Here is a 115,343-nt window from a genome sequence, read left to right as displayed (position 1 = left end):
TATTTCTTTAATAGTGACAGGAAGATGCGATGTGTCAATAATATTCCCATGTTTTAAATACGGAGGCAAGATTATCTCATTTTCATAGTATTCGTAGTCATCCTCTTTGGTTTGTCTCATCATAAAATTATCACCATAAGCTTTCAGAAAAGAGATATGATCGCACCCTAGACACTGGATTACACAATATCTTTCGACCCATTGAAAATTATAATCATCTTCTCCTCCACTTTTCTTTGTCTCAAATAAAGTGTGATGATTCCGCACTCCTTGACAATTAGAACAAAAGTATTTCTGACCCATATATTTTTTAATTTACAAAGATTATTTTATGTAAAAAACTCTTCAAAACGATTCTACATTTGAATCTGTTGTAAGACAACGTGTATTACAATACTAAACAATATTTTACAGAATTTTATGCTTTTTAAAAAACAGCTTTCTAGTTATTAAAGATTTAAATTCCGTTTACAAAGCTGTCAATAAAGAAATGGGAAAAGTTATCTTATAACAGCTAAATTAGTGTAACTATTCACTAGGAAGTGGATTTAATGTACTGGTCAAAATCATTGCGTAATAGTCAGGTGAATACCACGATACCGCATATTCGGTTTAACAAAGTATTATCTATATTAGGGAAGTGCAATATACAAAATATTTATGGACACGATCTTGTATAACATAGGTTTCATCAGACTGTACGTTATCTGTTATCGTCCAGCTTACAAAGCACAGGACTAGCTGAGGAAAAGTCACAGTACAAACTGAATTTTAGTGTATTATGAATCTTATCATGTACTAAACATTTTTCTTTAAGAAGTCCGCTGGTCCACCAGCGTGGTAATTTGTTTTGCCTAGATTATCTTCGTAAAACATTATTTTTTGTTCGTAACTATTCCCTAAAATATCGTCATAAACTAATGTGAACTCAAAACGAAATATGAAATCAGCGCCATCCTTTTGTTGAGAAAGTTTTTTTTGAGTGTATGTAGTCTCAAACATTGCTATATAGTCCCCTTGATGTTTTTGATAAGTAAGTCATTCACCGAAATTATTCTCACTGTTAAATAAACTAGTCGTAATTTGAATGTTGTTTGCAGAACTATTCTCCAAAAGGAATATAAATGAATAGGTGTAAAAAGCTATGTCGTTATTTATAGTTTGATTTTTGGGAACCACGTTTAATGAGAAGTAAGGCTTTACTTTCTCTTTAAACATCATCTGCTCGATTTTTGTAATTTTCTGTTGTTCCAGAAGTGCTTGATGTTGTAGATCAATAGCTTTGTTTTGACTTTTAAACGTCTTAATAAGATAAATAGCTGTAATCAAAGTAATAGTAACCATAGCCCAATCTGCAATATTACCCCATGCCTCTGGTTTAAAGGGAACTTTTAGATACTCAGATTCAGGATATTCTCTGTTCAGTACTAGCCAATTATTTACAAGAGCTATACCTCCAAAGAATCCTATAATCCCTGTTATAATTGGGATGATTTTATTGTCAGACTTATTACTCATCTTCTTCCTCCTTCTTGGTTCCTCTTTTCAGCTTAATTATTGACAGTTTGTTATCTTTCCTATATTTCCGGTCTTCTTTGCTTTCTATGAATGAACAGTTTTCAAGAAAGTCGACGTGGGGAGATTTGATATCGACTTCTATTGTCAATGGCGACTTTTTATTGAGAGCCATGACGTAATCGAGCAATCTCGCTGCCATACGCATTTCTCTAAAGTCAGGATGCACTGCTATGTTCACCAGCTCTCGGTCGTTCAGCTCGATAAAGCCTAGTAAACCGCGTACTGCATGTGTAATTTTGTGTCGGACAGTAACAGTGGATCTACTAGCCATTTCAAGGAGTGCTTCCGGAAGTTCTGATACTTCATCTAATGGCGAGATATGAAATAACTCGGAGTAGGAGTATCTTGAGTCATCTATATTCCGTTGGAGTAATGTCTCGATTCCCGACTGTCGTCTACACAGTTTTTTAATAGAGACACCTAGATCTTCAGCTGTGAATGGTTTATCAAAGTACTCACGGAGATGGATAAGAATGAATAGGGAAGTCTTGGGTGTAAAAAAGAATCCCTCGCTGATCAAAAACTTTAAGTAATGAGTCAGCGGTTTGTTTTCAATTTTCCGTTCACCCGTAACCACCTTCTTTTTCCATTCCAGATATTCAGGCTCTACGGCTATCTTATGTTCAACACCATTTTTATCTTCTGTACGATCTTCATAGTTTACCGTAAAACGGTATATAGTCGTTTTTTTATTATGGTTGGCAGCACTATTAAGCTTTACTTTTTCATAGGAACCTACATGTGAAGGAGGCATAACCTCTGTAAAAGAAGATTGGAATATCGGGACAAAAAGCGTCCACAGGTCTTGTTTAAATTTCTTCTTGTTCGTTGGATCTAATATTTCAAAAAGATAACCATCATATTTACCCATTAGAAATGAGACGTCCTCATCTGACAGAATTGAATCTTGTAAAAGATGGTACACGTTGCGAAGTACCTCGAAATCACTTCTAAGCATGATAACAAGCGGGCTTCTTACTCTGGTATTTTTCTTAACGTTCCCCAATTTAGATTAATAAAACTCTAAAATAAGGTTTTATATGATTGGAGACAACAATGCTTGTGATTAGGAAAAGTATTTGCCGTCGCGAAGGCTTAATTTATTAGCTTTTTCTGCTATTTTTAAGGCCTGTTCGATGATCAAAGCATTAGGTTTCCCTTGTTCAAACAGATATATCGCAGTGTCATCCTTACTCTTTCCATCGATAAAACAACCCGCATCTATCATTCCATTTATCACTAACGTGCAATCATCTATATTAGATAGACTGATAATCTCTTTGACAAATCTACTGCCGTCATCTTCCAGCAAGTCTTCATCAGGAGGATAATATAGTCGTATATCATCATTTAATTCATTTGCGATAGATGATAGAACATGATGCGGATATTGTGATTTTATCACCATACTTTCAAATCCTGAAATTAAATTTGGATCACTACTGACAGACGCTGATAGGTCTCTTGCTGAGCGACCTTTAACCAGTCTACGTAGCTTAACCATGTTGATTGTGAATATTGCTGAAGTTGTTAATTTAACCATAATCGCAATAAAGAATATTCGATGCAAATTATGATGATTAGAAAAAGTTGGAATTTTGTATTTTTTGTTTTAAGTTTGTCTTGTAATTAGCTGATTAACTATTTGTATTTCTGCTAATAAATTGGCGAATGACGCTGCATCTTGTTTAGAAAACGTAGGAAATTTTCAGGAGAAACAAGGTTCAGGAGTCTAAGCCCCATTCTCTTATCTTTGTGAGGAGAGATGGGCGCTTGCTCTTGTTCTTTTCTCCGGGCTTCCTACGGCCTTCTGAAGGAATGAGGTAAGTCCCATCTCTTTTCAGATAGCACCTCTTCTTATATAGATACTGTTGTTCATTGATGCCTTAACCAAGATGAACAATGAGAAAAAAACAAATTAGAACGAAGCTTAAGAGGCCTCCTTAATACCCAAGGAATAGAAGTCATTATTGATGACTTAGATCATTGTATTTGCCAGTTATTAAACCGACAAAACCCAATTGTAAAACGCAAAGGTATTTACTCGATTTTATTCAGTTAATTTTTTATTTAAACAGTGTGGCCTGATCGAGGATTAGGTACGGTTGGTTATTGATAGAAGTAACGCTCTGACCCGCCTTCATTAGGTCACACCTAATGAACTTAAAAATGAGAGATTTTTTAGGGGTGGGAGAGAACTGCCCAAAGTGGCAGGACTATGCCTGCTCGAAAATGAAAAATAATAGTTATAGACTGCTTCTCCCGCTTGGGCGGTATCGCAGTGACGTGGTGTTTATGATATTCTGTGTGTTGTTTAGTTGGTCTTTGGTTACTCCTGCCTTCGGGCAGGAGGCCAAAGGCCTAACTCAGACTGTAGTCAGAGGTGTAGTTTCATCTTATGAAGATGGAAAGCCTATCGAAGGAGCTTCCGTTGCAATAGAGAAGAAGCATGCGCGCACGGATAAGGAGGGGAGGTTTACGATCAGCGTGGATAAGCCTACAGGGATATTAACTATAAAACATATCGGATACAAGGAGCAACGGGTTGCCTATGAGAATACAGCTACAATATTGAATATCGCCCTACAGGCCAATGAAAAACAGATCGAAGAAGTAGAAGTCGTATCTACCGGGTACCAGAAGCTACCCAAAGAACGAGCTACGGGGAGCTTTGAGTTTATCGACTCGGCATTATTCAACAGGAAGGTGTCGACGGACTTTGTAAGCCGGCTAGAGGACGTGGTACCGGGCATATCATCCTCCAAATATAATCCGAATACAAAAGGCTATACGCTAGGTATAAATATAAGAGGCGAAAGTACATTGAGGTCGAAACAATCTCCTTTGATCGTGATTGATGGAGTAGTTTACGATGATAGAGGAGGAGAGTACGGTCAGGGAATGCACTATAACATTAATCCTAATGATATTGAAAATGTGACGGTGCTTAAAGATGCAGCCGCGGCCTCCATATGGGGAGCACAATCCGGTAATGGGGTGATTGTAATTACGACCAAGCGGGCAAAATTTAATAGAGGGACGCAGTTATCATTTAATTCCAATATATCCATTAAAGATCGCCCTGATCTTTTCTATTACCCGCAGATGAGCTCTCCGGATTACATAGAGTTGCAACGGTACCTATTTGACCAGGATGCCTATGACGGATGGTTTGAGGACAAGTACTATAATCCACAACCTATACTGTGGTTAATGCATCAGGAGAAGACTGGCAAGATAACCCCCATGGAATATGCAGAGAAAATAACCGATCTCAAGAAGCATGATGTACGAACCGATTACCAGAAGTACATCTATCGAAAGGCAGTCAATCAACAGTACAATTTGCAACTGTCGGCTGGAGGAGAGCGGGCTAATACAATGCTTTCAGTGGGTTATGATAAGAACTTGAATGATGTAGTGACTTCTATTTATGATCGCTACACGCTTAGATCCAATACGCAGGTCAAGCCTCTAAAAAATCTTTTGCTCGATATAGGCTTAACCTATACCGAATCAAAGAACGTTAATAGTGCAATCCCGGTTCGTTACAATAGCTTGCAGATATCGGATAATAATTATCCCTATCTAAGGCTCGCTGATTATGCCGGAAATCCCCTTGCGTATGATGTAAGCGGATATAATCCTGCTTTTAGAGATACACTGGCCAATGGCCGTCTACTGGACTGGTCATACGCTCCGCTGAAGGAGATGCCCTATAATAGGGTTACAGAGAATGTACGCGAGTTCTTTTCAAATGCACAAGCGTCTTATTCCTTTGATTTTGGACTGAAACTGAATATGATGTATGCTTATAAGCGGTCTAACAATCCGTTGGAGACATGGATCGGGATAGAAAACTATCAGCAACGTGATGAGATCAATATGTATGCCAGCTGGAATGACAACTCGATAACCTGGAATCTTCCGGTAGGCGATTTTAAACAGTTGCTCAATTGGGATATCGTATCACATCAGAGCCGGGCCAGTTTGGATTTCGATCGCCAATGGAATGAAAGACATAGGATATCCCTATTGGGAGGATTCGAATTCTCCAAGAATAAAAAAATGCTGAACTCAGCGCAGTATCACGGATACAATAGGGAAACTGGCGCTTTTAAGCCTGTGGCATATGGAGTTGAGCTACCTTTGCTCAACGGAATGGAGGGGACCAGTGCAGTGATAGATCGTAACCGATATGAATACCTACGAAATAACTTTGTGTCTTATTTTGCTAATGGGGCTTATACATACAACGATCGATATTCTTTGAGTGCCAGTTTTCGCAAAGATGCCTCCAATCTATTTGGTGTAAAAAGCAACGATCGCGGACAGCCTTTCTGGTCTGTAGGTGGGGCTTGGATATTGTCCAATGAAGATTTACTGTCACACAGCACTTTTTTTGATTGGCTGAAAATACGCTCTACATACGGTTATAACGGTAATGCCAATAACAGTGTGTCGGCTCTACCAATACTGACTATAGAAAGCATGGTTCATTATATCACGAATCAGAACTACGGATCGATCAATACGCCTCCTAATCCTAGCCTGCGATGGGAGCGGGTAGGAATTCTTAATCTGGGATTGGATTTTGCGATTGCCAAGAATAGGTTCTCTGGATCTATCGAATACTATATAAAGAACGCAAAAGACTTGATTGCTCCCGATCGTGTAGATCCGACTACAGGTTTTAATAATCTGATGGTAAATAGTGCCAATATACGTACCAAAGGTTGGGATGTCTCCCTGAATGTGATCCCATTGCGTTACCAAGACTGGGTTTGGACATCTAATGTTGTCTTTTCGTACGCTCGGACCAAGGTCTTGAAATCTTATATAGCCAATGAAACAGGAAAGGACTATATCGGTACAGCCCAGACAATGGTGTCTACACCTATTGAAGGCCTGGATCTAAGGTCTGTATTATCTTATCGGTGGGCTGGATTGGATCCTGAAAATGGAGACGCACAAGCCTATTTAAATGGTGAAGTGTCTAAGGATTATTTTGCCATACTGGCAATGGATGTCAATGATCTCGAAAATCACGGGGCGGCTGTACCGTTGTATTTTGGAAGTTGGCGTAATAGTGTGAAATACAAAAGTATCGAACTCTCTTGGAATATTGCTTACCATTTGGGACATCGCTTTTTAAGAAATTCCTTCGATAACCTACTTTTTATAAACAATGATCTGGGACACAAAGATTATGCGCTACGCTGGCAAAAAGAAGGTGATGAACTGCGTACGGATGTTCCAGCCTTTAGTTATCCCGCAAATCTCGGGAGTCAGGTGTACATGCGATCTTCCGCATTGGTCGAAAAAGCTGGTCAGATCAAATTAAGGGATATACAAGTATCGGTCGGATTGCCGTTTGCCCATCGCTATAGACTTAACAATTGCCGGGTGTACGGCTATTTACAGAACGTCGGTACGATATGGAGAGCGAATAAAAAGGGGATCGATCCGGAATATGGATTTGGGTTGCCCGAGCCATTGATGGCTTCATTTGGGCTTAGTTTTAACTTTTAGTCAGAATATTATGAATGTAAATGTACTTATCAGTTTTTTACTGGTCGGATTGACCAGTGTAGGCTGTACAGGTTTTCTGGAAGAAAAGCCGGATATCAAAATGGTGATTCCACATACACTAGAGGATGCCGAACTGTTGTTAAATAACTATAGCACGATGAATATGGGATACCCTACTTGGGGAGAGTGGGGCATAGATGATTATTATGTAACCGACCAGACATTTAATGGAGCGCTGACTATCGATCAAAGGAATGCCTACACATGGGCCGATGCTCCTTATGAGGCGTTTACGCAGTGGCAGTTGCCCTATAAAGCAGTTTTTAACGCCAATCAGGCGCTAGAAATCATCCAATCCGTTGATGCTGCAGCTGTTTCTCAGAGAAGGGACAATCTAAGAGGTATTGCTCTTTTCTTCCGTGCTTTTGCTTTTCAGCAGTTGTTGGAGCTTCACGCTATGGCTTACCAAAAGGAAACAGCAGACAAAGAGTTGGGGATACCGTTACGACTGGGACCAGAAATCGATAAGTCGTCGGTACGGGCATCTCTACAACAGTCTTATGACCAGATTATCAGTGACTATCGAGCAGCAGTGCCGATGCTTCCACTGCACGAGAGTATAAAAGGTCGCCCCTTTAGAGCCAGCGCGTACGCTGGGCTTGCACGGGCTAGTTTGAACACTGCGGATTATCATCTCGCATATGCTTATGCGGACTCGAGCATACGTATACACGGTGATTTGATGGATTTTAATCTACTGGATGCGAGCAGGGATTTTCCGATACCACAATTCAATACGGAGGTGCTATTCTCGGCTGTTACGGGGGTGGCAGGCCCGATGAGCCGTACCAATGGAAGAATTGCTCCTGAGCTATACGAAAGCTATGAAGATACGGATCTGAGAAAAAGTATTTTCTTTTTAAAAGCAAATATCCCTACAGGAAGCTATAGTTTCAAAGGAGCATATAATCAATCTATTTCCTCCCTGTTTGTAGGTTTGACTACGAGCGAGATGTATTTGGTAAAGGCCGAATCCGCGACGCGTCTCGGGCTGATTGATGAAGCTCTAGATGCTATCAACACCCTTTTGGAGAACCGTATTGATCAAACTTCTTTCGCTCCTGTATCGGAGAGATCCCCAGAATCATTACTAAGGATTATTCTGTCGGAGCGTCGTAAAGAACTCGTATTCCGTGGACGTCGATGGGCTGATCTCAAGCGACTGAATCTCGACACACGCTTTCAGAAGGTTATAGAGAGAACGGTAGACGGCAAAGTGGATGTACTGGAACCAGATAGCCGTAAATACGCGTTCCGACTTCCAGAGCCTGTCGTCACTATTGGTAAGATACCTCAAAATATTCGATAACATTATAAAAGATATATATATGATCCCGATGAATCGGGACAAGATAATGGCAGCTGAAAATCAAACCGAGTTTGCGAGCTCATGAAATAATTATATACATATGAAATATCCATGTAGCACAGACTGCACAAACACGAATGACCGCGAAGCAGCATGCACACTATTTTACAATACTCCTGTGCATAATATACTTTGGATATTCTATATCGCAACTGAAAATCAAATTATATACATATGAAAAAGTTTCAATTCTTAATAGTAGCCTTTTTACTAATCAGTCTGTTTCAAACAGGTTATGGACAGAAAGGGGTTAGATTAGATTTAAATAAAGCACTGAAGGTAGGAGACAATTTTTTACCTCCTGATGAGGTAGAGCTTATGCGGAGTCCTGATAAAACAATAAACTGGAATAAGCTAGATGATAAAGTGATTGTATTGGATTTTTTTGAAACCAGTTGCGGATCTTGTATTCAGAGTATGCCTAGACTGCAGGCGCTACAGAACAAACTGAGGGACAAAATGCAAATCTTCACGGTAGGATGGCAGGGTAAGGAAACCTTTGAGAAGTTCTTTAAAGGCAATGCGTTTCTGAAAGAAAATAAGGTCAATTTACCTGTTATCTATAACGACATTTATCTGAAGGAAAAGTTTCCGCATATGGGCGTTCCGCATGTTGCTTTCATTTTTAGAGGCAAAGTCAAAGCAATTACATTCTCCGAATTGATCACAGAGGAAAATATCTTACAGCTATTTAATACAGGAGAAATAGCACTCGCTTTAAAGGACGATTTCGGCAAGGGGAGCCTGACGGGGATGGGAATCGACAATGCTGATAAATTAGGGATACGTCTCGATGGATATCAGGATGGAGCAGCATATCAATCATTGGAGATCAAGACGGATAGTATAACAGGAATGATCAACACCTCTTTTTATAATGTTTCGATTTACAGCGCCATACTCTTTAATTGGGCGCGGGTTCGAAAGGCTGATTACATACCTAGGTATGAGCGGCTCATACTGAATGTTGAGAATCGCAACATGTATGAGGACTTTGAGAATATAGGCAATGATTGGTATACAAAAAATGCAATATCGTATGAACGTATCGATAGGGTAAGACGTGCTGATTCCGTACAGGCTAGGATTGTCTTGGATGACTTACATAGCTTTTTAGGGATACAGTCTTATCGGGAAATACGTAAAATAGATTGTCTTATCCTGAGACCATGTCCTATTAAACCATATAAAGGTATACAGCCGATTACAGGCGGCTATAGTTGTGAGAGTACGGCAAGTTTAGCTGTTGTCATAGACCTAGGGTATAAATTACCCCCTGTGTTGGATAGAGTTAAGAAAGAAATGAAGATTAGACTAGGTGCCTTTGAAGATTTAAAAGAGTTGAATGCTCAGCTAAATGCGTATGGCATCGAAGCTGTATTAGGTGAGGGAGAGATGGAAGTTTTAGTAATAGAAGAGAAGTAGACTAGAAAAGCAGATAGGGTATGTGCTGTGCATACCCTATTCTAATTTTAGCTAACGCTTGTTCTAATAATACTGCCTAGGGTACTATCTTTTTTTCAACTTCACATTTGGTCCGTCTACCTGATTTTGTAAAGAATTAATCAACTCATTCTTTAATGCATCAGTGATATCTGGACTTCCTCCGTTGTCATTTGCCTGTAGCGAGCACATGGCCTGCTTAGGTGTCGAACACGAAGGGGGAGAAGTCGCAAAAGTATAGTGTGCCGGATTTGATGGATCCGTCCCTGTAAATGAAAACCATGCCATAAGCTTATGATTTAAATTACCTACCTATCATAATTTGTTTTAACTGATCACAATATGCTGCAGTCACATTGGCCCCTTGGTTTAGTCTGTTCGTAGCAGACATGTGGTACCTGGCGTCGGGACTCCTTGTTCGGCCGTACCACTTTTGATTTCCCCGTATACCGCCTTGCGGGAAATACCGCAAATCTACGCCGTATCCGTTTGAATAGCGGCCGGTGGCAATAGCTTCGCATCATACCAACTAAATACAGCATAGGGTAGGTATGCCCCCATGAGGGATGGCCTGTACCTGCGGAGTCTATCCGCAAGGCTCGGTGTCTACCTGCTTGTGCGATACCGGATGGATGATATGGGACTATTGCTGTCATTTTGTTTTATGTAGTTATTCCCGACTATGTCGGGACTTCGTTGCACTACGCAAGTGAACGTGTTATCGTGTTATCGTATTATCGTGTTATCAAGTGATGCTGTTATATATGTTGTTGTCTAATGTTTTGTTATAGAGTCATATAGTCACAAGGTTATATCGTTACTTATCTCCTTATTGTTGATACTAAGTTCGGGGAGATCGGACGGTTTGGAATTGTGATTTTCCTATTTAAAAGTTGTAAAATCTATAGTTTGCTGAAGTAACTGGGGTCCATATGAAGGTAGGAAGCGATACTTTTGCTCTGTAGGCGTAGTGCAATGTGCTTGTACCGTTTGTAGAACATTTCTTTTGCTTCCCTGGCGGGCAATAATAAGAGTTCGGTGCGGGCCAGACGCTGGTAGGCCCAGTAAAGCAACATCTTGTGATAAGCTCGGATAAGATTGAGATTATTGCTCTTATTGAGGACATGGACGACGTCGTCATGCTTTATATAGTAAATGGAGCTGTCTTCCAGTGCTTGCAGGGCGTAAGGGCTATGGCGTGCCGGATAGATGGCAATGTCATGCTCGGCTATGAAATGCTCGATAGCATCACTGTCATTGTTTATTATGACCAACAGTCCTTCGTGTATATAGATCAGATCGTCCTGATCGAGCATAAGCGTATGACCTTTGCGCACATGACGCTGCTTCAGTACAGCGCATATCTGCTGTCGCTGTTCGGGCGAGGTGCTGATGTACAGGTCTAAATGCCTGAAGTCAAAATCTATCATAATCACAACGAGTAGGAATAAAAGGATATAGATCAGTCGGATAGCCGTACTGGTTTTCGGCTCAGCACAGCTATCGTTCTGATCGGAGCTATGTCTATCCGTACTGTATACGGATGGCAACCTGCTGGGTATCGGCCATATCCTGCGACCGTACGCTTTGAGAAGTAGCGCTCATTTTTTCGAGTACGACTTCTTTGACCGTTTTTTGTTTACGCTCATTGTTGCCTAAAGGCTCTGCCTGCTTGTCGAAGAGGATGAGCTGTCCGGCATCCCAGCTGTCTGCAACAGCATCGGCAATCTGCTGCTTGAAGTCCGGCGAGAGATCCTTGAGCTGTGCCTGTTGATCGGTGCTGAGTTCAAAGGTGTCCAGCATCCAGCCGTCTATGTCGGTGCGGATTCGATCGGTCTCTACGTGCCTCACGGCAGATGGCAGGTTCAGTACGGAGGCTTGCGTATTGGCAAAGCCTGCGTTGTTAAAATTCTGTTTCATATACATTAAGTTTAAATTATTACCTCAAAATTAAGGGCAGATTTTCCTCTAAGCAATATGGCCGATACGGCAAAAACGTCGAGGTACAGAAAAATGTACCTCAGTTCAGGCGTTGGAAAGCGGAGTTCCCGATATCCTTGCACCATATACTGTTGAACAGCAGTGCGCAATCGAGGCATTTGTTTGCACGGATGGGATGTGTATTCTATATTTTTTGTATATTCATGGTTCTGATTCATTAACCGATACAGATTTTTATAGCATATTATGAACTTATTTAAGCCTGATCAATGGACTTGTTTTAAGGTCCGTTGGAATCGTATTATTACCTCTGTGTTGCGTGTATTCCTTGTCTTGACCATTACGGCTATTACTGCCCTGGTGACCAATCTGGGCTACAAGGCTGTCGAAGGGGAGCTACAGGTGGGGGCCGGATTATGGATCCTCTTGCTGGGCACTATGATGCTGCATATTATTTATGCGGTGTGGGTATCGATAGTGTACAGACTGCTATTCGGTAGGCTGTCCGATATTCCGAAATGGCTTAAAACTGCGCTGTATCTTTTTGCAGCTGTAATCCCTCCGGTCTTGATGCATGTGGTGCTGCTACAAATACTTGTATTTTCCCAAATGGGCATGCTCTACAATACATCGTACTGGATCACCGATTTTCCGTTTTTCGCTGTCCCGCTGCTGCTCTACATACTGGTCGTATGCTATTGGCCGAAAGCAAGCCTCCTGCCACAGGGGCGTATGACGGATCGGGACAGCAGGGCCAAGAATTTTATGAATTCATGGATCGGCAGCCGCAAGATGTTTTTTCTGATGAGCTACCTGGATCTGATCTATGGATCGTCTGTCGTCTATCAGGACCATAAGGTGCGGATAAAGGATATCTTGGTGATCACCTTTGAGGAGGGGGTGTATTTCTTCATCCTGCGCGACGGTACCAAAATAGCGACTTCGCTCAACTCGGTGGATATCGACAAATGGTTACTCGCCAATTGGTTCCTGACAACTAGCCGATGGACGTATGTCAATATGCTGTATGTCCAGGAGCCTGAAGTGGGTGACAAATATCTGAAACTGACCTATTCGGTGAATGAGCAAATCAAAGAAACACCGAACTATGCAAAGATCAAGGCGGCATTGCCTATAAACCGCAAGCAGCAACCTAAGCTGGATGAATTTGTACTCCACAAGGAATCGCTGTCGCACGAAGGCTGGGATGAGATGATCGAGCTATAGAGATAATGTATGTTTATTAATTATTGTTAACCGGCTGTATAGGAGGGGAGTTTAAAAGGGACTTCTTTCGGGTTTTTCGGTTTATGGCCTCAATTTCACGGATTGACCATGGAAAATCTTCCTAATGACACGCTTGTGTATCTATCGGAGATACAGGGCTATGTACGCGAAATGCGTGACTATGTGCTGGAAATAAGGGATTGTGTATTGCGGATGAACAATGCACAGCAACAGGCCAGGCCGCCAGGCCTAACTGAGCGAAAGCTATTGGACATCGAGGAGGTACTCGATATCCTGCACATCGGCCGCTCGACCTACTACCGCTTTGTGAATACCGGCAAGCTGGTGCCCCGCAAGATCGGAGAACGGCACTGCTACTACCTCGAGGACCTGGAGGATATGATCCAGGAAAGTAAACGACGGGGCCGAATCTGATTCAAATTTGTCATTTTTTGTTCGACAGCTCTTCGACACGTGTTCGAGAGCTGTTCGACTGTTGTTCGGGACTGCTTCGAGACATGTTCGAGACATGTTCGAGAGCGCTTCGGGTGGTGTTCGACTGCTGTTCGACTCGCACTCGAAGGGCACTCGAAGGATAGTCGAAGCGGTGTCGAAGCCCAGTCGAACAAAGGCATACGCAGAGTCGGACAAGTCCCGAACAGATCTGCATAGGTACCGCATCCCCAGTCGAAGCCCGTTGGATAAATCTACTTGCTGAGCCACTTTTTATCTTGTTTTTGGGACAGTCTGTCTCATATCGTCCCATATCCTCCCATGTTGTCCCATTACTTTATATTTTAGGTGATAAGCTCCTAGTTTCGCTGTTGATATCACAAAATAGTTTACATGTAGACGATGGTTTAACAGTTTAAATGAATCTAAAAAAATGGCAAGATTTTTAAAAGGAATTACAGGCGCTTACTCCGGGAAAGTGGGAAGCGTAATCGGCTCGAGCTGGCGTAATGTGGATTATGTACGCTCGCTCCCCAAACGTAGCAATAAGCCGGCTACCGAAGATCAATTGGCCCAACGGGCTCGTTTCTCACTGGCGGTGAGTTTTCTCTCGCCGATCAAGGATCTCCTCAAGCTGGGCTACTCGGATGCGATGCAGCCTCGAGCGACGGGCTACAACAAGGCCTTACAGCATCTCTTGGCTTATGGCATCACAGGGGCTTACCCGAGTTTTGAGTTGGATTACGCTTCTGTAGTGATCGCCAAAGGCGGACTGGCCAACCTGATGGGGGTATTCTGGACGGAGTCTGCTCCGCAGGAGATCAGTGTGACCTGGACTACGGAGGTGAATAGTTTCAACGCTTTTGCGGATGACTCGGTGATCCTGCTGATGTACAACAAGGAGAAGCAGTTCTTTAGCATCCTGGAGTCGGCAACACGCAATGATGGTACACTGAGCTTTACCTTTCCTGCTGTCTATGCCGGAGACCATGTGGTCGGCTGGATATTCACGGGGCACCGGGATGGGGTGAAAACTTCGAACAGTTATTATCTGGGAGAGATTGAAGTAAGTTCATAGCCACATGGCCTAGTCGTTTCCTGCGGAGATTGCGTTGCAATTTTCTCTTGACAGAAAAGAACCAAAAGGTCAAGGCTTGGACGATTACGCTGAAAACACTTCTTAAGTCCTAAACAGCCCGGAGCCGTTTCACTTCTTCGGGTTGTTTTTTACGGACTTCTCAAACTGTTTTCTTAACGCGTAAAAGTCCTAGGCCAATGGAGCTATCAAGTTTGATTCTTGGGTGGGTCGGAAGGGAGTTATGAGGTTAGAGGGTTAGGAGGAGTGAAATCGTAAAACGGTTAAAAAGTAAAGGCTTCACGATTTAGCTTATTTACGGTTTAACGCCAGCCCCTCTAACTCTCTTCTAACTTAATTATTAAAAAACATGAAAAATATTCTAAAGAAAATAAGCCAGGCGGTGCAGATGTTGCTGCTGGCTCCGGTGAAGTTGCCTGGAAAGGCGTTGAATGTCATCCGATATGTCGCCCTGGGACTGGGGATATTGGAGGCTGTGGTAAGTGATAGTAGTGACACAGTAAAGAGTGACGAAGTAAAGAGTGACGAAGTGATCAGTGACTAGAGCTTAGGCATTAAATTAATGAAACTAACGGTGAAACGTATCAGGCAGGGGAAGAACAGTACCCTGTCTGAGGTTTACCTGGACGGTAAGTTTCTCTGCTATGGTCTGGAGGATCTGGTACGGGAGGTGAAGATCAAAGGGGCTACGGCGATTCCGGCTGGCGTCTATCCGCTACGGCTGAATACCTATGGCGCTATGAATGCACGGTACAAACGGCGGTTCCCGGAGATGCACCGGGGTATGATCGAGATCTGCGATATTCCAAACTTCACGTATGTGTACATCCATATCGGCAACAACTTTGGGGATACCGCAGGTTGTCTCTTGGTAGGTGACAGTTATGCAAAGGACGATGACGGTGATTATATCCTACTGAAATCCGCTAAGGCTTACAAGCGATTGTATGCATTGCTGGTGGATGTTGTAGGGGAGGGAGAAGTCGCTATCCATTGACATCGTCAGCTGGAAACTTTTCAGGCGAAAATTTCCTAGGCTTCCTTTGGTCAATTGATAGCTTGTAGTGGGGAGTGAGTGAGGTTAAGGGTTAGGGAGTTAAAAAGTTATGGAGTGATCAAGTTATCGAGTTAACTAGTGAAGGGGTTAAAGAGTTAAATCGTAAAACTGTTAAGGGTTAGGGAGTGATCAGTGATAAAACTCGATAACAAGCGTAGTGAAACGAAGTCCCGACATCGTCGGGAATAACAGGATAACAGGTTAACATAAAAATATATGAAAACAAATGATATACGTGCAGGTACATTAGGTGGTACTTTATGTAGTCTCTGGGCGTCGGTTACGCTGGGAGACCTATTACAGACGGTGGTGATGGCGGCACTGGGTACGCTGGTGAGTTATCTGATGTCGCGATGGCTGGAGCGGAGGAGAAAGTAGTAATTGGTAGTGAGTAGTGAGTAATGGATATGAGGATACCTGGCTTTTGGAACAGCCCCCGAGATGATCGGGGGCTGTTTATTTTGTTGCTAAAATTATTAGCATATATTGTTTTTTATTGTTATATTAGCTTTTGATTTTTAACTATTTATAAACAATGAGCTATGATAGAATACTATGATTATGATGAAATTTTATTGGCTTTAGAGGAGCCAATGGAAGAGGATCGGTATGAGGGTAATTCCAAATACATTAATCTAACTTTACGATGAGTATGGCTTTATTTATATTTCTTTGGTTAACTTTGTTAAGCAAGAGGTTGAACTTGAGACTGATTTCGATTGTTGGCTTTACGTTTTGAAGAATATGTCCAAGATGGACAAATTACCGCTGTATATGCGTAAGCCAATTTTTGAGAAGCTGTTTGATATCGCAGAATATAGTAATATGAACAAGGAGGACAGACAAATGTATGATGTTAGTTTAAAAAGAAAATGGGACGCGTATTCCATTGAGCAAACAAGGATTATCTTAGAGGAGCGTGCCGTGGAAAGGGGACTTCAACAAGGAATGCAACAAGGGCTAGAAAAGGGCCGTGAAGAGATGAAACTGGAGACCGCGAAAACAATGTTGGACAAAGGCTTTGATCCAAAGATGATAGCGGAGTTGCTCCACCTGTCCGAATCGGAAATCGAGAAACTTAGATAATCGGATTTTTTTGATATGTCTCATTTATGGCATGTCGTTCTACTGCACATCAGAAGCTCATTGCACCTCGTAATATAACCTGTAAATAACCGAATCAGGGCTTCTGAAAAATCATTTTTTATTTCATACGTTTCCCTCCTTCTAATGATCTGTCCTTGGCAGCTATCGATTGCCAAAGAGCTGGCCTGCGGCCTATGAGAACCCACAGAGTGACGGTGTATTTCGACAGAAGGTGAGCGGTCATGTATCCCAACACACGATTTTTATCTATAATAGTGGTTATTTGAGCTTCTGTAAGTGTAATTCCTTCAATATTTAGCGAAGAAATGAGTCTAGTTAAAGTGATGATAAATGCTGCTTTCGAACGATTTCGATGTCTCCATCATGTGGCAATGTGGTGGTTCACGCAGTCTGATACATGCGTTTAAATACCTCTTAATGGCCACTTTCGCATTTGTCCCCCAATTGTCCACCCCTCAGATAGTATATTGTTTTGCTGTATTAATTAGTTTTACTTTTTAATACAAATCATTTAACTCTTGTAAAAGGGATGGGTACGCTAATGGATCGGATCTCTTTTGCAATCTGTGAAAATAGTAGCTAAATAATACAAAATATTAACTTGAATATGAACAGACCATCATCACAGCCAACACCGACAGTGAATGCTTTATTTAAAAGGTATAGGCGAAGAGTAACGGATTCCATTTGTTATTCCATTTCGCTGTTTTTAATAATGTTCTATATGGGCAGCCTCAAAGCGCTACCGATGGTAGAAGATGTCGCGTCAATAAGCTATGTCTCTGTTCCTCTGGCTTTACCTGTCATTACAGGAAATCCACCGAACAGAACCATCTGTGTAGATGGCAATACCACCTTTTCTGTTGCCGCAACGGATGCGACCGGTTATCAATGGCAGGTGGATGAAGGTCGTGGTTTTACGGATATAACAAATGGTGCGCCTTACTCCGGTGCTACAACTACTACTTTAACGATCACTGGAGCAACGGCCTCGATGAATGGATTTACCTATCGCTGTGTGGTATCTGGCGATGGTTCTGCAATATCAAATGCGGGGACTTTAAATGTTCCGAATATATCCTCTACAATATCACAAACCAATGTAAGCTGTTTTGGAGGAAATACAGGAAGTGCAACTGCATCCGCTACGGGTGGTATAGCACCATATACCTATTTATGGGCACCATCGGGCGGCACTGCAGCTACAGCGACTGGATTGTCCGCTGGTACCTATACGGTGACCGTGACTGATGCGAATGGCTGTACAGCGAAACAAAGTTTTACAATAATGCAACCGATCTGTATTGCCCCCGACGTTAACAAGATACTTTATGTCAACAAGCATGTCAATGGAGGAAACGGCTCTGGCGATAGTTGGGCAAATGCCATCCCCGAGTTAGCGGATGCACTGAAATGGGCGCATTCGAATAAAGAAAATGGACTTTGGTCAGAAACGGATCCTCTAAAGATCTACGTCGCCAAAGGCACGTACAAGCCCATGTATACGCCCGAAGATGGAAAGGATTTCAGTGCTGATGCACAATATGCGCGTGACCGTACTTTCCTGATGGTGAAAGATGTGGAGCTGTACGGTGGTTTCATCGGAAATGAGGCACTGCCCGAACAACGTGTAATCCCTACTGGTGGCTTGACAAGTACCATTCTGACCGGTGATTTTAATGATGATGATGCAATAACCGGAAGCGGAAAAACATTGGATATCCGTAATAACAGCGAGAATGCCCATCACGTAGTCACAGTGGTAAACGCCGAAGAGGATATCAATGTAATAATAGATGGATTTGAGGTAAAAGGGGGGAATGCCGACCAATCTTCGGAGATGTTTGTGAAGACAGATGCCTTCGCGAGTGTATGGCGAGGTAATGGAGGAGGGATCTATCTAGCAACCTATGGCAAGATTACACTACACTTAAAGAATTCCCGCATTAGCAGAAATGCATCTGCCGAATTTGGCGGAGGTATCTATTCTGCTTCTAATGCGCCTTTCTTTAGTTCTCCGGCACCGAGCTCTAGCATTCTGTTGGACAATACACATGTGCACGACAATTATTCAGGGGATAACGGTGGTGGAGTTTATTCCTATTCATATTCCAATACCATGAATACTAATTCTTCATCGTCGATAGTGAAATTGGAGAATTCCAGTATCAAAGGAAACTACTCGAGTCGATTTGGAGGAGGTGTTTTTTCTTATGCTAATACCGCTTCTGCTTCTGGAGAGTCGTCGTCCAAGTTGATTTTAAATAATTCACAGATTCTTGAAAATGCCGCTACGAATAATGGTGGTGGAATGATGTCAAATGCTGCTGGCAAGACGACAGTAACTGATCTTGTTATGAATTCCAGTCGAATACATAGAAATAGTTCGGATGCCGATGGTGGCGGTATATACATGAAGTCTGATAAAGGGGGATCCACCACAAGCATTCATAATTCGGCACTCACGGAGAATACCGCAAAAAATACCGGAGCCGCGATTTATTCGGGTTCAGTGCCGTTTTCTTCTTATGATAATACAATAGCGCTAAATAACAGTACGCTGGCGGGTAATATCGGAACTTCTTTTATAAGTTTTTCACAGGGTAAGCGAACATTGGTAACCAACAACAGCTTGGTGCTGGGCAATACAAAAGCGGACAATAGCAGCAGCTCCCTTGCAGGCTCGCCTACTAAGATTCTGAAATATAGCTTGGTGCAGGGTGAAAGCAGCACTGCAGATGGTAATATCAATGCTGCCGGTATCACGGCGCAACAGATTTTTGCCGATGTCACAAACCACGATTATAGCCTCAAACTGGGCGCAGTAGCCATCGGTACAGGGGACAATGACCTGTACAACGGGGCTGATATAACGAGGGATAAAGACTTGGCAGGAAATCCTCGATTGGTCGGTTCTAAAATCGATATGGGCGCTTACGAATTTCAGCAGGAAGTCACGCAGCTGATTACGGCATCTGCACTGACCAAAACCTATGGAGATGCTGTATTTGAGCCTGGGGCTACGGTGGATTCGGGACGGCCATTGACCTATAGCTCGGCAGACGACAATATTGCCGCAGTCTATCAGGATGCTGCTGATGGGAACAAATGGAAGATAACGATTAAAAAAGTAGGCACCGTCACCCTGACTGCGCGTCAGGAAGGAGGTCATGGTTACCTTCCGGCTACGAAAGACTTTACAATGGTAATAAGTCCTAAAGCAGTAACGGTAAGTATCGTTCCCACTGCCGTAATCAATAAAGACTACGATGGTAATACACAGGGCAGTATACTGCCTGCTCAATTGGCTTTTGCCGTTGGTGATATTATCGGGAGCGATGATGTGCAGATTGGATTGATCAGTTCAGTGGTGAGCTACGGCACGAAAGACGCAGGCACAGGCAAGACCGTTGCGTTGGCGGCGGGCAATCTGACCTTAAACGGAAACAATGCGGAGAACTATCAGATCAGTAATACAGTGGAGCTAACCGCCAATGTAGGTGTCATAGAACGTGTCGCGTTAAGCATCACGGCTAAGGATGAAAACAAGAACTATGATGCTATGGCTTATACAGGGGGGAATGGTGTCGTCTATGCAGGATTTGTAAATAACGAGGATGAATCTATCCTTAGCGGTACGTTGGGCTATGAAGGTAGTAGTCAGGGGGCAATAGATGTTGGTGTTTACGCTATCGAACCACAAGGACTTACTTCCGGTAATTATGGTATCAGTTACAAACCAGGAAAGCTGACGATAGAGAAGGCGGTATTACCTGCTTTTACCTTTGCTGATGCGACGTATACTTACGATGGCACGTCTAAAGCTTTGGTGGCTACTGGCCTGCCTACAGAGGCTAAGGTTACTTATGTAGGTAACAACCAGACAAATGCAGGTGAATATTCGGTGACAGCTATGATCGATGGGGGCAACAACTACATGGATGGTTTGCAGACGGCTAGGCTTATTATCAAAAAGGCTAAACAAACGATCAGTTTTACGGCTCCTGAGACCTTGGGAAGGGATGCAGGTACAGTAGCTTTGGATGTACGTACGGATGCCGGCCTGCTGGTCAGTCTCTCTGTTGATGATCCTTCGGTCGCTACGGTATCCGATATGGAACTGCATGTTCATCGTCTTGGAACGGTCAAGATTACAGCAACACAGGCAGGCGACGCTAATCACGAGGCGGCCAAAGCAGTCACCGTTACGGTACGTGTGGTAGCGGACGCTGGAGCGAAACTGCCGATCGTCGTGCATCAAGCGCTATCGCCAAACGGTGACGGTATCAACGAGTTCCTGATGATCGAAGGAATACAGGACTTTCCGGAAAATAAGGTCACCATCTTTGATAAGAACGGTTCGGTACAGGCTGAAATCATCGGTTATAATAATAGAGACAGAGTATTCACCGGCAAGGAAAGCCGCGAGGGTACCTATTACTATTATCTGGATTTGAAAGACAATGGCGTATGGAAACGGGAGAAAGGATATTTTGTGATTAGGCGGTGATGATGTTATTCCCGATGAATCGGGACTTCGTTTTATTACGCGAGTTAGAGGGTGATAGAGTAAGGGAGTGATCCCGATGAAAAATCGGGACTTCGTTTCACTACGCAGTTAACGAGTGAGGGAAGTGATGTTGGAACGTCACTTCGAGGCTTGTCGAAGCAGTCTGTTTTAATGAAGGTGAGGAATGCTATCGAGTTAACGAGTAAAGGAAATGATCAACTGATTAAGTTAACGAGTGACCGTGCTATCATGATCACTTGTTAACTACATAACAACATAACATGATAACAAAAAAAATAATTATAAGTCTACTATCGCTGCTGCCATTGTGCAGTATGGCACAGCATGGAGTGAGCTACAATCAATTTGGGCAGTTGCGCAACAGTTTCAACTCTTCGTTGAGTACGATGGACGAACGTGGCAGCTTAGCTTCTTTGGGCCGTAGCCAATGGACGGGTGTCGACGGAGCACCGAAATCGGTGTGGGTATCGGGGCATGGTATGGTCAGGAACCTGGGACTGGCCATAGGTGGGGATTTTAAACACGCTTCGCTGGGCGTGGTTCGTGAAAATGAAATTACGGCCTATGCGGCCAAGGCGGTACAACTTGGAGAGAATGAATACCTGAGTCTATCCATGGGTGGTGGTTTGCTTTTTTATGAGGGTAACTACAGGCAGCTGGACGATCAGGATCCGGCCTTCTGGGAAGATGTGCGCGGTACGGCAGGTGTGCTGAGTGTGAGTACATCCTATTATCAAAAAGATAGGTTTTACGTTGGCGTAGCAATGCCTCGATTCTCCCTGAAACGTAATGTAGAGCGCGAGTATGAGTTTCGGGATGTCATCTACGTGACGGGAGGTATGCTGATCCGCCTGGACGATACCTTCAAACTGCGCCCTTCATTCCTGGTGAGCCACATGCAGGAGATGTCGCCGCGTTATGATATCAATGCCATAGTCTTTGTGGGACCAAAGATCGGCTTAGGTATGGGCGTACAGAACCAAGGCGATCTATCGGGGCTGATGCAGCTCAATTTTGGCAACTTCGGAATAGGTTACAGTTATCAGTTTAGTGTCAACGGACATACGCTGAATCAGAAAATATCGACCAATACGCATGAGGTGGGCTTTCGCTATCGTATAGGTGGAATAGGGTTGTTGTAGACTAGCTCACACACGTCACTGCGAGCCTGAGAAGCAGTCTGTTTTAAGGACAGGCTGAAGTCAGTTCTATTATCCTAAAGGTAGACGGTGCTGTTCTAAAAATCCCTCTTCATGAAATAATCCATATTCAGAGTTGGGGTAATTATGTGAAGGTTTTTATCCATGAAGCTCATTATCTTAGTGCGATTACGACCTCAGAGATCGAGCAAAAATTGGATAAAAAACTTTTTATACGCATACACAAATCTCATATTGTAGCCTTAGATCGAATAGTAAAAGTCTCTGGCGGGCAGATTGAATTGGATACAGGTGTTATTCTCCCTATTGGAAATACCTATAAACGGGAACTGCTCGAAGCCTTTCAATGAAAATAGGCCAGTGAATGGAGTTGGCTGAGAAGAAGTAAAACTTTAAAAAACACGAGACCAACCGATATACATACAGGTACAAGTAATATTGCCTTCAGTTTGAAATATCTGTTTAATTGGCTTTAAATGCATATTCTTGAATTTGTCCCCCAATTGTCCCCCCTTGGACAATATTTTTTTGTAGGTTTTTAACTACATTTACTCCGCAATTATTAATATACACGATAAAGACGGATAATAAACAGTGACGAACCCTTTCACAAGCTAAGCTTAGGTGTTAAGTAAAACGTCATAAAAATAGAACCTCACTATGAATAACAACAATAGACGCGGCTTTCTAAAGCAATCGGTGGTGCTGCTGGGTGGCATATTGCTGGGGTCTAACAAGATCTATGCCCGAGAGGTGCAAGCATTCAATGCTACAGAACCTTTTTTGGGCCAAGTAAGTATTTTTTCATTCCCTTTTGCTCCTAAAGGATGGGCATTATGCAATGGACAGTTGCTCCCCATCAATCAAAATCAAGCATTATTCAGCTTATTGGGTACTACCTATGGGGGAGATGGTAGAGTAAATTTTGCCTTGCCCGATTTACGTGGTCGCGTGCCTATACACGAGGGAAACAATCATACCCTGGGAGAGCGGGGAGGCGAGCAAGCGCACACTCTTAACATAAGTGAATTGCCTGCCCATAGCCATGCTGGAGAAATCACCGCCAAAGCGCGCTATGGCGTGGCAGCCAACCAGGAAAGCCCTATTGGCGCATTGCCTGGCTTAAACCCCGCATATTCCAATCGCTTTGCCAATAGCTCGGATGAAATGATGGCATTGTCGAGCACTGGTGAACAGCCTCTTGCTGCTGTGGGCGGAAATCAAGCGCATCTGAATATGCAGCCTTTTTTGGTGTTAAATTTTTGTATCTCTTTACAAGGGATTTTCCCTTCTCCAAATTAATAAATTATGGCAGGATCAGATCCATTTGTAGCAGAAATAGCTATATTTCCTTTTAATTTCCCGCCGAAAGGCTGGGCTTCGTGTGATGGACAATTATTACCCATATCACAGAATACGGCTCTATTTTCCCTCCTGGGTACAACTTATGGGGGAGATGGAAAATCCAATTTTGCGCTGCCTAATATGGAGGGACAGGCGCCGATGCATCCGGGGCAGGGGCCGGGTCTGTCGTTGCATGATCTGGGAGAGACCGGAGGGACAGAAACAGTGACCCTCTTACTATCTGAGATACCATTGCATAGCCATACGGTTAACAACTTAAGCTACGCTACCGCTACGGACGCCAATACCGCCAGACCTGCGAAAAGCTATTGGGCTGCAGTGCCTCAAAAGAATCTGTACAGCACTGAATCGTTCGTAGGACAGGACGTCAAATTTCAGGTGGTAGATGATGTAAGTGGTCATGACATGCCCCATAATAATATGCAGCCTTATCTAACCCTTTCTTTTTGTATTGCCTTGCAGGGAGTGTTTCCTCCAAGACCTTAATTTTTTGCTATGTCACAACCCTACGTCGGAGAAATAAGAATATTTGCAGGCAATTTTGCTCCTGTTGGATGGATGTTCTGCGAGGGCCAGCTACTCTCTATATCCGAAAATGAAACGCTATTTCAATTAATAGGCACAACCTATGGGGGCGATGGAGAATCTACTTTTGCCTTGCCCGACCTTCGTGGCCGGATACCTATACATATGGGTAACGGATTCACGCTGGCTGAAACTGGTGGTGCTGAAGAAGTCTGGCTGACCACAGCGCAAATCCCCAGCCATGACCATGGCTTAGGTGATCCATCGGGAGATCCCAAATTATTTGGCAGAGCCTTGGGGGCGGGGACCGGAGGGTCTCCAGATCCGAAAAACAGCTACGCGACGATGGTACTGGGCCTGCAACAATATGGGACGGTAAAATCCACCGCTGTAAACAGTAATTCGGCCGATTTGATAGATAAGATCACTACAAAACAAACAGGTGGTAGTCAGCCGCATACCAATTTTCAGCCTTACCTCTGTGTGAATTTTATAATATCGCTATCTGGTGTGTTTCCAAGCTCAACCTAATCGTAGTATCCATGTTAGACAAGATGTATATGAAACCGACCAAAATAGCCGTCCTGCTCCCCAGTTCGACCACCCATAAACAGCTGGGCTATGATTTCTACCTGGCTATGCAATATGCTATGGAGCAGAAACAAATAGCTGTCGAATGGATGAGCGCTTCCATAGGCTTTGGAGTGGACGAAGTGGATATGCTGACCAAGGCAGAAGACCTCCTGCTGAACCGTGGCGCGGATATGCTCGTCGCCTTTGCAGAGTATCCCAAAATAAGCCACTTGTTTCCCCTGTTGGAAGCCCTGAATAAAGAACTGCTCATGGTCAATATGGGGGCGAAGTTGCCGCCGGATTGGAATGTCCATCCGTTGGTTTTTCATTTCAACCTGCAAGAGAGCCTTTTGGCTTTTCGCTCTGGCAAGGAGCTGATCGCTCGAGGAGTGCAAAAAGCAGCCTTGGCGGCCAATTATTATGAAGGTGGGTATTCGCCCTGCCAACAGATCATAGATTCCTTCGTAGAATCGGGAGGCGATATTACCTACAATTTTATACCGCAGAGCAAAGGGCAGTTCTTTTCGATCGCACCTTTGGAAGCGTATCTCGAACAGGAGGAGTCGGATGTTACGGTGTTGGCCAATTATTCAAATCCGTTGGCGCGGGTATTTCTGGACCAATGGGCAAGTAAGCCCGTAGGTAAAAAACATAGCTTATGGGCCAGTTCTGCCTGTTTGATGGACGCACTGGACGTTTGTCCGGAGCACTTGTCATCCTCTGCTGATGTGACAGGCTTACTGGCCTGGTACAAGGAGTTGGATACGGAAGAAAACAGAACTTTCGTCACGGTGTATGAAGGAAAACTAAAACGGGCAGCATCGTATGTAGCTGCGCTGGGATGGGACACAGGGCTGTTATTAGCCGCAGCAATGACCAACAGCACATCAGATCGAAATGCCGCCCTGAGTGGATTGTTGGAAGATGGCCTGTCTGATATACTTTGTACAAGAGGTAAAGTGCTGACCGATATCGCATACCACAGCTTTATCGCGCCAGCGTTTAGATTTTCCAGTACAGGCGGACAATTTCATTTTGAGATGATACCTGCCGAATCTTTGCGCTCGGAATGGCAGGATTTGAAAGATAAAACCCCACACCCCAATCAAAACGGTTGGTTTAACACCTATTTATGTTCTTAACGAACGCTTCGGTCATGAAAAAAACAGCTAATACCCTGAAATATCTGATGGCATTATTTCTCTTCTTGGGAATGGGCCATCACACCTTTGCACAATGTACAGACGACCATGGACTGGTCGCCTTTACGGGGTATCAAATCGGTGATACTGATTTTACAACGGTGAAGAAAGATGCTTTTTCATTTGTTGTACTGGATTATCTCCCAGCGAAAACAGCTATCCACTTTACGGATCGAGGCTGGCTGGGTAATGCTTTCCAGACGTATGGACAGGCCACTACAGACGGTCAGTTGACCTGGAGCAGCGACGAAGCGATCCCGGGCGGTCAGCATATTGTGATCACACTGGACGGCATCAACAGCAAGGCTTCTAAAGGGAATATCACAAAATACGAAGGGAATTTTGAACTGGGAATATCAGGCGATCAGCTATTTGCTTATACAGAGACGTTGAAAATCCACGCTGCGATGCTGATCAACCGGACAGCCTGGGATACAGATCCGTCTATACAAAACCTAGGATACCTGTCTTCGTCCGTATCACTGGATCCTAATAATGCGCCGAGGCAGTCTGTTATCGTAGCAAATCTACAGGGAAGCCCTGCAGTTGATCAGGAGAATGCCTTTCAGGCTAAACTATCCCCTATAACGATAGCAGGAAGTAGAGCGGCATTGCGTACGCAGCTTTTTGCAGCGCCATTCACTATACTTGCTGGGGGACAGGCCAATGATATACAACTGGCCAACTCGCCGATTACCTGGAATGCCGCTCTGCCCAGTTACTCCAGTATGACGCTGGGCAACAAAAGCATCAATATCAACGGGGTTATCAATGCTTGTTATTACCAATGGCAATCAAGTACGGACAATGTGACCTTTACGGATATCAGCGAAAGTCAAGCATTTGAAGATACCCAAAAACCAAATCTTTCTGTTAAGGATCCACTGAGTGAAGACACGTGGTTTCGTGTGATACTGCGCGGAGCACAGCAGGCGCCAAGTGAGGCCAAACTGGTGAAAGCTCTGAAAATAACTACGCAACCGGTAGATGTACTTGCCTGCGCAAATACGAATGTGTCTTTGAAGGTGGAAGCTGTAGGAGAAGGTAATCTGAAGTACCAATGGAAAATACGTAACAGGACAACGGGCAAATCTGATTTTATCTCAGATGATGTTGTGTATTCGGGTACGAATACCAATACACTGATCCTAAAAGCTCCTCCCTATAGTATGAACAATTACGCATATATCTGTGTGATAACAGATGAGCTAGGATTCTCCAATGAAAGCAGCGAAGGCGTATTAACGGTTTCTAATCTGCATGCTACTGCAACGGTCGCTGATGTGAGCTGTCATGGTACTGCTACAGGGGCAATTGATGTAACACCGGCTGGTGGAACGGCTCCTTATACGTATGATTGGGGAAATGGAACAACAACACAGGATAGAGTAAACTTGGTTGCGGGCAGCTATACGGTCACGATTACGGACAGTAAAGGCTGTCAATACTCCCTCAGTGCGACGGTGACAGAACCCGTGGCCGCCTTGAAGGTGGACGAGCCCACACTTACCGCTCCAACGGTCTACGGTGCGACAGATGGCCGTATTCAGATCACCGTATCGGGAGGAACAGCTGCGTATTCGTATCAGTGGTTTAAGAATGGAGAAAGTACAATCATAGCGATCACAAAAGATCTAGTCAATATTGGTGCTGGTCTGTATAGCGTAGTGGTCACCGATGCAAAAGGCTGTCAGCAGAAGATAGATAATGTTATCTTGACGAATCCAAACGCTAAACCTGTGGTGATCAGCAGTGGGGGCAGCACAGCCTTTACTGAGGGGCAATTAGCGGTTGTAGTAGATGCTGGTCTTACCGTTACGGATCCGGACAATACGACTTTGGCTACCGCAACAGTCGCGATTACGGGCAATTTCCAATCTGGTGAGGATATATTGAGTTTTACCAGTGATGGGACTACAATGGGTAATATAACGACAGCGCTGTACAATAAGGCGACGGGTGTATTGACACTTAGCTCCGCTGGTGCAACCGCTACAGTAGCACAATGGCAAGCGGCTTTACGTGCTGTTAAATACGATAACCTGTCACAAAATCCGTCAACAGCAAACCGTACGATAAGCTTCAAAGTACACGATAGTGATCAGGAATCTGTGGCCGCTACGAAAACTGTCTCCGTGATCGCAGTCAACGATGCACCGGTTGCAGTAGATGACTATGTTACGTTGACAGAAGATATACCAGCAACGGGCAATGTGTTAACGAACGATTCGGATCCTGAAGGTAATGCCTTAACGGTATCCTTAGTCATAGCGCCTGTTAACGGCATGATAGTCCTGAATGCGGACGGTAGTTTTACGTATACACCTAAAGCGAATTACGCGGGTAGAGATAGTTTACAATACCAAGTGTGCGATAATGGAGTTCCTTCTAAGTGTGGGACAGCATGGTTGTATTTAACCGTTAATCCGGTAAATGATGCCCCTGTAGTTAGCGTACCTACGAGTATCGCTGTAACAGAAGATGTTGCTTCTGCACTCACAGGTATAAGTTTTAGTGACGTAGATGCGGGTGCGAATCCTGTGACAGTTACTTTGTCTGTGCCGACTGGTACGCTCCGTGCGACATCAGGAATGGGTATCACAGTAGGCGGAACGGCAGCAATCTTGACACTTAGTGGAAGCGTTTCTACTATCAATGCCTTTGTCGCAGCTGGTGCTGTAACATTTACCACGGCGAGTAACGCAACTTCTAATGTGACATTGACGGTATCTATTAACGATAACGGACACACTGGTGGGACAGCATTATCAGATACTAAAACGATTGCACTAGTGGTTACAGCTGTCAACGATGCACCGGTCAATTCCGTGCCCGGCACACAATCTGTTGATCAGGATGCTATATTAGTATTTAGCGCTGCAAATAACAACCAGATTTCTGTTTCGGATGTGGATGCTGGCGCTAATGCTGTCCAAGTTGCTTTAACAGCTACGAATGGCCTAATTACGCTATCTGGTACTTCAGGGCTTAGTGTGTCAATAGGGAGCGGTACGAATGATGTGATAATGATCTTCAACGGAACCCTTGCCGATATTAATAATGCTTTAAATGGTTTGATATTTGAGCCGACGCCAGGTTATAATGGGCCTGCTTCGCTGCAAATAACTACAGATGACTTGGGCAATACGGGGTCGGGTGGGCGACAGACAGCTACAAATACCATAGCTATTACGGTTAAACCGATCAACCCAAAAATAGTGTCCGTAGGTGCTTCAACGGCTGATGGAACTTATAAAATAGGCGATGATATCAAACTGGTCGTGACTTTCGATCAGACGGTGATGGTCAATACAGAGGGAGGTATACCTACCCTTTTATTGGAGACAGGAGCAATCGATCGGATGTCAACCTATGTGAGTGGTAACGGAAGTAATACATTGACATTCATCTATACGGTACAGGCTGGTGATCGAGCACCTGATCTAGATTATCAATCGACTTCAGCACTTTCTTTGAATGGTGCGAGTATTAAAAATAGCGGTGGAAATGATGCGGTATTGACCTTGCCTGCTGTTGGCGGTCCGAAGTCCATTGCTGGGCAACATGCTATTGTGATAGATGGGGTGCGACCTACAGTAGCATCGGTAGCTCTGCCTGCCAATGGCTATTATGTACTTAATCAAAATCTTGACTTTACGGTTAACTTTTCGGAGGCTGTGGTAGTAAATACGATAGGAGGAACGCCTGGACTATCGCTTACGATTGGGGGACAGACGGCATATGCGAATTACCTATCTGGCTCCGGAAGCACTGCTCTTGAGTTCCGCTATGTAGTGATTAACGACCTGGAAGACCATGATGGAATTACCGTAAGTGCTTTATCGTTGAATGGGAGTACAATCAGTGATGCCGCAGGCAATGATGCAAACCTGACCTTGAATTCGGTAGGAAGTACCACTGGTGTAAAAGTGGATGCTAAACCTCCAGCGGTTCCGGCTGGTTTCAAAGCTATAGGGCAACATGCACAGATATCACTGACTTGGGAATCCAATACAGAAGCGGATCTGACGAAATATATGCTTTATGTGAAGCCTGAAGATGAGGCAAGATTGTTTTTGACAGATATTGCAAAGGGTACGGAATACTATACGCATGCAGGACTGGTTGATGGAAAAACATATGAATTCTTCCTGGTCGCAGTGGACCAGGTCGGCAATCGGAGTCTGGAAGCACAAGCTTCAGCGAAGACCATGGCAGAGCAGTCTATCAATTTCGCCGCCTTGCCTGACCTTACTTATGGTCAACAGGCTGTGGTATTGACGGCTGCAGCGACATCGAATCTGCCGGTATCGTTTGTGTCATCGGACGTGGATATCGCAGAAGTCTATCAGGACAACAATGATGGAGGCAAATGGAAAATAAATGTCAAAAAAACGGGTAAGGTGCAGATAACGGCGATTCAGGGCGGTGATCAGGCATACCTACCTGCAGCACCTGTCGTACGCGACCTGACCATCATGAAAGCCGAGCAAACCATCCGCTTTATAGGACCTGATATGCTGGCACGCGATGCGGGCCAGGTGTCGCTAGATGTCAGTGCCAGTTCGGGCCTCCCAGTAGTATTGTCCGTGGATGACCCATCAGTAGCCACGGTATCGGGCACCCAAGTGAAGGTGCTACGACTGGGTACAGTGCGTATCACGGCGACGCAACCGGGCAATGAAAACTACGCTGCAGCAGCTCCCGTAACTGTAACGGTACGGATTGCCAATGATGCGGCAGCACCTCTGCCGATCCGTGTACATCAGGCGCTATCGCCAAATGGAGACGGTGTCAACGACTTCTTGACCATCGAGGGAATACAGGATTATCCGGAAAATAAAGTGACGATTTTCGACAAGAGCGGTTCTGTACTGGCGGAGATAGCAAGCTACAATAATAGGGATCGGGTATTCTCGGGAAATGACCATCGCGATGGTACGTATTTCTATTATATAGATGTAAAAGATAACAGCGTATGGAAACGGGAGAAAGGGTATTTTGTGATTAGGCGGTGATGATGTTATTCCCGATGAATCGGGATTCCGATAAACTGGAAGAAGCTAGGCTCGATAACACGATAACTAGATAACAACGTAACAGGCGCAGTGAAACGAAGTCCCGACATGGTCGGGAATAACAATACAACATGATAACAAAAAAAATAATTATAAGTCTACTATCGCTGCTGCCGTTGTGCGGTATGGCTCAGCATGGAGTGAGCTACAATCAATTTGGGCAGTTGCGCAACAGTTTCAACTCTTCGTTGAGTACGATGGACGAACGTGGCAGCTTAGCTTCTTTGGGCCGTAGCCAATGGACGGGTGTTGACGGAGCACCCAAATCGGTATGGGTGACCGGCCATGGTATGGTCAAGAATCTGGGGCTTGCGATCGGTGGGGATTTTAAACATGCCTCGCTGGGCGTGGTGCGTGAGAATGAAATTACGGCTTATGCGGCAAAAGCAGTTCAACTTGGGGAGAATGAATACCTGAGCCTGTCCATGGGTGGCGGGCTCTTATTCTATGAAGGCAACTACCGAAAGTTGGACGATCAGGATCCTGCTTTCTGGGAGGATGTGCGTGGCACGGCAGGCGTACTGAGTGTAAGTACCTCCTACTACCAGAAGGATAAGTTCTATGTGGGGGTGTCTATGCCGCGCTTCTCGCTGAAGCGGAATACAGACCGCGAGTATGAATTTCGCGATGTCATCTATGTGACTGGTGGTATGTTGATACGTTTGGACGACACCTTCAAGTTGCGTCCATCATTCCTGGTGAGCCATATGCAGGAGATGTCGCCCCGCTATGATATCAATGCGATGGTCTTTGTGGGACCAAAGATAGGCCTGGGTATGGGGGTGCAGAATCAGGGAGACCTATCCGCACTGATGCAGCTCAATTTTGGCAACTTCGGTATAGGCTACAGTTATCAGTTCAGCGTGAATGGACATACGCTCAATCAAAAAATATCAACCAATACCCATGAGATGGGATTTCGCTATCGCATAGGTGGAATGGGGCTGTTGTAGACTAGCTCACACAGGTCACTGTGAGCCTGAAAAGCAGTCTGCCTTAAGAGTTAGTTGGTTAAGGAGGTTAGGAGGAGGTGACAAGGTTATATAGTTACAGGGTTAATGGGGCTACCTGGCTTTTGGAACAGCCCCTGATATGATCGGGGGCTGTGTTGGTATGTATGGGGGATTAGCCGATGCGCATTCTACGTATACCGGCCAGTGCAAAGAAAATTAAACTAACGGCAAATAGGATCCAACTTATCCAAGGGATGCCTAATAAAGTGCTCTGTTGTACGCCGGAGAGTAGGCAGCCGCCTAGAAATAAGATGCCTGCGATGTAGAGATATCTGTTGATACTGCTGTCTTTGCGCTGTAGCTGCTGTAGTGCACCGAGGGCTTCGCTGTCTATACGGACCTTCAATTCGCCCTGTTCTGCTTTGTGCAGTAGGTCTATTAGAGACTTGGGGGCAGTGGATAAGGTGCTCTGTAATTGCTGTAACAGTTGGAGGATATTCTCGATGATGTGCGGCGGAGAAAGACGGCGGGCCATGATCTTGCTAATATAGGGTTTGACCTTGTCGATAATATTCAGATCGGGCAAGAGGGACCGGCCGATACCTTCCAATAATACGATGCCTCGTACCAGCAGATAGATGTGGTCGGGCATGAGGATATCGTTTTGGTTGAGTATTTTTGAAAACCTTGAAAAAACAGCTTTGACATCGAGTTCTTGAAGTGACTGTGCTGCAATCATATCGAACATAGCGTGTATGTCGCGCTCGAGTATCTTTTCGTTTTTGATGTGGATACGGAGGGACATGCGCTTGATGGTTCGGATAAGATTATCGACGTCTTTATTGATGAAGTAAAGGATGAAGTTTTCGAGATGCTCTTTGTCCTTAGGGAGCAGTCGTGCCATGGCGCCGAGATCGATAAAGGCGAGATGGCCCGAGGGGGTAACGAGTATATTGCCCGGATGTGGGTCGGCATGAAAGAATCCATGTTCGAGAACCTGGGTAAGGTAAAGGTCTAGACCAGTATCGATGATGCATTCTGGATCAAGCTGATGTGATTTGATGGATGTACTGTCGGTGATCCTGAATCCCTGAATCCTCGAGATGCACAAGAGGCTGTCGGTAGATAGCTCGGGATAGGCCTGCATGCATTTGATGCGTCGCTCTTCGCTAAAATTACGGGCAAACTGTTGGATGTTTTTGAGTTCGTGCTGGAAAGAAAGTTCTTCCATAATGTTTTTTTCAAAGGCTTCGAATATATCGGGAAGATTGATCTCTCGTACCAGTGGATAATAGTCAATGAGTAGACTGATGATGTCTTTGAGCAGAAGTAGGTCTGCTGTCACCATCTCTCGGATGCCTGTACGCTTTACTTTCAGTATCACGAGGTCGCCATTGCTTAAGGTGGCTTTGTAGACTTGGGCGATAGAAGCGGAGGCAAATGGTTGCTCATCGATCTGTTCGAAAATGTGCGATAGGTCGTCTGTCTGTAGTTCGTTTTCAAGCCAGCTTCGGATATCGATAGCTGCGGGTGCTACATTATCCTGCAGTTTCTTGAGTTCGAGGATCAGTGGAGGAGGGAGCAGGTCTTCGCGCGTAGAGAGGGTCTGCCCAAATTTGACGTAGGTAGGCCCCAGTTCTTCGATAACTCTACGGATACGCTCGTAGAATAAAGGTATCTGATCTCCTGTAGTATCTGCAGAAGAAGGTGTCTCTTCTTTGTTGGTGATTTTGGATTTGAGATCTTCAAAGCCATGTTTGCCAAGAATGCTGATTAACTTGGCCGCTCGCATCAGTTTGCTTTTTTGCCGCCCTATCGGGTTTTCCATACACTATTATCAGTTGTTAAGCAACTACAAGATAGTGATTTTTTATGGGTTATTGTTAAAGGAAACTATTTTTCCTTGTTCTTTTTGGGAAGAAGGAAAAATAGTTTGTAGTTTTTTAAAGTTCTTTTCGAAGCCTTGCGACAGGGATATTCAGGGCTTCGCGGTACTTAGCTACGGTTCGCCTGGCAATAGTATACCCCTTGTCTTTGAGGATCTCGGTCAGCTTTTCGTCTGCCAAGGGCTTACGCTTGTCTTCGTTGGAAATGCATTCTTCTAATATTTTCTTGACTTCCTTGTTGGAGACCTCTTCTCCTGAGTCGGTCTGTATAGCTTCGGAGAAAAATGACTTTAGAAGGAAAGTTCCGAACTCGGTCTGTACATATTTGGAATTGGCAACACGGGATACGGTAGAGATATCCATGTCGATTTCTTCGGCAATATCTTTTAAGATCATGGGTTTGAGCATACGGTCATCCCCAGTGAGGAAGTAGTCGTACTGAAACTCCATAATGGCATTCATCGTTTTGAGCAATGTCTGTTGACGTTGCTTGATCGCATCGATAAACCATTTTGCAGAGTCTAGCTTTTGCTTGACAAACTGCACGGCTTCTTTCATCTTTTTGTCGTTCTTCTCTGCCTTTTCGTAATGTTCAAACATCTCTTGATAGGAACGTGATACACGTAGCTCGGGGGCATTGCGACCATTGAGTGTAAGATGCAATACGCCATCGTCATTACTGATATGGAAATCAGGGATAATCTGTAGCTGTTTGCCTGCTGCTGCTGCGGAATCTCCAGGTTTGGGATTCAGCTTCAGAATTTCGTTGATGATTTCTTTTAACTCTTCAGAATTTACATCCAGTTGTTTTTCAATCTTATCGTAATGTTTTTTTGTGAATTCATCCAGATAATCTTGTACCACACGCATCGCTTGCTGGACCACAGGATTGTGCTGATCCTTCTTGCGCAGCTGTATAAGGAGACATTCTTGTAAATCACGAGCTCCAATACCTGCAGGTTCAAAAGCTTGTATGATATGCAACATCTCTTCTACCTCGTGCTCTTCGGCCATCAGGTTCTGGGAAAAAGCCAAATCATCAATAAGTGAAAGTATAGGACGCCTTAAGTAGCCGTCGTCGTCAAGACTTCCTATGAGTTGATTGCCAATTAAATATTGTTTGTCATTCAGTGCCAAGAGATCGAGTTGGCTCTGCAGCCGTTCGAAAAAAGAATCTTGTATAGCGATTGGCATTTCGCGCTGTTCATCTTCATCATCACTGGAGTAATTGCTCCCATAATCCTTGTAATCATCTTCTTGTATATAGTCTTCTACACTGAATTCATCGTCAAAAGAGTCTTCACTGCTATCGTATTCATCGGGATCTTTGTCGGGATATTCTTCTACAGGATCAGTCATGTTGGTCAGACTACCATCTTCTAGTGCTGGATTTTCTTCTAATTCTTCCTTGACACGGGTGTCCAATGAAGCTGTAGGTACCTGCAAAAGCTTGATAAATTGTATCTGTTGCGGCGATAGTTTTTGTAATAGTTTTTGCTGTAATGTCTGTTTTAACATGTCTAAGTTAATTACACGGGTAAAAATAATGATTTATACCGAGATTAACTCTTGTTTATTTAATTAAGAATGGAATGATGTCGTCTTCCAGTGAGAAATCAAAAGGTTAAATCAGGTTATTTCAACCTATTATTAGAGTTTGTTAAAATTAGTTAATTTTATTCACGTGCTGTTCTTTTTGTTTTCTAAAACATAGGATTTTAAAACATTTTATCCATATTTACCGCATGTTTAGACGTGTTAAAAATAGATTATTGCGATATGTGCTGATTGTTGTTTATAGCATCATATTGTTTACTTGTGCAGTACAACTCAATTTCTTAGGTCTATTCGGCTATTCACCAACAAAGAATGATATCGTAATGCCCACGCTCAATGTGGCTTCAGAGGTCTATACAGCAGATTCGGTGTTGATCGGGCGGTATTTTGAGGAGGACAGAGACCCTGTACCCTTTGATAGCATCTCTAAACATGTATTGGATGCGCTGATCGCCACAGAGGATGTCCGTTTCTATAAGCATAATGGGGTGGATTTTATGGGGCTGGTATCGGGAGCGGTCTCGACATTGAAAGGGGATCCCAGAGGTGCGAGTACCATCACGCAACAGCTCGCCAAAAATCTTTTCAAAACAAGGTATACCAATGCACAAGGCTATTTGAGCAAGGTGCCAGGGCTGAGTATCCTGATCACCAAATATAAAGAATGGATGACAGCCTATAAGCTGGAAACAAGATATAGTAAGGATGAAATCATTACCATGTACTTGAATACAGTCTCATTCAGCAATAATGCCTACGGCATAAAATCGGCTTCGATCCGTTATTTTAATAAACAACCGAGTATGTTGGATGTGAATGAAAGTGCGTTGCTGGTCGGTATGCTGAAAGGAACGACGATATACAATCCGATCCGTAACCCAAAGAATGCCATGCAGCGTCGCAATGTGGTGCTGGCGCAGATGGAAAAATCGGGTTACCTCACACAGGCGCAGGTAGCGGACTTATCGAAGGATTCGTTACGCTTGGACCTGAACTATAAAGATAATATCGATGGCAACGATTCTTATATCCGCTCGGCTGTAGAACGTTGGTTGGAAAAATGGAGCCAGGATAATGAAATTGATATTTATAAAGCTGGACTTAAGATTTATACAACAATCGATTCGCGGATGCAGAAGATGGCGGAGAAGGTGGTCACGGATCGTATGGAAGAGTTGCAGCGACGTCTAAAGAATACCTGGGGTAGTGAGGAACCATGGCGGGACAAGGAAGGGAAGGTGATTCCGGAATTTTTGGAAAATCATGCTCGTAAGTTGCCGATATACTCGGATTTGATGCGCAAATACCATAATAACGAAGACAGTGTGTTCACGGAGTTGCGCAAAAAGAAGGAGATGGAGGTGTTTACATGGCAGGGTATGGAGAAAGTGAACTATTCGACGATGGACTCGCTGAAGCATTATCTGATGATGCTGAATACAGGGATGATGGCGATGAATCCCTATAATGGCGAGATTAAAGTGTGGGTCGGTGGGATCAACCACGAATACTATAAGTTTGATCATGTCAACCAAGCTAAGCGGCAGGCGGGGTCTACGTTCAAACCGTTTGCGTATATGGCGGCTCTGGAATCCGGCATGTCTCCATGCGACAAGTTTACGGATAAGCCTGTGAAGATTGAATTTACCAATAAAAAGGGGGAACATGAGGTGTGGGAACCTAAGAATGCAGATTGGAGTGTGTCGTACCGGGAGATGTCGCTCCGTTGGGCGATGGCGCGATCGTTGAATACGATTACAGCACAGGTGACGGACGCTGTAGGTTGGGATAAGGTAGTCGATGTAGCTCATCTATGTGGTATTGATAGCAAATTGGAGTCCGTTCCTTCCGTAGGACTGGGGTCGAATGATGTGTCTGTTTTTGAAATGGTAAAAGCGTACGCTACATTCATGAATGCAGGGAAAAAGACGGATCCAGTATTGGTTTCTAAGATTGTAGGAATGGATGGTAGTACGATAGCTACATTTAAATCCGAGCAAAAACAGGTGATCAATCCGGAAAATGCTTGGTTGATGACGTATATGTTAAGGGGGACTGTGGAGGAACCTGGTGGTACATCACAGGCATTGTGGGAATGGGATTTGTTTAAGAATGGTAATGAAATAGGTGGTAAAACAGGGACCTCTTCAGACTATGTCGATGGCTGGTATATGGGGGTGACCAAAGATTTGGTGGCAGGTGTATGGGTAGGCTGTGATGAGCAGAGTATACATTTTAAGAACTCGGCTACGGGGGAAGGATCTAAGACTGCGCTTCCTATCTATGCTTTATTTATGGAAGAATTGTACAAACATCCTGAATTGGGGGTAACATTTGGCAAGTTTCCGGAATCTACTGTTGAGATCAAGAAAGATTACCGCTGCCCAAGTCCGCGTATACGTGTAGAACAGCCAACGGATAGTGTCAGTAATACGGATGAAGAAGATGAAGGAGTGGTGCTTCCGGAGCTCGAAGAGGTGCGTCCTGCGCAGGTGGAAGTTGAGGCGAATCGAGGCAGTGCACAAGAAAATAGAAATAACAACTTACCTTAATTAGTTATAGATTTATTCGATTATAAATTACATGCAATTATGAATGGAATTATGCGGTACCTCGCCAAATTAGCGTTGACATGCTGTATGTTGCTCCTGTTGGGTATATCTGTCCAGGCGCAGTATTTTGGACAGAATAAAATGCGCTATAAGAAGCTGAATTTTAAGGTCTACGATACGCCACATTTTAATCTCTATTATTATTCGAAAAATGACAGCTTGATTCGCTGGTTGGCAAAAGAATCGGAGGTGTGGTATGAGCTGCACCAACAGGTGTTTCAGGACACTTTTTCGCGTAAAAACCCAATTATCGTCTACAGCAACCATCCGGAATTTCAGCAGACTACAGCTATCTCAGGAGAGATAGGCGTGGGGACGGGCGGTGTGACGGAGGCATTCAAGCAACGGGTGGTGATGCCTGTTATGCAGATCAACCAGCAGACACGACATGTATTGGGACACGAAATGGTTCACGCATTTCAATATAGGGTCCTTATGGAGGGAACGGATTCTACACGATTGGAGAATATAGGCAATATACCACTGTGGATGGTGGAAGGTATGGCTGAGTATTTTTCGATCGGGAAGAAGGATGCTTTTACATCGATGTGGATGCGTGATGCTTATGTGAATAATGATATCCCGTCGCTCAAGCAGATGACGGAGCAGTCCCATAATTATTTTCCCTATCGCTATGGACAGGCTTTTTGGTCGTATATAGGATCTACATATGGTGATACGGTGATCATGCCACTCTTTATAGAAACAGCAAAATATGGCTACGATAATGCGATGCGTCGGGTATTTGGCTATGATGCACAGACGGTATCTACGCTATGGAAGAACAGCATGGAGAATATGTACCGTAACTTGGGTAAAGACACGACATCGCGACCTATAGGGGTGTCTTTGCTAAACAGTTCGAATGCAGGGAATATGAATGTATCGCCGACGATATCTCCAGACGGTAAGTATGTGGCTTACATGTCGGAAAAGGATATGTTCAGTATAGATCTCTATCTGGCGGATGCGAATACGGGAACAATGATCCGAAAACTGGGGAGCAAGCTGACGAGTAAGGATATCGATGAGTTTAGTTTCTTAGAATCGGCAGGGACGTTTTCTCCGGATAGTAAAAAGTTTGCCTTCTCGGTATTCAGTGAGGGCAAGAGTAAGCTGATGACGGTGGATGTGGAGACAGGAAAGGTGCTGTCGGTGCAGGCTATGGGAGAAATCGTAGAATTTGCGAATATAACCTGGTCGCCGGATGGAGAGACGCTGGCGTTTTCGGGGCTGAGCAACGGACATTCGGATCTGTATACATACAACTTGAACACGAAGAAAGTCACACAGCTGACGAATGATGTGTATTCGGATTTTCAACCAAGCTACTCGAGAGACGGTAAGTATATCGTATTCAGTACGGATCGATTGGCGCTGCAGGGAAATAGCAAAGAGGTGGATATCCCAATGAGTCTGGCGGTTTTGACCGTGGCTACAGGAGAAATCAAAAATATAAATGTGTTTCCGGGAGCGAATAACCTGAATCCGCATTTTTCATCCAATGGACAGGAAATCTACTTTTTGTCCAATGGTGATGGATACCGTAATATGTACCGCTATCTGATTGCTTCGGGCACAGTCGAGCGGCTTACAGATTACTTTACAGGGATATCCGGGATCACTGAATATTCACCAGCAATGAGTATCTCAGATAAAGATGAAATTGTATATTCTTATTTTAAGAAAGGGAAATATAATGTTTACAAAGCCAAAAGCAGCGATTTTGAAGCAGTCGCTGTCGATGGGACTGTAAGCGATTTTACGGCAGCGATGTTGCCGCCATTGGTGAGCAGAGGGGTGAATGTGGTTAATACCAATCTGCGTAATTTTAATGTCTTTGGGAGAATAGATGATCAGCAAATCAATAACATCGCATATGCTCCCAAGTTCAAATTGGATTACTTGGCAAACAGTGGTGTAGGAATGTCGGTAGGATCCCGTTATGGTGCAGGGATATCTACTGGTATCCAAGGAATGTTCTCGGATATTCTTGGATATAACCAGATTTTTGCAGCTCTGAATATCAATGGAGAGATCTATGATTTTGGAGGGCAGGTAGCTTATATCAATCAGCGCAGTCGTATCAATTGGGGTGGCGCATTGTCGCATATTCCTTATATGTCAGGGTACAACCTGTATGAAATGGAGGATTTCGGCAGAGGGCAAGAAGAGCTGTCGCTAAATACTTATTTGGTCCGTAATTTCCAGACGCAGGCAGAGGCGTTTGTGGCGTATCCATTTAATCGGCACCACCGGGTAGAGATGGGGGCAGCCATATCAAGACATAGTTACAGGGTGGATAAATGGAGACAGAGTTACTATTATGGATACGGTGACAGGCAAAAGATACCAAATGAAGAAGCTGAAAAACTAGGCTTTAGAAGTCTGAAGCCATTTACTATACAGCAGATTAATACTGGTCTAGTCGGTGACAATGCGGTGTTCGGTATCGCTGCCCCATTGCACGGCTACCGGTATCGCTTAGGTGTAGAGCAGTATTTCGGTGATTATACATTTACCGCATGGAATGTGGACCTGCGAAAGTACCATCGATTCAAGCCTGTGACGGTAGCAGGGCGTGTATATTCTTATATGCGTACAGGGAAGGATGAAGATGCCTTGTATCCGCTATACATAGGGTATCCGTATATGATCAGGGGGTATGAAACAGGAAATTTTGACGCGACTGGGAAGGTGAGTTTTTCGGATCTGATGGGATCTCGAATGGTGATTGCTAATATGGAATTGCGTTTGCCGTTTACAGGCCCTGAAAAATTGGCTGTAGTCAAATCGGGATTTTTATTCTCGGATCTTAACTTCTTTATTGATGGCGGTTTGGCTTGGAAGGGGGGAAATACTATTAAAATGAAGAAAGATGATAGCGATCTTATAACAGAGGTTGTAGGGGGAGAAACTATTGAGCGATATGATCCCAATGTAAGGGTGCCGGTATTCAGTGCTGGGGTGTCGTTGCGCATAAATCTGTTTGGCGCAATGATACTGGAACCCTATTATGCGATACCATTCCAAAAGACACGTTCTAAATTTGGAACATTCGGATTAAACTTTGCGCCAGGATGGTAGTCTATACCTATAACATATGCGATATATGTTGAGGTTGTTAAGGGGGCGTTGTTTAGACTTAGGTTTAAACAACGCCTTTTTTTATAGTATAGCTGTTGTAGTATGTCACTAATCCGATTAGTGACATTTTTTGTTGTATAATCTGGTCGTATATCACTGAAAGCTGCCAGTAACCTTAGTAAGCGGCAGCAAGAGCCTGGGCAACACGCACTGTCGGATGATTGCTGATCGCGCCGCAAGAAGAAGTTATGTTCAGCCAGTTTGGATTGTGTTTTCGGATCAAGCGTTCTTTTTGCATGCGGGTGAAGTGGGTAAGTTCCATCAAACGCTTTTGCGCACTCTCAAAAGAAGTAAATTCTTCTACATGTACAATACGGTTGAATTTAGGCAGCTTGCCTGTGTTGCGAATGGAGTGAAATTGTAGATTGGCGGATTGTGCAATTAAATCCTGTGTATAACCTGCCTCTACATAGGCTCTGTTAGGGTCCGTTGCGATGTAAATTAGGTGTTTTTTCATGTGATATACTAAATTATTTGGTGGTGATTATATTTTTTACTAATTTTATTGGCACAATAATACTAATAAATTTAGTTTTCAAAAAATATATTTTAAAATACTTTATGTCAAACATTTCATCAAACCTCAAGTTCTTAAGAAAAAAGAGCAAACTGACACAGCAGCAATTTGCTGATGTTATGGAGATTAAGCGTGCTTCTGTAGGCGCCTACGAGGAGGATCGTGCGGAGCCTAAGTATGAGCTGCTAAAAAAAATAGCAGAGTATTACGAGTTGTCGATGGATGAGTTGGTCAATGACCAGATAGATGAGAACTGGAAGCCTGTTCCTAAAAGTAATGCCTCTAATCTGCGCGTGCTAAGTGTTACAGTGGATGGGGATGATAGGGAGAATATCGAGTTGGTGCCAACGAAGGCCAGTGCAGGATATCTGAATGGCTATGGCGATCCTGAATTTGTGAGAGAATTGCCAAGGTTCTCCTTGCCGATTTTCAAACAGGGTACTTACAGGGCGTTTGAGATAAAAGGAGATTCGATGTTGCCGCTCCCGTCAGGTTCTATCGTTGTTGCAGAATATGTGGAGAATTGGCACGACGTGAAGCCGGGGCAGACGTATATTGTATTGTCCCAAAATGACGGTATTGTATATAAACGTATTGCATTCAAATATAAAGACGATAAAGGATTGAAGTTGGTGTCGGATAATAAGGTGTATGAGCCGTATTGGGTTGCTGCCGACGAGATTTTGGAGATATGGAAGGCCAAGGCTTATATATCTACGGAATTTCCAGAGCCAAGTAGCGAACCAACTATGGAGTCTCTTACAGCAATGATGGCGCAGATGCAGAAGACAATCAGTGCTGTGGTAGATACTAAAAATCCCTAACTAAAAGGCGTTAAGATGTTTTCATTGGTTCGAGATGAGGCAAGTATTGAAAAAATATAGAACAGAGTTGTGTTTTTCAAAAAAAAACACTACTTTTGTACTATCTGAAAGGAAGGGGGCATGTATTTGCCCCCTTTTTTAATTGATTTATAAAATTAACGTATGCAGGTTGAACAACGTGTAAAAGAACTGGTAGAGGAAAAAATTGCAGATAGAGCAGATCTCTTTGTAGTTCGCATCAAGATGCTGAAAAGTGGGATTCTGGAAATCTTGTTAGATGGTGATGAAGGAATCTCTATTGAGGATTGTGTAGCCGTAAGCAGACACGTGGGATTTCACCTGGAGGAGGAGAATGCTATTGAAAAGGCATACCGCCTAGAGGTCTCTTCGCCGGGTATCGATACAGGGCTGTTGATGCCGAGACAATATGTCAAGAACATAGGACGTAATGTTCGGATTAAATTGGAGAATGGCACTAAGCGTGAAGGTAAACTGATCAGCGCAACGGAGTCGGAAGTGGTAATTGAAGAAACAACAAAAGAAAAAGGAAAAAAGGCTGAAACAAACGAAGTCGTATTTTCAATGGATAAAATAACAGAAACAAAGGTGTTAATTTCATTTAACTAAAAATGAGCAGCAATATTAATTTGATTGACTCTTTTCAGGAGTTTAAAGAGTTCAAAAATATCGACCGTCCTACGGTAATTACAGTATTAGAAGAAGTATTCCGCAGCATGATCCGTAAGCGTTTCGGTACGGACGAGAATGTTGACGTTATTGTGAATCCGGACAATGGGGATTTGGAAATGTGGAGAACACGTGTGGTGATGGAGGATGGATTTTCGGAAGATGATGATTTAGAAATCGAATTAGCTGAAGCACACCAGTTTGATCCTGATTTGGAAGTTGGTGATGATTATATCGAACAGATTACACTGGAAAGTTTTGGCCGCCGTGCAATTTTGGCTGCTCGTCAGACTTTGGTATCTAAAGTATTGGAACTGGAGAAGGATGAGGTGTTCAAGAAATATAAAGACCGTGAAGGCGAATTAGTCATCGGGGAGGTCTATCAGATCTGGAAGAAAGAAATTCTGGTATTGGATGAGGATGGCAACGAGTTGATCTTGCCTAAGACAGAACAGATTCCTGCCGATTATTTCAAAAAAGGAGATAGCATCCGTGCCGTAGTCTATAAGGTGGATATGATGAACAGTAATCCTAAGATTATTATTTCACGTACAGCCCCTGAATTCTTACAACGCTTATTTGAACTGGAAGTTCCGGAGATCTTTGACGGTTTGATTACCATTAAGAAAATCGTACGCGAACCAGGAGAACGTGCTAAGGTAGCAGTAGAATCTTATGATGACCGTATCGATCCGGTAGGAGCCTGTGTGGGTATGAAAGGGTCCCGTATCCATGGTATCGTACGCGAATTGCGTAACGAGAATATTGATGTGATCAATTTCACTACAAACCACTCCCTGTATATCACACGTGCATTGAGTCCTGCGCGTATCTCTTCTATCAAAATTGATGAAGAAGGTAAGACAGCGGCAGTCTACTTGAAGCCAGATCAGGTTTCATTGGCTATCGGTCGTGGAGGGCACAATATCAAGTTGGCTGGCAAGTTGACAGGTTATGAAATCGATGTATACAGAGAAAACGATGAGGTAGAGGAGGATGTGGATATCGAAGAATTCTCAGATGAAATCGACAGCTGGATCATCGACGAATTAAAACGTGTAGGTCTAGACAGTGCGAAGTCGGTATTGTCACTGTCGTTGGAAGAATTGACAAGACGTACGGATTTAGAAGAAGATACTATCCAAGAGATAGTGCGCATTTTGCAATCGGAGTTTGAATAAGCTTCGGTTGCCCATACGGATATTACATATTAAATGTAAATATTTGTTAATTGCGAGTAAAAAAAACATATTTTTGTAGTAACAGATTTTTAGAGGTTAATAAATAGATGACAGAAGGTAAAAGCATAAACTTACTCAAAGCAGCAAAGGAACTTAATATTGGTATAGGTACTGCAGTGGAATTTTTAAGTAAAAAGGGTTTTGACGTAGAAGCAAAACCTACAACAAAATTAACTGGAGATATGTATGGCGTTCTTTCGCGTGAATTTCAAGGTGATAAAATCGCAAAGGATGAAGCGAAACAGATCGTTATAGGTAAAATTCGCCGTGATGAAACTCCTTTGGGCGGAAGTGCAACCCTACCTCAAGAATCTACAGCCTCTAAAAGAGAAGATCGTGCGGATGACACAGAAGAGATTTTGATCAAGAATGTGTCTACACCTGCACCCGTTGGAAAGGAAGAAAGTGTAAAGCAGGAGCAACCGGAGAAACCTGAAGAAAATGCAACTGCCGGACACCTTAAGGTGATTGGCAAGATTGACCTTGATAGCTTGAATAGAGGTAAAGGCAAGAAGAAAGAGGAAGAGGTTGTAAAGGCAGAGGTGAAAGAGGAACCTGTTAAAGAACCCGTAAAAGAAGAACCTAAGGTAGTGGAAACTCCTAAGCCTGTAGAGCCTGTCATACCAGAAGTGAAGAAAGAGGAGGCTGTACCAGCACCAGTAGTAGTGAAGGAAGAGGTTGTGAAACCTGTAGCCGAGGTGAAGCCTGTGGTTGAAAAACCAGAACATAAAATTGAAGTTAAAAAGGAAGAAATAAAGGTGGAAAATAAACCTGTTATAGAATCTAAACCTGCAGAAGAGCATAACGAAGTGATTCGTGCTCGTTCTGAAAAGCTCGAAGGACCAAAGGTGATTGGTAAAATTGAATTGCCAACATTCAAACCCAAGGAGAAACCTGTTGCATCGTCGTCGAATGCAAACCAAGACAACAAGCGCAAACGTAAACGGACTAATAAACCGGGCGCGCCTATCTCTCCGAATGAGCAGGGCGGTCAGCAAGGTGGAAATCCTCAAGGTGGTCACGGACAGAATAGACCGGGTGGCTTCCAAGGTGGAGGACAAGGACAGAATAGACCGGGCGGCTTCCAACAAGGTGGCGGACCTCGTGGTAATACGAACCGACCAGGTGGTAACAACCCAGGAAGAGGTAAGTTTGACCCTAGAAATAGAGGTACGAGACAGGATGCTCCTAAGGAAGAACTGACAGAAAAAGAAATTCAAGATCAAATCAAAGCTACGCTTGCTCGTTTGAGCGGCGCAGGAAAGTCTGGTAAATTTGCGCAACGTGCAAAATTGCGTAGACAGAAAAGGGATGATGTTGCATTATCAGCAGAAGAGGCAGCATTAGAACAAGAAATGATGGCCAAAGTGTTGCGCGTTACAGAGTTTGTAACAGCAAATGAATTGGCTAACCTGATGGATGTACCAGTGACTAAAGTAATCGGTACATGTATGAGTCTTGGTATGTTCGTGTCGATTAACCAACGTCTTGATGCAGAAACATTGGCTATTGTGGCGGATGAGTTCGGGTATCAGATTGAGTTTATCAAACCTGAAGATGAAGAGACTACAGAGCTCGAAGAAGCAGATAACGAAGATAACCTAATCTCCCGTGCGCCAATCGTGACTGTTATGGGACACGTTGACCACGGTAAGACTTCCTTATTGGATTATGTCCGTAAGGCGAATGTAACGAAAGGTGAAGCTGGAGGGATTACTCAGCACATCGGTGCGTATGCTGTAAGTTTAGAGGATGGCCGTAAGATTACATTTTTAGATACGCCAGGTCACGAGGCATTTACAGCGATGCGTGCTCGTGGTGCTAAAGTAACAGATATTGTTATTATTGTAATTGCAGCGGATGATGCTGTGATGCCGCAGACAAAAGAAGCTATCAATCACGCACAGGCAGCTGGAGCTCCGATTGTATTTGCATTTACAAAAGTGGATAAGCCACATGCCAATGCGGATCGTATCCGTGAACAATTGTCTGCTATGAATATCTTAGTAGAAGATTGGGGAGGTAAATTCCAAGCGCAAGAGATATCTGCAAAAACAGGTCATAATGTGGATCTGTTGTTGGAAAAAGTATTATTAGAGGCAGAGATGTTGGAGCTTACAGCGGATCCGAAGAAACGGGCTGTGGGTTCGGTTATAGAAGCCGCATTGGATAAAGGACGTGGTATTGTAACTACGGTAATGGTACAAAGCGGTACCCTGCGTGTAGGAGATGCTATTTTGGCAGGATCACACTCCGGTAAAGTTAAAGCGTTGACGAACGAACGAGGTGAGCGCGTAAAAGAAGCTGGTCCTTCGGTACCGGTTCAGATCTTGGGTATGTCTGGTGCGCCAACGGCGGGTGATAAGCTTTACGTTATGGAAAGTGAATCAGAAGCTCGTGTCGTAGCGAACAAGCGTCTACAATTGCAACGTGAGCAAGGCATGCGTGCGACCAAACATATTACATTGGATGAGATCGGTCGTCGTCTGGCTATCGGTAACTTTAAGGAACTTAATATTATTGTTAAGGGTGACGTGGATGGATCTATCGAGGCACTATCTGACTCGTTGTTGAAACTGTCTACTGATGAAATCCAGGTTAATATTATCCACAAATCAGTGGGTGCTATCTCGGAGTCTGACGTATTATTGGCTTCTGCTTCAGATGCTGTGATTATCGGTTTCCAAGTAAGACCTACTCAGAATGCGCGCAAACTTGCTGAAAACGAGCAGATTGATATTCGCCTTTATTCGATTATCTATGATGCTATCGAAGAACTTAAATCTGCGATGGAAGGTATGTTGGAGCCTAAGTTTGAAGAGAAGATTGTTGCAGAAGTTGAGATTCGAGAAACCTTCAAAATTACTAAGGTGGGAACAATTGCCGGATGTATGGTTACTACCGGGAAAATCACCAGAAATAATGATATCCGCATAATCCGTGATGGTGTAGTGGTTCACACAGGTAAACTGGCCTCGTTGAAACGCTTTAAAGATGACGTGAAAGAGGTAACACACGGTTACGAGTGTGGTCTCCAAATCGACAAGTACAACGATATACAGGTAGGCGATATTGTGGAAGCATACGAACAAGTAGAAGTAAAGCGTAAATTGTAGTTTACAATAATTGATATACGTAAGTAATCCCAACCATTCTTTATGGTTGGGATTTTTTTATGATAAGTTGGAGCAGTTTTGCCTATTATAGTTCGTATTTATTTGATTTAAATTTTTAAGGTTTTATCTTTAGCACTATGTATAAATTTCAGATATCAGAGATTATTCCACATCCAAATCAGAATATAGCTATTCGTTTTCGTGATTTGTCCGGCATGTTTCCAAAATATAAGGCTGGGCAATTTTTGACACTTTGTTTTCAATTTGGTGAACGAGAGGTTCGGAGATCTTATTCCTTCAGTAGTTCTCCCGATGTAGATGAAGCGTATGAAATTACGGTGAAGCGTGTAGATAATGGGGAGATATCGAGGTTATTACATCATAGTATCACCGTAGGGGATGTGGTTGACGTCATGGATCCTCAGGGACTATTTATCTATGAACCTGATAATACGTTGGAGAGAACCGTCTTTTTATTCGGTGCCGGTGTAGGTGTGACTCCGCTCTTTTCTATTCTAAAGACAGCCTTAGTTCGGGAAGAGAATAGCAAAGTCATTTTGATTTACAGTAATAGTAACGAACAATCTACCTTGTTTTATGAAGAATTGCTTTCCTGGCAAGCAAGATATCCAGAAAGACTGAAAATCGAATTTATTTGGTCAAATAGGAAGAATCTTTTGAAAGCTCGATTGAACAGGGAGTATTTAATTGATCTGGTAACGGAGAATCTGATGGATGGAACGGAGGGTGTTTTCTATACTTGTGGCCCATTATTTTATATGGATCTTTGCCGATTTACGTTGTTGGGGATGGGGTTTTCAGACGATCAGATAAAGAAGGAGACTTTTCATTTTCCCGAAGAGGAGGAAGATGAAGACGAGAAAGATGAAGAACCTGTTGATATGACATCTTATGAGATTACACTGAGGTTTAACGGACAAGATCATTTAATGACGATTCCTTATAATAAGAGTGTTTTGGATGTGGGGCTTGAACACAAGTTGAAGTTGCCATATTCTTGCAAGTCTGGTATGTGTAGTACTTGTATATCTCAGGTGCAGGAAGGTGCTGTAAGAATGGATTATAACGAAATATTAACGGATCGAGAAGTCGCTAATGGAAGATGCTTAATCTGTACATCTCATCCAACTGAAGATGGAACTGTAATTGAAGTTTTATAGAATCAAGGTTTTTAAGTGATAAGCAATACTTGAAAAATGTTTAGACTGTACTTGAATTTATGCGTTGTATTTTTTTTCGTAGCAGTAGCAAACGGACAAAGCCCGGTGAAAATGGGCAAATTGGAGAGTGCGAAGCTGACCGAGGTATCAGGTATGATTACCTCTCACTTTTATAAAAATACTTTTTGGGTACATAATGATAGTGGAGATGGTGCTGCTATTTATCTAATCGATAGTCTAGCTCAATTGAAAGCCTCTGTCGAGCTAGAGGGCGTTACGGTAATTGATGCAGAGGATATTGCCAGTTTGTTTATTGATGGGATACCTTATCTGTTATTGGCTGATATGGGCAATAATTTAAGAGACCGAGATACGTTATCGCTTTACTTATTTAGAGAGCCTGTTTTAACACCTGGTAGAGATTCTTACATCATTTCTAGAAAGGAAATTTCGGAGATCAAATTTAGATATACAGATAAAAGGAGAGATGCAGAGGCACTTTTTGTTGATCCTGTAGATAATAAAATTTACATTATATCTAAGCGTGATTTTAGGTCTACACTGTTCAGCTTTACGTTGACAGCGGGCAGAACAGGCTTGCTGCAAGAACTATCACCACAGCTGGAGCTTCCTTTTACTTTTGCAACTGGTGCAGATATTAGCGAAGATGGACGATATATTGTGATTAAAAATCTAACATCTGTTTTTTTATGGAAGCGAAATCCAGGCCAAGACATACTTTCTGCCTTGAAGCAGCCTTCTAGACAGATTCCTTATGAGGTAGAGCCACAAGGAGAAGCAATTTGCTTTGATCGGTTTGACAGCTGTTTTTATACAATTTCAGAGCAGCCTTTGGGATTAAAATCTTATCTTTATAAATATAAATATGAAAAATAATATTTTACACTACCTCTTGGTAGTTGCTTTCGTTATTGTTGGTTTTCAGTCTAAAGCCGCACAAGTAGATACCGTAGAAATCTTTTCCAACAGTATGGGGAAGAAAATAAAAGCTGTGATTATATTGCCTGAAAAACAGGACAAACCGATCCCGACATTATATCTGTTGCACGGATACTCTGGAAATTATGCTAACTGGATTAATAAGGTGCCATATATCAAGACTCTGGTTGATAGGTACAACTACGCTGTGGTATGTCCGGATGGTGGATACGGTAGCTGGTATTGGGATGTACCAGGGGACAAGAATAATCAGTACGAAACATTCGTGAGCAAGGAGCTCGTAACCTATGTGGAATCACAATATGATGTGTGTCAAAATAGAGAAAGTAGAGCTATTACTGGATTGAGTATGGGAGGACATGGGGCATTCTATATCGGTATACGTCATCAGGATGTGTATGGTGCGCTGGGGAGTACTGCTGGGGGTGTTGATTTTAGACCTTTTCCGAACAATTGGGAAATTATCAATAGATTGGGAACATATGCAGAGAACAAGGAAGCCTGGGATAGTCATGTGGTCATGGAGATGTTGCATCAGATTAAACCCAATAGCTTGAAGCTTTTTGTGGATTGTGGGACGGATGATTTTTTCTATAAAGTGAATCAGAAGCTTCATGAAAAGATGACTTATCTTAATATACCCCACACGTTCGTCTCTATGCCTGGAAAACATAACTGGGATTATTGGAGCCAATCTATCCAATTGCAAATGGCATTTTTTGATCAGTTTTTTAGAAATTAATGTTTTAGTTTCTCCTACTTTTTTTTATGCGTATACTATTTTTAATAAGCAGCCTGATTATATTCAGCTGTTTTAGTGCCTTTTGTCAAGATAAGAATACGATTAGTGGTTATGTAAAAGACGCCTCTTCGGGTGAGCTTTTGATTGGAGCAGTGGTACAGGTAAAAGACACGCAATTATCGACCGCGACTAACAGCTACGGGTATTTTTCGATGGATGTCTTAGAGAATGATATTGATATAATTGCTTCTTTTGTAGGTTATAAGCCTTTTTTTGTTAAAGTCAATGTCTCGAATAAAAAGAGACTGGCAATCGAACTTGAACCGCTGGATAATATGCTGGAAGAGGTGGTTGTTTCTGGAAAGAAACGCAACAATAACGTAACTGATGCGCAGATGGGGGCATTAAATTTTACCATGGAGGAGGTGAAGAATGTGCCTGTACTCTTTGGTGAACGTGATATATTGAAGACGATACAGATGCTGCCAGGGGTTGCCAAAGGCGGTGAAGGTTCTTCTAATTTCTACGTAAGGGGTGGTGGCGGAGACCAGAATCTTATTCTATTGGACGAGGCTACGGTATACAATGCCTCACATCTGATGGGTTTTTTCTCTACATTTAATTCGGATGCAATCAAAGATGTAGCCCTGTACAAAGGAGGAATACCGGCACAGTATGGAGGCAGAGCCTCTTCCGTTTTGGATATAAGGATGCTGGACGGAAATAATAAAAAATTTGCTGCTGAAGGTGGGCTAGGACTGATCGCATCGAGACTAAAATTGGAAGGCCCCATAGTAAAGGATAAGAGTTCATTTATGATATCTGGTAGACGTACTTACGCAGATCTCTTTTTGAAGCTTTCTAATGACGAAAAGGTTAAAAAAAGTAAGTTATATTTCTATGATCTAAACGCCAAGGCGAACTATAGATTTAATGATAAAAATACCTTGTATGTTTCTGGATATTTTGGGAAGGATGATCTGGGGTATGGTGATCTATTTAGTTTTGATTGGGGCAATGCAACCGCTACGGCGCGATGGAATCATGTATTCAGCGAAAAATTGTTTAGTAATACAACGTTGATATATAGTGACTTTACCTATAATGTAAATGTGTCGAGCGATGATACTAAATTTAAGATTGCCTCCAAAATTGAAAATTTCAACTTAAAGCAGGATTTTTCTTACTACCGTAATAATAGCAATACTTTTCGATTTGGTATACAGGGATTACGTCAAAAGATATCTCCTGCAAGTCTAGATGCTGCTGATAATTCTTCTTTCAATTCTATAGATATCGAAAAGCGGTATGGTATAGAGGCAGCGGCTTACGCATCTCATGAATGGAAGCCTGCTGACTGGCTTTCATTGATATACGGGCTGCGTATTACTGATTTTATGGTACAAGGACCTGGAACTTTCTATGATTTTGATGACGATGGTGATGTGATTGGTGCTGAGGAGTATGGTGGTTCTATTGTAAAGCATCACTTGAATCTAGAGCCACGGTTGTCGATGTCGTTTATCCTTAATCCAAAAAACAGTATTAAGCTTTCTTATAATAGGATAGTGCAGAACTTGCACCAGCTGACAAATACAACATCATCACTGCCTACGGACCAGTTTGTACTGAGCAGCATAAATATTAAACCACAATATGCTGATCAGGTAGCAGTTGGTTATTTTCGCAATTTTGCGGATAATGCATATGAACTGTCTCTAGAATCTTATTATAAATATATGGGCAATCAGATTGACTTTAGAAATGGGGCTGATCTGCAAGCTAATAAATATCTGGAAGGGGAGTTGGTATTTGGGCAAGGTAGATCCTACGGTTTGGAGTTGTTGTTACGAAAGACCCAGGGGAGATTCAATGGATGGATAAGCTATACGTTGGGAAAAAGTGAACGGCAGTTTGACCTGATCAATGATGGTAAGTGGTTCAACGCGCGACAGGATAGAACGCACGATGTCTCCGTGGTAGCTATGTATGAGCTGACCAAGAAATGGAGCCTCGGTGCCAATTTTGTTTACTATACTGGTAATGCTATAACTTACCCAAGCGGCAAGTACAGTGTTAATGGTAATACGATGTTCTATTATACGGAGCGGAATGGGTATCGAATGCCGGATTATCATCGCTTGGATATTTCGGCTACTTACGAACCTAAGCCAGCCCATAAACGCTTTCATTCCAGTTGGTCTTTTGGTCTATATAACGTATACAATAGAAAGAACGCCTATATTATTGACTTTAGGGAGAATGAGAACAATGCAAATATCACGGAAGCATACCGTATCGCATTATTTGGAGCTATTCCTTCTGTGACTTGGAACTTTAAATTTTAACTATGAAATTGCTCAGATTCTATATATTCTTAAGTGTTGCCTTTCTTATGGCTTCTTGCGAAGACCTGATAGAGGTGGACTTGAACAGCGCTAATCCCAAGATTGTGATCGAAGCGGATTTGAACGATCTAGGTAATCAACAGGTAATCCGACTGTCGCGTACGGTGGATTTCAGTTCTCCGATATCCAGTGAAGCTATTTCCGGTGCGAAGGTAGCAGTGATGGACAGTAAAGGACAATTGTTCAACTTTGTGGACAAAGGAGATGGTATATATCTAAAGGATGGTTTTAAGCCAGTAGTCGGGCTGTCTTATGATCTAACTGTAAAGGTGGGGGATGAAATCTACCAGTCTTCGACCAACATGAATCCTTTTGTGCCAGTGGATTCAATCGCTGTAAAGGAGGAGACAGTTTTTAACAAAACCTACTATTCTGTTGTTTTGAAATTCAATGACCCTAAAGATGTTCCCAATTATTATAAATATGATATCGCTATAAACGGGAAGGAATTTAAGTTTGCGAGTGCTTATAGTGATAAATTCAATGACGGTCTATATGTCTCACATCAAATAACGGATAGGGACAATTCTATTGAGCTCGGAGATAGTGTCGTGGTCCGACGTCAATGCATCGCTAAAGAGGTCTATACATACTGGAATCAGATTCAGATGATGAATCCTGGTAGTGCAGCACCTGCAAATCCTACGTCTAACTTGTCAAACGGTGCTCTCGGCTATTTCAGCGTGAGCAGTGCCAAGGAATATGGAATTAGGATCGTAAAAGAGAATGACTAAAGTGTCTCAAAGGTAAATCCTTTTTTAAGAAAATGTTCTATTACTTTTGGTAATGCATACTTTACACGAGGAATGGCTTTTAAGTTGTCATGGAAGACAATGATAGAGCCATTTTTTGTATGTTTTAAAACATTGTTATAGCATTTTTCAGGACTAAGGCTCAGGTCGAAATCGCCCGATAGGACATCCCAATAGATGAGTTCAAACTCTTTTTTTAATCTATTGATCTGCGATTTTTTTGCTCGGGCATAGGGAGGTCTGAAAAGATTGCTCTGTGTATGGGTCTGACATAAGCGAACATTCTCTATATAGCTGTCATCAGGGGTATCCCAGCCTTTAAGGTGGTTGTAGGTATGGTTGCCGATGCGATGTCCTTCTTGAAGAAGTCGCTGAAAGATATCAGGGTGCTTCACAATATTGGCGCCCACACAGAAAAAAGTAGCCTTGATCTGATATTCTTTCAATACGTCCAAAATCCAGGGCGTAATCTCAGGAATGGGACCATCATCGAAGGTTAAGTATATCTTTTTATCTAGACGGGACCGGTTCCAGGTTACGGAAGGATACATCCAGCGCAGAAAAAAAGGAGCATTGACAAAATACATTTTAGATTCCAGTATTAATTTACCAAATTTAAGTAAAGATTATTAACCAATTGGTCTCAATAAAAAAAGAGAGGCTATTTATGAGGAATTTTTTTAAGTATTTTGATCTTTCTTTAGCTGAGAAACGGGGTTTTATAGCACTCGTCCTATTAATCTTGTGCGCACTCTCGATACCTTACCTCTACAAATTGATTCGGACTGAAGATTCACTCACGTATGATCTAGTAGATCTAGAGCAAAGTGATAAAAGAGAAAAGCAATTATATCGTAATAAAGACTATACGAAAAGCAGCCATTCTAAGAAAATAAGCCCTACTGCCGATTTTGACCCCAATGGTCTATCGCTTGAGGAATGGCAAGAACTCGGCTTGTCTGAGAAGCAGGCGCGGGTGATCAAGAATTACGAGGCAAAAGGAGGGAAGTTTTTTGAGAAAGAGGACTTAGCCAAAATGTATTCGATCTCCAAGAGCGAGTACGAGAAGCTTGCTCCATTTGTCAAGATTAATAGAGATCTACTACAAGCCAATAAGGAAAAATTATCGTCAAAGTCATATGGTAAGAAAGCGGAAATAGTTAAGGAAACCGATCAGCCAGTGACTCGTAAAAAGATTATGATTGATATCATGCAGGCTGATAGTATCGATTGGGTTGCATTGCGAGGGATTGGTCCAGTCTTTGCCAAGCGAATCCTTAATTATAGAAAAGCATTAGGCGGTTTCAGCAGTATTGCTCAGGTAGCTGAAGTGTATGGTCTCCCTCCTGAAACTTTTACGGCGATTAAGGACCAATTATACCTTTCGCCCAATTCAACGGTCCATACGATTGATATTAATAAATGTACTATAGAGCAATTGGCAAAACATCCTTACGTCTCTAAGAAACAGGCACAGTGGATTGTCAATTATAGAATTCAGCATGGCGCTTTCAAAGATTTTTCAAGTTTAGCGGATATACAGTTACTGGATCAAGATTTTTTCCGTAAAATTGAGCCTTACTTAGAATTTTAGATGAAATGTTAGAACAAAAACTGAGAGATGTCGTGCGGGACATTCCTGATTTTCCCGCTCCTGGAATTGTATTCAAAGATATTACTCCTATACTGAAGGATCCTCTACTTTGTATGGCAATCGTGGATGAGTTTGTGGACCGGTTGGAGGGTATAGATATTGACGTGATAGCTGGAGTCGAAAGCAGAGGTTTCTTGTTCGGACTGATGTTGGCAACCAGGTTGGGCCTACCCTTTGTCCCGATTAGAAAGCAAGGTCGGTTACCTTATAAAACTATTTCGGAATCCTATAAATTGGAGTATGGACAGGCAACGATTGAGGTGCACGAAGATGCTGTACCGATGGGTGCAAAGGTGTTGATTCATGATGACCTATTGGCTACTGGAGGAACTGTGGTAGCAAGTGCAAAGTTGATGGAGAAGTTAGGCGCTGTGGTCGTTGGATTTTCATTTATAATTAATTTAGATTTTCTTAACGGCTCCGGAAGGTTAATGCGGTTTAGTGATAATATTATTTCTTTAGTAAAGTATTAGGATTATAAGTTCTGTTTTATATTTTTACAGTAAAAAAATATAAAATATATGGAATGGATTACTGATCCTCAAATCTGGATTTCTTTTTTAACATTGACTGTCTTAGAGATTGTACTTGGGATAGACAATATTGTCTTTATTTCTATTCAGAGTGCTAAACTGCCTGTTGAACAGCAAAAGAAAGCAAGACAAATCGGTCTTTTGCTTGCGTTGGTGATGCGTGTACTGCTTTTGTTCTCTATCAAATGGGTCATGGGGCTTACCGCACCGCTCATTAATCTCTCCGAATGGTTTGACTGGCATAACGAGAAGTATGCACGATATTTTGTGCTTTCGGGACGTGATTTGATTCTTTTTATTGGAGGTTTGTTTTTGATTTATAAAAGTACTACCGAGATACACCATAAAGTGGAAGGCGAGGTTGAGGTTACGTCGACAACCAAAAAGATCGTCTCTTTTTCTTCGATAATTATACAGATACTCATTCTGGACCTGGTATTCTCATTGGACTCGGTTATTACTGCAGTAGGTATGGTTGATCAGATCGGTGTTATGATCGCTTCGGTTATAGTAGCTGTAGGTATCATGCTATTGTCGGCAGAATCAATCAGCAAATTTGTAAATGACTATCCATCGGTGAAGATGCTGGCTTTAGCATTTTTATTATTGATTGGGGTTTCACTTACAGCTGAAGCTTTTGATCAGCATATTCCAAAAGGATATATTTACTTTGCGATGGCGTTTTCTGTGCTCGTAGAGTATCTCAATATCAAGTCTCAGAAAAAGGCGCTGAAGAAGAAAGATCAGCACTAAATACAAAAAAAAGCCTGTCTATATTTTAGACAGGCTTTTTAGCTATGAGATATCTATTCTATGATTCCTTCAATACGATAATGTCGATTTCCCAACATTTTGACAGATTGTACCTTGTCTATAATATAACGTTTGCCTTTTATATATTCTAAGCTCTCGGAGGTATTGTATAAAAGATTATTCGTTGACTTTTTGATCGTAAATGATACTGGGATTTGATCGGTGTATACAATTTTTAACACAGATAGATCCACTGTTGAATCGGTAAAGGTGTATGTCACTGTATTCGCTATACTATCTTTTTGATAAGTGCCGCGGTAAGCCGGTTTATTGAGGTCTACAGTTAAAAAACTCGCCAATTCTCTTTCCCAATCTCCGATCTGCAACTCTTTGCTTTCAGATATACTGTCTTTTGATACCGTCTTTCTAATGGTTGGTTTGGAAATATCCAGACTTTTGATTTCTTGTTGAAAAAAAGCTGGTAAGTCAAACTCGCTAACAGTCAATTCGTTTTTCCGTGGAGACGAAGGCGAACCACAGGAGTAGAAGATAGTCACGACAAAGCCTATAAGTGCCTGTGTAGCCATTTTTCCTTTCATTCCTTTTTGTCTATTAGTATACCAAGACATCTCCACTCATTTCTACAGGAATGTTTAGACCCAATAACTTGAGCACTGTAGGTGCGATATCGCCAAGTTTACCGTCTTTGATATGTTGATAGTCTTTGTCAATCAATATACAAGGCACGAGATTGGTGGTGTGAGCAGTGTTGGGCGAACCATCATCATTGACCATAAACTCGGAGTTACCGTGATCGGCTAAGATAATGAAAGAATAGCCATAAGCGAGGCCGGTCTCTACCACCTGTTGCGTACAGCGGTCTACAGTCTCTACAGCTTTAACTACAGCATCAAATACTCCCGTATGTCCTACCATATCCGGATTGGCAAAGTTGAGACAGATAAAATCAGGCTGGTTATTTCTGATATCGTCAGAGATAGCTTGCGTGATTCCAACGGCACTCATCTCCGGCTGTAGATCGTATGTCGCCACTTTTGGCGAAGGTATCAATAGACGACGCTCGCCCTCGAATTCCTTCTCCCGTCCTCCTGAAAAGAAGAATGTAACGTGTGGGTACTTTTCGGTTTCCGCTATGCGAACCTGAGTTTTTCCTTGCGCTGCGAGTGCTTCGCCAAGCGTTTGCGAAAGATTATCTTTTTCAAATACGACGTGTACATTTTTGAAAGTCTCATCGTAGGCCGTCATGGTCACATAATAGAGATTCAAAGGAACCATATTATAAGCAGGGAAAGCTTCTTGTGTGAGCGCTATTGATATCTCACGTCCACGGTCCGTTCTAAAGTTGAAACAGATAACAACATCACCATCAGTAATAGTGGCTACAGGCAAGTCATTGCCATCCACCATGACGATAGGTTTGATAAACTCGTCAGTGATGCCCTCTGCGTACGAGTTCTGTACCGCAGAAATGATATCTGTAGTGTGTGTACCTATACCTTGTGTGAGTAGGTTGTACGCCTGTTGTACGCGTTCCCAACGATTGTCCCTGTCCATCGCATAGTATCGTCCGATGGCAGAAGCAATTGTTCCGCAAGAATGCACGAGATGCGCTTGCAAATCCTGTAGATAGCCAACACCTCCATTAGGATCGGTATCACGACCATCCATAAAGGCATGTATGAATACATTGTCGTTCGATAGACCGAATGTCTGCGCCGTATCACACAATGCTTTGAGATGGTCGATATGCGCATGCACACCACCGTCGGATAGGAGACCAATAAAGTGCACCCTTTTATTATTCGCACGAGCATATTCAAATGCTTTCTGTATAGTAGGATCACTGTTAAAATCCCCTTCACGTGCAGCCTTATTGATACGACCTAGTTCTTGATACACTACGCGCCCTGCGCCGAGGTTCATATGACCTACTTCAGAATTACCCATTTGGCCATCAGGGAGACCTACGGATTCACCTGAGGCTTCGAGTTTAGAGTTCGGGTAGGTCGACAACAATTTGTCTAGAAAAGGTATCTGTGCGGCACGGACTGCGTTTGAATTATCTTCTTTGCCATACCCTAATCCATCCAGGATGAGTAAGGCTACTTTCTTTTGATTTGAATTGTTCACACACAAATATAATAATTTTAAAAGACAAACTTATTCATGGAGCTGGCCAGTAGCAGCACTTGATTTTATGGCATAGTTTTGGCTCAATCCCTAGTCCTTTTAAACCGTTTCTAGCTAATACATTAAATGTTATATAATGGGTGTAAGATTTGTTTTTATTATCTCTCCTTTACTTTTTCTTTTGTACTCATTCCAAGAAAATGATATGAACAAGATTGTTGTACAAGCTCTAAAAAGTAATGATGCTAAAGCTTTAACCAAATATTTTTCATCGTCTATTAATTTGTCTATTAATAGCGAGGAGCAGATTGTAACAAAGTTTCAGGGGGAATTATTGTTAACTGATTTTCTAAAGCAAAATAAGGTTGTTGAGGTGAAGCGTGTCACTGCTTCTGAAAATCATAAGACGAATCGTTATTTTATTTATAGTATTAAGACTACAAAACGAAATTTTCGTGTTTTGGTCAAAGTGATTGAGTTGAAGGGAGCTGCGTTAATATCAGAGCTTCGCGTGGATTGATGGTATCGGATTTAATAAACAATAATTTTTCAGAATAAATTTATTTTATTCATCTTAGCTTAATATTTGACGCTAAAAAATGGATCAAGAGTATAAGAAAGAGTTGAGCAATTTTGTTCAACAGGCTTTGGAGGAAGATGTTAGAGAGGGAGACCATACTTCTTTGGCGGCATTGCCGGAGGACAAATGGGGAGAAGCAAGATTACTGGTAAAAGAAAACGGCATTTTGGCAGGTGTAGAGGTTGGTGTAGAAATATTACATCAAGTAGACCCCACCTTACAGGTTGAAGTGTTTATTAAAGATGGTCAACAGGTATCAAATGGTGATATCGTGTTGATCGCAAAAGGAAAAATTCACTCTATCCTCAAGGCTGAGCGCTTATTGCTTAATGTCATGCAACGTATGTCCGGTATCGCTACGAGGACAATGGAGTATGTGCAAGAACTAAAAGGAACGAATACACGTGTATTGGATACACGAAAAACGACGCCATTACTTCGCTTTTTAGAAAAGAGAGCGGTAGTGATAGGTGGAGGGGTAAATCATCGGTTTGGACTCTACGACATGATATTGATCAAAGATAATCATGTCGATTACGCAGGTAGTGTATCTGCGGCTGTAAAAAATGCCGTAGTTTATAAACAGAACAAGGGAATTGATATACCGATTGAGGTAGAGGTTCGTAATTTTGATGAGTTGAAGGAGCTGCTTAGATGTGAGGGGGTAGATAGGGTAATGTTCGATAATTTCAAGCCAGAAGATGTCGGTGAAGCAGTAAAACTGGTAAATGGCAGGCTGGTGACTGAAGCTTCCGGGGGAATTACCTTAGAAACTATTCGTTCTTATGCATTGTCAGGAGTAGATTTTATATCAGTGGGCGCTTTAACGCATTCCGTTAAGAGTCTAGATTTGAGTTTAAAAGCAAGACTTATTTAATAGAAGTTAATGATTTCGATTTATTTAGTAAGTATTGTAATTCTGGCCTACCTATTTGGCTCTATACCAACTGCCGTGTGGTTTGGTCAGGCTTTTTACGGGGTAGATGTCAGAGAATATGGAAGTGGGAACGCCGGTGCTACCAATACATTCCGTGTATTAGGCAAAAAAGCTGGTTCTATCGTGATGTTTGTGGATATTTTTAAAGGTTGGACGGCTACAAATCTGCCTTATCTTTTGGATACCACTGTAGTTGGAGATTATAGATCACCGCATTTTGTCAATTTTCAATTGGCTCTTGGGGTAATTGCTGTTCTGGGCCACTTATTCCCCTTGTTTGCAGGATTTAGAGGAGGCAAAGGGGTGGCTACGTTATTCGGGATGGTATTAGCTATCCATTGGCCAGCCGCATTATGCTGTGTATCTGTCTTTATATTGTGTCTTTTGATCACACATTATGTGTCCTTAAGTTCAATTTCTGCGGGGTTCACGTTTCCGATAAGCTTGGCGTTGATATTTAAAACTACGGTGCCGTCTATTATGTTATATGCCATTGCGATCTGTGCCTTAATATTAATCACGCATCAAAAAAATATAGAGAGGCTTTTGAAAGGGCACGAGTCAAAGATTTATTTGTTTAAAAAAAGACGAAGTGATTAAACTAATACATGTTTGAGTTGTTTTAATCCACAAGGTCATTGTCAGATAATTAGAAATAGGATGAAAAGGTTATTTAATTATGCAGCGGTTTTGCTTTTAGGAGCAGTAGTTGCAGGTTGCGCTACTTCAGCTATTACGGGAAGAAAGTACCTTAAACTGGTAGATAGCAGTGCAATAAACGATCAGGCAGCGTTAGCATATAAAGAATTCTTGTCGAATTCGAGTACAAAAGTTGTCACGGGTACAGCTAATGCTACCGCTGTAAAGCGTGTAGGTAATGATATCGCCGCCGCTACGATGCGCTTTCTTAAAGAAAGAGGTATAGCAGATCGCTACAACTTCAATTGGGAATTTAATTTGATTCAGAATGATGAAGTGAATGCTTGGTGTATGCCTGGCGGTAAGGTAGCCGTATTTACCGGAATTTTACCATTTACAGGAACAGATGCTGGCTTGGCAACTGTAATGGGCCATGAGATTGCTCATGCTATCGAAGAGCACTCGGTAGCTCAGGTGTCCAACAAAATTGCGGCACAGGGAATTGGTCAGATAATTGGGGTAGCTTCTGCTACCACAGATAATAAATGGCTCGACGCGCTTAATCTGACTTATGGTATTGGAGCACCGATAGGTATGCTTAAATTTTCAAGGGATGATGAATTGGCCGCGGACAAAGCTGGATTGATCATCATGGCCATGGCGGGATATGATCCGAATCAGGCGGTGAAATTTTGGGAGCGTATGGCTTCTGCAAAATCGGGAAACCAGCCAGCAGAGTGGACCAGTACACACCCCAGTGACGCCAGAAGAATTACACAGCTTCAGAGTCTGATACCTGAAGCGATGAAGTATTACAAAAAATAAACTTTCGCAAAAGCTATAGAAACAGCAACCAGGTAAATGGTTGCTGTTTTATTTTTATAGAAATAGTATCTTTGCGACACGTATTAAAAAATGCTATTTATGTCAACAAAAGAAGATAAGATTGCAACTTTTGACCCCTCTCAACCGGGATTAGCAGATGCAAGTATTTATGGATTGCCTTTTTCGGCAGAGGAGAGTGAAATTATTATTGTTTCCGTGCCTTGGGAAGTAACAGTAAGTTATGGTGCAGGAGCTTCTGAAGGGCCAGAAGCCATACTGGATGCTTCATTTCAGGTGGACCTATTGCATCAGGAATTTCCAGAGTTGTGGAAATTGGGGATCTATCTAGACGAAGGGCCAGCACATTGGAAAACAAATAGCGCCCTGTATAAGGAGATGGCTCAGCCGATTATCGAAGCCTTGGAGAATGGGGAGGTTGTGGACGATAATCCCACTTTAAAAGGAGACTTAGCTAAAATAAACGAAGCTTCCGAAGTACTCAATGCCGAGCTTAAGGAGCTTGTTACTTCATGGAAAAATAAAGGCAAGAAGGTTATCTTATTGGGTGGAGATCATTCTACACCTTATGGATATTATCAAGCCTTAGCATCGATTTATGGCAGTTTTGGTATATTTCATTTTGACGCACACATGGATTTGCGCATTGCATATGAAGGTTTTACCTACTCACATGCTTCCATTATGTACAATGCTATACAACTGCCAGAGGTATCTAAATTGGTCCAGGTTGGGATCCGTGATTTCTGTGAGCAAGAAGTGGCGGTTGTCAAAGGTTCGGATAAAGTGAAAGTCTTTACCGATGCTGATTTGAAAAAAGGACAATTCGAGGGCAAGACCTGGCAAGAGCAGGTCGACGAAGCCATCGCTTTATTGCCGGACAATGTAGCTGTAAGTTTTGACATTGATGCCCTTTATCAATGGTACTGTCCAAATACAGGGACACCTGTACCGGGTGGACTCTCTTATGAACAGGCTGTGTATGCATTAAGCCGTCTTGCTGAATCCAACAAGAAGATCATAGGTATGGACTTGGTAGAAGTGGCTCCAGGTGAGGATGAATGGGATGGTAATGTAGGTGCGCGCTTATTGTTCCATATGTGTGGCGTGTTGGCAAAAAACAACGGCCTGGCAGTTGGAAACAAAGTCATATTTTAGGCTTTTATGCGTATTTACCTTTGATTTTGTTATCTTTAGGCGAATTTTGAAAATATTCACTAAATATTTCAATATTCAGACTCTTAAAACGAAAAATTAATAATACTTCAACAGAAACTATGTCTTCTAAGATTATTTACACCAAAACAGATGAGGCGCCACTATTGGCAACTTATTCCTTTTTACCGATTGTACAAGCATTTGCAAAAACTGCTGATATTGACGTTGAGTTGAGAGATATTTCATTGGCTGGACGTATTCTTGCCAATTTTAATTCGTATTTGAAACCAGAGCAACAGACTGTAGATGCTTTGGCGGAATTGGGACAGTTAGCTACGACACCTGACGCGAATATTATTAAGTTACCGAATATTTCGGCTTCTATACCTCAACTGAAAGCAGCTATTGCTGAATTACAGCTTGCAGGCTATGCAATACCTAATTACCCGGACAACCCTTCTAATGATGATGAAGAGAAAATCAAAGCAAGTTATGCTAAGGTTTTAGGATCAGCAGTGAATCCGGTATTGAGAGAAGGAAACTCGGACCGTAGAGCTCCAAAAGCGGTAAAGAACTATGCGAAGGCAAACCCACATCGAATGGGGGCTTGGGCAGCAGATAGCAAAACTAAAGTTGCCTCTATGACAGAGGGAGATTTCTATGCAACAGAGCAATCGGTGACTATAGAAAAAGAGTCTCAATATAAAATAGAATTTGTCGCCGCAGACGGATCCGTAAAAGAGTTGAAAGGATTAGCTCCATTGAAAGCAGGTGAAGTTATTGATTCTTCTGTAATGAATGTTGCTAAATTAAAAGACTTCGTTGCTGCTACTATTGCAGAAGCGAAAGAAGCTGGAGTCTTATTGTCAGCACACTTAAAAGCTACCATGATGAAGGTCTCAGACCCTATTATCTTTGGTGCTATTGTAGAGGTATATTTTAAAGAAGTATTTGCTAAATACGGTGAGTTGTTTGCTTCTTTAGGTATCAATAAGAATAATGGCTTGGGCGAGGTATTCGCTAAAATAGCGGGTAACGAAAAAGAAGGTGAAGTTAAAGCGGCTATTGAGTCTGCTATTGCTAATGGCCCTGATTTGGCTATGGTTAATTCTGATAAAGGAATCACCAATCTACACGTTCCTTCTGATGTGATTGTCGATGCTTCTATGCCTGCGATGATCCGTATAGGTGGTAAAATGTGGGATAAAGCAGGTGCAGAACGTGATACCATTGCCATGATCCCTGACCGTTCGTATGCAGGTGTATACGAGGCTATGATCGAAGACTGTAAAGAAAATGGTGCCTTAGATCCTAAAACAATGGGTTCTGTTCCAAACGTAGGTTTGATGGCACAGAAAGCAGAAGAATACGGTTCTCATGACAAGACGTTCCAAGCAACTGCTAAAGGAACAATTCGTGTTGTCGATGCTAATGGCGATGTATATATGAGCCAGGCTGTAGAAGCTGGCGATATCTTCCGTATGTGTCAGACAAAAGATGCTCCTATTCAAGACTGGGTTAAGTTAGCAGTTAACCGTGCTCGTCTATCAGCTACACCAGCTGTATTCTGGTTGGATGAAGCACGTGCACACGATAGAGAGATTATCAAGAAAGTAGAGAAATACCTAGGCGATTTTGATACAAATGGTTTAGATATATTTGTAATGTCTCCAGTAGAAGCTACAAAATTCTCACTAGACCGTATTCGTGAAGGTGAAGATACTATTTCCGTAACAGGTAATGTTTTACGTGATTACCTTACCGATTTATTCCCAATCTTAGAAGTTGGTACTTCAGCTAAGATGTTATCTATCGTTCCTTTAATGAATGGTGGAGGTCTATTTGAAACAGGTGCCGGTGGTTCCGCTCCTAAGCATGTTGAACAATTCTTAGAAGAAGGTTATTTACGTTGGGATTCATTAGGTGAATTCTTGGCTTTACAGGCTTCTTTCGAGCATTTGGCACAGACACAGAACAATAGCAAAGCTCAGGTGTTGGCAGATGCGTTGGATGAGGCAAATGCATTATTCTTAGCTAATGACAAATCTCCGGCACGTAAAGTTGGACAGATAGACAACCGTGGTTCACATTTCTACCTGACATTATACTGGGCTCAGGAATTGGCAAAACAAACTAAAGATGCTGATTTAGCAACTAGATTTGCGGCATTGGCACAAACGTTGACTGCCAATGAAGCTAAAATCAATGAAGAATTGATTGCTGCACAAGGTAAAGCACAACAAATTGGAGGATATTACTTCCCTAATGATGAGCTTGCTTCTACAGCGATGCGTCCTTCAGCGACATTGAATACAGCGATTGCCGGAATTTAATAATCTGTAATCCAACATAATCAAGTCTCTCTATTTAAGGAATAGAGAGACTTTTTTTTGCGTACAAAAAAGCCCCAACCATTCGGTATGGGGCTTATTCAATAGAAAATATAAAAAATTAATTGAAATTGATGACGAAGTCTTCCGCTTTTGTTCTTACTTTTTTCAGGTTGACCAACCAGTCATTCGATTCGTCTCTATAACCTAACGCCAGTATCGTAACCGATTTCAGTCCCAACTTGTCAAGACCTAAAAGTTCGTCCAGTTGAGCATTTGTAAAACCTTCCATTGGCGTAGCGTCCACACGTTGTTCTGCAGCTGCGGCGATCGCCATTCCGAAGCCAATATAGGCTTGTCGTGCAGCATGTGCAAAGTGTTGTTCTTTTGTTTGTTGCGCAAACATTCCAAATAAGGTGTTCTTGTAGTCGTCCGAGGTACCCAATGGCAACTCCCGTTCTGCTTCCTGTTGTGCGAATACGGCATCTACACGTTCTTTTGTATATTCATCATAAGCCGCAAAAATCAATAGGTGAGAAGAGTCTACAATTTGTGTCTGTCCGAATGCGATAGGTTGAATCTTGGCCTTAAGATCCGGATTGCTTACCTGTATAATTTTAAATGGCTGCAATCCAGATGAGGTAGGAGCCATTCTAGCAGCTTCGATAATATAGTCTACTTTTTCTTGTGCTACTGGAGTGCCGTTCATTTTTTTAGTGGCATATCTCCAGGATAAGTCTTGTAATAAGCTCATTGTTTATTTGTTGTTTTTTAGTGTAAATATAAAACCTTCAACAGCATCTATCAGTGTAGGTGTAGGTGCCGAAGGGATATGGTCGTCTGATAATAGTGCAATCGCTATAAAGCCATGGAGCGTAGACCAAAAAGTCTTTAGTTTCAAATATTTATCCGCAATGTCATTCCCAGAATCGCTTAGCACTTGCTCTATAGCACTATACATATAGTTTGAAGTACGTTGCATTTCTTTTGAGCTGTTAATAGCTTCACACGGAGGGATTCCTAATCCAAACATGATTCTATAATGCTGTACATAAGTAGATGCGAATTTCCAGTATGTATAGGCGATATCTCGTAGGCGCTCACTAGAGTCGATTTTGTCTTCAGGAATCAAACTCATCTCATGCGATAGGATGTTGAATCCTTCTTTCGAAAAATACTCGATGATAGCCTCTTTACTTTCAAAATGTTTATAGATTACCGGAGCACTATACTCGATTGCATCTGCAATCTTCCGGATAGATAGGGCTTGCCATCCATCCTCCGTGATTATCTTCCATGACTGGGTGATAATCTTGCTACGTAGCTCCTGAATTTCACGTTCTCTTCTTGTTGTTGTGCTCATGTGTTTAAACATTTAGTTAACACTGTTAGCAAAAGTAACACCCGTTTTTATTTTTTGCAAATTCGGCTTGTTTTTTAGACTTTCAGTTGACAAAAATAAATCTATCTTTTTTTCTATCTTTAGTCAAAACTGTACAATATGCAACAACAGAAGGTATCTTTGATTCTAGGTAGTGGTGGTGCACGAGGCATTTCTCAAATTGGTGCTATACAATGGCTTCTTGAACAGGGAGTCGAAATTGACGAAGTGGTGGGCTGTTCTATAGGTTCATTAGTCGGAGCAGCCTTTGCTGGTGGAAAGATAGGAGAGCTAGGTGAATGGATGAGCAAGTTGACAAAACGGGAAGTATTTCGTTTGATGGATTTTTCCGATCCGAGGTTCGGGATTTTAAAAGGGCAAAAGGTTATGCGTACCTTACAGGAAGTTTTTGAAGATGTCGCTATTGAAACACTTGGTGTCAAATTTACTGCAGTTGCAACAGATTTAGCCAACGAGCAGGAAGTTGTATTTCGAAAGGGAAGTATATATTCTGCTATTCGGGCGTCAATAGCTATACCTGCTGTTTTTCAAGGGGTACAGCTTGCTAATAAATTTCTTGTTGATGGAGGAGTACTTAACCCTGTCCCTGTCAATTACGTGCAGAATACAGATAATATTAAGATAGCAATCAATTTAGATGGACCTCCCAAGTCTGCCGTAGAGAAATCCTATAGCAAACTCAATGCATTAGATTTATTGCAAGAATCCTATATGGCCATGAGGCGCAGACTCAGCCTTTTGAGTATTCAACTGTATCAGCCTGATTATGTAATAAATATTCCCAATGATCTTTCAGGAATATGGGATTTCGATCGATCGTCAGATTTGATAAAAGAAGGGTACGAACTGACCCGGGGCACACTATCCCAACATATCGATAAGATAAAAGGTAAGCAAGTTTAATTATTCTTGCTTACCTTTTTCTCTTATTACAAATCAGCTTTACGTATGCTGACTGCATTTTTATGACCATGAAGTCCTTCTAGTTCAGCCAATATTTCTACCACGGAGCCTATTTGCTGTAGTCCTTCAGGACTTATCTGCTGAAATGTTATCTTCTTAATAAACGAATCTACAGATACTCCAGAGTAGGATTTTGCATAGCCTGAGGTAGGCAGTGTATGATTTGTTCCGGAGGCGTAATCTCCTGCACTCTCTGGAGTAAGATGTCCAAGGAATACAGAACCTGCATTAAGTATTAGCGAAGTGATCGATTGCCAGGCATCTGACTCGATAATAAGGTGCTCGGGAGCATATTGGTTGGAAAACTCCATTGCCGTTCTCAAATCTGTCGTTAGGATAGCGTAGGAGTTTGCCAGGGCCGCGCTGGCTATTTCCTGACGTGGTAGTAGACCCACCTGTTTGTTTAGTTCTAGATTGACCTCAGTAATGAGTTCGGCCGAAGTCGAGACCAATACAGCCTGGCTATCTGGTCCATGCTCGGCCTGTGCCAATAGATCCGCAGCTACATAAGCCGGGTTTGCTGTTTCATCAGCGATAACCAATACTTCCGAAGGACCAGCAGGCATATCTATACTGACATTTGTCTGACCCTGTATAATACTTTTTGCTTTCGTGACAAATTGATTTCCAGGGCCGAATATTTTGTCAACCTTAGGTACTGTTTCCGTTCCGAATGCCATAGCAGCAACAGCCTGAGCACCTCCTACAAGATAAATACGCTCTATTTTCAATAGGATTAAACAATAAGCAACGAATCCGTTGATTTTACCCGATTTCTGAGGAGGCGAACAGACCACAATCTCTTTGCAACCCGCTATTCTTGCCGGAACACCCAGCATGAGCAGGGTAGAGGGCAATACCGCCGATCCACCAGGGATATAAAGGCCTACGCGTTCAATAGGTCGTGCTTCACGCCAACATTTTACGCCGGGCATTGTTTCCGTTACCCGTTCGCGTTTCAGTTGTGTACTGTGAAAACGGTGAATATTTTGAAACGCGATTTCGAGTGCGCGTTGCTGATCTCTAGATATTGTACTGGCGAGCTCCTCTATATCGTCCTTGTCCAGATATACTTGTTCTAAATCCACCTGGTCAAATTTAGAGGCATAAGCTCTTAAGGCTTTGTCTCCTGAACTTTTTACATCTTCGATGATGGAATATACGGTGTCAGAGATAGCATTATTAGGGTCTGTATTTCGCAGTACCAACTGTTCGATAGCAGCTGGAGATAATTCTTCCTGATTGTAAACTTTTAGCATTATAATATGATTTTTTCTATAGGCATAACCACGATTCCTTGTGCGCCTACAGACTTGAGTTTATTGATTTTACCCCAAAAATCATCTTCCGAAATTACGGTGTGCACAGCTACCCAGCCTTCCTCCGCCAGAGGTACCACGGTTGGACTCTTGACACCTTTCAATAATTCCGTTACTTTTTCGAGGTTATTTTTTTCTACGTTAAGTACCACATATTTCGTTTCCTTGGCCCTTAATACCGACTGAATCCGTTGCAACAGCTCCATTAGTATTTCATTTTCTTCCAAGCCTTCACGTGCTATCAATATAGCTTCCGATTTGCGTACATCAGCAAATGGTTTCAGACCGTTACTTTTTAGTGTACCACCAGTCGATACGATATCGCAGATAGCGTCACTTAAACCTAGACCTGGAGCGATTTCTACGGAACCAGAAATTGTTTGAATATCGGCGTTTATTTTATATTCTTCAAGAAAATTCTTAAGTATAACAGGGTAGGAGGTTGCGATTGATTTGCCATTAAGGTCTTTTAAATCAGATATTTTGGAGTCTCTAGGGATAGCGAGTTTTAATGTACATTTACCAAACCCAAGTCGCTGTAAATAAGCTACATTAGACTCTGTTTCATCAATTACATTTTCGCCTACGATACCAAGATCGGCAATACCTTCTTCGACATATCCCGGGATATCATCGTCTCTCAGAAACAATATTTCTAAGTTAAAATTAGAAACTGACGTAATCAGAGAGCTTTTGTAGTTCTCAAAATCGAGACCACAGTTTTTTAGAAGTTGAACGGATTTTTCATTTAATCTACCCGACTTTTGGATAGCTATTTTTAGATTTTTCAAAACGAATTGTTTAGGTGTAGTAAAAACTATTATTAATTATAAAAAATGAAATCGAGGGGGAGTTGCTTCACGTAGAAACACATAACATTACATATCGCCAATCTGGCGATGATGCATATGAATGTGATGTGTAAGCACTGTTGTCATTTATTAATAATAATTAGCCAAATGTATAATTATGTTAGAACAATTGCAAATTTATTTTTCATGCTCTAAAAATTAGACAATCGTTTGCAATGAGATTCTAATCTCGATATTTATATTGTCACTTTTTTGTTGCGCTTTATTGAATGTATTATCTCTTATTTTAGGTATCACTAAACGTATTAATTATGAAAAAAGTTCTATTTGCAGCAGCTGTCCTAAACCTATTTACGATAGGTTTGAATGCGCAGACAACATCCGATTTAACAACCATTACAAACAGTCTGTCTCTCTTTAATGATCCTGTCGCCACCGCTCTTAAAAAAGGCGTTAATACCAAAGAAGCAAGTCAAATCCTAGACCCTGTTATCAGAGATGTAGCTTTGCAGATGCTCAAAGGAACTTATGACAACAGTTTTAAGCTCAATACATACAAGGCTTTACTTTCACCAACAACACTAGGTAAAGAACTCAGTATCGGAGATGGCTACAGCAAATATGAGAATATAACAGGTGTTTATCTACCATTGGGCAAACATGTTGTCTTAGTCGAAGGCATCGAAAAAGGAAAAAAAGTAAAATTGGTAATTCCCAATTGGGAGCGTAGAGCGCCGAATCCAGAAGAGCCTACCAAAGATCCCAAAGGCTGGGGGATAGAGAAGCAAGCATTCGACCTGCACAACGGGATTAATATCGTTGATTTGAACAACTATGGTAGTTTGGCCTATATTGACTACTTCTCAGACACGCCATCAAAAGAGAAACCTGTCAAAGTCCATTTTATCACTGGAAAGACGAATGGTTATTTCGATATTAAGAAAAATGATGATACCGATTGGAATAAGCTAATTGACAATGCCGTATTTCCGATATTGGATGGTGTTGGCGAACATATACAGATAGCTTATCCCGTCGAGGCCCTTAAAAAATACGCGTACGGACGAGGAGTGCAGCTTCTTAGTAATTACGATTCTCTTGTTTATCGACAGCATCGAATAATGGGATTGATTAAGTATGGAAAGGTGCCTCAAAATAAGATGCTATCACGGGTAAATTATAACTATTATATGTTTAGGGATGGTGATGGTGTAGCTTATATGGGGGATAAAAAAGGCTATGCGATGAATCTTGTTGTAGATCCGAGCCGCGTTATAAAAGGTGACCCTTGCTGGGGATTTAGCCACGAAGTAGGGCATGTGGCATCAGACACGGCCTATGTTTAACTGGGGAGGCTTAGGTGAGGTGAGCAATAACTTGTTCTCCCTTTATGTAACAAGGTCTTTTAATAATCCTACACGAATTTCAGAACAAGGGAATTATAAAACCGCTAAAGAGAAGATAATTGACGGTAAAATATCATTTTTACAGGACCCAGATGTCTTTAATAGATTGGTGCCGTTTTGGCAACTTCAGTTGTATTTCGAGGGCGTTGGAAAGAATCCTGATTTCTATCCGGATTTGTTTGAAGAGTTTCGTAACCAGGCAAATAGCAAGAGTAATGTTAAGCAGGTAAAAACTACGAATTGGGCTCAGGAACGTATGCAGGGTGAGAAAAATCCAGCGGTTCACCAATTGAATTTTGTAAAGACAGCTTGTGAAGTATCCAGGGTCGATCTGACAGATTTCTTTGATAAATATGGATTTTTCTATGTTGGAGAATTTGAATTGGATGATTACGGAAAGTACACCTACAGCATGACGAACGAAATGGTCGACGCATGTAAGCAAGCTGTTAGGAACATGAACCTGAGAAAACCTGCTATAGATCTGACTACATTGACCGATTAATCGATTGATGAACGAACGTCTGGTTATGGACTGCAGCAATCCAGCTTCAAGTTAGCCGGATTGCTGTATATTATGGATTGGCAGGAGGAGTTATTCAATCAATCTATTTAACATAACGTAAATTATATTATCAATATATAAGAAATGGGAAGAGGTTGTTATTTGACATCATTTTCAACTAACCGTGTTTATTTTGACATTTAACTGTTATATAAATGGAATCATGGTTTCGGACACGAGAATAATTTGTTTACTTTGTATAAAAGAACAAAACATGTCCTCTAAAGCAGACAAGGCGGAAAAAACAGTATATTTTAGTATTATTGGCAGCCTAGGCTTAGCGATTATAAAATGGCTGGCCGGTTTCTTTGGAAACTCATTTGCCTTAATAGCTGACGCTATAGAATCTACCACAGATATTTTTTCATCGATACTGGTTTTATTAGGTATTAAATATTCAAAGCGACCAGCAGATGAGACACATCCATATGGACATGGTCGTATTGAGCCATTAGTGACATTTATAGTCGTTATATTTTTAGTGATATCAGCCACTGTTATTGCACATCAGAGCGTCATCAATCTAAGGACTCCGCACGAACCACCTGAAGCTTGGACTTTATTTGTTCTTGGTGGGATTATTATATGGAAGGAAATCAGTTACCATGTCGTAAACAGACGTGCAAAGGCGTTAAACAGCACTTCTTTGAAGGCAGATGCTTGGCATCATCGTAGCGATGCGATTACTTCAGTTGCTGCCTTTATTGGGATTTCTTTTGCACTCTGGTTGGGCGAAGGATATGAATATGCTGATGATTGGGCAGCTCTGTTTGCAGCAGGATTTATCTTATACAATTGCTATCGTATTTTTAGACCCGCTCTGGGCGAAATCATGGATGAAAATCTTTTTGAAGACATCGTGGATCAAGTCAAGGAAATATCGCTTGATGTAGATGGCGTGATGGCTACGGACAAATGTTTTGTTCGGAAGATTGGAATGACTTATATAGTCGATTTGCATGCTGTTGTAAGTCCTGATTTAAGTGTTAGAGAAGGTCACGATATAGCACATGCATTGAAGGATTACCTGATGTTAAACATACCTTCGATATCGAATGTTTTCGTCCATATTGAACCGTTTGATCCTGCTGCAAAGCGGGCAAGTGTGTAGAGTAGATCCTTCCCTCCTTCTTCTTTATCCTAACTTGAATTTTGGTTTAATTCATGAATCAGATGTTTGATTTGTGTTTTTTTTATTTTTTTACATTTTTTTATGTAAAATCATTAAATTTGAAAACTTCTGTATAAGTTTTTTTCAAATAAAGATGCTAAACCTTAATAATTTTATTAAATACGTTGAAAAACGTAATCCAAACGAACCCGAGTTTTTACAAGCAGTGGTTGAAGTTTTGGAAGATCTTATCCCCTATATCAACGAATATCACGCCGAGTTTGAGGAGTTGAAGATTTTGGAAAGACTCACTGAACCCGAGCGGGTTGTGTCTTTTCGTGTTGCTTGGCTGGATGACCGGAACCAAATTCAAGTCAATAGAGGTTATCGAGTGCAAATGAACAGTGCTATCGGTCCGTATAAAGGCGGTCTACGCTTCTCGCCTACTGTCAACCTCAGTGTATTAAAGTTTTTGGCGTTTGAACAAGTCTTTAAGAATGCGTTGACCAGTTTGCCAATTGGTGGCGGCAAGGGCGGTTCTGATTTTGATCCAAAAGGTAAGTCAGACAATGAAATTATGCGTTTCTGTCAATCTTTCATGACGGAGCTCTATCGTCATATCGGAGCTGACACCGATGTGCCAGCAGGTGATATAGGTGTGGGCGGACGTGAGATAGGCTATCTTTTTGGGCAGTACAAGCGGATTCAAAATAATTTCACAGGCGTGTTGACCGGCAAGGGCGTGAATTGGGGCGGTTCATATATAAGACCAGAAGCCACAGGCTACGGTCTGCTCTACTTTGTAGAGTGTATATACGATTCCATCAACGAGAAGCTCGAAGGCAAGACCGTGGCCATTTCTGGCGCTGGCAATGTCTCTTATTTTGCTGCAGAAAAGGCCATCTTATTGGGGACTCGCGTGATTACGGTTTCCAACAGTACAGGTACCTTATATGATAGAGACGGTTTTACATTGGAGAAATTGTCTCATCTCAGCACCTTAGGGCGGGATCTCCAAAAGTTTACGAAGAAATATAAAACGGCAACCTTTCATCCTGGAGAAAAACCTTGGCAGTTCAAGTGCGATATTGCTCTCCCCTGCGCAACTGAGAACGAATTGAATGAGGCGGATGCCAAGAAGTTGATTAAGAATGGTTGTAAATGTGTAGCAGAGGGAGCTAACATGCCATCTACATCCGAAGCAATTAAGATATTTTTAAAATCCAAGGTGTTCTTTGCTCCAGGCAAGGCCGCCAATGCTGGAGGTGTGGCTGTTTCGGGATTAGAGATGTCGCAGAACTCAATCGGACAGCAATGGTCAGCAAATAAAGTGGATGGAAGGTTAAAGACCATCATGGAAAATATTCATAAGACTTGTGTACGCTATGGTAAGGAAGAAGGCGGTTATATCAACTACTTGAAAGGTGCAAACATAGGCGGATTTATAAAAGTTGCTGAGGCCATGAAATCTCAGGGTGTCCTGTAGGATATTTACAAGCTATTAGCTTCTCTTTTGGCAGTATTTTGCTTACTTTGTAACTCGTAGTATAAAATAAAGGTAAATGAGGGTATTAGCAGAATTGCCACATCCAGATTGTAAGATCACTATTTTTGGCATGAATCAAAAGTTTATTATTAAGTTTGAACAGGGAAATCTAGAGCAATCCTATAAGCTGGCTGAAGCCGATGTATTAAATGGTGTCAACGGTATATTCGAAATTTTAGATGAGCAGTTTATCAACCAGGTATTAGTGACTTTTAAAGGTATGCGCACCGGGGTTAACGATGCGTACAATAGATATTATTAAGCAAACAAAGAGGGCTTCTAGCTCTCTTTGTTTTTAAAATGTATGATGTTTGGCAAAGTGTGATACCATAGCTGGTAAGGCTATAGCTGCCTTTTCTTTTACTATTTTGATAGGATTGCCATTGGGTTCTATATGTGGTATGGAGGGATCCACTACCACAAGGTTACATCCTCTTGGAATTTCATAGACTAAGTTTGCTGCGGGATACACCTGTAATGAAGTGCCTATCACGAATAGAAAATCAGCATCTTTGGTCAGCCGAATAGCCCTGCCCATATTGGGTACAGGTTCCCCAAACCAAACAACGTTTGGCCTCAGTTGTGACCCAAAGGTACAGGTCTCCCCCATTTTCAACTCATCACCTTCTATTGGAAAGGTCATTGTTGAATCCAACGAGGATTGTGATTTTCTGATTTCACCGTGTAGATGTAAGATATTGCTGCTTCCAGCACGTTCATGCAGATCATCTATATTTTGTGTGACGATTTGTACATCTGCATACTCTTCTAATTGCACCAATGCCCGATGAGCTGCGTTTGGTTGTGCCTCGATACATTTCTTTCTACGTTCATTATAGAAACGTTGCACCCGTATTGGGTCATTTCGCCAGGCTTCTGGGGTGGCCACTTCCTCGATTCTGTACCCTTCCCATAGACCATCTTCTCCCCTAAAAGTTTGGAGCCCACTTTCTGCCGAAATACCGGCGCCAGTCAGCACGACTATCTTGTTTCGCTTCATAAATGTTCAAAGATAAAATTTTTTCGAGCTGATCACATGATTAACGGAAAGTGACTTTACTTTATCTTTTCAAACTTCAGCTGTACTAAGGCTTCACAAAGTAGCGGTGCTCTATTACGGTTACTTCATTATCGTCTTTTGACAGTTTATCTATGGTAGATTTTATGGAACAATGACCAGTTATACCTCTGTAGACCAATGCTCCCCCTAGCGTCACACCGGTCAATGCCGTCATGGGGCGCTTGATCAATTGTTTGACTCCGATACCCAATATTAATCCACCTGCGACAACAGATAAGATTCGTTCAGAGGTGCTTACGTTTCCGTCGATACAATCATCGTTCAGCTTATTTTTGATTTTTTCCAAAGCGTAGTTTAATAGCATATTCGTCTCTTTTGTTGTTACACTCATATAACAACTTATTTGAGATTATGTTTTTCAATAAACACGAATATATGTATCTTGAGTTTGTATTTTGAGACAACATTTAGACTATGCAGGTAAAAAAACATTCTGGAGAATTAGTGCCATTTAACCCCGACAGTTTACGATATTCCTTATCTCGTTCTGGAGCCAGTCCCGAGGAGGTTGACGGGGTATTCGAACGTATTAAAGATAAGTTATACGACGGGATAACAACTAGAGAACTCTATGAATTGGCCTTTGAGTACCTGAAGGCCTGCAGGAATACTTATGCTGCTCGATATAGTTTAAAGAAGGCCTTAAGAGATCTTGGACCCGAAGGCTTTTATTTTGAAAAATGGATAGCACGCATTTTTCAAGAAGATGGATACCAGGCGGTCACGGGACAGGTAATTCAAGGGCATGCTGTGACGCATGAGATTGATGTGGTCGCTAGTAAGGGGCAGGAGCTGTTGGCTATAGAATGCAAGTTTAGAAACGACGTAGATGCCAAGATATCGGTGACTACTCCGATGTACTTTATGTCCAGAGTCGTTGATATATCGGACATTAGCTATACATTCTTTAATAAAAACTTAAAGATATCTGCGGGATGGTTAGTAACCAATGCGTATCTGACGACAGATTCTATTAAGTTTGGAGAATACCACAAGATGAATCTGTTGGCTTGGGATTATCCCAAATCCTATAGCCTTAAAGCCAGGGTGGACAACAACGGTCAATACCCCGTGACCTGTCTTACCTCATTGAATGCGCAGGATAAAGCCAGACTGTTGAAAGCCCAGTGTATTTTGGTCAAAGACGTGATTAGGCATCCCAAATTTTTGCAGGATTTGGAAATCAATGATCAAAAAAGAAAACAAATTTTGCAAGAAGCTATAGGGTTGGTCAACAGTCCTTTGGAACATTAAGGTCTAGCCATCGGGGTAATGCAAATTCTTTTAGGAGATGTGCGAGATTATAGTCTTTATAATTCTCCTTAGAAAGCCATATCTTTTCTTCAATTTCTGCATGAGGTGAGACCGTTGTTTTGAAAGGAACAGTCAGGCAAAATATAAAGCCTTCCACGATGGTGTTTGCTTCATTTGCGGCTCGAGTCATGTGTGTGCCAGCTAAGCTGAAGTCTTCTTTGTTAAATATGATGTCGAGCTCTTCATTAAGCTCCCTTATTAAAGCATCTATTGGTGTTTCTCCTAATTCTATTTTTCCACCGGGCAGCGTATAGTAGCTGGCATCCTTTTTCCGGAGAGCCAGCATCTCATTCTCATCATTGGTAATGATTGCTAGAGCTACTGTGATTTTTGAAAGCATGTTTGATTTTTAGCCGGTTTATCTTAGATAGCTATCGGATTGTTAGGAGTTCTCATCAATAACAATCCGATATTTTACAACTGTGGAATCAATCTACTGTTTGCAACTTTTTAGATAGTAATCCAGCGCTTCTCTGATATCCTCCTCACCGATGAAGATATTGTAAGTAGCATTCCCTATTTCTTTCAATAAAGCAAAGCCGATCTTGCCTTCTTCGTTCTTTTTGTCATTTTTCATCAGTGCTATCAACTCATCATATATGGAAGTACTATAGCTGTATTGACCATAACGTGACAGGAACATTTCGGTGACATCATCGAGTGCTGCTTTTGATAAGCCCGTATGTTTATGCGACAGCCATGCTTCACAGATCATACCGATGGCAATAGCTTCACCATGCAATAAGGCATTTGTGTCGTGCAACAAAGAATATCCTTCGATGGCATGACCGATCGTATGTCCAAAGTTGAGGATCTTTCGCAGCCCCTGCTCGTGCGGATCCGTTAGTATAACTTTGTTTTTGATTTCTACCGAACGATACACGAGTGATGGGTCGATCTGATTGATATCGGTCTGTTTGCACGTCATATACAGCTCTTTATCTTGAATCAGACCATGTTTGATAATCTCGGCGAATCCTGATGCCATTTGTCTTTGGTCTAGACTTTCCAGAAACTTAGGATTGATAAAGACAGCCTGAGGCTGAGTAAATGTACCAATGATATTTTTGACGTTATCCAAGTCGATTCCGGTTTTTCCACCTACGGATGCGTCTACCTGTGATAATAAGGTCGTCGGAATCTGCACAAAATCAATTCCTCTTTTGTAGGTCGATGCTGCAAAACCTCCCATGTCTGTCACGACTCCTCCTCCCAGATTGATCATCAACGCTTTTCTGTCCGCGCCAAAGTCCAGCATGGTCTTCCATACTCCAATACAAAAATCAATGTTTTTATTTTCCTCTCCTGGGTCGATTTCTATGACATCATAATCCACAAGATCTGGTAGTGAAGCCTGTAATACTGGCAAGCATTGATCGTTGGTATTCCTGTCTACAAAAATGAGAATCTGTGAGTAAGCCTTCTCGGCAATATACGATTCCAATGACTTTAGTGTGTCGTCAAAGTATACTTTATATCCTAAGCTGTCTATTGTTTGCATGTTATTGGTATGAGGCAGTAAATATACGTATTTTATACAATCTTGACTGTTAATCCATCAAACTCTACTACATCTCCTTTTTTGACTTTCAATCTTTTTCGTAGATCTACAGCCCCGTTGTACTTTACCAGGCCATCTTCGACTACGCGTTGCGCCATACCGCCATGTTCTACCCAATTTAGTACCTTTAATAATTGGATCATCGGAATAAAGTCCCCTTCTAGTGTAAATGTTTGCATATGCAAAAGTAAGTTAATCCATCGTAAAATAATCTTTTTCCCAAAAAACTAATCATTTATTACTTACTTTTGTCCCGAAAAACTAATGCATAATGATAACACAAGAGAGTTCATCAATATTAAATTTTGATAACACCGAAATAGCTTTCCGCAACAAGTCTGACAAAGATCTAGAAAGAGCCTATTGGCTATTCAAAATGGTAGCATCCAATGCACTTATTAAAATCGGTACGCCGATAACTAATTTTTCTCTGAACATAGGGCTGCCGATCCAAGGAATCATCCGTAACACCATCTATAAACAATTTTGTGGCGGAGAGACTATTCAAGGCTGTAGCAACGCCATTGAAGAGTTAGGTAAAGGAAACGTAACTACCATATTGGACTATTCGGTCGAAGGAGAAGAGACGGAGGAAAGTTTTGATGCCTGTTGTAACGAAGTGTTATCTACGGTTGCTTTTGCTCGGACCAATAAGCTGATTTCATTCTGTGTATTTAAGCCTACAGGTATAGGACGCTTTGACTTATTGGCCAAGGTAGATGCCAAAGAGGAACTTACAGCAGCAGAAAAAGAAGAGTTTGCACGACTTATGGACCGTTGCGACCGTATTTGTAAAGCCTGTCACGACGCCGGGATCCGGGTTCTCATTGATGCAGAGCATTCATGGGTACAAGATACGATCGATGATATCGCGCGCGAAATGATGGAAAAGTATAACAAACAACAGCCTATTGTGTATAACACCTATCAGCTGTACAGACATGATAAACTTGCTTCATTGAAAGCTGATTTCGCTTATGCAGAAGTTCAGAATTTCTATTTGGGAGCCAAGATCGTTCGTGGAGCCTATATGGAGATCGAGCGAGAGCGTGCGGCGGAGAAAAGGTATCCATCCCCTATTCAACCCACAAAAGACGCCAGTGATGTCGATTATAACAATGCTATAATGTTTTGTATGGACAATATCGAACGGATAGGTTTGATGGCAGGTACGCACAATGATTCGAGTTGTATGCTGTTGGCAAGCGAAATGGACAAGCGTGGTATTGCACACGATCATCCCCATGTCTTTTTCGCACAATTGCTGGGGATGTCCGACAATCTTTCGTTCAATTTAGGTGCGGCAGCGTACAATGTTGCTAAATATATGCCTTACGGCCCTGTTAAGTCGGTGATGCCTTATCTTTTCCGTAGAGCACAAGAGAACACATCCGCTGCAGGTCAGACGGGGCGTGAGCTTAGTCTCATCATCAAAGAGAAAAAGCGTAGAAAAAACTTGAAAAAGTAATTACGCAGGTACCCTATAGAAATTGGTACAGATGATAACATATTCTCCGTCTGACAGCGAGTAACCTTCAGACGGAGAATTTTTATTTTTTATAGCGAATACGATATGACCGAAATAGAATTTGCCAAGTACCAACGTTTGATGGAGCTGTCCAGTACCTCGAAGGCGCTGCTCTTCGATGTCGATGGTACTTTAGCCAACAATATATGGGCACACAAAGCGGCTTATGTACAGACAGCGTTGGAGTATGGGATTCCGTTGGATGATGCATTGATTGATGAAACAGCAGGCTGGCCTACAGTCGCTGTGGCACAGGAGATTTCCAAACGCTATCATGTTGATTTCGATATTGCGCTTTTTTCAAAACGAAAATCAGCTGTTTTTATCGAAAAATTTGTCTATGATACCAAGCCCATCGATTTCGTTCGACAGGTATTGATAGACAGCATGGCAACGAAGAAAATAGGTATAGTTTCAGGGGGGAGCCGATCCACACTGAATATTACGCTTGATGTCGTTGGAGTATCGGGCAAGTATGAAGCTTTAGTATGTGCTGGTGATACCGAACGAGGGAAACCGTCCCCAGATCCTTTTTTATTATGTGCTACTTTACTTGACGTTGCTCCCCAAGACTGCTTCGTCTTTGAGGATGGCGAACCCGGCGTAGCTGGAGCCATAGCTGCAGGTATGGCGTGGGTACGTATCGATCAATTGTAGTATTTAAAAATTAGTCATCACCCGTATACCGCCGTTGGTATAGTCCATATCGGCCCTTCTGTATTGTCCTACTGGGACTTTGAAATACGGTTCTACAGAGACACCCATGTGGTTGTTGATCTTTACCTTCTTGCCGATGGAGAAATTCACAAAACCGTTGAATCCATTCGTAGACACGTTTTTGTCGGCGGATTTTACAGTTTTGCTTACTGCTGCCACTGCTGTTTTCATTTGTTTCTCATCCTCAGGAAAACCTTTGGAGAATGTTTCCATATTGACATTGTCCACATAGTGCGCGTTTCTTTCCTGATTTAAAATGGCAGAATAAGAGACCCCTGCGACAGCATAGAAAGACTTGGCGACATTATATTTGATTTCCAATGGTACATCCAGAGATTGTACCACACTCGTTACCGCATTGATATTCGGCATGATCATTCTGTTGCTCTCTGGAGCATTGTACGCTACCATGGACTTGCCTGCAGTCACATCATTCGCTTTCTGACTGACCACTACTGCTTCAGCGCTGGCAGCTTCCATAGGATTTTTTACCAATCCTACTTCATAAGAATTATAAGAAGCTCCCGTACGCACACTGATTTTATTGGTCAGGTTGTAAGCCAGTGTCAATCCACCACCGATATTGGTCTTTTGACCCGTAGACTGTGGCGAGACAAACAGCCCCAAGTCAAATTTGTCTCCAAAATTGAACTGTTTGTGTTGGTTTATCGTCTCTACTTCTTTAAGGGCCAATACCGAAGAAGGAATGGATTGAGCCGCCAATACGACATGATCAGGTATTGGTGTGGCACTTTGAGGCTTCTTCACTCCCACCGACGAATAGCTCCTGGTATCTGCCAAAAGTTCTTTGATCGATCCTGCTGCAGGTAGCTCGATCTTGTTATCGAGTTGGTGCGGTACCTGAGGCATGAGCGGCAGGTGCAGTTCGTCCGCTGTATGGCGATCATGTGGTACTGACGTATACGAATATGTTTGCTGGATTTCAGTTTGTGTAGGTGTTTGTATATCCGTTTTTTTGTCAACAGGAGTAGTCATCTCCGAGTCATCATCCGCAGTAACCTTGTTTTCGGTAACAGCTAGGGTATGGTCGTTGGGGTTTGGCCTTACGGCTGCGTTTTTAACATAGTATAGCGAGCCCACTCCCACAAGGAGTAAGACTGCCGCAGCTGCACTCCAACGTGCGATAGGTCTTATTCTAGACGTATTGCCAGCACGCTGTTGCTTGAAGTTTTCCCAAGCCCCCTCTCTGTAACCTCTGTCAGGCTGCTCTTTCAGGCGGGCTATGATGTCATCGATGATGTCTTTCTCACTTTTCATTCTGCCTATATTTAAGAATGATTTATATTGTCCAATACAGCAAACTGATCTGTATAGAGTTTTCTTAATCTTGCTTTCGCTCGTGTCAAATAAGTACGGGAGGTACTCTCCGGAATATTCAATACTTTCCCAATTTCCTCGTGCGAATACCCCTCTATTTCATAGAGGTTGAATATGGACCGCTGGATTTCGGGAAGTTCATAGAGCAGCTGCAATATGTCATTTTCTTCGAGTCTGGTTGATGAACTCACAGCATGGTGTAGCAATTCGCCTTCATGAATTTCGTCCAGCGCATAAGTTTCCTTTTTTGCCCTTATTTTATCAATAGACGTGTTTACCGTGATACGAGCCATCCAGGCCTTGAATGTCTTTTCTATCACCAACTCATCCTCATCGAACGAAAAGTCAACCACTTTCCGGAATACTTTCACAAAAGATTCGTTGACTACATCTTCTGCTTCCATTTCATCCTTTACATAACGAAGTGCGACTGCCATGAGATAGCCATAGAATTTTTTATAAATATAAGACTTGCTGCGTTCTGTATTTGCCAATACACATTCCTCCAAAGCGGACTTTAGCGTCAAAGGATCTCTCTTTTTGAAGTATTTTGGCAATATATTCACGTAAGATTTATCTGATATTCATGTATCTAAATTAAGTATTTTATTTCCAGTTATACTAATCATAAAGCGTTCAATTATACAAATAAATCTCTCACTGTCTATGATAATAACGAAAATAGAGAATAAACGCTACAACCTATGCACGTTTATTTTTTTGATTTGCTATTTAGCTTGAGTCTTTGGTTCTTTTTGCTTAATTTTAAAGGAAACAAAAAGGTCAAAATCCATGAAACATATACTTTTCCCTACAGACTTTTCCGAAGCAGCCAACAATGCTTTTTTGTATGCCTTGCATTTAGCTAATCAATTGGATACAAAGCTATTTGTGCTGTATTCCTATGTTACTCCAGTTTTGTCAGCGACACATGCAGGACAGCCCGAGATGTTGGCTGATGTTTACCAGCAGGTAGAGCTCTCCAAGTTTGACTATTTCAAGAAGCAAGTTCCTGCCCTTCGCGAGCTTGCGGAAAAGAATGGTCTAGATTACGAAAAACTCGTATTTCTATTTGAAGAAGGGACAGTGATGACGAGTGTTCGTAAAGTCGTCAATTCCGAAGATATCCGCTTGGTGGTTATGGGCACCTATGGAGCGTCCGGTTTTACGGAAAAATTTATCGGCACCAATACCGTTGCTGTTATACAGAATATCCAACAGCCCGTACTGGCTATTCCGGCACAGGCAAAATATGCACCGATCAAAAAGGTCGCATTTACGACGCTTTTCCGAGAAAAAGACTTGCCAGCACTGGAGCAAGTAGTCAATATGGCCAGCCTGGTTGATGCAGAAGTGTACTGTACCCATGTGATGGATGACGCCAGCAATCCCAGTACAGCGCTGCTGTATGGGGAGGATTGGGGCAAGAGATTTCAAGGAAAGAAACTCGACTTCGTCTTTTTGGAGAAGAAAGAAAGCGTGGAGAGTACGATCAACAGCTTCTTGACAGAGAATAAAATCGACCTTTTAGCGATAGTCAAGCGCAATCGCAATTTCTTTGACCGATTGATAAATTCCAGTCTTTCCAATAAGTTTGCCTTTCACTCGGACACCCCTATCTTGGTATTTCATGAAGAAAAAGGTTAGCAGTAAAGTGAACGATTTTGACAATTTATTGTTTTAATGATCAGATAATAACGCATAGGCATGTTGAACACCTTGATGAATAGCCTAAAACAGGCAAAGAAATTAGATCAGTCCGTTGATAAATATACCATGCTTATCAATGAAAAGTCCGAGACAGAGGGAGTTCTCTGTTTTGTTCCACTGGATGGTCGCAAAGAAATAAAAGTATTGCTGCCGGCTCCCTATCACCAAGATTTATTGGCATCGTCAGAAATCTTCACTTATAAGCAACTACTTTCGCACAAAGAGGCTATTGTACTAAAATAAACACACTATAACATATGAAAAATATTTTATCGTTGGCACTGCTCTCATCGTCACTTTTGGGAGCCGCTTGTAACAACAGTGCTGCTAATGGTCAAAACGAGGCCACTGACAGTACAGCCAATCCCGTTGAGACCCAAAAAGCAAATACAGATTATAAGCCCGCTTTTGAAGGGCAGACCCGCATCGCTGGAGTCAAGACTGCTACAGCGTTCGAGGGCAAGGTTTTTGCCGAAGGACTGAAATCCCCCTGGGGTATCACAGTGTTGCCCGATGGTCGTTTTCTCGTAACGGAGAAAGAAGGAACCATGCGTATCGTGGGGAGTGATGGCAAGTTGAGCGAACCTATTACAGGCTTGCCCACGGTCGACAGCGATGGTCAGGGAGGTTTACTCGGACTCACACTGGATCCTCAATTTGCAAGCAACCGTATGGTATATTGGACGTTTTCGGAGCCTTCTGCACAAGGCAACCTTACGGCAGTAGCCAAAGGAAAACTGGCGGACGACGAAAAGACTATCGAACATCCTGTGGTAATCTACAGAGCTGGTCCTGTATTCAAAGGCAACCTGCATTTTGGTGGCCGTATTATTTTTGACAAGCAGGGCAATCTCTTTGTCAGTACTGGAGAGCGTTCCGAACTAGCTACCCGTCCGATGGCTCAGGATTTAAAAACAGGCCTCGGCAAGATATTACGTATTACTACCGACGGAAAAGCCGTTGCCGGCAACCCCTTCGAAGGAAAACCAGATGTCCTTCCCGAGATATATTCCTATGGACATCGCAATGTGCAGGGGATTGCTTTTCATCCAGAGACTGGAGATCTTTGGGAGACCGAGTTTGGTCCTAGAGGCGGCGACGAACTCAATCGTGTAGAGGCCGGTAAGAACTATGGCTGGCCTACCATCACCTACGGTATCGAGTATTCGGGCAAGGTTATCGGGAATCCCCCTATCCAGCAAAAAGAAGGTATGGAACAGCCCGTTTACTATTGGGATCCTGTTTTGTCGCCTTCAGGCATCTCTTTCTATACAGGCACAGCTATTCCCGAGTGGAAAAACAACCTTTTCGTAGCTGGGCTTAGCAGCATGCACATCGCTCGTATAGTCATCGAGAATAATAAAGTAGTAGGCGAAGAGCGATTACTGAATAAAGAAGGACAGCGTTTTCGCGATATTGTACAAGGAAGCGACGAGGCACTTTATACGATCACGGATACGGGTAAGCTATACCGTATTGGGAAAAAATAAAAATCCTGTTATTTCTTAATCTGGATTAGCTTTTGAGGAATACCATTACGTTATCTTTGGTGGAGACAACGACACGTGCGAGGTTGCTGTGCGAAAGCATATCACGGCATCAAAGACACATAAGAGATTAGATATGAAAGAAGAGTTGAAAGATATTCCGTTAGTGAAAAATGATTTAGACCATCGTTTTGAGATCAATGTCAATGGTCATTTAGCGTTTATAGACTTCAAAGAGACGAGAAGCCGGATTTCTTTGATACATACCGAAGCAGCGCCCGAACTTAAAGGAAGTGGTGCTGCTGCCGCAGTGGTAGAAAAGACGTTGCTGTATATCGAGCAAGATGGACGCAAGCTTATGCCCTACTGTCCGTACGTATTTGCCTATATCAAAAAGCATCCCGATTGGAAGCGGATTGTCGATCCTGCTTTCCCCGCTTACGGAGACTTGTAGGTCGATCTGGTGATTTTGTAGTTGTTGAACTACAAAATCGCTTTAAATTTATCGAGCTACAATATGATATCCTTATAGCAGACGGTTTTGGCATACACTTTGATTATTAAATGTTAGATTGTAAAATACATTTTATTAATCACTTATAATTACAAAATACTTCCTTAGCCCAATAATAACGTGCGATATTATTGGGCTTTTCCTTGGATAACTCGACCGTCTCTGTCGATCCACTGGAGGATCGATGACCATTATCATACAATCCAGACAAATTTATTTTTGCATAGCCTTTCCATTACCCTGCTAAATAGCCTATTTTTGCAACCGAATCTATTAAAGTACAACATAACGAAAACCTTTACATACTGGAATTGTATAGTTTACATACACCTGTTTATATATGATCGAAGCACAACATTTAAGATTGTTTGATCTGGCCCGGCGTCAGATTGAGTTATATCCTGACCTACCCATGTTTGGATATAAACGGGCAGGTCAATGGCAATACCTCTCGACAGCTGATTTTTTGAAAGAAGTAGATCAGTTGTCCCTCGGACTTATTGAGCTGGGGATACAACCTGGCGAAAAAGTAGGCTTGATTGCCGACAGCAGTGTCGAATGGCACATGATGGACTTTGCCATCCAGCAGATCGGTGCTGTAGTGGTTGCTATGTACCCCAATATCACCGATGCCGATTACCAGTATATATTTAACGATGCCGAGATCAAGCTCTGCGTTGTCGGTACCAAAGCCCTGTACAATCGTATCAATACGATCAAACAAGCCATATATACCCTCAAATATATCTTCTGTATTCAGGAGGCGGAAGATATTCGAAGCTGGAATGATTTAAAGGAAATAGCAGGAGATAAAGATACGCACGTTCTGGAAAGTTACAGAGACAGCATCTCGTCCAGTGACCTGGCGACCTTAATATATACCTCTGGTACTACCGGCAAACCCAAAGGCGTGATGCTGTCTCACGACAATATCGTGTACAACGTGATGGCTGCACGTGACATTACACCATGTCAGGCCTTTGATCGAGGGCTCACTTTCCTTCCGCCATGCCATGCCTACGAACGCATGGTCGTCTATACCTATATGTATATTGGTATTACCATTCATATCGCCGAGTCCCTGGATAAGATCGGGCAAAATATTGCCGAAGTCAAGCCTCACATCATGACAGCGGTACCTCGTATCCTGGAAAAAGTATATGAGAAGATCATGAAGACCGGCCATGAGCTTTCCGGTGTCAAGCGCAAGATCTTCGATTGGGCGGTCGATGTGGCAGATCGTTACGATCCCAATCCCGTCAAACGCAGTGCGCTCTACAACTTAAAGTTATCTATAGCCCAAAAACTCGTGCTCAACAAATGGTATCAAGCATTAGGAGGACACCTTGTTACCATAGCTTCTGGCTCAGCCTCCCTGCACAATAAGCTTGCTCGGATGTTTCTGGCAGCCGGTATCCCCATTTATGAAGGATACGGATTGACCGAGGCCTCCCCTCTTATAGCAGTCAATCATTACATACATGGCGTACGCTTAGGTACCGTAGGTCTGCCCGTCAAATATGTGGAGGTACGCTTGGCCGAAGACGGCGAGATCTTGGTCAAGGGACCCAATGTGATGATGGGCTATTACAAAGATCCCGAGGAGACAGCCAAAACCATCATCGACGGTTGGTTGCATACAGGAGATATAGCGGTACTCGAAGAAGACCGTTTCATTAAGATCATCGATCGCAAGAAAGAGATGTTCAAGATATCAGGAGGCAAATATGTAACGCCGCAACCTATTGAAAAGAGATTGGTCGAGTCGCCATTTATCGAGCAGGCTATGGTCATCGGAGATGGACAGAAATTTGCTTCCGCCTATATCGTTCCCAACTATTCCAACCTTCTTGAATGGGCCCGTACCCAGGCACAGGATACCTTGAGTTTATCCAAGGAGGAGTTTTTGAAGCAGGATGCGGTTCTAAAGAAAATCAATAGTGAGATCCGATTGGCCAATCAGCATTTTGGCAATTGGGAGCAGATCAAAAAGCCGATTATCTTGCAGGAAGAATTTACGATCGAAGGAGGCGAACTGACGCCCACCCTCAAGATGAAGCGTAAGGTAATCCTGGCAAAGTACAAAACACTTTTTGATCAACTATATCATTCGGCTTAAATGAGTTAATATGTCTTACCTAAAGAAAAGAGTTGATAGTTTCAAGTGGGCGTTTAACGGCCTCAAGATCGTCTTCTGCGAAGAGGCAAATGCCAGGATACACCTGTTGGCGACCATCGTGGTGATTGCTTTGGGGCTCTTTCTCGGTATTGACAGGTATGAATGGATCACGGTCTTGATAGCTATTGCTATGGTGATTGCTGCGGAGATATTCAATACTGCTATAGAGCATTTATCCGATTTTGTATCCCCTGAGAAGAGACCCGCCATTAAAAAGGTAAAGGACCTTGCGGCGGCAGGCGTACTCGTCACCGCTATTGTTGCCGTCGTGATAGGTGTTATTATATTCATGCCTCGACTGCTTACTCTTTTCTAGTGCTGGCATATACCATCATAAACACGGCCTGATTACAGAAATAATCAGGCCGTGTTGTATTATTCACATCCTTCAGGACCACAACTTGGTCCCTGCGGATCACTTACGATTTGAAGCGTTGTATTGCTGGACCATTCCGTGAGTGCTTTCTCCAATGTCTGTGCAAACAATTCTTGGGGTTGTGCACCCGATACCGCATACTTGCGGTCATATACAAAGAAAGGTACCCCCTGAACACCGATTTGCCGTGCTTCGTGGATATCCATCTTCACCTCATCATCCAGTTCACCGCTCGACAGTACATTTTCCAGTGCATTGGCATCCAGTCCCAACTGCACCGCCAGGTCTTTTAGTACAGCGATATCATCCACATTTTTACCTTCCGTAAAATAGCTTTTAAAAAGCAATTCTTCTGCCTCCAGCTGTTTGCCGTACTTCTTGGCAAAGTGAGCGAATACATGCGCGCGGAATGAATTGGCTACTACCGCTTTATCCATATGGTATTCCAGTCCTTCTTGAGCAGCCATCTCCGTTACCTGCTGACTCATTTGTTGAGCCTGTGCTATACTCATGCCCTTATGTGTTGCGAGGTAATCGTTGATATTCTGGGATACATCAGTCTGTAGATCAGGGTTTAATTGATAACTCTTCCATTCGATTTCTATAGCATCTTTATGCGGATGCCCCTCGATAGATTTTTCTAATTTACGTTTTCCAATATAACAGAATGGACACATGATGTCACTCCATATTTCGATTTTCATCTTTTCCATTATCGATCGATTGTTTTAATGATTCCTTATACAAAGATAAGTATTGTCGCAGCCAAAATCTAACCTGTGTAACACAAGTAACCAAGCAAGGCCGCTAGTTGGCGTAACTTTACGCTAAGATGTTGAAAAAGATCGCAGGAGAATAGTTAACTTCCCGGCATACTTCAAAACAGGACAACGACAGATATGGAAGAGAGGACACGCATGGCAGCCGATTATTGGGAGCACCGATGGCAGGGCGGACGTACCGGTTGGGATATTGGATATCCTTCCCACCCTATTGTGCAGTATATGGAACAGTATCCGGACAAGGAGGCTCATATCCTCATACCTGGCTGTGGCAATGCCTATGAAGCAGATTGGTTGGCTGCGCAGGGATTCAGACATATCACCCTATTGGATATCTCTCCGACAGCGATTGCACGAGCGAAGACAAAGATGGAGCACCATACCGCGATCGAGTTTGTTTGTGGAGACTTCTTCGTCTTTCAGGGGCAGTTTGATCTGCTTATTGAGCAGACCTTTTTCTGTGCCATACCTGTTGATCGGCGTAGCGAATATGCCCGCAAGACAGCGGAATTGTTGCGTACAGGAGGAAGGTTGATGGGCGTATTGTTCGATCGGCAGTTTAGTGGAGACGAGCCACCATTTGGCGGTTCTGCGTCCGAGTATCAAGAGCTGTTTGGCAGCTATTATACACAGGAGCATTTCGCCCCCTGTTACAACAGTATTGATGCACGAGCGGGAACCGAATTGTTTATTAATTTAGTAAAGAGATGAAAGCATTGTTTTTAAGAAATTGGAGCTTTATGCGGATCTTTCGGATCGCATTGGGGCTGATTGTTGCTGCCCAGGGATGGGATAGTAATGAATGGATATTTATTGTGTTGGGTTTGATTTTTGCGGTGATATCCTTCCTTAATCTGGGCTGTTCAGCTTATGGAAGTAACTGTAGCTATAAGAGATAACCACAAAAAAATAGGTCTACCGTTACGGCAGACCTATTTCCTATTTGAACACACTAACTGTTCTATTGTTTATCCCACCATACGCGGCCAGTCAGTTTATCTCCGCCAGGAATAGCAGCAGCAGCTTCTTTAAAATAAGCCCTATTTGTGCCCGCTTCTTCAGCAGATGGGTACGGGAATCTACGTGGGATCGTAGCGTTTGTCGCATTGCCAGGATAGTCTACCGGTGTCAGCTCCGGATAACCAGTCCTTCTCCAGTTGGCCCATGATTCGTAGAAGTTTAAAGCCGTATTTTGATGAATCCAATACTGCTCACTGATTTGTTTCACACCGTCAGTGAGGGGATGTGCATTGGCGTATGCCTCTGCAGTACTCTCCGATATGCTCAATCGGTCATCATACTGCCCTAGGAAAGTGATACCCGCCTTTACGGCGTTGGCATAGTGTGTACTCGCAGAGCCACCTATTCCCCAGCGTTCTGCCGCTTCAGCCAGTAACAGTTCACTTTCTGCGTAGGTCAGAATAAAAGTAATACCATCCGGTTTTATCATTCCAGGATGCGGTGAAGAGTATTCCGGTATCGTCGTATACGATGGATGCGATGATAGGGCATACTGTGGATTACTGTTTAGATCCTTGCCATTGGGCATCCCTTTCTGTTTTGTAGGATCAGTTACAAAGTTCGGGTTGATATTCTCAAACTCTTTCGTATTGACATCTGGCCATACCATGGTCGCAGCGACGTTTATACGGGGGTCATTTGTCGACTTCAGCGCATCGATAAAGGTGTTCGACCATTTCACGTAATAGTGTTCTGAGCCACCATCTCCTACCAGTACTTGGCTGTTTCGGTTTTTCGTAATCCGAAGTCCCTTTGTATCGTGTTTTACAATCGCGTTGTCTCCATTGCCTGTCAGTGTTTTTCCGATAGCTTTCGTTGCATAGGTTTTAGCTGTATTCTCGTCCACTTTAGTCAATCGCATAGCAAGACGCAGCATGATCGAGTTGCCCAAGCGTCTCCATTTGTCGAGATTGCCTCCATATATCGCATCCCCGGTCACCTTGTCCCCATTCTCGTCCAGGGCATTGACCGCTTCATCGATTTCTTTTAGCATATCCATGTAGATATCCTGTTGCTTGTCATACTTCGTAGACAGTTTTTTCAGGTAGTAGCCTTGTCCCGCTTCCGAATAAGGTACATCACCGTACAGGTCCGTGATACGGGCAAAAACCAACGTTTTCCATATTCGTGCCACCTGATGTACATTTTTGTATTTTTCGTTGTCGTTGGTCATGACGACCACATCCACAATCGGTTTTACCTGTTCGTCATATGCTCGTTCCCAATAGGCCGAGGTATACAAGGGGTTCAGAAGGTATTTGTCTCCCGCCCAGTAGCTGATGACAGAAGATAGCCCCTGCATCATCGTACCCGAGTAGATGAGATTGGCACGCCAGGTGTCATATGCCAGGTCAATACTTCCTGTATAGGTCATCTGGGCTGTTGTGAGGGTAAAGTTCGGGTCAAAGTTGGTCGGGCCATACGTAATCGGGTTCGTATTGATATTGATAAAATCCTTCGTACAGCTTGTTGTTGTAAGCACTCCTGTCAATGCTAAAAGTGCCAATATATTGAGTTTGTTCCTTTTCATAGCGTATCTCGATTTAGAGTTTAACATTTAGATTGAAGCCAAACGTACGTGCCGCTGGCATACCACCGAGTTCTAGACCCACAAAAGTAGCGTTATAGCTAGACTCGGGATCAATGTTGTCGGTTTTGCGCATCAGGATAAACAAGTTCCGTGCGACAAAGCTCAGTCCCAGACTTTTGATTTTGTTGTTAAACATAGATGCGGGAAACGTATAGCCAAGCGTCAGTTGTCTGAATTTGATAAAGCTTGCATCATTTACAAAACGGAACGAAGTATTGTCAGCCATATTTTCGTAATACTTAGGCGCCTCGTTTCCAAGCGTCTCTCTATCTGCCAGTGTTTCCTTGTGCAAGCCTTTTATATAGCCGTAATAATCAGTTCCCGAGAATATCTTTCCACCGAATTTACCATCGATCAAGAATCCAAAATTGAAGTTCTGATACGTGAAATCGTTGTTCCAACCACCGAACCATTTGTTCTGAGAAGAGCCATAGCTTTTCAATTCCCCTTTATCAGGTGCACCATTTGCCAGTTTGACGATTTCACCATTCGCATCATATTTATAGTCGTAAGCGAATATCTGACCGAAAGGTTTTCCAGGAATATTCTTAATAAAACCCGCACCCGAGCGCGAGGTTGCTACAAGTTGCTCATCCAAGCCATCCGCTAACGAAAGTACTTCATTGTCATTGTAGGTTGCGTTCAGGGAAGTAGTCCAGCTGAAGTTTTCCTTTTTTATCGCTACACCAGTCAATAGAAGCTCTACTCCCGTATTGCGAATTCCACCTGTATTCAATATCGCTCCAGGGTATCCGGTGGAGATAGGGATAGACACCTCTAGAATTTCATTTTTAGAGCGTTTATTATACCATGTCAGGTCCACAGACAGGCGATCATTCAGCAAACGTAAGTCTGTACCTATTTCAAGCTCGGAAGCCGTAGAAGGGAACAGTTCGGAGTTTGGAACAACTGTGTTGGATATTTGTCCCAGCGCATTGCCATTTAGGTTTTGCGCCATAAAGCTATAGTTCAGGGCTGTTTGATACGGATTCGTCGCCTGACCAACCTGAGCGTATCCAGCACGCAACTTACCAAAGTTCAATACCGAAGAGTTCAAGAATTCCGTGAAAACAAATGAACCACTCACACCAGGGTACACCGAGTACAGCTTATTATCCTTTCCAGGAGTAGCCAGTGTCGAGAACCAGTCCGAGCGCAGACTTCCCGTTAGGTATAAAATATCGCGATACGCATATTCTAAAGTTCCATACACCGATTGCATTTCTTCTTCCGATTTTATCTGCGCCAGTGACTTGCTTCCCAGTCCAGGGATCGTATGTACACCTGCGACCAGAAATCCAGAACCTTGGTTAATCATCAAGTCCGATTTGGTATTCCGGAATGCTGCCCCGATATTCGGCGTCAAAGACATATCATCGGTCAATGCAAAGGACTTCCCGACCAAGATATCTGCATTTAGGTCTGTGAATTTGGTGTTCTGCAACACCATGTTGTTTGGCGGACTGTACGCCAGTCCTTCTGGGAAGATCCCCTCATATTCATTGGTATAGTGGTCTTGTCCAGCACGTCCTTGTACAAATAGACCGTTTTCGAATGTGTAGCGTGCTGTTACCGAGCTGATCAGTCTGTTCCGTTTCGTGTTGTTCTGGATTTCCGAAGCGGCATACCAGGGGTTTGTATCCCAAGGATTGCCGGAGTTATAAGCCACCTCTTTTCCATTTTCATCCATTCCTGGCTTCAGGTCGCGTATATCGATACTCGTTGGCAAGAATATCGCGTTGAAGTTGGCACTTCCGGCACCATCCGACAGCATCGGTCTGTTTTTTGCATTTTCGATGATGTAGTTTGCGCGTGCATCTATAGAAAGTCTTTTCACAGGCTCAAAGGTTCCTGCCAATGTAAACGACTGTCTGTCCAGGCCAGAATTTGGCATGATCGATTTGTTATCGACATCCGATACCGAGAAGCGTAGTGATCCACCTTCGAACGACTTGTTCAATGCCAGAGAGTTCGTCCAGGTATGTCCGTTTCTGTAGAAATTCTTGACATTATTCTTTTGTGCGATGTAAGGACGTTCTACACCATCAAATTGAATCACGTTTGAGCCATCCAACTTTCCACCCCAGCTCGAAGCGCCTACTTGCTTAGCTCCTGCTGCTGTCGTCGGTTTCACACCATTCGTTCCCTGTCCATATACATATTGCCAATCACTGCGATCCATTACATTTTCTATCACATAGTTAGAACTGAAATCGACACCATTACCTTTACCCGATTTGGTCGTGATGAGGATGACACCCGCCTTTGCTCTAGAACCGTACAGTGCCGATGCTGCAGCTCCTTTCAATACCGAGATACTCTCGATATCATCCGGGTTGATATTACTGATCGCATCGCCCATATCGGGTGCGTTATCCCATTGGCTACCTTTGTTGCCGTTTGGATTGGTCGTGCCACTGGTCGGCGCTCCCGATGGTTTATTTTCCATCGGCATACCGTTGATGACATAGAGCGGTTGATTCGTCTGTCCTAAACTGGATACCCCACGTATGATGACGCTGCTCGAGGCACCGACACCACCCGATGTAGACGATATGTCGAGACCAGCTACTTTACCGACTAAGGAATTCACCACATTGTTCTCGCGCGCTTTTGTGAGGGATTCGCCCTCTACCTGCGTGACGGAGTATCCCAGCGAGCGGCGCTCTCTTTTGACACCAAGGGCTGTTACCACCACTTCGCTCAGCATTTGGTCATCGCGTTCCAGGGCGACAGTCACCTCACCACCTTTTTGTATAATGATTTCTTTAGATAGGTAGCCCGTAAAGGAAATCACCAAGGTATTTCCCGTCGGTACATCGATCTCGAATCGGCCATTCAAATCGGTTGCTTTGCCGATTGCACTGCCCTTTACACGTACCGTAGCGCCGGATAGTTTGTTTCCATCCTGATCGGTCACTGATCCTTTTATGCTCAGCGTCTGTTGTTCGGACACCACAACCAGTCCTTCACCCGACACCGAGTACTGCAGACCATTTCTGGCAAACAGACGTGGCAGTAGGTCGACCACTTTTGTGTTATCTACTTTTAGGGAAAGTTCCTTGTTCAGGTTTTCATTGGTTGCACTGTAGACAAAATAATAGTCGCTGTGTTCCTCAATCAATTTGAGAATCTTGCTCAACTTTGTCTTTTTGACATCCAAGGAGACTTTCTGTTGGGAATAGACATTTGCCGTTACGTTCGCAAATGCTAATACAATCATAATCAAGGTTAGTTTCATCCGGATAATGAATCTAGAGTGCACAAGATAATTCCAATGCACTTGCATAAAGCCATTTTTAATCATACTTTAGTGTTGGTTAAAGTTTATAATAGGCAGCGTATGGGTTCGAAGCTTACGCCTGCCGGTTAAATTAATCCAATAAGAGGATGGTTTTTACCATCCTTTTTTAGTTATTTCTCATAAATTATCACGTCTTTTCCATGTATCTCATAATTAAAGGGTTCTACTTTTTGCAATGCTTTTAAAACTTGGTTAATATCTTCTTCTTTAAATGTAGCCGTAAATCTGTATTTTCCTATCGCTGGCCCTTTTAGCGTGATATTGATATCGTACCAGCGTTCGAGAATAGACTTCAGCTCATTGAAATCCTGGTCGACCATAGCCAGTCTGTTTTCTTTCCATGCGATATCAGCCACTTCCTGCTTTTCATCGTTAGGGACATCCTGTATTGCTATTTCCTTGACATTTGCTTTAGGTTTTGCCGTTTTCTTAGCTTCCGTTTCCAAGCTTGCAATCATCTCATTTTTATAGATAGTCACCTTTTGATTCGGCTTGATGACGATCGAATTTTCATTTTTGCCTTTACTTTTCAGCTCGATCAGTCCTTCAATCAGCAAGGCTTCCGAAGCCAGTTCATCGGGATAAGCCTTCACATTGAATGAGGTGCCCAATACGCGGATATCAAATTCATTGGTGTGTAATACGAAGGGCTTATCGGCATCTTTCTTTACGTCAAGATACGCCTCTCCGGTCAACGACACCTGGCGTGTTGTTTTTCCAAAATCACGGTCGATCTCCAGCTTACTTTCCGAATTGAGTGTTACCATAGTTCCATCGTCCAAGGTAAATGTCTTCTTCTCCCCTTTTATAGTTTGGTATACCTGAGCTGTAGCAGACATCGCCAGTTCCTCCATAGCCGTCTCTGTCGTCTTGAAATATCCCAAGTACACAAATCCAAATAAGGTGAGTGCAGCGGCCACAGCAATAGAAGTGGCCACTTTACCCCACCGCTTGATAGGTTGTAGTTTATTTTGTGGGTTGATTGTATTTCGTAGGTTATCCATCTGTTGGACAACCGGTCTTTTATGGCCTGTCAATACAGCGAATACACGTTGCGCTCGCGCTATGACATCTTGTTGCTCGGGGTGCTGTTGTATATAGCGTTCCCAGTATTGTACACATTGCTCATTTTCCTGGGCACAGTATTGTTGGAACGTATCATCAATTAGGAAGTCCTCTACTTCTTTGTAGTCTTTATGGCTCATTATTTAAGCGGTTTTATACTATAGTGCCTATAATCCGCTCGATTGCCTAAAAGAAAAATGAAATAAATTTCATCTTATTGTTATTCAGTTGATTAAAAATCCTTTAATTGTTCTCGTAAGGTCTTCAATGCATCATACAGTGTATTATAGGCAGTCTTTACGCTCATGTGCGTGGTTTCGGCTATTTTTTCATAGCTATATCCTTCGAAAAACTTGAGGTGTATCAGTTGTTTCTGTCTGAATGTCAGTGTTTCCAGTGCTTCTTTTAGACGTAGCTTGACAAGTTCATTCGTCTGCACACGGATTATAAATTCGTCGTAAGGCATTTCCGTCCAGTCCTCTTCCGCTTTTAGATGCTGCAGGGCGGTGTTGATTTTGTTCTGCTTTTCTAGCAGTCTTAAAATTTTTCTTTTTAGGAATGTCAGCAGGTAAGATTGCACATTCTCTACGCGGTCCAAGCTTTCCCGCTTTTCCCATATACTGGCAAATACCTGGTCCAGTGCTTCTGTACTGAGATCCACATCCCCACAGGTACGTATGCCAAAATTGACCAGGTCATGATATAATGCGGCATATAGATCGAAGAAGGCATTTTCGTCTCCCGACCGTATTCTTTCCCATAATAACCTATAGCCTAGTGGTCCTTTCATCGTTTTGTTTAGCCGGTTCGTTCGAATTGGCAGTGGTATGCTGTCGTAGCGAAGATGTCCATTTTTTTTTAGATATATTCAAAAAAAGTTAAATTAATGTGAAGCTCCTGCTATGCGTTAAATAATGTTAAGAAACTCAAGGGGGTATACTATATCAGGACAGATATGCGTTAATAGGGTATAATTTCATAATTAGGTTAATAATTGGTTTGGTAAAATCCTGAAGTTCCCCACTTCAGGATTTTTTTCTTACTAGGCCTCTACGACTTACGTTTTCTGCCTTCAATACGGCTTTGAGCTCCTTTTCGTTTCTTCTATCTTTGCCGCCATGCAGCGGACCTCCTTGATTCTTTTATTCCTCTTATTTGTTTTTCAAAGCTTTGCCCAGCGCTATATCGAAGGCCGTGTCACACGGGTAGCCGATGGCGATACCTTTACGATGCTGGACAAGCACAAAAAGAAAATACGCGTCCGTTTCTTCGGAATAGACTGTCCCGAGATCGGTCAGGAATATGGGCGTACTGCCAAGAACTTCACCTCTTCGCAGGTGTTGGACAAAAAGGTCAAAGTAGAAGTGATGAGTAAAGATCGATACGGACGTGTTGTTGGCATCGTATGGGTAGATCGATATACTGATCTGAATCTAAAGCTCATCCAAGCCGGCTTGGCCTGGGACTACCCATCCTACAGTAAGAGTGACGCGTACCAGCAAGCCGAGCTAAAAGCAAGAACACGCAAGGTCAATATCTGGTCGCAGCGATCCCCCATGGCCCCTTGGGATTATCGGAAGATGATGAGCAAGAAGAAGAAAAGTTGAGCAAATGTATAACTACCGCCCCAGCGAAGTCCGTTCTAAGAGCACCGGAGTCCTTCTCAGCAGCTAGATAGCTGTCAATGACAGATGAAAATTGATTTTTCAGAAGCCCTGATTCGGTTATTTACAGGTTATATTACGGGGTGCAATGAGCTTCTGATGTGTAGAAGAACGACATGCCTTAGATGAGGCACATCAAAAAAACGATTATCTAAGTTTTTCGATCTCCGATTCGGACAGATGGAGCAACTCAGCTATCATCTTTGGATCAAAGCCTTTGTCCAACATTGTCTTCGCAGTCTCCAGTTTCATCTCTTCACGACCCTTTTCAAGTCCTTGTTCAAGTCCTTGTTCGATTCCTTGTTCGATTCCTTGTTCTAGGCCCTGAGCAAGTCCCTTCTCTAATCCTTGTTGAAGTCCCCTTTCCACGGCACGCTCCTCTAAGATAATCCTTGTTTGCTCAATGGAATACGCGTCCCATTTTCTTTTTAAACTAACATCATACATTTGTCTGTCCTCCTTATTCATATTACTATATTCTGCGATATCAAACAGCTTCTCAAAAATTGGCTTACGCATATACAGTGGTAATTTGTCCATCTTGGACATGTTCTTCAAAACGTAAAGCCAACAATCGAAATCAGTCTCAAGTTCAACCTCTTGCTTAACAAAGTTAACCAAAGAAATATAAATAAAGCCATACTCATCGTAAAATACCCGACCTGTATCTCTATGGCACAGGCAGATATCATGAATATAGTCCAGACCATTACCACCGGGCATGGGAAAACCATCCAATATAACGATTACGTATACCTCCGAAATCTTGTAATCCCATTCTCTTCTGCGTCCTTTAGGAGCCTGATCCGAAATGATCTTACTGCCATAATAAAGCATTCGCCGTTTCAGATTGAGTTGAGAAGTCCTTTGCACCTCAATGGCAAACTGCTCTCCATTCGACCCGATGCAGGTCAAATCAAAGACTACCCCACCCATACTGTCGCTGTCGCCCACATGCTCATTCTTGTTGTAATGAAGATCCTTGATTTCCTTGCGCCCCGCAAAGACACCATTCAGAAAAGACAACAATAAATCCTTGTTGACCTCAGTCCCAAATACCCTCTTGAAGCTGAAGTCCGTCGTTAGATTAATGTATTTGGAATTACCCTCATACCGATCCTCTTCCATTGGCTCCTCTAAAGCCAATAAAATTTCATCATAATCATAGTATTCTATCATAGCTCATTGTTTATAAACAGTTAAAAATCAAAAGCTAATATAACCATAAAAAACAATAAATACTAATTATTTTAGCAACAAAATAAACAGCCTGTCACTGACCAACGCTGATCAAACTTGATAAACGCTCTTGCAAAATCCAATAAATAAACTTATATTTATACTACTATAGTATTATTTAGATATAAAAAACGAAAACAAATAACATCATGATATCACTTATGTCTACATCAAAGGCGCAAAAAAAAATAGCTGATCACGTACGTGATAGGCGTCTTGTGCTGGAGCTTACTCAAGATGGATTGTCACAGCGCTCGGGGGTACCATTGGCTACATTACGTAAATTTGAACAGAAAGGAATAATATCACTCGAATCGTTACTGAAAATACTTGTAGTCGTTGGTGGCCTAGAAGATATTATAGTGGCGCTAGAACCTGACAAACCCACCTTTACATCGATTGACGATGTTCTGAAGGAAGAATATACAGCTTATCGCAAAAGAGGACGGAGGAAATAATGAAGACAGTAAGAGAAATTAAAGTTGGCTTATGCTTCGGCAAGAATATACAGCCTGTTGGACGCCTGGCTATGCGCGACCAGATCGTATATTTTGAATACGATGATACATTCATACAGCATGGATTAGAAATTTCTCCCTTTCGTCTCCCTTTGCGGGGCGGAGTGCTTAACCTACCTACACGACCGTTCGAAGGATTAGCTGGCGTATTTAATGACAGCCTACCCGATGGATGGGGCCGACTCCTCTTTGATAGGCTGGCTAGGTCCCAAGGTATGCTTCCTAGTGAAATATCTCCTTTAGACCGTTTAGCCCATGTTGGTTTGTATGGCATGGGAGCATTGGTCTATGAACCAGACAACAGTCCTTCGGACAGCCACGAGCCCATAGACTTAGATTATCTGGCCACTCAGGCAGAAGAGATTCTAATAGGAAGTTCTGCAGATGTACTACAGGAACTATTAGCATTAAATGGTTCATCAGCAGGTGCACGTCCCAAGGCTTTAATCGGTGTGGATGAAACGTATTCAAAGATAACTTTTGGTGCCAAGCAACTGGATCATCAATACACCCCCTGGCTTGTCAAATTCTCCAATTCGCAAGATGGAAGCGATGCAGGTGCTATCGAGTATGTATACGCTTTAATGGCTAAGGAGGCTGGGCTAAATATGCCTGCTATACACTTATTTGATGCGAAAAATGGCGCAGGTTATTTTGCTGTAAAACGCTTCGACAGACATCAAGATCAGCGGTTGCACATGCATACTGCCAGCGGACTCCTACACAACGATTTTAGGATACCATCACTCGACTACGAAGATCTTGCAGGCTTAACATCAATACTGACCAAGGATGTACGTGAAGTCGAGAAGTTATTCCGCTTGGCAGTTTTCAATGTGCTCGCACACAATCGTGATGATCACGCCAAGAATTTCAGTTTTCTTATGGACAGTACCGGCGAATGGAAGCTTGCCCCGGCATATGATTTAACGTTTTCTTCGGGGCCTAATGGCGAACAAAGTACTATGGTCATGGGAGAAGGAAAGAAGCCAAGCTTACAACACCTCAAAAAGTTAGGCCTAGAAGCCAATTTAAGCAAAAGCAATATAGATGAGATAATTGAGCAGACGCAATCTGCATTAAGCAAATGGACAACGTTGGCAAAAAACCATAATGTAAGCAATTCAAACATACAACTGATTTCTAAAACATTAAACGAAATATCCTAAACAAACAAGCCCCCGATCATCTCGAGGGCCGTCCAAATATCAGGTATTCTCATACCCATTACTCACTACTCAATACTCACTACCAATTACTACTCTCTCCTCCGCTCCAGCCATCGCGACATCAGATAACTCACCAGCGTACCCAGTGCCGCCATCACCACCGTCTGTAATAGATCTCCAAGCGTAACCGACGCCCAGAGACTACATAAAGTACCACCTAGGGTACCTGCACGTATATCGTTTGTTCTCATGTGTTTTTATTGTTAACATGCGCAGTGAAACGAAGTCCCGATTTATCGGGAATATCTCGTTCATTGGATAACTGTCTTCACTTTCCTCACTATTCTTGAAACAGACTGCTTTCCCGAAACAAATTCGGGACAGGCGCTCCTACGCTCGCAGTGACGTGCTTTGTCTATTCGTCTTCCTCCTTCTCACTCGTCATTGTCTCCAACACCCCCAGCCCTACAGCGATATACTTGATAATATTCAGTGCCTTTCCCGGCAGCTTGATCGGAGCCAGCAGCAACACCTGTACCGCCTGGCTTATTTTCTTGATGATTTTATGCATTTTTTTTAATAATTAAAGTTAGAAGGGCTAGCGTTAAACCGTAAATAAGCTAAATCGTGAAGCCTTTACTTTTTAACAGTTTTACGATTTCACTCTTCCTAACTCGATAACCTTGTAACTTTATACCCCTGTAACCTAACTCTCTAACCTTGTTAACTAGATAACTCGTTCACTCGATCACTTGTTAACTCCCTCACTTAATAACCAAATACACCTCCCCACCCATATCCCACAGTCCATACACCAGTGCTTTCAGTTCGCCGAGTGCTTTGCGGCTTTCCGAGCCGGTACCTTCGCCTGTCAGTTCGGTCACCGGAGCGATACAGCCCAGCAGTTCGCGCTGTGCGTCATTGGCCGCATGGATCAGGATCGCTTCGCGTCCCAGTACATTCGGTATGCCGATCTGCTCACCGTGCTTGGTATAGGTACGCTTGACCAGTTTGTAGCGTCCCGTAGGGATACAGCTCATGCGCTGCATGTTATTGCGCCAGGGCAATTCGATGGTATGACAGATCTGCTCGCCCTGATACGAGATCGTCCCATTTGTCCCCCGCTCTCCGTATATCCGTCGGAGATGTAAGGTGTGTTGATTGTTCATTGTTTTTTTAAGATTAAGTAATGGAGGTGAGCCTTATATCGGCCTGGAACTGTTACACAGGCTTCCCGAAGACAGGTTCGTAAACTATCTCGTCATCCCGACTAAAGTGGAGGGATCTAAAAGCTATATTTTTAATCCTATACAGCTAATAGACCTCTCCACAAGGTCGAGGTGACGGGTTAACGTAATTTACTTCACTCCTCTCACCTTCTCGTCACCTTCACTTATGGTCTGTCCACCGCTGCAAAAGTCAGCGCATTGTACAACCCGTTAGCCAACGGATAGTACGCACCGTTGACCTCCTGAAAGTACCCGATACCTACCAGTACGATCACCGCCTTGGCCGGATCAGCTGTCAGTACTGCCGTCAGATCCACCTGCTCAGGGCCCATCGACAGCACATCGATGTACGGTGAGCTTTCCACAACCACAGGCACATCTTCCGAATCGGCACTGTACTCCAGTACCGCCAGCGTGAATCGTGCATGTGTGGCTCCCTCCAGTCTAGCGATCTTACTGCGGGGCGAAAAAGCCCCCGTAGCCAGCGTCGCTTCACCCCCGGTACGGTCGTACGCATACTGCAGCTTACCGTAGAACACCGTTGTCAGCGAAGCCGTCGTGTTGCACTCCAGACCGGTCAGCATTGGCAGGTTCTCCGCCAGCACACGGCGCTCGCCACGCTCATTGACCGAATCCGCCTTGATCACGGCCGACATCCGCGACGATAGACGTTGCGAGATACGGCTGTCCACATTCTGCTCAAAGAGCTCGCGCAGCTGCTCCCGCAACTTTTTGGTAGCCATATTGGCCCTGCCGAACTCCATCCCGTTTTCCCGTGTACGCTGGAATCGTGGATCCGTAGCAATACGCTCCGCCGATACCCCACCTTTCATACGCACCTGGTACGAACCATCCTTTGTTTTGAAGAAAGTCAGATCCCCGATCTGCCCTTTCATCTTAAGTAATCCTTCTAATCTTGCCATTTCATTTATCTGATGTTGACAAGTCAAATTTGGCAATCCTATTTTTAAGGTCAGTTCGATATGCTAGTTAATGCATCATTTGAGCACAAACAGTTCAAAATGCTCGAAATGAGCAGAAATGACACTTGTACACAAAAGTGATAATGGCTAATTTAGCCAAGCATCGATTTGGAAAAGTCCGCTCAGGAGAGAGAGCATGGCACGATCATCAAGCGTTATACCTGCGTATGTCAAGTAGTCTCGAAGCGTTAACAGTGCGTTATGAGTGTAGTCTAAGACATCGAATTACGCATACAGCGGTATAGCCCGAGATTGGAATATGTAAAGCTTCAGAACAGGAGCTTTTGAGCAACGGAATCCAGTTCGTCGTAGCGTAATCAGATTTAAGAACCTAAAAGAAAAGAGTACTATGAAGCGACAAAGACTATGTATCTACCCGCAAGATGTAAGCAATATTTTAGGCAAGAGCCTCTCCCAGTCGAGACGCATACTAGCCTGCATACGAGATAGCTATGGCCGGAATGAGAATCAGTATATCAGCATACGTGAATTTGCCGAGTACACCGGTCTGGACGAAGAAGACATCCGGAATCAGCTTACCTAACCCATCATGACAATTGGCTTGAATAGATGGAGAGAGCTATTCAGCCTCGCCAAGTCATTTTCTATTTATAAAATCGAGAATGTCCGCAGCATGTCGTTTATAATAAACCCCAGACACCTCAATCGGCTCTTTCATATGCAATACCACAATACTCAACCTATCATCCAGATTAGTATAGCTTAAGATCGCCTCGGGCATTACAGCATAATTCCGCGACACATGCATCATCCCCGTAAAATACGTAGTAACCAGAGCGTGCAAGGACTGTACCGGCACATAATAAAGCTCCCCTCTGATATCGATCACCTTACACACATAGCTCTTGCCTTCCTTACCCACTTCGGCGTAGGATACTTTTTTCTCCGTGAGCACCACCGGACCATCTGCCGACTTTATTTCCAAGCGCTTGAGTTTTTTCTCCTCTTGAAAAGGTGCAGAAGGCACAGCTCGCTCCTTGATGAGTTTTTTTAAGTCTGCTATGGTAGCCTGTAGCAAATCGATCTCTACACTTTCCTTCTTAAGCTTTTCGTTTTGCAGCTTTAAAGCTTCTATTTCAGCGGCATTACGTTGCGCTAGTGCTTCCGATTGCACCTTTTCCAGCGACATGTTAGCGATTCGCCCTTCCTGTGTCACCTTAATCCGTTCCTGATCCCTAGCCCATGCCACTTCAATACGCACCCGCATCCAAAAATTAAGAATCAACAATAAGCAAACGAAAAATATGATATCAGACTGATGGTTAGGATCCAGCACGATACGATCGCTGTATAACCACTGTATCATCCAAGACACAATCTGAAAAGACAGCAGCATACCCCACAATACATGCACCGCTATAGCCCCCGAGATATTTACCCTCCAAAGATTCTTGTAATAAATAAAATAGGCAGCCAATCCCGCATTAAGCACTGTAGGTATGGCAATCAATAAAGTCTTGCCCATCACCATTAGCACTGGAGCGCTCATGATGTATTCAAAAGAAGTCACATTAAAAGGGAATAGTGCTACGAGGATAGCGGCTATCCCTACGACTACGACAAACCATCCCCAATTCAGAAATTGTAAATAACATTTTATTGAACTCCACATTTCAGTCTATTATTTTGGTCAGATAAATACGAATATAACAATAAAAAAAACGGTTGCTCCCGAAAGGCTAGCATTAAATAAGCCTTTCACAAGAGCTCGTTTCCCAAACGAACCTACTCGTTTGGGAAAAGAAGGGGTTCGTTTCAATTATTAGGGAAAAAATTTGTTTGCCCTGCATTAACCCCTATTATTGTTTTTATAAACTTTAATCAACAAATATGGAAACCAAAAAATTCCCCTTCGAAACAAACGGCGTGCAAGACTGGAAAGACCAACTTTATGCGTCATCAGATCAAATCATCCAACAAGAACAACAGCTCATAGCCTTGGATCCGTCCAAATGGATACCACTCCGCTTTGAGCTGGATGAATCACAGATCGACTACATGCACAGCCTAGGCGAGATCACGCTCGATCAGATCGGAAGAGACATCAACGAAGCAATCAACAACCGTGCAGACATCACCTTACGCAGGGACAAACCCATCCCCGTAGTTCAAGACAGTGGGTCTGTGCGACAAACACCACCGCAGAACAGTAAGGTCGCAGACAGCGCCAAGCAATACAACCCTATGCCGACGGATAGCGGATCTAATCTTAAAAAAGGACAGGATAGTCTGGTCTCCTTAAATTTTCACTTTTACCACGTCGAAAACTATGTATAGCCATGACACATGAACCAGATTATGAGAAGCCCCTATATGATTGTCTGCAAGCCATAGCTCCGCTACCTCCCGATCTCTGGCTTGATCTATTAGCCCATATAGAGATCAAGCACTACAGCAAAAACCGAAACATCGCAGGACAGCTATTTGATATGCATATTGTGCTAGCCGGTACGATAGTAAAGCGCCGCGACGAGAAAAGCAACGAAAACAGTGATGTGCTCGATTTTATCAGTCCCAGGCAGGCTATCTATCATATCGAGCGCATAGACAATTGCTATTTCGAGGCCGATAGCAGCAGTACACTAGCACTGATAAGCCGTGAACAGCAGGATACACTACTCAACAAGCACCCTATATTCAATAGGCATCTTCGGCATTTCATTGTCGAAGTACTAAAAAGCAGAACTTTTCGATCCAAATTGGTCAATCTGCAAGGAATCGAGAAAAAGACACTGTTCAAGAAGGCGTATCCAGATGCCTATCGCGATTGTGCCATCAAGGACAAGAGCTCCTTTTTAGGACTGACACCTACCTACTATAGCAGTCTCGACATATAGCACCACAGAAAATGGCCTAAATCTGCTTCAGGCCATTTTCTGCAAATCAGCTATAACCCCAATACCAAATACTTTGCGTGTGTAAGCAAAGTATTTGGCTCTTGAATCTAAAACATTGGGGGTCAATATGCTAAATACTTGCAATCGGATACAGCCACCCTCAGCCTAACTTTACATTATCAATCTATTCCGGTATTGACTATGATACTCTCTCCCATAGTTGGTAACAGAATACATGGACAAAGTAAGATGAACAATATGCAACGCAAAAGAATATATCCGAGCCCCCTTCCAAGGCAGACCAACGAGCACCGTCGGGTACCTAGCCACGTACCGATGGTACATACAGGCTACATCCGTATAGATGAGGTGCAGGCTACTGCTGGAAGCCGGTTAAGCTATACTTTGCAATGCAGCAGCCCTGCCCTATGGCACTGGCGTAAATTTGCGGTATTCCCCGCAAGGCGGTATACGGGGAAATCAAAAGTGGTACGGCCGAACAAGGAGTCCCGACGCCGGGTGCCACATGTCTGCTACGAACAGACTAGACCATGGGGCCAATGTGACTGCAGCATATTGTGATCAGTTAAAACGAATTATGATAGTTAGGTAATTAAAATCATAAGCTTATGGCATGGTTTAATTTGAAGCCCAGCGGTGACCCTTCGGTTCCCGCTGACTATACATTAGCGACAACACCTCCTAGTTGTGGTAGCACAGAAGAAAAAATCTGTGCAATCAATGCAACAAACAATGGTAGTGGTCAACCTATTTTGGACGCACCTCTTTTGCTCCAAATGGTGAGAGCATTACAGTTCGAGGCGAACGAAGCTGATGTACAGTTGAAGGCGCGTTAATCCCTAGTGGATTACGACAAGTTGATTCCTAGGGCAGATCAACTAAAATAAGCATTGCTAGACTTTAGAAAGGGCATGGATTGTATCCATGCCCTTACAGTTTAAAGGTTATTTCCGTTCCGAAAGCTCCTCGACCACCACTACCTCCATCTCCGCCATCCCATATTCGGCTTTGATCCCATAAGCGGCCAATTGTATATTCAGTTCCTCCAGAGACCTGTAGGGATAGATCTCCATCTTCACCTCCGACTTCACACGATCCAGTACAGGCGGAAACTGCTCGCTATAATCGGTCATTCCTGCAAATGCAGTGGTGCCAAGATAAGTCATGCTTTTCTGTCCTTTTGGAGGTATATAGGCCCTAATCGCAATAGGTTTAAGTTCCAAGACCTGCATAAGCTTCAGTCCCTCGTAGACTTTGACGCCAAAGAATGTCTCAAAGTCCTTTAATACAGTCCGTGCCTGCAACGAGTCTGAACGAGCTATACTATCGTAGCGCTCATAGCAGATTTTATTTGCCATATCCCAATAGGGGGCGTTGGCAAAGTTATAATAACGAATGGAGTCCTTCACCTTCCAGACCACCCTATCCATACGAGGAATGTACAGGGATTGTTGCAGTCGAGCTTTAGCCGAAAGGGATTTCAATGCGGCAAAAATAGACGCGTTATACAACGAACTCTTGATCAGACCTGATAGGCTATCCCGTTCAAACCTCCAGCCCTGATATGGGACGCCATCCTGATAACCCATAATCGTTACTCCGATTTTCTTTTGGCTATCCGACAGTTCCCGTTTGCCAAAATCATCTTTCAACGGCAGCTCTATAACTCCTTCTTTATACAGTTTTTGGATATTCCCTTCGGTTATAAAGTTGCTCGTTGTTATAGCCTGTACTTTTCCGCGATAAAGGAGTACAGCATGAGGTACCGAGCGGTGCGGAAACAAACTTTTCAGGTAACTGTCCGCATAGATGACGGGAAGGTTTACTTTATTTTCCCTAAAATACGCATTCGATGAAAACAGCTTTTCTAAAGTACCCCTGTCCTGCCAACCGACTAAAAGAACCTCAAACATATCAGGATACTGCTCCCGCAACTGCTGTAGCTTAGGCATCGCCTCGATGCAACTACCACAGGAAGTATCAAAAAACTCCAATAACACGATTTTATTTTCCAGCATCTTCCAATCCCCCCTCTTCAATCCCCCTCGCATCAGCTGTACGGTAGATGGTGCTGTAAATATATCCCCCACATATAGTCGTCTACTCAAATCTGGCACCCATTTGGCCTGAGCCTGTACAATTCCAGTTCCTAGAACCAGACCTATAATCATCAATAATAAACCTCTCATGTGCTATCTTATATTTTGTGGTATTCCCCCTACCTTAACTAGTGTTTCCGATAAGCGAAACGCATAACGCAGATCACCTGCTGGCAAATCGTACTGCTCCGTACCTAATTGACGGCTTGAAGTCTTCTTAAACCGATTATCTAGATTTAATCGCTTTAGATCAGACCATCTACGCCCTCTAAAAACCAACTCTTTACGTCTCTCTTCCAAAACTGTTTTTAATAATCGTTCTGGATCGTTCTCATTTATAGCGGGATAAAGAACATCCTTGCTCCACCTCGACTTACGCAACGTATTAATTGCCGACAGCGCCTCCGAAATCTTTCCAATACGACAAGCAGTCTCAGCCTTCACGAGGTAGATTTCACTGGTAGTGATTCCCATGAACAGCTCAAAGCTATTCTCATTATACCCACCCTTAAAAAGATAGGTTCCAACTATGTTTGGATTGGGTTTAAAGAAAATTCCTTTACGTAGATCATCTGGAGCATACGAATTGTAGAGCTCCGGGGCTATGATGGCATTCATACCGGACATAAGACCAGTTGATACACTGGATATAGGAACAAGCACTTCGATATTAAATTGCTTGATAGGCGATTCGTCTGTAGCTTTCAGCGTATTATAATCCATTAGCTCAGGCCTCAACTGCAGGCAAGAATCTGCATACTGATAGGCATTATTAAAATCCCCCATATTCAGGTATGCCCGTGCCAATCCACCGTAGGCAGCGGCCTTGGATGGCCTGCCCCGCACCGATTCCACCATAGGAAGATACTGTACCGCTTTTTTTAAATCCTTTAATATCTGATCATAGGTCTGCTGCAGGGTAGCTCGAGTGGATTTGTCATCTACACCAGGACTCAATCTCAAAGGAATCCCCATATCCGCAGATGCAGTATTGGGCTGATAAGCGAGACAATGCACCTCTGTCAATACCTGAAAAGCAAAAGCCCGGAAGAAATGTGCCATACCAAGATTTCTATTAAAATTGGTGCGATCCTGCTGTGGATCAACCTTGCTTAATATATCTATTGTCTGATTGGCATAGTACACCGCTTTATAGGGGCGCTGCCATTGCGCCACATCTATATAGGGCTTATCTGCCCAGATATAGGCATTGCGGTAATCTTCCATACCCGACTCCCAAACCTCTTTAGTAACGTAATAATCGTCAATTCCCAATTCCCCCCATATCGGATAGCCCATATTCATCGTTCCATAATCATTCAACAAATGGGTAGCGTCATCTATCGTAAGTGGAACCACCATTTTGATATCCTGCTTCTTGTCCAAGAACTCATTACAGGCCGAAAGACTCAGTAAACAAACAATTGCATTTATACATAGTAACTCTTTCATTTTCATCATCATTAAAAGTTAAAATTGATTCCAAGTGAGGCAGAAATCGGATCAGGGACGGATTTACCGTACTCGCTATCTATTCCTTTCTTATTGGCTCGCCATATTGTTCCTATATTCTGCACATAGGCATATACTCTAAAGTTTTTAAACCCGTATTGTGATAGTGTGGGGATCGAAAGACTTCCCTGTATATCACGAAGTTTGATCTGATCACCACGCTCGATCAGGGCAGACGAACTGCCGTATACTTTTGACGCTCCATCATTTATGGGGTAATTGAATGTAGGTACATCCGTCCAGGCCTCATCGCCTGGCTTCTGCCAACGTGATGCATAATCGGGATGGCCTAGGCCATCGTTAAAGAAATAATCCGCACGAAAGGTCTGTCGAATAAACTTATGCCCCAGTTGATAGGAAATATTCCAGGATAGATCAAGGTTTTTATAACGCAGACTATTACGCCAGGAACCAAAATAGCGCGGTCGCTGGGTACCAAACTCTTTCAGCGATGCTGTATTTCCATAGAGCAACGCATTATAATCCTTGGTCATCTCGCCATTTAAATAAGCGCGAGGCAAACCATCATCTGGATCTAATCCTGCCCAATCGAAAGCCAATAAGCTGTAGAGATCCCGTCCTTCATAAGGAGTCATCTGGACAGCCTCCGCCTTGCTTACATTGTACATCGCGATATCATTAGAGATATAAGCTTTCAGTACCTTGGTACGACCGTTAGAAAATACAAGATTCGAATTCCATTCCCAAGTCTTACTACGGATAGGCTTTGCATTAATAGAGATGTCCCACCCCTTGGTCAATAGGTCTGCAGTATTTATGGTCAGGTGTGTAAATCCTACCGATGGATCTACTTCGGCCTGAGCGATCAGGTCTTTGGCGTGTTTATGATAATACTCTATCGATCCGAAAAGCAGGCCATCTTTCGTCCCGAAGTCTAACCCAAAGTTGAGATTTGCTACGCGCTCCCACCGCAGATTGGGATTGGGAGGTCTATTGATAAATCCGTAGGGCTGTCCCGTAATATAGTGCTGTTGGCTTTCAATGGTCATGATCGGCAATGGTGAGGTACTGTTATTGACATTACCATTGTAGCCATATGTAGCCCGCAGCTTTAGGTAGTTGAAGTAACTGTCTGCCATAAAGTCTTCCTTCGAGAGAAGCCAAGCTAACCCTGTAGACCAAAAAGGCTGCCCACGATCATTGGCTTTCACACCAAAAAGATTGGAGGCATCCCTCCGTAGACTACCGCTCCAAATATATCGCTGCTTGAAGGTATATGAACCATTCATGTAGAAAGCTAGAAATCGATTGGTAAGCGATTCCATACGATTATAATCAATAATTCTACTCACCCCTGCTTTACCGTTGAATCTTCTGATCTCCTTACCAAACTCCACCTGCTTAAATGTTCCGTCCTGCGGATTGTATCCATAGTATTGATGAATCTTTAGATCCTTCTGCAACTCTCTTATATCAAATCCACCGAGAAAGCTAACGGTATGTTGATCGCCAAACGAACGATCAAAAGCAAGATTAATCCGAGCTTGGTGGGCATAATGGTTCCAGTCCAACCCCACAAAAGTATCACCAAGTGGATAATTCCATACGACCGTATTGTCATTCCACTCCGCAAACGCATTTGCATTATCCCTTGCTAGAAAAGTCTCTCCACTCCGCCAATTACTGATTGGATTGTTATTCCGCTGATAGGCATACATACTGTGCAAGCTCAGTCCAAAATCAAACTTATAACGCGCATCCAACTGCATCAGCACCTCCCTTGTCTTCTGCACCTGATCGGTTAAAAACAGCTCATCCAAAGGAATATAAGTGTATGGCTGTAAGAGACCGCCACCTACAGTATCTCGGTACATAGGGCTGAGCCCCGAAATTTCTACAGGTAAATGATTGCCGTTTGCGTCAGCCAACTGAATATAAGGTGGACTCGTACCACCAATAGCTAAACCATTATAATTAGCGTAATCCCAACTTTCCTTTTTCTTAGATTCGGTATAGGTAGTAGATAGATCTAGCAATAGATTTTTGACAGGTCGAACCTGCACGACTCCTTTCGCATTAATCCGTTGATAGTGTTCGGTAATGAGTGTAGCCAGATTCTTATCATAGCCCAGTCCCAAAGAGAAGTTGACTTTATCCGACCCCTGCGTTAATCGAATACTATGCTGTTGTTTAATTTGAGGTCGATAAATATACTTCATAAAATCATCCCGTACATCGATCTTTCGCAAGCGGTCAAGCTCCGCCTCCAGTTCTTCTTCCGTTATCTTCTTGTCTGTAGCATCTTTCAACAACCAGACCAGTGGCTCTACATTTCTATTCCATTGGTTGAATCGAGACTTGTATTTGCCTTTATCGTAGAAAAGGCGGGTAATATCAATATAATCCGAAGTAGGTAATACTTTGTATTTATAGAGATCTGGCTTTTGAATGACTGTCAAGTTACTATTGAAACTAAGCTGCGCTTTCTGATTAAACTTACCACGTTTCGTTGTAATCACGATAACGCCATTGCCCGACTGCGCGCCCCATATCGAGGCTGCCGCAGCGTCTTTCAATACCGTGATGTTCTCCACGTCATTGGGATTGATGTTATTAAAAGCGGCCAAGCCATAGTCAGCCATATTATTCTCGTAAGGAACACCATCGATAACTAACAATGGATAAAGATTTGGTCCTAATGTGCTGACACCACGAACGTGCATATTTAGATAGTTGCCCCGACCTGAGGCAAAGGTCTTATCTGTTGACAGCCCTGGCACGACATCTTCCAACCGGCTCAGGATATCCGTAGACACCTTCCTGTTGAATAAGGCCGAGTCGATAAACTCAAAGCTCCCCGTAGCTCGTTCTTTGGGTATCTTCTGGTATCCGGTAGATACGACTTCGACTTCTTCAATCTGTTTTTCATTGGCCTGTAGGGCGATATTCAATATTGTAGCTGTATTCTCATAGGCAACCCGTTGCTCCTTGTATCCGATATGTTTTATTAGTAATACTCCTGTAGGCTTATCTACATTGATCGTAAACTTCCCTTCCCTGTCCGTGCGCGTATACTTCTTGTCTACGCTGACAGATACTCCTTCTATAGGCTTACCATCTACGACAGATGATACCACACCTCTAAGTACGGTTTGTGTTAGGCCTTTGGCTTCCTGCCCGAAGGCAGGAGAAACCAAATAGCCAAGACACAACACACAAAAAATCATAAACACCACGTCACTGCGCTGTGTCCCGAATTTACTTCGGGAAGTGAAGTGAAGCAATCTGCTTTTATTTTGCATTTTCGAGCAGACATAGCCCTGCCCTTGCGGCAATTCTCTCCCACCCCTAAAAAATTGTCTCATTTTTAAGTTCATTTTTTGTGACCTGTCCGATCGTCATTTCGATTGGAGCGAAGCGGAACAGAGAAATCTAACTCCTTGACCCACGAGGCCACACTGTTTTAAATAAAAAATTAACTGAATGAAATCGAGGAAATGCCTTTGCGGTCTATAATTGGGATCTTAGGTTTTAATTGGCAAATACAACGATCTAAGTCATCAATAATGACTTTTAGTCCTTTAGGATTAAGGAGGAATTTTAATCTTTCTTTTGCTTTTTTTCCTTATCATAGCTCGTTTAGTTTATAAAACGAGCCTCATTCGGAGAGATACCATGAAGAAACTATAGCTGGGCTCTACACCGTGCTATAAGGATTCGACGCCTGCTAATACGGTTACAGTAGAGGCCCATATGCTATAGTTATGCGCGAATTTACATAAAATATCCATATGGGCATTAATTCTACCATCTCGATTAGCTTTTTAATGTCGAATTTTATAGCCGAGACTCTTTGATTAATGCTTAAAATACTAAACAAATTTAATTCTTTACTAACCACGAAAAGAACCAAACACATAATCTAATAACAGGATACTCTTTGTAACTGTCAGGAACATTTTATATATTTACACTAATAAATCAAAGCTATTATGAATACTGAAAGTTCAGCTAATGAGATTTTTTCAACGATTGGAAAGAATCTGCACACAGTAAGACACTCTTTAAAGTTAACGTTAGAAGCGGTTGCGATTGAACTAGATATTACGCACCCGGTTTTAAGTAAGATAGAAAATGGCAGATATCCAGGGCTTAGTATGGTATTACTGATTAAACTATGTGATTTCTATAGTATCACTCTCGCTCAGGTCTTAAATATTGAAGGTCACCAGATTTTCAACTATTCTCAATATATTAATCAGCCATCAGGTAACCATACCATGACAAATAACATAGCCGATGGTTATGAGCAAGCAATACAAGCTCTTAAAGAACACGTTGATCAACTAAAGTCCCAAAATCAAGAATTGATTAACAAATTATTAAGCTTAAAATATTAAATTTAGAATAATAAAATCACATCATGATAGATAACAGAATTGACTTAGTTGTACTTTTCAGAAAAGCAGGCAAAAATATTGCAGCACTTCGTAATATTCGAAAATTATCTTTAGAAAAACTCGCTTCTGAATTAAAAATCACCATAGATCAATTAAAAGCAATTGAGGAAGGAGAAGATATAAATCTCTCACTAGGTAAGTTTGTTGAAATAGCAAACTATTTCAACTGTACTTTACAGCAGATTTTGGACCTACAAATATATCAGGTGCTAAATCATAGTCAATATATTGCAGGTGGAGATAGAGACGTTCATTATACCAATGAATTAAAAGGTGGATATGAAGTTTATACGAATTACCTGAAAGACGAGATTCAAGAATTAAAGGCTGAAATAGCAACATTAAAGAAAAATTGATACTTCCTTCACGATCCGTTACTTGCAACCCAATATTTGGAGTAACTCATAAAAGTTGTTAGTGCTTATTCTCAAAATGGCGCCGTTATTTGCGGATAAAGAGCTTGCGCTGTTCAAGGAATAAATAAACATTATACAAAATAGCCCTCGCGAAGACGCAAGGGCTATACCAAACCAATTATAAACCGCTAGCGCGGAACCTTTCTTATGAATATATAAATATAACATTTATACATCTATAATACTATAGGATACAAATTAACGTTCTAAATCGAGTACTCCCAAAGGACCAAATCTAGTATGATATTGAGTTGTTTCTTAGAAAAAGATAGCATTTATAGCTGTCCTTCACTCCTAAATCCTCCATCTACGACCTCCATTTCGTAATTTGCGACCAAGTTCTCAAATGTCGATCCAAACATTAAAATATGAACGCTAATGGAAGACAAATATGATAATATCACCACCAAAAGTGGGGAAGAACAGGATGCTCCGGTATGCATCAAAGGTCTTTTAGTAGCGGTTGGATTGATGCTTGTTACCAATAGGTCAAACTTATTGCGTGGTATAAATTTCAGCAATTGTTAAAAGATTTGGGTATTTCGGAGTGTTGATGCCAGTGATTTCGGTCAAACCGTGCCACTCAAAAGATCATACAATTATATAAAAAAGCTGTGATTATTCCTTTTTCAATATTCCTTTTCTTAAGGATTCACCTTTCAGGTCTATCCTATGCGAGGAGTTTACGATCCTGTCCAGTATTGCGTCAGCGATAGTCCCTTCACCGCCGATGATTTCATACCAGGCTGATACCGGTATCTGGGAAGATATTATGGTGGATCTTTTGCCATGCCTATCGTCTATGATATCCATCAATGTTTCCCGATCCTGGTTATCGAAGGCCTGCAGTCCGAAGTCATCGAGTATCAAAAGTTCCGACTTGGTCAGTTTTTCCAGCTCCTTGAGATATGTACCGTCAACCTTGCTCAGTTTCAGTCTCTTGATGATCCGGGCAGTTACTGTGTAGAGTGTTTTTATTCCAGTGAGACAGGCCTGGTGTCCCAGTGCCTGAGACAGGTAGCTTTTTCCAGTGCCGGAAGCTCCACAGATTATGATGTTTTCCTT

General features: G+C 42.7%; 109 protein-coding genes (1 of these 109 running past the window's edge). 68 read left to right on the top strand and 41 right to left on the bottom strand.

The window, feature by feature from the left end; translation table 11 throughout:
• The 4 genes from M472_RS24470 to M472_RS24450 all read right to left on the bottom strand — a co-directional run.
• A protein-coding gene (locus M472_RS24470) for a DUF4145 domain-containing protein (protein ID WP_021068446.1) crosses the window boundary here: on the bottom strand, positions 1-303 show its start. The gene continues 585 nt to the left of window position 1, outside the view; the window shows 303 of its 888 coding nt (coding positions 1-303); it begins with the start codon at positions 301-303; its stop codon lies beyond the left edge, outside the window.
• Between the two features lie 735 nt (positions 304-1,038).
• Positions 1,039-1,518, bottom strand: coding sequence for a hypothetical protein (locus tag M472_RS24460; RefSeq protein ID WP_021068444.1), 480 nt, complete (start codon positions 1,516-1,518; stop codon positions 1,039-1,041).
• Positions 1,511-2,536: an N-acetyltransferase gene (locus M472_RS24455; protein WP_021068443.1), complete on the bottom strand. Its 1,026-nt coding sequence runs from the start codon at positions 2,534-2,536 to the stop codon at positions 1,511-1,513. The genes M472_RS24460 and M472_RS24455 overlap by 8 nt, the downstream gene beginning before the upstream one ends.
• 108 nt (positions 2,537-2,644) lie before the next feature.
• Positions 2,645-3,121 (bottom strand): hypothetical protein, encoded by a 477-nt coding sequence (locus M472_RS24450; protein WP_021068442.1) that lies wholly within the window; start codon positions 3,119-3,121, stop codon positions 2,645-2,647.
• Positions 3,122-3,747: 626 nt separating this feature from the next.
• Between M472_RS24450 and M472_RS24445 the strand changes: the two genes are divergently transcribed.
• The 3 genes from M472_RS24445 (at position 3,748) to M472_RS24435 (ending at position 9,964) form a co-directional block, all read left to right on the top strand.
• Positions 3,748-7,110: a SusC/RagA family TonB-linked outer membrane protein gene (locus M472_RS24445; protein WP_021068441.1), complete on the top strand. Its 3,363-nt coding sequence runs from the start codon at positions 3,748-3,750 to the stop codon at positions 7,108-7,110.
• Positions 7,111-7,120: 10 nt separating this feature from the next.
• Positions 7,121-8,479, top strand: coding sequence for a RagB/SusD family nutrient uptake outer membrane protein (locus tag M472_RS24440; RefSeq protein ID WP_021068440.1), 1,359 nt, complete (start codon positions 7,121-7,123; stop codon positions 8,477-8,479).
• Positions 8,480-8,713: 234 nt separating this feature from the next.
• Positions 8,714-9,964, top strand: coding sequence for a TlpA family protein disulfide reductase (locus tag M472_RS24435; protein WP_021068439.1), 1,251 nt, complete (start codon positions 8,714-8,716; stop codon positions 9,962-9,964).
• Positions 9,965-10,048: 84 nt separating this feature from the next.
• On the opposite strand, the gene M472_RS24430 is transcribed toward M472_RS24435, so the two are convergent.
• From M472_RS24430 to M472_RS24420, 4 genes are all read right to left on the bottom strand, one after another.
• The gene (locus M472_RS24430) at positions 10,049-10,270 is read right to left on the bottom strand and encodes a hypothetical protein (RefSeq protein WP_021068438.1); all 222 of its coding nucleotides are present in this window, start codon (positions 10,268-10,270) and stop codon (positions 10,049-10,051) included.
• A gap of 47 nt (positions 10,271-10,317) precedes the next feature.
• Positions 10,318-10,638, bottom strand: coding sequence for a hypothetical protein (locus M472_RS45120; RefSeq protein ID WP_144062619.1), 321 nt, complete (start codon positions 10,636-10,638; stop codon positions 10,318-10,320).
• A 246-nt stretch (positions 10,639-10,884) separates the two neighbouring features.
• Positions 10,885-11,418, bottom strand: coding sequence for a Crp/Fnr family transcriptional regulator (locus M472_RS24425; protein ID WP_144062618.1), 534 nt, complete (start codon positions 11,416-11,418; stop codon positions 10,885-10,887).
• Positions 11,419-11,506: 88 nt separating this feature from the next.
• Positions 11,507-11,902, bottom strand: a complete 396-nt coding sequence (locus M472_RS24420; protein ID WP_144062617.1) for a hypothetical protein — start codon at positions 11,900-11,902, stop codon at positions 11,507-11,509.
• Positions 11,903-12,169: 267 nt separating this feature from the next.
• On the opposite strand from M472_RS24420, the gene M472_RS24415 reads away from it, so the two are divergent.
• Both M472_RS24415 and M472_RS24410 read left to right on the top strand, forming a co-directional pair.
• On the top strand, positions 12,170-13,150 hold the full coding sequence (locus tag M472_RS24415) for a hypothetical protein (protein WP_021068435.1): 981 nt from the start codon (positions 12,170-12,172) through the stop codon (positions 13,148-13,150).
• Positions 13,151-13,258: 108 nt separating this feature from the next.
• Complete coding sequence (locus M472_RS24410) at positions 13,259-13,585, top strand: helix-turn-helix transcriptional regulator (RefSeq protein ID WP_021068434.1); 327 nt, start codon at positions 13,259-13,261, stop codon at positions 13,583-13,585.
• Positions 13,586-13,595: 10 nt separating this feature from the next.
• Here M472_RS24410 and M472_RS45115 read toward each other — a convergent pair whose 3' ends face one another.
• On the bottom strand, positions 13,596-13,916 hold the full coding sequence (locus M472_RS45115) for a hypothetical protein (RefSeq protein ID WP_144062616.1): 321 nt from the start codon (positions 13,914-13,916) through the stop codon (positions 13,596-13,598).
• 120 nt (positions 13,917-14,036) lie between these two features.
• Between M472_RS45115 and M472_RS24405 the strand changes: the two genes are divergently transcribed.
• The 14 genes from M472_RS24405 (at position 14,037) to M472_RS24350 (ending at position 32,250) form a co-directional block, all read left to right on the top strand.
• Positions 14,037-14,681 (top strand): DUF6266 family protein, encoded by a 645-nt coding sequence (locus M472_RS24405; protein ID WP_021068433.1) that lies wholly within the window; start codon positions 14,037-14,039, stop codon positions 14,679-14,681.
• A 367-nt stretch (positions 14,682-15,048) separates the two neighbouring features.
• On the top strand, positions 15,049-15,243 hold the full coding sequence (locus M472_RS24400) for a hypothetical protein (RefSeq protein WP_021068432.1): 195 nt from the start codon (positions 15,049-15,051) through the stop codon (positions 15,241-15,243).
• Between the two features lie 18 nt (positions 15,244-15,261).
• Complete coding sequence (locus M472_RS24395) at positions 15,262-15,696, top strand: DUF5675 family protein (protein WP_021068431.1); 435 nt, start codon at positions 15,262-15,264, stop codon at positions 15,694-15,696.
• A 276-nt stretch (positions 15,697-15,972) separates the two neighbouring features.
• Complete coding sequence (locus M472_RS45360; protein ID WP_158499859.1) at positions 15,973-16,134, top strand: hypothetical protein; 162 nt, start codon at positions 15,973-15,975, stop codon at positions 16,132-16,134.
• 294 nt (positions 16,135-16,428) lie between these two features.
• On the top strand, positions 16,429-16,842 hold the full coding sequence (locus tag M472_RS24390; RefSeq protein WP_021068429.1) for a PD-(D/E)XK nuclease family transposase: 414 nt from the start codon (positions 16,429-16,431) through the stop codon (positions 16,840-16,842).
• A 745-nt stretch (positions 16,843-17,587) separates the two neighbouring features.
• Positions 17,588-21,373 (top strand): T9SS type B sorting domain-containing protein, encoded by a 3,786-nt coding sequence (locus M472_RS24385; RefSeq protein WP_162142218.1) that lies wholly within the window; start codon positions 17,588-17,590, stop codon positions 21,371-21,373.
• Positions 21,374-21,654: 281 nt separating this feature from the next.
• A complete protein-coding gene (locus M472_RS24380) occupies positions 21,655-22,536 on the top strand; it encodes a PorP/SprF family type IX secretion system membrane protein (protein ID WP_081643068.1) in 882 nt (293 codons plus the stop codon).
• Positions 22,537-22,604: 68 nt separating this feature from the next.
• Positions 22,605-22,904, top strand: a complete 300-nt coding sequence (locus M472_RS0122315) for a LytR/AlgR family response regulator transcription factor (protein ID WP_081643067.1) — start codon at positions 22,605-22,607, stop codon at positions 22,902-22,904.
• Positions 22,905-23,214: 310 nt separating this feature from the next.
• Entirely contained in the window at positions 23,215-23,856 is a 642-nt protein-coding gene (locus tag M472_RS24375; RefSeq protein WP_021068425.1) for a phage tail protein, read from the top strand.
• A gap of 6 nt (positions 23,857-23,862) precedes the next feature.
• Positions 23,863-24,405 carry a phage tail protein gene (locus M472_RS24370; RefSeq protein WP_021068424.1) on the top strand — a complete coding sequence of 181 codons (543 nt, stop codon included), beginning with the start codon at positions 23,863-23,865 and terminating at the stop codon, positions 24,403-24,405.
• 9 nt (positions 24,406-24,414) lie between these two features.
• A complete protein-coding gene (locus M472_RS24365) occupies positions 24,415-24,975 on the top strand; it encodes a phage tail protein (RefSeq protein WP_021068423.1) in 561 nt (186 codons plus the stop codon).
• Positions 24,976-25,004: 29 nt separating this feature from the next.
• On the top strand, positions 25,005-26,159 hold the full coding sequence (locus tag M472_RS24360) for an ABC transporter substrate-binding protein (protein WP_158499858.1): 1,155 nt from the start codon (positions 25,005-25,007) through the stop codon (positions 26,157-26,159).
• Positions 26,150-31,237 (top strand): tandem-95 repeat protein, encoded by a 5,088-nt coding sequence (locus tag M472_RS44290; RefSeq protein ID WP_081643066.1) that lies wholly within the window; start codon positions 26,150-26,152, stop codon positions 31,235-31,237. The genes M472_RS24360 and M472_RS44290 overlap by 10 nt, the downstream gene beginning before the upstream one ends.
• A gap of 131 nt (positions 31,238-31,368) precedes the next feature.
• Positions 31,369-32,250, top strand: coding sequence for a PorP/SprF family type IX secretion system membrane protein (locus M472_RS24350; protein ID WP_081643065.1), 882 nt, complete (start codon positions 31,369-31,371; stop codon positions 32,248-32,250).
• 172 nt (positions 32,251-32,422) lie between these two features.
• Here M472_RS24350 and M472_RS24345 read toward each other — a convergent pair whose 3' ends face one another.
• Together M472_RS24345 and rpoN are read right to left on the bottom strand one after the other, a co-directional pair.
• The gene (locus M472_RS24345; protein ID WP_021068419.1) at positions 32,423-34,078 is read right to left on the bottom strand and encodes an ABC1 kinase family protein; all 1,656 of its coding nucleotides are present in this window, start codon (positions 34,076-34,078) and stop codon (positions 32,423-32,425) included.
• A gap of 115 nt (positions 34,079-34,193) precedes the next feature.
• Positions 34,194-35,654 carry an RNA polymerase factor sigma-54 gene (gene rpoN, locus M472_RS24340; protein ID WP_021068418.1) on the bottom strand — a complete coding sequence of 487 codons (1,461 nt, stop codon included), beginning with the start codon at positions 35,652-35,654 and terminating at the stop codon, positions 34,194-34,196.
• A 227-nt stretch (positions 35,655-35,881) separates the two neighbouring features.
• Here rpoN and M472_RS24335 point away from each other — a divergent pair, with 227 nt between their 5' ends.
• Both M472_RS24335 and M472_RS24330 read left to right on the top strand, forming a co-directional pair.
• Positions 35,882-38,245: a transglycosylase domain-containing protein gene (locus M472_RS24335; RefSeq protein ID WP_021068417.1), complete on the top strand. Its 2,364-nt coding sequence runs from the start codon at positions 35,882-35,884 to the stop codon at positions 38,243-38,245.
• A gap of 39 nt (positions 38,246-38,284) precedes the next feature.
• Complete coding sequence (locus M472_RS24330; protein ID WP_021068416.1) at positions 38,285-41,392, top strand: peptidase MA family metallohydrolase; 3,108 nt, start codon at positions 38,285-38,287, stop codon at positions 41,390-41,392.
• 175 nt (positions 41,393-41,567) lie between these two features.
• On the opposite strand, the gene M472_RS24325 is transcribed toward M472_RS24330, so the two are convergent.
• Entirely contained in the window at positions 41,568-41,909 is a 342-nt protein-coding gene (locus M472_RS24325; RefSeq protein WP_021068415.1) for a GIY-YIG nuclease family protein, read from the bottom strand.
• A 104-nt stretch (positions 41,910-42,013) separates the two neighbouring features.
• On the opposite strand from M472_RS24325, the gene M472_RS24320 reads away from it, so the two are divergent.
• The 9 genes from M472_RS24320 to M472_RS24280 all read left to right on the top strand — a co-directional run bounded on the left by M472_RS24320 (position 42,014) and on the right by M472_RS24280 (position 53,862).
• Positions 42,014-42,793: an XRE family transcriptional regulator gene (locus tag M472_RS24320; protein ID WP_021068414.1), complete on the top strand. Its 780-nt coding sequence runs from the start codon at positions 42,014-42,016 to the stop codon at positions 42,791-42,793.
• Positions 42,794-42,955: 162 nt separating this feature from the next.
• The gene (rimP, locus tag M472_RS24315) at positions 42,956-43,420 is read left to right on the top strand and encodes a ribosome assembly cofactor RimP (RefSeq protein WP_021068413.1); all 465 of its coding nucleotides are present in this window, start codon (positions 42,956-42,958) and stop codon (positions 43,418-43,420) included.
• A 2-nt stretch (positions 43,421-43,422) separates the two neighbouring features.
• Positions 43,423-44,661 carry a transcription termination factor NusA gene (gene nusA, locus M472_RS24310; protein ID WP_021068412.1) on the top strand — a complete coding sequence of 413 codons (1,239 nt, stop codon included), beginning with the start codon at positions 43,423-43,425 and terminating at the stop codon, positions 44,659-44,661.
• Between the two features lie 107 nt (positions 44,662-44,768).
• On the top strand, positions 44,769-47,837 hold the full coding sequence (infB, locus tag M472_RS24305) for a translation initiation factor IF-2 (protein WP_021068411.1): 3,069 nt from the start codon (positions 44,769-44,771) through the stop codon (positions 47,835-47,837).
• Between the two features lie 137 nt (positions 47,838-47,974).
• Positions 47,975-49,018: a ferredoxin--NADP reductase gene (locus M472_RS24300; RefSeq protein WP_021068410.1), complete on the top strand. Its 1,044-nt coding sequence runs from the start codon at positions 47,975-47,977 to the stop codon at positions 49,016-49,018.
• 111 nt (positions 49,019-49,129) lie between these two features.
• Positions 49,130-49,915, top strand: a complete 786-nt coding sequence (locus M472_RS24295; protein ID WP_031301248.1) for a hypothetical protein — start codon at positions 49,130-49,132, stop codon at positions 49,913-49,915.
• A complete protein-coding gene (locus M472_RS24290; RefSeq protein WP_021068408.1) occupies positions 49,905-50,720 on the top strand; it encodes an alpha/beta hydrolase in 816 nt (271 codons plus the stop codon). Before M472_RS24295 ends, M472_RS24290 begins: the two co-directional genes overlap by 11 nt.
• A gap of 26 nt (positions 50,721-50,746) precedes the next feature.
• Positions 50,747-53,068, top strand: coding sequence for a TonB-dependent receptor (locus M472_RS24285; RefSeq protein WP_021068407.1), 2,322 nt, complete (start codon positions 50,747-50,749; stop codon positions 53,066-53,068).
• Positions 53,069-53,070: 2 nt separating this feature from the next.
• Entirely contained in the window at positions 53,071-53,862 is a 792-nt protein-coding gene (locus M472_RS24280; RefSeq protein WP_021068406.1) for a DUF4249 domain-containing protein, read from the top strand.
• On the opposite strand, the gene M472_RS24275 is transcribed toward M472_RS24280, so the two are convergent.
• Positions 53,859-54,467 carry a polysaccharide deacetylase family protein gene (locus M472_RS24275; protein ID WP_021068405.1) on the bottom strand — a complete coding sequence of 203 codons (609 nt, stop codon included), beginning with the start codon at positions 54,465-54,467 and terminating at the stop codon, positions 53,859-53,861. The two genes, M472_RS24280 and M472_RS24275, sit on opposite strands and share 4 nt — an antisense overlap.
• Before the next feature lie 80 nt (positions 54,468-54,547).
• Between M472_RS24275 and M472_RS24270 the strand changes: the two genes are divergently transcribed.
• From M472_RS24270 to M472_RS24260, 3 genes are read left to right on the top strand one after another with little or no spacing between them, the layout of a single operon-like run.
• On the top strand, positions 54,548-55,474 hold the full coding sequence (locus M472_RS24270; RefSeq protein WP_021068404.1) for a ComEA family DNA-binding protein: 927 nt from the start codon (positions 54,548-54,550) through the stop codon (positions 55,472-55,474).
• A 5-nt stretch (positions 55,475-55,479) separates the two neighbouring features.
• Complete coding sequence (locus M472_RS24265; protein ID WP_021068403.1) at positions 55,480-56,007, top strand: adenine phosphoribosyltransferase; 528 nt, start codon at positions 55,480-55,482, stop codon at positions 56,005-56,007.
• A 48-nt stretch (positions 56,008-56,055) separates the two neighbouring features.
• Positions 56,056-56,820 (top strand): TerC family protein, encoded by a 765-nt coding sequence (locus tag M472_RS24260; RefSeq protein WP_021068402.1) that lies wholly within the window; start codon positions 56,056-56,058, stop codon positions 56,818-56,820.
• Positions 56,821-56,873: 53 nt separating this feature from the next.
• Here M472_RS24260 and M472_RS24255 read toward each other — a convergent pair whose 3' ends face one another.
• On the bottom strand, positions 56,874-57,419 hold the full coding sequence (locus M472_RS24255; RefSeq protein WP_144062615.1) for a hypothetical protein: 546 nt from the start codon (positions 57,417-57,419) through the stop codon (positions 56,874-56,876).
• A 13-nt stretch (positions 57,420-57,432) separates the two neighbouring features.
• Complete coding sequence (gpmI, locus tag M472_RS24250; RefSeq protein WP_021068400.1) at positions 57,433-58,971, bottom strand: 2,3-bisphosphoglycerate-independent phosphoglycerate mutase; 1,539 nt, start codon at positions 58,969-58,971, stop codon at positions 57,433-57,435.
• Positions 58,972-59,107: 136 nt separating this feature from the next.
• On the opposite strand from gpmI, the gene M472_RS24245 reads away from it, so the two are divergent.
• From M472_RS24245 to M472_RS24220, 6 genes are all read left to right on the top strand, one after another.
• The gene (locus M472_RS24245) at positions 59,108-59,491 is read left to right on the top strand and encodes a DUF4783 domain-containing protein (RefSeq protein ID WP_021068399.1); all 384 of its coding nucleotides are present in this window, start codon (positions 59,108-59,110) and stop codon (positions 59,489-59,491) included.
• A 79-nt stretch (positions 59,492-59,570) separates the two neighbouring features.
• A complete protein-coding gene (gene nadC / locus M472_RS24240) occupies positions 59,571-60,428 on the top strand; it encodes a carboxylating nicotinate-nucleotide diphosphorylase (RefSeq protein WP_021068398.1) in 858 nt (285 codons plus the stop codon).
• Between the two features lie 9 nt (positions 60,429-60,437).
• The gene (plsY, locus tag M472_RS24235; RefSeq protein WP_021068397.1) at positions 60,438-61,088 is read left to right on the top strand and encodes a glycerol-3-phosphate 1-O-acyltransferase PlsY; all 651 of its coding nucleotides are present in this window, start codon (positions 60,438-60,440) and stop codon (positions 61,086-61,088) included.
• A gap of 60 nt (positions 61,089-61,148) precedes the next feature.
• The gene (locus tag M472_RS24230; RefSeq protein WP_021068396.1) at positions 61,149-61,952 is read left to right on the top strand and encodes a M48 family metallopeptidase; all 804 of its coding nucleotides are present in this window, start codon (positions 61,149-61,151) and stop codon (positions 61,950-61,952) included.
• 99 nt (positions 61,953-62,051) lie between these two features.
• A complete protein-coding gene (locus tag M472_RS24225; protein WP_031301245.1) occupies positions 62,052-63,128 on the top strand; it encodes an agmatinase family protein in 1,077 nt (358 codons plus the stop codon).
• Positions 63,129-63,247: 119 nt separating this feature from the next.
• Entirely contained in the window at positions 63,248-65,461 is a 2,214-nt protein-coding gene (locus M472_RS24220; RefSeq protein WP_021068394.1) for an NADP-dependent isocitrate dehydrogenase, read from the top strand.
• A gap of 118 nt (positions 65,462-65,579) precedes the next feature.
• Here M472_RS24220 and M472_RS24215 read toward each other — a convergent pair whose 3' ends face one another.
• The gene (locus M472_RS24215; protein WP_021068393.1) at positions 65,580-66,212 is read right to left on the bottom strand and encodes a nitroreductase family protein; all 633 of its coding nucleotides are present in this window, start codon (positions 66,210-66,212) and stop codon (positions 65,580-65,582) included.
• A gap of 3 nt (positions 66,213-66,215) precedes the next feature.
• Complete coding sequence (locus M472_RS24210; RefSeq protein ID WP_021068392.1) at positions 66,216-66,821, bottom strand: TetR/AcrR family transcriptional regulator; 606 nt, start codon at positions 66,819-66,821, stop codon at positions 66,216-66,218.
• Between the two features lie 138 nt (positions 66,822-66,959).
• Between M472_RS24210 and M472_RS24205 the strand changes: the two genes are divergently transcribed.
• Positions 66,960-67,763, top strand: coding sequence for a patatin-like phospholipase family protein (locus M472_RS24205; RefSeq protein WP_021068391.1), 804 nt, complete (start codon positions 66,960-66,962; stop codon positions 67,761-67,763).
• 26 nt (positions 67,764-67,789) lie between these two features.
• On the opposite strand, the gene hisD is transcribed toward M472_RS24205, so the two are convergent.
• Both hisD and hisG read right to left on the bottom strand, forming a co-directional pair.
• On the bottom strand, positions 67,790-69,082 hold the full coding sequence (gene hisD, locus M472_RS24200; RefSeq protein WP_021068390.1) for a histidinol dehydrogenase: 1,293 nt from the start codon (positions 69,080-69,082) through the stop codon (positions 67,790-67,792).
• Positions 69,082-69,933 (bottom strand): ATP phosphoribosyltransferase, encoded by an 852-nt coding sequence (gene hisG, locus M472_RS24195; protein ID WP_021068389.1) that lies wholly within the window; start codon positions 69,931-69,933, stop codon positions 69,082-69,084. The genes hisD and hisG overlap by 1 nt, the downstream gene beginning before the upstream one ends.
• Positions 69,934-70,265: 332 nt before the next feature.
• Between hisG and M472_RS45710 the strand changes: the two genes are divergently transcribed.
• The 5 genes from M472_RS45710 (at position 70,266) to M472_RS24175 (ending at position 74,844) form a co-directional block, all read left to right on the top strand.
• On the top strand, positions 70,266-71,300 hold the full coding sequence (locus M472_RS45710; protein ID WP_021068388.1) for a M60 family metallopeptidase: 1,035 nt from the start codon (positions 70,266-70,268) through the stop codon (positions 71,298-71,300).
• Positions 71,272-71,865 (top strand): M60 family metallopeptidase, encoded by a 594-nt coding sequence (locus M472_RS45705; RefSeq protein WP_235049476.1) that lies wholly within the window; start codon positions 71,272-71,274, stop codon positions 71,863-71,865. The genes M472_RS45710 and M472_RS45705 overlap by 29 nt, the downstream gene beginning before the upstream one ends.
• Before the next feature lie 274 nt (positions 71,866-72,139).
• Positions 72,140-73,036, top strand: a complete 897-nt coding sequence (locus tag M472_RS24185) for a cation diffusion facilitator family transporter (RefSeq protein ID WP_021068386.1) — start codon at positions 72,140-72,142, stop codon at positions 73,034-73,036.
• Positions 73,037-73,190: 154 nt separating this feature from the next.
• Positions 73,191-74,522, top strand: a complete 1,332-nt coding sequence (gene gdhA, locus M472_RS24180; RefSeq protein ID WP_021068385.1) for an NADP-specific glutamate dehydrogenase — start codon at positions 73,191-73,193, stop codon at positions 74,520-74,522.
• Between the two features lie 76 nt (positions 74,523-74,598).
• The gene (locus M472_RS24175) at positions 74,599-74,844 is read left to right on the top strand and encodes a hypothetical protein (protein ID WP_021068384.1); all 246 of its coding nucleotides are present in this window, start codon (positions 74,599-74,601) and stop codon (positions 74,842-74,844) included.
• Positions 74,845-74,877: 33 nt separating this feature from the next.
• Here M472_RS24175 and M472_RS24170 read toward each other — a convergent pair whose 3' ends face one another.
• Both M472_RS24170 and M472_RS24165 read right to left on the bottom strand, forming a co-directional pair.
• Entirely contained in the window at positions 74,878-75,582 is a 705-nt protein-coding gene (locus M472_RS24170; protein WP_021068383.1) for an SIR2 family NAD-dependent protein deacylase, read from the bottom strand.
• A gap of 85 nt (positions 75,583-75,667) precedes the next feature.
• Positions 75,668-75,994, bottom strand: a complete 327-nt coding sequence (locus M472_RS24165; protein ID WP_021068382.1) for a YgaP family membrane protein — start codon at positions 75,992-75,994, stop codon at positions 75,668-75,670.
• A gap of 83 nt (positions 75,995-76,077) precedes the next feature.
• Here M472_RS24165 and M472_RS24160 point away from each other — a divergent pair, with 83 nt between their 5' ends.
• Positions 76,078-76,917: an ATP cone domain-containing protein gene (locus M472_RS24160; RefSeq protein ID WP_021068381.1), complete on the top strand. Its 840-nt coding sequence runs from the start codon at positions 76,078-76,080 to the stop codon at positions 76,915-76,917.
• On the opposite strand, the gene M472_RS24155 is transcribed toward M472_RS24160, so the two are convergent.
• From M472_RS24155 to M472_RS24145, 3 genes are all read right to left on the bottom strand, one after another.
• Positions 76,895-77,317, bottom strand: coding sequence for an NUDIX hydrolase (locus M472_RS24155; RefSeq protein WP_021068380.1), 423 nt, complete (start codon positions 77,315-77,317; stop codon positions 76,895-76,897). The genes M472_RS24160 and M472_RS24155 overlap by 23 nt on opposite strands.
• A 93-nt stretch (positions 77,318-77,410) precedes the next feature.
• Positions 77,411-78,478, bottom strand: coding sequence for a 3-dehydroquinate synthase (gene aroB / locus M472_RS24150; protein WP_021068379.1), 1,068 nt, complete (start codon positions 78,476-78,478; stop codon positions 77,411-77,413).
• 32 nt (positions 78,479-78,510) lie between these two features.
• The gene (locus tag M472_RS24145; protein WP_021068378.1) at positions 78,511-78,717 is read right to left on the bottom strand and encodes an RNA-binding S4 domain-containing protein; all 207 of its coding nucleotides are present in this window, start codon (positions 78,715-78,717) and stop codon (positions 78,511-78,513) included.
• A gap of 92 nt (positions 78,718-78,809) precedes the next feature.
• On the opposite strand from M472_RS24145, the gene M472_RS24140 reads away from it, so the two are divergent.
• The gene (locus M472_RS24140; RefSeq protein ID WP_021068377.1) at positions 78,810-80,006 is read left to right on the top strand and encodes a proline dehydrogenase family protein; all 1,197 of its coding nucleotides are present in this window, start codon (positions 78,810-78,812) and stop codon (positions 80,004-80,006) included.
• A gap of 105 nt (positions 80,007-80,111) precedes the next feature.
• Positions 80,112-80,723 carry an HAD family hydrolase gene (locus tag M472_RS24135; RefSeq protein WP_021068376.1) on the top strand — a complete coding sequence of 204 codons (612 nt, stop codon included), beginning with the start codon at positions 80,112-80,114 and terminating at the stop codon, positions 80,721-80,723.
• A 3-nt stretch (positions 80,724-80,726) separates the two neighbouring features.
• Here M472_RS24135 and M472_RS24130 read toward each other — a convergent pair whose 3' ends face one another.
• Both M472_RS24130 and M472_RS24125 read right to left on the bottom strand, forming a co-directional pair.
• Complete coding sequence (locus M472_RS24130; RefSeq protein ID WP_021068375.1) at positions 80,727-82,061, bottom strand: hypothetical protein; 1,335 nt, start codon at positions 82,059-82,061, stop codon at positions 80,727-80,729.
• An 11-nt stretch (positions 82,062-82,072) separates the two neighbouring features.
• Positions 82,073-82,648, bottom strand: coding sequence for an RNA polymerase sigma factor (locus tag M472_RS24125; protein WP_235049475.1), 576 nt, complete (start codon positions 82,646-82,648; stop codon positions 82,073-82,075).
• A gap of 265 nt (positions 82,649-82,913) precedes the next feature.
• Between M472_RS24125 and M472_RS24120 the strand changes: the two genes are divergently transcribed.
• The 6 genes from M472_RS24120 (at position 82,914) to M472_RS24095 (ending at position 88,327) form a co-directional block, all read left to right on the top strand.
• Positions 82,914-83,768: a universal stress protein gene (locus M472_RS24120; protein ID WP_021068373.1), complete on the top strand. Its 855-nt coding sequence runs from the start codon at positions 82,914-82,916 to the stop codon at positions 83,766-83,768.
• A 75-nt stretch (positions 83,769-83,843) separates the two neighbouring features.
• Entirely contained in the window at positions 83,844-84,074 is a 231-nt protein-coding gene (locus M472_RS24115; protein WP_158499857.1) for a hypothetical protein, read from the top strand.
• Positions 84,075-84,088: 14 nt separating this feature from the next.
• Positions 84,089-85,321, top strand: a complete 1,233-nt coding sequence (locus M472_RS24110) for a PQQ-dependent sugar dehydrogenase (protein WP_021068371.1) — start codon at positions 84,089-84,091, stop codon at positions 85,319-85,321.
• 133 nt (positions 85,322-85,454) lie between these two features.
• A complete protein-coding gene (locus tag M472_RS24105) occupies positions 85,455-85,772 on the top strand; it encodes a GNAT family N-acetyltransferase (RefSeq protein ID WP_021068370.1) in 318 nt (105 codons plus the stop codon).
• 400 nt (positions 85,773-86,172) lie between these two features.
• Positions 86,173-87,951, top strand: coding sequence for an AMP-dependent synthetase/ligase (locus M472_RS24100; RefSeq protein WP_021068369.1), 1,779 nt, complete (start codon positions 86,173-86,175; stop codon positions 87,949-87,951).
• A gap of 10 nt (positions 87,952-87,961) precedes the next feature.
• Entirely contained in the window at positions 87,962-88,327 is a 366-nt protein-coding gene (locus M472_RS24095) for a diacylglycerol kinase family protein (protein WP_021068368.1), read from the top strand.
• Between the two features lie 59 nt (positions 88,328-88,386).
• Here M472_RS24095 and M472_RS24090 read toward each other — a convergent pair whose 3' ends face one another.
• Positions 88,387-89,100, bottom strand: a complete 714-nt coding sequence (locus M472_RS24090) for a DsbA family oxidoreductase (RefSeq protein ID WP_021068367.1) — start codon at positions 89,098-89,100, stop codon at positions 88,387-88,389.
• Between the two features lie 186 nt (positions 89,101-89,286).
• On the opposite strand from M472_RS24090, the gene M472_RS24085 reads away from it, so the two are divergent.
• Both M472_RS24085 and M472_RS24080 read left to right on the top strand, forming a co-directional pair.
• Complete coding sequence (locus tag M472_RS24085; RefSeq protein WP_021068366.1) at positions 89,287-89,880, top strand: methyltransferase domain-containing protein; 594 nt, start codon at positions 89,287-89,289, stop codon at positions 89,878-89,880.
• On the top strand, positions 89,877-90,068 hold the full coding sequence (locus M472_RS24080) for a hypothetical protein (RefSeq protein ID WP_021068365.1): 192 nt from the start codon (positions 89,877-89,879) through the stop codon (positions 90,066-90,068). Before M472_RS24085 ends, M472_RS24080 begins: the two co-directional genes overlap by 4 nt.
• Positions 90,069-90,130: 62 nt before the next feature.
• Here the strand turns inward: M472_RS24080 and M472_RS24075 are convergent, their stop codons facing one another.
• The 4 genes from M472_RS24075 to M472_RS24060 all read right to left on the bottom strand — a co-directional run bounded on the left by M472_RS24075 (position 90,131) and on the right by M472_RS24060 (position 96,939).
• Positions 90,131-91,720, bottom strand: coding sequence for a SusD/RagB family nutrient-binding outer membrane lipoprotein (locus tag M472_RS24075; protein ID WP_031301236.1), 1,590 nt, complete (start codon positions 91,718-91,720; stop codon positions 90,131-90,133).
• Between the two features lie 13 nt (positions 91,721-91,733).
• Positions 91,734-95,003 carry a SusC/RagA family TonB-linked outer membrane protein gene (locus M472_RS24070; RefSeq protein ID WP_235049474.1) on the bottom strand — a complete coding sequence of 1,090 codons (3,270 nt, stop codon included), beginning with the start codon at positions 95,001-95,003 and terminating at the stop codon, positions 91,734-91,736.
• Positions 95,004-95,194: 191 nt separating this feature from the next.
• Positions 95,195-96,289 (bottom strand): FecR family protein, encoded by a 1,095-nt coding sequence (locus M472_RS24065; protein WP_021068362.1) that lies wholly within the window; start codon positions 96,287-96,289, stop codon positions 95,195-95,197.
• A gap of 92 nt (positions 96,290-96,381) precedes the next feature.
• Positions 96,382-96,939, bottom strand: coding sequence for an RNA polymerase sigma factor (locus M472_RS24060; RefSeq protein ID WP_021068361.1), 558 nt, complete (start codon positions 96,937-96,939; stop codon positions 96,382-96,384).
• Between the two features lie 328 nt (positions 96,940-97,267).
• Here M472_RS24060 and M472_RS24055 point away from each other — a divergent pair, with 328 nt between their 5' ends.
• Positions 97,268-97,756 carry a thermonuclease family protein gene (locus M472_RS24055; protein WP_021068360.1) on the top strand — a complete coding sequence of 163 codons (489 nt, stop codon included), beginning with the start codon at positions 97,268-97,270 and terminating at the stop codon, positions 97,754-97,756.
• A gap of 204 nt (positions 97,757-97,960) precedes the next feature.
• On the opposite strand, the gene M472_RS24050 is transcribed toward M472_RS24055, so the two are convergent.
• A complete protein-coding gene (locus tag M472_RS24050) occupies positions 97,961-98,992 on the bottom strand; it encodes an Rpn family recombination-promoting nuclease/putative transposase (RefSeq protein ID WP_021068359.1) in 1,032 nt (343 codons plus the stop codon).
• Positions 98,993-99,213: 221 nt separating this feature from the next.
• Here M472_RS24050 and M472_RS24045 point away from each other — a divergent pair, with 221 nt between their 5' ends.
• Positions 99,214-99,510, top strand: coding sequence for an XRE family transcriptional regulator (locus M472_RS24045; RefSeq protein ID WP_200859592.1), 297 nt, complete (start codon positions 99,214-99,216; stop codon positions 99,508-99,510).
• Positions 99,510-100,739 carry a type II toxin-antitoxin system HipA family toxin gene (locus M472_RS24040; protein WP_021068357.1) on the top strand — a complete coding sequence of 410 codons (1,230 nt, stop codon included), beginning with the start codon at positions 99,510-99,512 and terminating at the stop codon, positions 100,737-100,739. The genes M472_RS24045 and M472_RS24040 overlap by 1 nt, the downstream gene beginning before the upstream one ends.
• Before the next feature lie 89 nt (positions 100,740-100,828).
• On the opposite strand, the gene M472_RS45355 is transcribed toward M472_RS24040, so the two are convergent.
• The 4 genes from M472_RS45355 to M472_RS24030 all read right to left on the bottom strand — a co-directional run bounded on the left by M472_RS45355 (position 100,829) and on the right by M472_RS24030 (position 102,891).
• Entirely contained in the window at positions 100,829-100,990 is a 162-nt protein-coding gene (locus M472_RS45355) for a hypothetical protein (protein ID WP_158499856.1), read from the bottom strand.
• Between the two features lie 164 nt (positions 100,991-101,154).
• Entirely contained in the window at positions 101,155-101,310 is a 156-nt protein-coding gene (locus tag M472_RS45350) for a hypothetical protein (protein ID WP_021068356.1), read from the bottom strand.
• A gap of 193 nt (positions 101,311-101,503) precedes the next feature.
• Positions 101,504-101,908 carry a DUF5675 family protein gene (locus tag M472_RS24035; protein WP_021068355.1) on the bottom strand — a complete coding sequence of 135 codons (405 nt, stop codon included), beginning with the start codon at positions 101,906-101,908 and terminating at the stop codon, positions 101,504-101,506.
• A gap of 224 nt (positions 101,909-102,132) precedes the next feature.
• Complete coding sequence (locus M472_RS24030) at positions 102,133-102,891, bottom strand: hypothetical protein (RefSeq protein WP_021068354.1); 759 nt, start codon at positions 102,889-102,891, stop codon at positions 102,133-102,135.
• Between the two features lie 143 nt (positions 102,892-103,034).
• On the opposite strand from M472_RS24030, the gene M472_RS45345 reads away from it, so the two are divergent.
• Together M472_RS45345 and M472_RS45110 are read left to right on the top strand one after the other, a co-directional pair.
• Positions 103,035-103,196 carry a hypothetical protein gene (locus M472_RS45345; protein ID WP_158499855.1) on the top strand — a complete coding sequence of 54 codons (162 nt, stop codon included), beginning with the start codon at positions 103,035-103,037 and terminating at the stop codon, positions 103,194-103,196.
• A 104-nt stretch (positions 103,197-103,300) separates the two neighbouring features.
• Complete coding sequence (locus M472_RS45110; protein WP_144062614.1) at positions 103,301-103,495, top strand: hypothetical protein; 195 nt, start codon at positions 103,301-103,303, stop codon at positions 103,493-103,495.
• A 54-nt stretch (positions 103,496-103,549) separates the two neighbouring features.
• Here the strand turns inward: M472_RS45110 and M472_RS24025 are convergent, their stop codons facing one another.
• A complete protein-coding gene (locus M472_RS24025) occupies positions 103,550-104,584 on the bottom strand; it encodes a hypothetical protein (protein WP_021068353.1) in 1,035 nt (344 codons plus the stop codon).
• Positions 104,585-104,802: 218 nt separating this feature from the next.
• Between M472_RS24025 and M472_RS24020 the strand changes: the two genes are divergently transcribed.
• From M472_RS24020 to M472_RS24010, 4 genes are all read left to right on the top strand, one after another.
• Positions 104,803-105,249: a hypothetical protein gene (locus tag M472_RS24020; RefSeq protein ID WP_021068352.1), complete on the top strand. Its 447-nt coding sequence runs from the start codon at positions 104,803-104,805 to the stop codon at positions 105,247-105,249.
• A 2-nt stretch (positions 105,250-105,251) separates the two neighbouring features.
• Positions 105,252-105,809, top strand: a complete 558-nt coding sequence (locus tag M472_RS24015; RefSeq protein WP_021068351.1) for a cyclic nucleotide-binding domain-containing protein — start codon at positions 105,252-105,254, stop codon at positions 105,807-105,809.
• Positions 105,810-106,058: 249 nt separating this feature from the next.
• A complete protein-coding gene (locus tag M472_RS45105) occupies positions 106,059-106,391 on the top strand; it encodes a hypothetical protein (protein WP_158499854.1) in 333 nt (110 codons plus the stop codon).
• Positions 106,392-106,438: 47 nt separating this feature from the next.
• Positions 106,439-106,666, top strand: a complete 228-nt coding sequence (locus M472_RS24010) for a hypothetical protein (RefSeq protein WP_021068350.1) — start codon at positions 106,439-106,441, stop codon at positions 106,664-106,666.
• A gap of 108 nt (positions 106,667-106,774) precedes the next feature.
• Here the strand turns inward: M472_RS24010 and M472_RS44285 are convergent, their stop codons facing one another.
• From M472_RS44285 to M472_RS23995, 3 genes are read right to left on the bottom strand one after another with little or no spacing between them, the layout of a single operon-like run.
• Positions 106,775-108,019, bottom strand: a complete 1,245-nt coding sequence (locus tag M472_RS44285; RefSeq protein WP_144062612.1) for a TlpA family protein disulfide reductase — start codon at positions 108,017-108,019, stop codon at positions 106,775-106,777.
• 3 nt (positions 108,020-108,022) lie between these two features.
• Positions 108,023-109,381 carry a RagB/SusD family nutrient uptake outer membrane protein gene (locus M472_RS24000; RefSeq protein WP_158499853.1) on the bottom strand — a complete coding sequence of 453 codons (1,359 nt, stop codon included), beginning with the start codon at positions 109,379-109,381 and terminating at the stop codon, positions 108,023-108,025.
• A gap of 11 nt (positions 109,382-109,392) precedes the next feature.
• Positions 109,393-112,767: a SusC/RagA family TonB-linked outer membrane protein gene (locus M472_RS23995; RefSeq protein ID WP_158499852.1), complete on the bottom strand. Its 3,375-nt coding sequence runs from the start codon at positions 112,765-112,767 to the stop codon at positions 109,393-109,395.
• A gap of 627 nt (positions 112,768-113,394) precedes the next feature.
• Here M472_RS23995 and M472_RS23990 point away from each other — a divergent pair.
• From M472_RS23990 to M472_RS45340, 3 genes are all read left to right on the top strand, one after another.
• Positions 113,395-113,802: a helix-turn-helix domain-containing protein gene (locus M472_RS23990; protein WP_021068346.1), complete on the top strand. Its 408-nt coding sequence runs from the start codon at positions 113,395-113,397 to the stop codon at positions 113,800-113,802.
• 23 nt (positions 113,803-113,825) lie between these two features.
• Positions 113,826-114,218 (top strand): helix-turn-helix domain-containing protein, encoded by a 393-nt coding sequence (locus tag M472_RS23985; protein WP_021068345.1) that lies wholly within the window; start codon positions 113,826-113,828, stop codon positions 114,216-114,218.
• Between the two features lie 438 nt (positions 114,219-114,656).
• Positions 114,657-114,806, top strand: a complete 150-nt coding sequence (locus M472_RS45340; RefSeq protein ID WP_021068344.1) for a hypothetical protein — start codon at positions 114,657-114,659, stop codon at positions 114,804-114,806.
• A 90-nt stretch (positions 114,807-114,896) separates the two neighbouring features.
• On the opposite strand, the gene M472_RS23980 is transcribed toward M472_RS45340, so the two are convergent.
• A partial coding sequence (locus M472_RS23980) for an ATP-binding protein (RefSeq protein ID WP_021068343.1) occupies positions 114,897-115,343 on the bottom strand: 447 nt, incomplete at its 5' end.

The organism is Sphingobacterium paucimobilis HER1398 (genome assembly GCF_000416985.1).
GTDB lineage: Bacteria > Bacteroidota > Bacteroidia > Sphingobacteriales > Sphingobacteriaceae > Sphingobacterium > Sphingobacterium paucimobilis.
Note: the sequence above shows the minus strand (reverse complement) of the source record. Positions and strands in the feature narration are given on the sequence as shown.

Coding starts and splice junctions, on each gene's coding strand:
- M472_RS24460 (WP_021068444.1), bottom strand. CDS start 1,518: ATGAGTAATAAGTCTGACAATAAAATCATCCCAATTATAACAGGGATT.
- M472_RS24455 (WP_021068443.1), bottom strand. CDS start 2,536: ATGCTTAGAAGTGATTTCGAGGTACTTCGCAACGTGTACCATCTTTTA.
- M472_RS24450 (WP_021068442.1), bottom strand. CDS start 3,121: ATGGTTAAATTAACAACTTCAGCAATATTCACAATCAACATGGTTAAG.
- M472_RS24445 (WP_021068441.1), top strand. CDS start 3,748: ATGAGAGATTTTTTAGGGGTGGGAGAGAACTGCCCAAAGTGGCAGGAC.
- M472_RS24440 (WP_021068440.1), top strand. CDS start 7,121: ATGAATGTAAATGTACTTATCAGTTTTTTACTGGTCGGATTGACCAGT.
- M472_RS24435 (WP_021068439.1), top strand. CDS start 8,714: ATGAAAAAGTTTCAATTCTTAATAGTAGCCTTTTTACTAATCAGTCTG.
- M472_RS24430 (WP_021068438.1), bottom strand. CDS start 10,270: ATGGCATGGTTTTCATTTACAGGGACGGATCCATCAAATCCGGCACAC.
- M472_RS45120 (WP_144062619.1), bottom strand. CDS start 10,638: ATGACAGCAATAGTCCCATATCATCCATCCGGTATCGCACAAGCAGGT.
- M472_RS24420 (WP_144062617.1), bottom strand. CDS start 11,902: ATGAAACAGAATTTTAACAACGCAGGCTTTGCCAATACGCAAGCCTCC.
- M472_RS24415 (WP_021068435.1), top strand. CDS start 12,170: ATGAACTTATTTAAGCCTGATCAATGGACTTGTTTTAAGGTCCGTTGG.
- M472_RS24410 (WP_021068434.1), top strand. CDS start 13,259: ATGGAAAATCTTCCTAATGACACGCTTGTGTATCTATCGGAGATACAG.
- M472_RS45115 (WP_144062616.1), bottom strand. CDS start 13,916: ATGGGACGATATGAGACAGACTGTCCCAAAAACAAGATAAAAAGTGGC.
- M472_RS24405 (WP_021068433.1), top strand. CDS start 14,037: ATGGCAAGATTTTTAAAAGGAATTACAGGCGCTTACTCCGGGAAAGTG.
- M472_RS24400 (WP_021068432.1), top strand. CDS start 15,049: ATGAAAAATATTCTAAAGAAAATAAGCCAGGCGGTGCAGATGTTGCTG.
- M472_RS24395 (WP_021068431.1), top strand. CDS start 15,262: ATGAAACTAACGGTGAAACGTATCAGGCAGGGGAAGAACAGTACCCTG.
- M472_RS45360 (WP_158499859.1), top strand. CDS start 15,973: ATGAAAACAAATGATATACGTGCAGGTACATTAGGTGGTACTTTATGT.
- M472_RS24385 (WP_162142218.1), top strand. CDS start 17,588: ATGGGCAGCCTCAAAGCGCTACCGATGGTAGAAGATGTCGCGTCAATA.
- M472_RS24380 (WP_081643068.1), top strand. CDS start 21,655: ATGATAACAAAAAAAATAATTATAAGTCTACTATCGCTGCTGCCATTG.
- M472_RS24375 (WP_021068425.1), top strand. CDS start 23,215: ATGAATAACAACAATAGACGCGGCTTTCTAAAGCAATCGGTGGTGCTG.
- M472_RS24370 (WP_021068424.1), top strand. CDS start 23,863: ATGGCAGGATCAGATCCATTTGTAGCAGAAATAGCTATATTTCCTTTT.
- M472_RS24365 (WP_021068423.1), top strand. CDS start 24,415: ATGTCACAACCCTACGTCGGAGAAATAAGAATATTTGCAGGCAATTTT.
- M472_RS24360 (WP_158499858.1), top strand. CDS start 25,005: ATGAAACCGACCAAAATAGCCGTCCTGCTCCCCAGTTCGACCACCCAT.
- M472_RS44290 (WP_081643066.1), top strand. CDS start 26,150: ATGTTCTTAACGAACGCTTCGGTCATGAAAAAAACAGCTAATACCCTG.
- M472_RS24350 (WP_081643065.1), top strand. CDS start 31,369: ATGATAACAAAAAAAATAATTATAAGTCTACTATCGCTGCTGCCGTTG.
- M472_RS24345 (WP_021068419.1), bottom strand. CDS start 34,078: ATGGAAAACCCGATAGGGCGGCAAAAAAGCAAACTGATGCGAGCGGCC.
- rpoN (WP_021068418.1), bottom strand. CDS start 35,654: ATGTTAAAACAGACATTACAGCAAAAACTATTACAAAAACTATCGCCG.
- M472_RS24335 (WP_021068417.1), top strand. CDS start 35,882: ATGTTTAGACGTGTTAAAAATAGATTATTGCGATATGTGCTGATTGTT.
- M472_RS24330 (WP_021068416.1), top strand. CDS start 38,285: ATGAATGGAATTATGCGGTACCTCGCCAAATTAGCGTTGACATGCTGT.
- M472_RS24325 (WP_021068415.1), bottom strand. CDS start 41,909: ATGAAAAAACACCTAATTTACATCGCAACGGACCCTAACAGAGCCTAT.
- M472_RS24320 (WP_021068414.1), top strand. CDS start 42,014: ATGTCAAACATTTCATCAAACCTCAAGTTCTTAAGAAAAAAGAGCAAA.
- rimP (WP_021068413.1), top strand. CDS start 42,956: ATGCAGGTTGAACAACGTGTAAAAGAACTGGTAGAGGAAAAAATTGCA.
- nusA (WP_021068412.1), top strand. CDS start 43,423: ATGAGCAGCAATATTAATTTGATTGACTCTTTTCAGGAGTTTAAAGAG.
- infB (WP_021068411.1), top strand. CDS start 44,769: ATGACAGAAGGTAAAAGCATAAACTTACTCAAAGCAGCAAAGGAACTT.
- M472_RS24300 (WP_021068410.1), top strand. CDS start 47,975: ATGTATAAATTTCAGATATCAGAGATTATTCCACATCCAAATCAGAAT.
- M472_RS24295 (WP_031301248.1), top strand. CDS start 49,130: ATGGGCAAATTGGAGAGTGCGAAGCTGACCGAGGTATCAGGTATGATT.
- M472_RS24290 (WP_021068408.1), top strand. CDS start 49,905: ATGAAAAATAATATTTTACACTACCTCTTGGTAGTTGCTTTCGTTATT.
- M472_RS24285 (WP_021068407.1), top strand. CDS start 50,747: ATGCGTATACTATTTTTAATAAGCAGCCTGATTATATTCAGCTGTTTT.
- M472_RS24280 (WP_021068406.1), top strand. CDS start 53,071: ATGAAATTGCTCAGATTCTATATATTCTTAAGTGTTGCCTTTCTTATG.
- M472_RS24275 (WP_021068405.1), bottom strand. CDS start 54,467: ATGTATTTTGTCAATGCTCCTTTTTTTCTGCGCTGGATGTATCCTTCC.
- M472_RS24270 (WP_021068404.1), top strand. CDS start 54,548: ATGAGGAATTTTTTTAAGTATTTTGATCTTTCTTTAGCTGAGAAACGG.
- M472_RS24265 (WP_021068403.1), top strand. CDS start 55,480: ATGTTAGAACAAAAACTGAGAGATGTCGTGCGGGACATTCCTGATTTT.
- M472_RS24260 (WP_021068402.1), top strand. CDS start 56,056: ATGGAATGGATTACTGATCCTCAAATCTGGATTTCTTTTTTAACATTG.
- M472_RS24255 (WP_144062615.1), bottom strand. CDS start 57,419: ATGAAAGGAAAAATGGCTACACAGGCACTTATAGGCTTTGTCGTGACT.
- M472_RS24245 (WP_021068399.1), top strand. CDS start 59,108: ATGGGTGTAAGATTTGTTTTTATTATCTCTCCTTTACTTTTTCTTTTG.
- nadC (WP_021068398.1), top strand. CDS start 59,571: ATGGATCAAGAGTATAAGAAAGAGTTGAGCAATTTTGTTCAACAGGCT.
- plsY (WP_021068397.1), top strand. CDS start 60,438: ATGATTTCGATTTATTTAGTAAGTATTGTAATTCTGGCCTACCTATTT.
- M472_RS24230 (WP_021068396.1), top strand. CDS start 61,149: ATGAAAAGGTTATTTAATTATGCAGCGGTTTTGCTTTTAGGAGCAGTA.
- M472_RS24225 (WP_031301245.1), top strand. CDS start 62,052: ATGTCAACAAAAGAAGATAAGATTGCAACTTTTGACCCCTCTCAACCG.
- M472_RS24220 (WP_021068394.1), top strand. CDS start 63,248: ATGTCTTCTAAGATTATTTACACCAAAACAGATGAGGCGCCACTATTG.
- M472_RS24215 (WP_021068393.1), bottom strand. CDS start 66,212: ATGAGCTTATTACAAGACTTATCCTGGAGATATGCCACTAAAAAAATG.
- M472_RS24210 (WP_021068392.1), bottom strand. CDS start 66,821: ATGAGCACAACAACAAGAAGAGAACGTGAAATTCAGGAGCTACGTAGC.
- M472_RS24205 (WP_021068391.1), top strand. CDS start 66,960: ATGCAACAACAGAAGGTATCTTTGATTCTAGGTAGTGGTGGTGCACGA.
- hisD (WP_021068390.1), bottom strand. CDS start 69,082: ATGCTAAAAGTTTACAATCAGGAAGAATTATCTCCAGCTGCTATCGAA.
- M472_RS45710 (WP_021068388.1), top strand. CDS start 70,266: ATGAAAAAAGTTCTATTTGCAGCAGCTGTCCTAAACCTATTTACGATA.
- M472_RS45705 (WP_235049476.1), top strand. CDS start 71,272: ATGTGGCATCAGACACGGCCTATGTTTAACTGGGGAGGCTTAGGTGAG.
- M472_RS24185 (WP_021068386.1), top strand. CDS start 72,140: ATGTCCTCTAAAGCAGACAAGGCGGAAAAAACAGTATATTTTAGTATT.
- gdhA (WP_021068385.1), top strand. CDS start 73,191: ATGCTAAACCTTAATAATTTTATTAAATACGTTGAAAAACGTAATCCA.
- M472_RS24175 (WP_021068384.1), top strand. CDS start 74,599: ATGAGGGTATTAGCAGAATTGCCACATCCAGATTGTAAGATCACTATT.
- M472_RS24170 (WP_021068383.1), bottom strand. CDS start 75,582: ATGAAGCGAAACAAGATAGTCGTGCTGACTGGCGCCGGTATTTCGGCA.
- M472_RS24165 (WP_021068382.1), bottom strand. CDS start 75,994: ATGAGTGTAACAACAAAAGAGACGAATATGCTATTAAACTACGCTTTG.
- M472_RS24160 (WP_021068381.1), top strand. CDS start 76,078: ATGCAGGTAAAAAAACATTCTGGAGAATTAGTGCCATTTAACCCCGAC.
- M472_RS24155 (WP_021068380.1), bottom strand. CDS start 77,317: ATGCTTTCAAAAATCACAGTAGCTCTAGCAATCATTACCAATGATGAG.
- aroB (WP_021068379.1), bottom strand. CDS start 78,478: ATGCAAACAATAGACAGCTTAGGATATAAAGTATACTTTGACGACACA.
- M472_RS24145 (WP_021068378.1), bottom strand. CDS start 78,717: ATGCAAACATTTACACTAGAAGGGGACTTTATTCCGATGATCCAATTA.
- M472_RS24140 (WP_021068377.1), top strand. CDS start 78,810: ATGATAACACAAGAGAGTTCATCAATATTAAATTTTGATAACACCGAA.
- M472_RS24135 (WP_021068376.1), top strand. CDS start 80,112: ATGACCGAAATAGAATTTGCCAAGTACCAACGTTTGATGGAGCTGTCC.
- M472_RS24130 (WP_021068375.1), bottom strand. CDS start 82,061: ATGAAAAGTGAGAAAGACATCATCGATGACATCATAGCCCGCCTGAAA.
- M472_RS24120 (WP_021068373.1), top strand. CDS start 82,914: ATGAAACATATACTTTTCCCTACAGACTTTTCCGAAGCAGCCAACAAT.
- M472_RS24115 (WP_158499857.1), top strand. CDS start 83,844: ATGAATAGCCTAAAACAGGCAAAGAAATTAGATCAGTCCGTTGATAAA.
- M472_RS24110 (WP_021068371.1), top strand. CDS start 84,089: ATGAAAAATATTTTATCGTTGGCACTGCTCTCATCGTCACTTTTGGGA.
- M472_RS24105 (WP_021068370.1), top strand. CDS start 85,455: ATGAAAGAAGAGTTGAAAGATATTCCGTTAGTGAAAAATGATTTAGAC.
- M472_RS24100 (WP_021068369.1), top strand. CDS start 86,173: ATGATCGAAGCACAACATTTAAGATTGTTTGATCTGGCCCGGCGTCAG.
- M472_RS24095 (WP_021068368.1), top strand. CDS start 87,962: ATGTCTTACCTAAAGAAAAGAGTTGATAGTTTCAAGTGGGCGTTTAAC.
- M472_RS24090 (WP_021068367.1), bottom strand. CDS start 89,100: ATGGAAAAGATGAAAATCGAAATATGGAGTGACATCATGTGTCCATTC.
- M472_RS24085 (WP_021068366.1), top strand. CDS start 89,287: ATGGAAGAGAGGACACGCATGGCAGCCGATTATTGGGAGCACCGATGG.
- M472_RS24080 (WP_021068365.1), top strand. CDS start 89,877: ATGAAAGCATTGTTTTTAAGAAATTGGAGCTTTATGCGGATCTTTCGG.
- M472_RS24075 (WP_031301236.1), bottom strand. CDS start 91,720: ATGAAAAGGAACAAACTCAATATATTGGCACTTTTAGCATTGACAGGA.
- M472_RS24070 (WP_235049474.1), bottom strand. CDS start 95,003: ATGATTGTATTAGCATTTGCGAACGTAACGGCAAATGTCTATTCCCAA.
- M472_RS24065 (WP_021068362.1), bottom strand. CDS start 96,289: ATGAGCCATAAAGACTACAAAGAAGTAGAGGACTTCCTAATTGATGAT.
- M472_RS24060 (WP_021068361.1), bottom strand. CDS start 96,939: ATGAAAGGACCACTAGGCTATAGGTTATTATGGGAAAGAATACGGTCG.
- M472_RS24055 (WP_021068360.1), top strand. CDS start 97,268: ATGCAGCGGACCTCCTTGATTCTTTTATTCCTCTTATTTGTTTTTCAA.
- M472_RS24050 (WP_021068359.1), bottom strand. CDS start 98,992: ATGATAGAATACTATGATTATGATGAAATTTTATTGGCTTTAGAGGAG.
- M472_RS24045 (WP_200859592.1), top strand. CDS start 99,214: ATGTCTACATCAAAGGCGCAAAAAAAAATAGCTGATCACGTACGTGAT.
- M472_RS24040 (WP_021068357.1), top strand. CDS start 99,510: ATGAAGACAGTAAGAGAAATTAAAGTTGGCTTATGCTTCGGCAAGAAT.
- M472_RS45355 (WP_158499856.1), bottom strand. CDS start 100,990: ATGAGAACAAACGATATACGTGCAGGTACCCTAGGTGGTACTTTATGT.
- M472_RS45350 (WP_021068356.1), bottom strand. CDS start 101,310: ATGCATAAAATCATCAAGAAAATAAGCCAGGCGGTACAGGTGTTGCTG.
- M472_RS24035 (WP_021068355.1), bottom strand. CDS start 101,908: ATGAACAATCAACACACCTTACATCTCCGACGGATATACGGAGAGCGG.
- M472_RS24030 (WP_021068354.1), bottom strand. CDS start 102,891: ATGGCAAGATTAGAAGGATTACTTAAGATGAAAGGGCAGATCGGGGAT.
- M472_RS45345 (WP_158499855.1), top strand. CDS start 103,035: ATGGCTAATTTAGCCAAGCATCGATTTGGAAAAGTCCGCTCAGGAGAG.
- M472_RS45110 (WP_144062614.1), top strand. CDS start 103,301: ATGAAGCGACAAAGACTATGTATCTACCCGCAAGATGTAAGCAATATT.
- M472_RS24025 (WP_021068353.1), bottom strand. CDS start 104,584: ATGTGGAGTTCAATAAAATGTTATTTACAATTTCTGAATTGGGGATGG.
- M472_RS24020 (WP_021068352.1), top strand. CDS start 104,803: ATGGAAACCAAAAAATTCCCCTTCGAAACAAACGGCGTGCAAGACTGG.
- M472_RS24015 (WP_021068351.1), top strand. CDS start 105,252: ATGACACATGAACCAGATTATGAGAAGCCCCTATATGATTGTCTGCAA.
- M472_RS45105 (WP_158499854.1), top strand. CDS start 106,059: ATGAACAATATGCAACGCAAAAGAATATATCCGAGCCCCCTTCCAAGG.
- M472_RS24010 (WP_021068350.1), top strand. CDS start 106,439: ATGGCATGGTTTAATTTGAAGCCCAGCGGTGACCCTTCGGTTCCCGCT.
- M472_RS44285 (WP_144062612.1), bottom strand. CDS start 108,019: ATGAGAGGTTTATTATTGATGATTATAGGTCTGGTTCTAGGAACTGGA.
- M472_RS24000 (WP_158499853.1), bottom strand. CDS start 109,381: ATGAAAGAGTTACTATGTATAAATGCAATTGTTTGTTTACTGAGTCTT.
- M472_RS23995 (WP_158499852.1), bottom strand. CDS start 112,767: ATGAGACAATTTTTTAGGGGTGGGAGAGAATTGCCGCAAGGGCAGGGC.
- M472_RS23990 (WP_021068346.1), top strand. CDS start 113,395: ATGAATACTGAAAGTTCAGCTAATGAGATTTTTTCAACGATTGGAAAG.
- M472_RS23985 (WP_021068345.1), top strand. CDS start 113,826: ATGATAGATAACAGAATTGACTTAGTTGTACTTTTCAGAAAAGCAGGC.
- M472_RS45340 (WP_021068344.1), top strand. CDS start 114,657: ATGGAAGACAAATATGATAATATCACCACCAAAAGTGGGGAAGAACAG.